This window comes from Methanosarcina sp. KYL-1 (genome assembly GCF_024372725.1).
Classification (GTDB): Archaea; Halobacteriota; Methanosarcinia; order Methanosarcinales; family Methanosarcinaceae; genus Methanosarcina.
The window spans coordinates 1-91,282 of record NZ_VOUA01000015.1 but is presented as its reverse complement, the minus strand read 5'-3'; the positions used below and the strand labels follow the sequence as shown (position 1 = coordinate 91,282).

75 protein-coding genes, 1 tRNA gene and 1 pseudogene are annotated in these 91,282 nt (G+C 44.5%); 36 read left to right on the top strand and 41 right to left on the bottom strand.

The window, feature by feature from the left end; all coding sequences use genetic code 11:
- From FTO70_RS11235 to FTO70_RS11225, 3 genes and pseudogenes are all read left to right on the top strand, one after another.
- A pseudogene (locus FTO70_RS11235) lies at nt 1–203 on the top strand ([dimethylamine--corrinoid protein] Co-methyltransferase); the annotation flags it as partial.
- A 306-nt stretch (nt 204–509) separates the two neighbouring features.
- Nucleotides 510–1,955: an APC family permease gene (locus FTO70_RS11230; protein WP_255335846.1), complete on the top strand. Its 1,446-nt coding sequence runs from the start codon at nt 510–512 to the stop codon at nt 1,953–1,955.
- Between the two features lie 407 nt (nt 1,956–2,362).
- Nucleotides 2,363–4,936, top strand: a complete 2,574-nt coding sequence (locus FTO70_RS11225) for a histidine kinase dimerization/phosphoacceptor domain -containing protein (RefSeq protein WP_255335845.1) — start codon at nt 2,363–2,365, stop codon at nt 4,934–4,936.
- Between the two features lie 1,408 nt (nt 4,937–6,344).
- On the opposite strand, the gene FTO70_RS11220 is transcribed toward FTO70_RS11225, so the two are convergent.
- Nucleotides 6,345–6,635: a hypothetical protein gene (locus tag FTO70_RS11220; protein ID WP_255335844.1), complete on the bottom strand. Its 291-nt coding sequence runs from the start codon at nt 6,633–6,635 to the stop codon at nt 6,345–6,347.
- 390 nt (nt 6,636–7,025) lie between these two features.
- Here FTO70_RS11220 and FTO70_RS11215 point away from each other — a divergent pair, with 390 nt between their 5' ends.
- The 3 genes from FTO70_RS11215 (at nt 7,026) to FTO70_RS11205 (ending at nt 10,990) form a co-directional block, all read left to right on the top strand.
- The gene (locus tag FTO70_RS11215) at nt 7,026–7,811 is read left to right on the top strand and encodes a winged helix-turn-helix domain-containing protein (RefSeq protein WP_255335843.1); all 786 of its coding nucleotides are present in this window, start codon (nt 7,026–7,028) and stop codon (nt 7,809–7,811) included.
- Nucleotides 7,812–7,897: 86 nt separating this feature from the next.
- A complete protein-coding gene (locus FTO70_RS11210) occupies nt 7,898–10,576 on the top strand; it encodes a histidine kinase dimerization/phosphoacceptor domain -containing protein (protein ID WP_255335842.1) in 2,679 nt (892 codons plus the stop codon).
- 3 nt (nt 10,577–10,579) lie between these two features.
- Nucleotides 10,580–10,990 (top strand): response regulator, encoded by a 411-nt coding sequence (locus FTO70_RS11205; RefSeq protein WP_255335841.1) that lies wholly within the window; start codon nt 10,580–10,582, stop codon nt 10,988–10,990.
- Between the two features lie 25 nt (nt 10,991–11,015).
- Here the strand turns inward: FTO70_RS11205 and FTO70_RS11200 are convergent, their stop codons facing one another.
- A complete protein-coding gene (locus FTO70_RS11200; RefSeq protein ID WP_255335840.1) occupies nt 11,016–11,162 on the bottom strand; it encodes a hypothetical protein in 147 nt (48 codons plus the stop codon).
- A gap of 224 nt (nt 11,163–11,386) precedes the next feature.
- Here FTO70_RS11200 and FTO70_RS11195 point away from each other — a divergent pair, with 224 nt between their 5' ends.
- The 4 genes from FTO70_RS11195 to FTO70_RS11180 all read left to right on the top strand — a co-directional run bounded on the left by FTO70_RS11195 (nt 11,387) and on the right by FTO70_RS11180 (nt 15,697).
- Nucleotides 11,387–12,034, top strand: coding sequence for a DnaJ domain-containing protein (locus FTO70_RS11195; RefSeq protein WP_255335839.1), 648 nt, complete (start codon nt 11,387–11,389; stop codon nt 12,032–12,034).
- A 222-nt stretch (nt 12,035–12,256) separates the two neighbouring features.
- Entirely contained in the window at nt 12,257–12,535 is a 279-nt protein-coding gene (locus FTO70_RS11190) for a hypothetical protein (protein ID WP_255335838.1), read from the top strand.
- A 72-nt stretch (nt 12,536–12,607) separates the two neighbouring features.
- The gene (locus FTO70_RS11185) at nt 12,608–15,178 is read left to right on the top strand and encodes a histidine kinase dimerization/phosphoacceptor domain -containing protein (RefSeq protein WP_255335837.1); all 2,571 of its coding nucleotides are present in this window, start codon (nt 12,608–12,610) and stop codon (nt 15,176–15,178) included.
- 3 nt (nt 15,179–15,181) lie between these two features.
- Nucleotides 15,182–15,697, top strand: a complete 516-nt coding sequence (locus tag FTO70_RS11180; RefSeq protein ID WP_255335836.1) for a response regulator — start codon at nt 15,182–15,184, stop codon at nt 15,695–15,697.
- Between the two features lie 84 nt (nt 15,698–15,781).
- Here the strand turns inward: FTO70_RS11180 and pap are convergent, their stop codons facing one another.
- Both pap and FTO70_RS11170 read right to left on the bottom strand, forming a co-directional pair.
- Entirely contained in the window at nt 15,782–17,320 is a 1,539-nt protein-coding gene (gene pap, locus FTO70_RS11175) for a polyphosphate:AMP phosphotransferase (protein ID WP_255335835.1), read from the bottom strand.
- Between the two features lie 2,438 nt (nt 17,321–19,758).
- Nucleotides 19,759–20,223, bottom strand: coding sequence for a hypothetical protein (locus tag FTO70_RS11170; protein WP_255335834.1), 465 nt, complete (start codon nt 20,221–20,223; stop codon nt 19,759–19,761).
- 1,094 nt (nt 20,224–21,317) lie between these two features.
- Between FTO70_RS11170 and FTO70_RS11165 the strand changes: the two genes are divergently transcribed.
- The 4 genes from FTO70_RS11165 to FTO70_RS11150 all read left to right on the top strand — a co-directional run bounded on the left by FTO70_RS11165 (nt 21,318) and on the right by FTO70_RS11150 (nt 23,536).
- A complete protein-coding gene (locus FTO70_RS11165) occupies nt 21,318–21,650 on the top strand; it encodes a DUF2551 domain-containing protein (protein WP_255335833.1) in 333 nt (110 codons plus the stop codon).
- Between the two features lie 36 nt (nt 21,651–21,686).
- Nucleotides 21,687–22,088 carry a hypothetical protein gene (locus tag FTO70_RS11160; RefSeq protein WP_255335832.1) on the top strand — a complete coding sequence of 134 codons (402 nt, stop codon included), beginning with the start codon at nt 21,687–21,689 and terminating at the stop codon, nt 22,086–22,088.
- Between the two features lie 180 nt (nt 22,089–22,268).
- Nucleotides 22,269–22,341: transfer RNA gene (locus FTO70_RS11155), tRNA-Gln, on the top strand.
- 850 nt (nt 22,342–23,191) lie between these two features.
- Nucleotides 23,192–23,536 carry a NifB/NifX family molybdenum-iron cluster-binding protein gene (locus tag FTO70_RS11150; RefSeq protein ID WP_255335831.1) on the top strand — a complete coding sequence of 115 codons (345 nt, stop codon included), beginning with the start codon at nt 23,192–23,194 and terminating at the stop codon, nt 23,534–23,536.
- Nucleotides 23,537–23,585: 49 nt separating this feature from the next.
- Here the strand turns inward: FTO70_RS11150 and FTO70_RS11145 are convergent, their stop codons facing one another.
- Entirely contained in the window at nt 23,586–23,933 is a 348-nt protein-coding gene (locus tag FTO70_RS11145; RefSeq protein ID WP_255335830.1) for a hypothetical protein, read from the bottom strand.
- A 455-nt stretch (nt 23,934–24,388) separates the two neighbouring features.
- Here FTO70_RS11145 and FTO70_RS11140 point away from each other — a divergent pair, with 455 nt between their 5' ends.
- On the top strand, nt 24,389–25,285 hold the full coding sequence (locus tag FTO70_RS11140; protein WP_255335829.1) for a hypothetical protein: 897 nt from the start codon (nt 24,389–24,391) through the stop codon (nt 25,283–25,285).
- A 187-nt stretch (nt 25,286–25,472) separates the two neighbouring features.
- Here FTO70_RS11140 and FTO70_RS11135 read toward each other — a convergent pair whose 3' ends face one another.
- The 19 genes from FTO70_RS11135 to FTO70_RS11045 form a co-directional block, all read right to left on the bottom strand.
- Nucleotides 25,473–26,069, bottom strand: a complete 597-nt coding sequence (locus FTO70_RS11135; protein WP_255335828.1) for an META domain-containing protein — start codon at nt 26,067–26,069, stop codon at nt 25,473–25,475.
- Between the two features lie 172 nt (nt 26,070–26,241).
- Nucleotides 26,242–26,568: a potassium channel family protein gene (locus FTO70_RS11130; protein ID WP_255335827.1), complete on the bottom strand. Its 327-nt coding sequence runs from the start codon at nt 26,566–26,568 to the stop codon at nt 26,242–26,244.
- A 377-nt stretch (nt 26,569–26,945) separates the two neighbouring features.
- Nucleotides 26,946–27,308 carry a potassium channel family protein gene (locus FTO70_RS11125; RefSeq protein WP_255335826.1) on the bottom strand — a complete coding sequence of 121 codons (363 nt, stop codon included), beginning with the start codon at nt 27,306–27,308 and terminating at the stop codon, nt 26,946–26,948.
- A gap of 200 nt (nt 27,309–27,508) precedes the next feature.
- Nucleotides 27,509–28,903 carry a hypothetical protein gene (locus FTO70_RS11120; RefSeq protein ID WP_255335825.1) on the bottom strand — a complete coding sequence of 465 codons (1,395 nt, stop codon included), beginning with the start codon at nt 28,901–28,903 and terminating at the stop codon, nt 27,509–27,511.
- Nucleotides 28,904–28,985: 82 nt separating this feature from the next.
- Nucleotides 28,986–29,747: an ABC transporter ATP-binding protein gene (locus tag FTO70_RS11115; protein ID WP_255335824.1), complete on the bottom strand. Its 762-nt coding sequence runs from the start codon at nt 29,745–29,747 to the stop codon at nt 28,986–28,988.
- 96 nt (nt 29,748–29,843) lie between these two features.
- The gene (locus tag FTO70_RS11110) at nt 29,844–30,896 is read right to left on the bottom strand and encodes an AI-2E family transporter (protein ID WP_255335823.1); all 1,053 of its coding nucleotides are present in this window, start codon (nt 30,894–30,896) and stop codon (nt 29,844–29,846) included.
- Between the two features lie 235 nt (nt 30,897–31,131).
- Nucleotides 31,132–32,088 carry a winged helix-turn-helix domain-containing protein gene (locus FTO70_RS11105; RefSeq protein ID WP_255335822.1) on the bottom strand — a complete coding sequence of 319 codons (957 nt, stop codon included), beginning with the start codon at nt 32,086–32,088 and terminating at the stop codon, nt 31,132–31,134.
- A 125-nt stretch (nt 32,089–32,213) separates the two neighbouring features.
- A complete protein-coding gene (locus tag FTO70_RS11100) occupies nt 32,214–34,583 on the bottom strand; it encodes a hydrophobe/amphiphile efflux-3 (HAE3) family transporter (RefSeq protein WP_255335821.1) in 2,370 nt (789 codons plus the stop codon).
- Nucleotides 34,584–34,843: 260 nt separating this feature from the next.
- On the bottom strand, nt 34,844–35,203 hold the full coding sequence (locus FTO70_RS11095) for a TrmB family transcriptional regulator (RefSeq protein WP_255335820.1): 360 nt from the start codon (nt 35,201–35,203) through the stop codon (nt 34,844–34,846).
- 16 nt (nt 35,204–35,219) lie between these two features.
- Nucleotides 35,220–35,705 (bottom strand): MarR family winged helix-turn-helix transcriptional regulator, encoded by a 486-nt coding sequence (locus tag FTO70_RS11090; protein ID WP_255335819.1) that lies wholly within the window; start codon nt 35,703–35,705, stop codon nt 35,220–35,222.
- 477 nt (nt 35,706–36,182) lie between these two features.
- Nucleotides 36,183–37,385, bottom strand: coding sequence for an aldo/keto reductase (locus FTO70_RS11085; RefSeq protein ID WP_255335818.1), 1,203 nt, complete (start codon nt 37,383–37,385; stop codon nt 36,183–36,185).
- Nucleotides 37,386–37,523: 138 nt separating this feature from the next.
- Entirely contained in the window at nt 37,524–38,513 is a 990-nt protein-coding gene (locus FTO70_RS11080) for an alpha/beta hydrolase (RefSeq protein ID WP_255335817.1), read from the bottom strand.
- A gap of 214 nt (nt 38,514–38,727) precedes the next feature.
- On the bottom strand, nt 38,728–39,267 hold the full coding sequence (locus FTO70_RS11075) for a flavodoxin family protein (protein WP_255335851.1): 540 nt from the start codon (nt 39,265–39,267) through the stop codon (nt 38,728–38,730).
- A 27-nt stretch (nt 39,268–39,294) separates the two neighbouring features.
- Nucleotides 39,295–39,834, bottom strand: a complete 540-nt coding sequence (locus tag FTO70_RS11070) for a flavodoxin (protein WP_255335816.1) — start codon at nt 39,832–39,834, stop codon at nt 39,295–39,297.
- 17 nt (nt 39,835–39,851) lie between these two features.
- Nucleotides 39,852–40,487: a cupin domain-containing protein gene (locus FTO70_RS11065; protein WP_255335815.1), complete on the bottom strand. Its 636-nt coding sequence runs from the start codon at nt 40,485–40,487 to the stop codon at nt 39,852–39,854.
- A gap of 60 nt (nt 40,488–40,547) precedes the next feature.
- Nucleotides 40,548–41,720 carry an MBL fold metallo-hydrolase gene (locus FTO70_RS11060; protein WP_255335814.1) on the bottom strand — a complete coding sequence of 391 codons (1,173 nt, stop codon included), beginning with the start codon at nt 41,718–41,720 and terminating at the stop codon, nt 40,548–40,550.
- Nucleotides 41,721–41,742: 22 nt separating this feature from the next.
- The gene (locus FTO70_RS11055; RefSeq protein ID WP_255335813.1) at nt 41,743–41,973 is read right to left on the bottom strand and encodes a permease; all 231 of its coding nucleotides are present in this window, start codon (nt 41,971–41,973) and stop codon (nt 41,743–41,745) included.
- A gap of 170 nt (nt 41,974–42,143) precedes the next feature.
- Nucleotides 42,144–42,683, bottom strand: coding sequence for a TetR/AcrR family transcriptional regulator (locus FTO70_RS11050; protein ID WP_255335812.1), 540 nt, complete (start codon nt 42,681–42,683; stop codon nt 42,144–42,146).
- Between the two features lie 496 nt (nt 42,684–43,179).
- The gene (locus tag FTO70_RS11045; RefSeq protein ID WP_255335811.1) at nt 43,180–44,760 is read right to left on the bottom strand and encodes a NosD domain-containing protein; all 1,581 of its coding nucleotides are present in this window, start codon (nt 44,758–44,760) and stop codon (nt 43,180–43,182) included.
- Nucleotides 44,761–45,682: 922 nt separating this feature from the next.
- On the opposite strand from FTO70_RS11045, the gene FTO70_RS11040 reads away from it, so the two are divergent.
- The 3 genes from FTO70_RS11040 to FTO70_RS11030 all read left to right on the top strand — a co-directional run bounded on the left by FTO70_RS11040 (nt 45,683) and on the right by FTO70_RS11030 (nt 49,283).
- Nucleotides 45,683–47,227 carry an AAA family ATPase gene (locus FTO70_RS11040; RefSeq protein WP_255335810.1) on the top strand — a complete coding sequence of 515 codons (1,545 nt, stop codon included), beginning with the start codon at nt 45,683–45,685 and terminating at the stop codon, nt 47,225–47,227.
- A 107-nt stretch (nt 47,228–47,334) separates the two neighbouring features.
- Nucleotides 47,335–48,957 carry a VWA domain-containing protein gene (locus tag FTO70_RS11035; RefSeq protein WP_255335809.1) on the top strand — a complete coding sequence of 541 codons (1,623 nt, stop codon included), beginning with the start codon at nt 47,335–47,337 and terminating at the stop codon, nt 48,955–48,957.
- Between the two features lie 161 nt (nt 48,958–49,118).
- Entirely contained in the window at nt 49,119–49,283 is a 165-nt protein-coding gene (locus tag FTO70_RS11030; protein ID WP_255335808.1) for a hypothetical protein, read from the top strand.
- A 123-nt stretch (nt 49,284–49,406) separates the two neighbouring features.
- Here FTO70_RS11030 and FTO70_RS11025 read toward each other — a convergent pair whose 3' ends face one another.
- On the bottom strand, nt 49,407–49,670 hold the full coding sequence (locus tag FTO70_RS11025; RefSeq protein ID WP_255335852.1) for a hypothetical protein: 264 nt from the start codon (nt 49,668–49,670) through the stop codon (nt 49,407–49,409).
- On the opposite strand from FTO70_RS11025, the gene FTO70_RS11020 reads away from it, so the two are divergent.
- The 4 genes from FTO70_RS11020 to FTO70_RS11005 all read left to right on the top strand — a co-directional run bounded on the left by FTO70_RS11020 (nt 49,580) and on the right by FTO70_RS11005 (nt 52,058).
- Nucleotides 49,580–50,020, top strand: a complete 441-nt coding sequence (locus FTO70_RS11020; RefSeq protein ID WP_255335850.1) for a phage baseplate assembly protein V — start codon at nt 49,580–49,582, stop codon at nt 50,018–50,020. The two genes, FTO70_RS11025 and FTO70_RS11020, sit on opposite strands and share 91 nt — an antisense overlap.
- Nucleotides 50,021–50,080: 60 nt before the next feature.
- Nucleotides 50,081–51,502: a phage tail sheath C-terminal domain-containing protein gene (locus FTO70_RS11015; protein WP_255335807.1), complete on the top strand. Its 1,422-nt coding sequence runs from the start codon at nt 50,081–50,083 to the stop codon at nt 51,500–51,502.
- Between the two features lie 99 nt (nt 51,503–51,601).
- Nucleotides 51,602–51,781, top strand: a complete 180-nt coding sequence (locus tag FTO70_RS11010) for a hypothetical protein (protein ID WP_255335806.1) — start codon at nt 51,602–51,604, stop codon at nt 51,779–51,781.
- Between the two features lie 10 nt (nt 51,782–51,791).
- On the top strand, nt 51,792–52,058 hold the full coding sequence (locus FTO70_RS11005; RefSeq protein ID WP_255335805.1) for a type II toxin-antitoxin system RelE/ParE family toxin: 267 nt from the start codon (nt 51,792–51,794) through the stop codon (nt 52,056–52,058).
- Between the two features lie 396 nt (nt 52,059–52,454).
- On the opposite strand, the gene FTO70_RS11000 is transcribed toward FTO70_RS11005, so the two are convergent.
- The gene (locus FTO70_RS11000) at nt 52,455–54,167 is read right to left on the bottom strand and encodes a thiamine pyrophosphate-binding protein (protein ID WP_255335804.1); all 1,713 of its coding nucleotides are present in this window, start codon (nt 54,165–54,167) and stop codon (nt 52,455–52,457) included.
- A gap of 454 nt (nt 54,168–54,621) precedes the next feature.
- Here FTO70_RS11000 and FTO70_RS10995 point away from each other — a divergent pair, with 454 nt between their 5' ends.
- From FTO70_RS10995 to FTO70_RS10980, 4 genes are all read left to right on the top strand, one after another.
- A complete protein-coding gene (locus FTO70_RS10995) occupies nt 54,622–55,086 on the top strand; it encodes a pyridoxamine 5'-phosphate oxidase family protein (protein WP_255335803.1) in 465 nt (154 codons plus the stop codon).
- A 413-nt stretch (nt 55,087–55,499) separates the two neighbouring features.
- Nucleotides 55,500–56,183, top strand: coding sequence for a hypothetical protein (locus FTO70_RS10990; protein ID WP_255335802.1), 684 nt, complete (start codon nt 55,500–55,502; stop codon nt 56,181–56,183).
- The gene (locus FTO70_RS10985) at nt 56,184–57,095 is read left to right on the top strand and encodes a hypothetical protein (RefSeq protein ID WP_255335801.1); all 912 of its coding nucleotides are present in this window, start codon (nt 56,184–56,186) and stop codon (nt 57,093–57,095) included.
- Nucleotides 57,092–58,207 carry a hypothetical protein gene (locus FTO70_RS10980; protein WP_255335800.1) on the top strand — a complete coding sequence of 372 codons (1,116 nt, stop codon included), beginning with the start codon at nt 57,092–57,094 and terminating at the stop codon, nt 58,205–58,207. Before FTO70_RS10985 ends, FTO70_RS10980 begins: the two co-directional genes overlap by 4 nt.
- Nucleotides 58,208–58,342: 135 nt before the next feature.
- Here FTO70_RS10980 and FTO70_RS10975 read toward each other — a convergent pair whose 3' ends face one another.
- The 3 genes from FTO70_RS10975 to FTO70_RS10965 all read right to left on the bottom strand — a co-directional run bounded on the left by FTO70_RS10975 (nt 58,343) and on the right by FTO70_RS10965 (nt 60,237).
- A complete protein-coding gene (locus FTO70_RS10975) occupies nt 58,343–58,723 on the bottom strand; it encodes a metal-dependent hydrolase (RefSeq protein ID WP_255335799.1) in 381 nt (126 codons plus the stop codon).
- Nucleotides 58,724–58,825: 102 nt separating this feature from the next.
- Entirely contained in the window at nt 58,826–59,644 is an 819-nt protein-coding gene (locus FTO70_RS10970) for a hypothetical protein (protein ID WP_255335798.1), read from the bottom strand.
- A gap of 206 nt (nt 59,645–59,850) precedes the next feature.
- The gene (locus FTO70_RS10965) at nt 59,851–60,237 is read right to left on the bottom strand and encodes an SET domain-containing protein (RefSeq protein ID WP_255335797.1); all 387 of its coding nucleotides are present in this window, start codon (nt 60,235–60,237) and stop codon (nt 59,851–59,853) included.
- A gap of 920 nt (nt 60,238–61,157) precedes the next feature.
- On the opposite strand from FTO70_RS10965, the gene FTO70_RS10960 reads away from it, so the two are divergent.
- The 5 genes from FTO70_RS10960 (at nt 61,158) to FTO70_RS10940 (ending at nt 64,634) form a co-directional block, all read left to right on the top strand.
- The gene (locus FTO70_RS10960) at nt 61,158–61,301 is read left to right on the top strand and encodes a hypothetical protein (protein ID WP_255335796.1); all 144 of its coding nucleotides are present in this window, start codon (nt 61,158–61,160) and stop codon (nt 61,299–61,301) included.
- An 88-nt stretch (nt 61,302–61,389) separates the two neighbouring features.
- Complete coding sequence (locus FTO70_RS10955; RefSeq protein ID WP_255335795.1) at nt 61,390–61,947, top strand: hypothetical protein; 558 nt, start codon at nt 61,390–61,392, stop codon at nt 61,945–61,947.
- A 10-nt stretch (nt 61,948–61,957) separates the two neighbouring features.
- On the top strand, nt 61,958–63,079 hold the full coding sequence (locus tag FTO70_RS10950) for a Mov34/MPN/PAD-1 family protein (RefSeq protein WP_255335794.1): 1,122 nt from the start codon (nt 61,958–61,960) through the stop codon (nt 63,077–63,079).
- Nucleotides 63,080–64,207 (top strand): ThiF family adenylyltransferase, encoded by a 1,128-nt coding sequence (locus FTO70_RS10945; protein WP_255335793.1) that lies wholly within the window; start codon nt 63,080–63,082, stop codon nt 64,205–64,207.
- 16 nt (nt 64,208–64,223) lie between these two features.
- Nucleotides 64,224–64,634, top strand: coding sequence for a PH domain-containing protein (locus FTO70_RS10940; protein WP_255335792.1), 411 nt, complete (start codon nt 64,224–64,226; stop codon nt 64,632–64,634).
- Between the two features lie 426 nt (nt 64,635–65,060).
- Here FTO70_RS10940 and FTO70_RS10935 read toward each other — a convergent pair whose 3' ends face one another.
- On the bottom strand, nt 65,061–67,529 hold the full coding sequence (locus tag FTO70_RS10935) for a plasma-membrane proton-efflux P-type ATPase (protein WP_255335849.1): 2,469 nt from the start codon (nt 67,527–67,529) through the stop codon (nt 65,061–65,063).
- A gap of 323 nt (nt 67,530–67,852) precedes the next feature.
- Here FTO70_RS10935 and FTO70_RS10930 point away from each other — a divergent pair, with 323 nt between their 5' ends.
- Nucleotides 67,853–68,287: a tetratricopeptide repeat protein gene (locus tag FTO70_RS10930; RefSeq protein WP_255335791.1), complete on the top strand. Its 435-nt coding sequence runs from the start codon at nt 67,853–67,855 to the stop codon at nt 68,285–68,287.
- Complete coding sequence (locus FTO70_RS10925) at nt 68,205–73,382, top strand: tetratricopeptide repeat protein (protein WP_255335790.1); 5,178 nt, start codon at nt 68,205–68,207, stop codon at nt 73,380–73,382. Before FTO70_RS10930 ends, FTO70_RS10925 begins: the two co-directional genes overlap by 83 nt.
- A gap of 72 nt (nt 73,383–73,454) precedes the next feature.
- Here the strand turns inward: FTO70_RS10925 and FTO70_RS10920 are convergent, their stop codons facing one another.
- From FTO70_RS10920 to FTO70_RS10885, 8 genes are all read right to left on the bottom strand, one after another.
- Complete coding sequence (locus FTO70_RS10920) at nt 73,455–74,708, bottom strand: amino acid permease (RefSeq protein WP_255335848.1); 1,254 nt, start codon at nt 74,706–74,708, stop codon at nt 73,455–73,457.
- Nucleotides 74,709–75,320: 612 nt separating this feature from the next.
- Nucleotides 75,321–76,697, bottom strand: coding sequence for an APC family permease (locus tag FTO70_RS10915; RefSeq protein WP_255335789.1), 1,377 nt, complete (start codon nt 76,695–76,697; stop codon nt 75,321–75,323).
- A 102-nt stretch (nt 76,698–76,799) separates the two neighbouring features.
- Entirely contained in the window at nt 76,800–78,077 is a 1,278-nt protein-coding gene (locus FTO70_RS10910) for an APC family permease (protein ID WP_255335788.1), read from the bottom strand.
- Nucleotides 78,078–78,304: 227 nt separating this feature from the next.
- On the bottom strand, nt 78,305–79,753 hold the full coding sequence (locus tag FTO70_RS10905; protein WP_255335787.1) for an MFS transporter: 1,449 nt from the start codon (nt 79,751–79,753) through the stop codon (nt 78,305–78,307).
- A gap of 167 nt (nt 79,754–79,920) precedes the next feature.
- The gene (locus FTO70_RS10900) at nt 79,921–80,385 is read right to left on the bottom strand and encodes a hypothetical protein (protein ID WP_255335786.1); all 465 of its coding nucleotides are present in this window, start codon (nt 80,383–80,385) and stop codon (nt 79,921–79,923) included.
- A gap of 2 nt (nt 80,386–80,387) precedes the next feature.
- Nucleotides 80,388–80,579 (bottom strand): hypothetical protein, encoded by a 192-nt coding sequence (locus FTO70_RS10895; protein WP_255335785.1) that lies wholly within the window; start codon nt 80,577–80,579, stop codon nt 80,388–80,390.
- Nucleotides 80,569–83,925, bottom strand: a complete 3,357-nt coding sequence (locus FTO70_RS10890; protein WP_255335784.1) for a tetratricopeptide repeat protein — start codon at nt 83,923–83,925, stop codon at nt 80,569–80,571. Before FTO70_RS10890 ends, FTO70_RS10895 begins: the two co-directional genes overlap by 11 nt.
- A gap of 578 nt (nt 83,926–84,503) precedes the next feature.
- Nucleotides 84,504–85,148, bottom strand: a complete 645-nt coding sequence (locus tag FTO70_RS10885) for a hypothetical protein (RefSeq protein WP_255335783.1) — start codon at nt 85,146–85,148, stop codon at nt 84,504–84,506.
- Nucleotides 85,149–85,815: 667 nt separating this feature from the next.
- Here FTO70_RS10885 and FTO70_RS10880 point away from each other — a divergent pair.
- On the top strand, nt 85,816–86,628 hold the full coding sequence (locus tag FTO70_RS10880; RefSeq protein ID WP_255335782.1) for a sulfite exporter TauE/SafE family protein: 813 nt from the start codon (nt 85,816–85,818) through the stop codon (nt 86,626–86,628).
- Between the two features lie 99 nt (nt 86,629–86,727).
- On the opposite strand, the gene FTO70_RS10875 is transcribed toward FTO70_RS10880, so the two are convergent.
- Together FTO70_RS10875 and eno are read right to left on the bottom strand one after the other, a co-directional pair.
- On the bottom strand, nt 86,728–87,897 hold the full coding sequence (locus tag FTO70_RS10875) for an ABC transporter permease (RefSeq protein ID WP_255335847.1): 1,170 nt from the start codon (nt 87,895–87,897) through the stop codon (nt 86,728–86,730).
- A gap of 835 nt (nt 87,898–88,732) precedes the next feature.
- Nucleotides 88,733–90,019, bottom strand: a complete 1,287-nt coding sequence (gene eno / locus FTO70_RS10870; protein ID WP_255335781.1) for a phosphopyruvate hydratase — start codon at nt 90,017–90,019, stop codon at nt 88,733–88,735.
- Nucleotides 90,020–90,220: 201 nt separating this feature from the next.
- Between eno and FTO70_RS10865 the strand changes: the two genes are divergently transcribed.
- Together FTO70_RS10865 and FTO70_RS10860 are read left to right on the top strand one after the other, a co-directional pair.
- Entirely contained in the window at nt 90,221–90,409 is a 189-nt protein-coding gene (locus FTO70_RS10865; protein WP_255335780.1) for a hypothetical protein, read from the top strand.
- 47 nt (nt 90,410–90,456) lie between these two features.
- Nucleotides 90,457–90,846: a transcriptional regulator gene (locus FTO70_RS10860; RefSeq protein WP_255335779.1), complete on the top strand. Its 390-nt coding sequence runs from the start codon at nt 90,457–90,459 to the stop codon at nt 90,844–90,846.
- Between the two features lie 189 nt (nt 90,847–91,035).
- Here the strand turns inward: FTO70_RS10860 and FTO70_RS10855 are convergent, their stop codons facing one another.
- Nucleotides 91,036–91,281: a transposase gene (locus FTO70_RS10855; RefSeq protein ID WP_255335778.1), complete on the bottom strand. Its 246-nt coding sequence runs from the start codon at nt 91,279–91,281 to the stop codon at nt 91,036–91,038.
- Nucleotide 91,282 lies beyond the last annotated feature (1 nt).

The following is a 91,282-nucleotide window of genomic DNA, read 5'->3' as shown; positions in this document are numbered from 1 at the left end:
AATACGTGGCAAAGAAGCTCAATGTAGACACAATGGACCTCTCGGACGAACACGTTATGCGCGAACTCCGTGAGGAGCTTGACATCGGCGTGATCACTTCCGTGCCGGGAGCTGCAAAGGGCATTGCAGCAAAGATGAACATAGAAAAGCTTCTCGACATCAACATCAACTCCTGCGACCTCTTCAGGAAACAGACCCAGTAACGCCGAGACAACCCGAAATAATTCAAAGTAATCCCAAAAAATCCGAAATACCTGCATAAACTGAGAAAAAACGGGCATCAGGAACTTATATCCCCCTTTAACCCCGGGAAACATGCCGGGATACGGGGGGTGAAACTTTTTTTGGGTTTCTGCTGGCGGGAATAAACCGGTACAGTTTCTCTGTTCAGGTTCCCGGGCACCTGCCCGTTTTTCCTCTTGCAGGCTTCTATAGGCTGATTTGTGCTCTAAGAGCTGTGCGAATCGTCAACCCGCATTAGTATAAAACTAAACGGAGTGTGCGTGAAAATGAGTGACGAAAACAGTGGATCCGGTGGACTTCAGAGGACAATTGACTGGAAACAGGGGCTTGCTATTGCCCTTGGGGTTCCTGTGCTTATCCTGCCCTCCATCGGCTACTTTGCAAGTTATGTCTGGGCTTTTGCAATCATCGTGTGGGTCCTTTCAGTTTTCCAGGGTTTCATGCAGAACTTTGCCTACGGCGAACTTGCAACAATGTTCCCGAAAGCTTCAGGGCTTCCGGGATACGCCCAGAGTGTGTTCGGTACGAATAAGGGAAACAAGAAGTACGACCAGGGTAAACTGCTCGGTGGGTTCAGCGCCTGGAGCTACTGGTTTGCCTGGAACCCCGTGCTTGCTATCTTTGCAATCCTTATCGGAAGTTACCTTAAAGGCCTGGTCCCTGCCTTTGCCGGCATTCCTGACCTTGCTCTCTATCTTGCCTCCGGGGCAGTTGTTTACATATTCCTTATGCTAGTTAATTATCGCGGGCTTGCCGGCGGAGCGACCCTCGGGTACATCCTTGCCGTGCTTTCTCTTGCCCCGCTTATCATTATCGCCCTTGCACCTTTCGTAACCGGGCACTTTGAAATGAGCAACATCACCGGTGCCTGGCTGCCCACGGACTGGAGCTGGGACATACCGCACATCCTTATCCTGCTCGGGCTTTTTGCTATGGCCCAGTGGAGCGCCTGTGCCTGGGAAACCGCAGCAATCTACGGGCCCGAGTACAAGGAACCGAAGTCAGATGTGCCAAAAGCCCTCTTTATCTGCGGCGCAATCTGCCTTGTGACCTTCATCCTGGTCCAGGCAGCCTGTACAGGGACCCTGGGAATTGAGGGAATCCTGGCCGAACCCTTCTCGCCTATGCTCCCGATGGCCCAGATGACCCTCGGACCCATAGGAGGAGCCCTTACCATCCTCATGCTGGTTGCGGCAATGGTCATGATCATCCAGACCGCTTTCCTCGGGGCTTCAAGGGCAATGTATTCCATGGCTGAAGAAGGAAATCTCCCCAAGTTCTTCGGCAAGATGAACGCTCACGGGACCCCGGTTAATGCGATGATCGTCATCGCTCTCTTCAACATGGGTTTCATCTGCATGGGTACTCCCGCAGCCATCCTGGCTGCATCAGCCATAGGGTATGTGTGTGCCAACGGGATCAGCCTCTTTGCCTACGTGAAGGCAAAACTTGACCCCCGCTTCTCAAAGCTGGAAAGGCCCTTCAAAGCCCCCAAAGGCTGGCAGTCCGTTGCCCTCTTCTTCGGGCTCTTTAACCTGCCTCTCTGCCTGATAGGGGTGGTTTACCTGAACAGCCTTGAGGTTGGATGGACTTCCACGATCGTCGGTTTCGTGGTGCTCGCCCTCTACATTCCGCTCTGGTTCTACTCCCAGAACGAGAACCCGGTGAGGGTGGAAAACGAAACCCACGTAATGAGCGAAGCCCTTATGTAATGTATAATAGGGTTGCAGTAAAAGGAATCGTGTCGCAGTAAAAGGAATTGTGTTGCAGAAACTTACTTCTGCACCCTTCTTTCTTCTGCGCTCTTCCTTTCAAAATTTTTTCGGCCATACCTTAAATAGATATTACATATAATATATATATCAAGACTTCTGCAGTTGAATAAAATCGAGGTCCTTATCATTGGACGAGCATCAAATTGGTTAAAATGCTCTTAACAAGCTCGATTGCAGTTTCTTTTCCTCAGGTGCAGAAGTCCAGATATAAATAACGTAAAGGATTGGAATAAAATATTGCATAAAGGTCCGATCTTTTTCAAATGTTTGAGGTGTGGAAAATTGCTCTCTTTTTCCCTGTTCAGCAGCCCAAAAACGAATGGAACCGACAATGAGGGTTGATGATGCTTAGTAATACCCCGCTGAGAACGAAGTTGATCCTCTATACCGTGCTTGGGGTTTTTCTGGTCCTAGCCGTTTCCACGGCTGTTATCATCAGTACGGTGACAACACAGGAAGAAAAGCTGGCGTACAAACAGTCGGTTGAGATGGCTTCCAACTACGCAAACCAGTTTGATGCGGATATGAAAGCCAACTTTGCCATAGCAAGGACTATCTCCACCACCATGGCCAGCTACGAAACCGCAGACCGGGACGAAGCCCTGTTGATTCTGGAAAACCTGCTCCTCGATAACCCCAACCTTCTGGGGACTTACGTGGCTTTCGAACCCGATGCCTTTGACGGGAAAGATGCGGAATATGCAAACACTCCGGCACACGACGAGACCGGCCGTTTCGTCCCTTACTGGAACAAAATGAACGGGCCCGTTACTCTCGAACCCCTGCTCCATTACGATAACTCAGACTACTACCAGCTCCCAAAAAGCACTATGGATGATGTGCTCACGGAACCTTACTTTTATGAAGGGGTTTTCATGGTAAGCTACGTTTCCCCTATCATAAAAGGCGGGGAGTTTGTGGGGATCGGAGGGGTGGACGTATCCCTTGACTACGTGGATGAAGTGGTAAGCGAGGTCCGGACCTTTGACACAGGATATGCTTTCATGGTAAGCAACACGGGAATCCTGCTCTCCCACCCCACCCATAAGGACTGGATAGGAAAAAAGAACCTTTATGACCTTGAGGGAGATGAGATCCGCAAAGCCTCCCTTGATATCAAAAACGGGGTTGCCGGGCACCTGGAAACTGCGGACCCAACCACAGGCGAGACCGTTATTCTTTTTTACGAACCTGTTGAGACCGGGGACTTTGCCTTCGTCCTGGTTGTCCCGAAAGACGAGATGCTTGCCGGGGTTACTGACCTCCGGAACAGGTTGCTGATTATCTCTGCAATTTCAATCCTGTTCATGGGCGTTCTTGCTTACATGATTGCCCGGTCCATCACCCGCCCCATCGATAAAATCGTTGAGGACTTCAAGAGCATTGCCCAGGATGCGGTCAAAGGGGAACTCGGGGTAAGGGCAGATACGGATGTCGAAATCGATTTCCGGGAAATCCCCAGGGGCTTAAACGAAATCCTGGATGCCGTGGTCGTTCCTATTCGGGAGGCCATGCGGGTGACCAACGCCCTTGCTAAAGGGGAACTAAAAGAGCGGGTCAAAGTGAACGTGCAGGGGGAGTTTCGGGAACTTGAGGACACGCTGGATAAGTTTTCAGAGACCCTTAACATGATCATTGACGACTCAAATGCAGTCCTTACTGCTTTTCAGCACAACGACTTCAAGCGGCCGATCCGGGTCCAGGGGCAGGGCGACTTCAAGCTCCTTACGGACGGGATTGAAGAGACCCGCCTGGTCCTTGACAGGGTTACGACCCAGAGGAGGGAGGCAGAAAAGGCCCTGATCGAGTATGCCAGGAAGCTTGAGCACTCCAACAAGTTAAAGGAAGAAATGGAGCGCATAATCAATAACAGCCCCGTAATTGTCTTTTTGTGGAAGTATGAGGAAGGCTGGCCTATCGAATTCGTCTCGGAAAACGTTACCCGCCTCGGGTATGAAATGGAAGACTTTACCTCAAACAGGATCCTCTATGGGGATATCGTCTATCCGCAAGACCTTGAAAAGGTAGATGTCGAACTCAGCAGGAACGTGGAAAACGGCTCTGAAGACTACAGTTCCGAGTACAGGGTCCTCACCAGGTCCGGAGAAGTCCGCTGGGTGCACGAAAGGACCTTTATCCAGAGGGACGAGACCGGAGAAATCCACCTGCAGGGGATTGTCCTGGACATCACCGAGCATAAGAAAGCCGAAGATGCCCTTTTGCAGATGGAAGAGGTCAGGAAGAAAGAAATCCACCACCGGATCAAAAACAACCTGCAGGTAATCTCAACCCTGCTCTACCTGGAGTCCGGAAACTTTGATGACGAGAAAGTAATCGAAGCCTTCCGGGACAGCCAGCACAGGGTCAAGTCCATGGCCCTTGTCCATGAAAAGCTCTACCAGTCCGAAGACATGGTAAGCGTAGACTTCTCCGACTACATCCAGAACCTTGCAAATTACCTTTTCGGGGCCTATTCAGTAGGCAGCGGGGATATCAGGTTGAAGCTTGACGTTGACAATATTTTCCTCGGAATGGATACGGCCGTCCCCGTGGGAATCATCATCAACGAACTTGTCTCGAATTCCCTTAAACACGCTTTCTCCGAAGGGGAAAACGGGGAGATTTGTATCTGTCTCAAAAAGGAAACAAAGGAGACAAAGGAAAAGGGCAGCAAAAGTACCGGAAGTGCCGACTCCGTAAAAGGAATCCGGGAAGGCAGAGAATGTTTTTCGCTGGTTGTCAGGGATAACGGCAAAGGCTTCCCTGAAGATATCGACTTCAAAGAAACTGATTCCCTGGGCCTGCAGCTTGTGAACACCCTCGTGGACCAGGTTGAAGGCAGTATCGAACTTGACAGGAGCAGGGGTACCGAATTCAGGATCCGGTTCCGGGAACTGAAGTACAGGCAGAAACTGTGAGGCAGTTGCCAGTGGTGGATTCCGGAATGCCTGAAACAATAAGCAGGTGAAAGCAGATCATGATTATGAAACTCAAGATTAGGAAACTGGGGCCAACTCTGAAATATCAAGATGGTTAAACAAATCGGGTTGGTTAAACAAATCGGGATGGTTATAGTCAAGGACCCAAATTTCTTCACCAATCTCAAGTGAAAGTTTAACCACAGAAAGCACGGAAAATACGGAATAAAGAAAATAGGGGCACATCCTTCCGCGCTTTCCGCGCTTTCCGCGTCTATAAAGTAAGTGTAAATATTTATTTTCGGGACTATAAGCAAATCGGAATGATGAAGTAATTAAACAAATTTAAAAAAGAAATTAAAAAAAAATTTAAAAAAGAAATCTGTCGGAGAGGAGATGATTTCATTGGATTCAGGTATGATTGCTACTCAAGTTACGTTTTTCGGGGTTGGAAAGAATGTTGATTTCAGACCAGGTATAAACCAGGTATGCCATGTATGTATTCCCGGTTTGATGCTGTTTCCGCAAGATCTCTGGTTGCCATTTCAGAATCGTGGCCACAACACCACAATTCTTCCCTGGGATCGATGCAGAATCCTGGCAGTCTAATTGGGTTTAGTTCACCGATTTGGGTGAGTTCATTGATTTGGGTTTCCTCTCAAAGGTCAGGTATTTTTAAGCGAGTTGTCGAATTTACACATACCGTTTTTCTATTATTTCCAACAGATTTCTTTTTCAGTGATGAGTTCCCAAACTCATATCCCATTGTTCCCGTTTTTCCGTTGATGAGTTCCCAGACTCATATCCCATTATTTTCCCGTTTTTTCATTGATGAGTTCCCAAACTCATATCCCATTATTTTCCCGTTTTTCCGTTGATGAGTTCCCAGACTCATATCCCATTGTTCCCGTTTTTCCGTTGATGAGTTCCCAAACTCATATCCCATTATCTTTTGGTTTTCTATTGATGAGTTCCCAAACTCATATCTCAGTTAGAGGTTCGTTTTTACGTCCCGGATTTGTTTCCATATCTCCCTCAGATATGTTTCCCACATTTTCCGGATTCCAGACATATCGTTCAGACATCCAGGGTATGAGCCTTACCTATATGCCCGTTTCTTAAGTTATCCCTTCTTTTGAACCTCAAATCACGTCAGGAGGAGCCAGTATTACTATTTCCTGACACCTTCCTTTATGCATTTGATGATATTTAGCCCAACCTATGAGGTTTTTTCTACTGAACATGGTTCGAGAAAGGGCTTTAAGGCATTGCCTGTGCCCTGAGATTTTTCAATGCCTTTGAAAATTTCAACAACTCAAAAAGAGATAATTCGGAGGCACCTGAGGGGCGTGGCATTAAATCCCACTGCCACAACCCTCAGGCACATTTGTAATGCATTTGCTGGGGTTCATGGAGGAGCATGGGAACTGCTTTTTGGAGGTTTAGCAGGTCCTTGATCCTTCTTTCTCAAGAGGTCTCTTAAGGGGCGGACTGCACTCCCACATGCCTTCCGGGGCCTTCCATTACTCTCTGAGATATTTTTTTTCACTTCTTTTAGAGGATGCAACGATTTTCTTAATTTTGTCTTTTTAATTCGTTTATTTAATCCGTTTTTCGTGCCATTTTTTATTCTATTCTTTTGCCATTTTACTTCTGTTTTAAACTCTCTCTTAAATTTGCTGGGTATCCCACCGGGCATTTGCCAGTGCCAGGTAGATGTTTTATTCCCAATTTCTATTCTGTTCTATAACTTCGATTATATATAGCCCAACCTATGGGGGAGTTTCGAAACTTTTTGGTTAAAGAAAGAGTAATGAGTAATTGCCAGAGTGATGGGATTTTTTAATGCCGTTGAAATTTTAAACGGCTTGAAAAGCAATTCACATGAACCCCTGAAAGGCAGCTTAGATTTACCCTATGAGCCCGGGAGCCGTTAAACCGGGAAAGTGAAAATTCTTTTCAGGAAAGTAAAGACCTCTAAAATACTCTTTGCCTCTCCTTTTTGAGGAGCAAGCAGTCTATTCGGCTTTATTCTCCCCTCTAAAACAGAAGTTATTAATAAAAGTATTCATTATAAATGTACACAGGAATGAGTTCATCTTTATGCGATACGATATGGCTTTCTGAAAAAAGGAAAAACCTCCTTCTCTTGCTTATGGAAGGACCCCGGGACATCGAGCAAATAAAGACTTCTCTTAACGTGACTTCAAAAGCGATGATGCCTCAAATTAAGATTCTGAAAAAGCAGGAGTTAATTCTCCAGAGAGTGGATACTTACGAACTTTCCGAGATCGGAAAACTGGTAGTAGGGAACATGCTCCCTCTCCTTAACACACTTGAGGTCATCGAAGAAAACAAGGAATATTGGGCAAGCCGGGACACCAGTGTCATACCCCATGACCTGTTCATGCGCCTGGGCGAACTTGGGGAATGTATGGTAATCGAACCCGACCTGAACCACATGTTTGACCTTCCCAGGGAATTTACGGAAAACCTTACAAAATCCAGGTGCATCCTGAGTTCCCTTTCTTACTACCATCCCCTTTACTCTTCTCTTTATTCAAAGCTTGCAGAAAGTGAAGCGGAAGTGGAACTCGTGCTTACGGAACCCGTATTCGAGAGGCTGAAAACCGATTGCCTGGATGAACTCCGGACGCTTCTGGATTCGCCAAATACGGTTGTAGGGGTCTGTGAGGAGGGCCTTAACATCCCCACAATTGCTGTCACCGACCGTTTTATGTATCTCTGCCTCTTCGACAGGCAGGGAAAATACGACCATAGAAAGGTGATGAGCTTCGATGCAAGTGCGCTTCGCTGGGGCAGGGAGCTTTTCATGCATTACAGGAAATCCGTCCGGGAAGTGACTGAAGTTTAATGCTCCCGGCATATTGAAGTCCGGATAGGTGGCCGTTTCATCCTCTGTCCTTTTCCAGAAACACCGATATGCGGGAGTTTAGTACGATGAGGTTCAAAGACGTCTCCTTTAAGTCAAAGCTGGTTCTCTTTATTGTTGTGGGAGTTTTTCTGGTTCTTGCCGTCTCTACGGCAGTCATCATTGGCACGGTGACCTCGCAGGAAGAAAAACTGGCCTACCAGAAGTCCGTTGAAATGGCAAGCAACTATGCAAACCAGTTTGATGCGAATATGAAGGCCAACCAGGCTGTTGCAAGGACCCTTGCGCTTACCATGGCTGAGTACGAAACTTCTGACCGGGAAGAGACAATGGATATCCTGAGGAATGTCCTTAAAGAGAACCCCGATCTTATAGGGGTCTATGTAGGATACGAGCCGGATGCTTTTGACGGCAGGGATTCCGAATATGTAAATGCGCCGGGACATGATGCAACAGGCAGGTTCGTTCCTTACTGCAATATGATCAACGGTCCGATGACTATCGACCCTCTTGTCAATTATGATTCCTCGGACTACTACCAGCTGCCGGAAACCACAGGCAAAGACGTCCTGACCGAACCTTACTTTTACGAAGGGATATTCATGGTGAGCTACGACTCCCCTATTTTCAAAGACGGGAAGTTTGTAGGGATCGCGGGCGTGGACGTCCCCCTTGAATATGTGGACGAGGTTGCAAGCGATATCCGGACTTTTGATACCGGGTATGCTTTTATGGTAAGTAACACCGGGATCTTCCTCTCCCACCCGACACAGAAGGACTGGATCGGAAAAAAAAGTCTCCATGATTTTGACGAGGAAGAAATCCAGAACGCTGCCGATGACATCCAGAAAGGAATAGGGGGGCACATGGAAGTCACCTCTCCCACCACAGGTGAGAACGTTATCATGTTTTACGAGCCTGTTGAGACCGGGGACTTTGCCTTCGTTCTGGTTGTCCCGAAAGACGAGATGCTTGCCGGGGTTACTGACCTCAGGAACAGGTTGCTGATTATCTCTGCAATCTCAATCCTGTTCATGGGCTTTCTTGCTTACATGATTGCCAGGTCCATCACAAGGCCTATTGATGAAATTGTCGAGGACTTCAAGAGCATTGCCCAGGACGCGGTCAAAGGGGAACTGGGTGTAAGGGCAGACACGGATGTTGAAATTGATTTCCGGGAAATCCCCAGGGGCCTGAATGAAATCCTGGATGCCGTGGTTGTCCCCATCAGGGAGACCATGCGGGTGACCAACGCCCTTGCAAAAGGGGAACTAAAAGAGCGGGTCAAAGTAGATATGCAGGGGGAGTTTAAGGAATTGGGAGACACCCTTGACAAATTCTCCGGGACCCTCAACAGGATCATTGATGATTCAAACGCGGTCCTTACCGCTTTTCAGAATACCGATTTCAAGCGGCAAATCAAGGTACATGGGCAGGGAGACTTCAAACTCCTTACGGACGGGATTGAAGAGACCCGCGAGGTACTTGATATGGTTACCACCCAGCGCAAGGCAACCGAAAATGCCCTGCTGGAATATGCAATGGAGCTTGAGCACTCGAATAAACTTAAAAAAGAGATGGAGCTGGTTATCAACAAAAGCCCGGTTATTGTCTTCCTCTGGAAGTATGAAGAAGGCTGGCCTGCGGATTTTGTTTCGGAAAACATTACCAGGTTCGGGTATAGCTCCGAAGACTTCACTTCCATCCGCATACTCTACGCGGACATAGTCCACCCCGAGGACCTGGAAAAGATGAAAAAAGAACTTGCAAGGAATGTGGAGTCCGGCTGTGATGTCTATACCTCGGAATACCGGATCTTCACCAGAGCCGGGGAAATCCGCTGGGTGGATGAAAGGACTTTTATACAGAGGGACGAAAAAGGAGAAATCCACCTGCAGGGCATCATCCTTGACATAACCGAGCATAAAAAAGCCGAAGAAGCCCTCCTGCAGATGGAAGAAATCCACAAAAAAGAAATTCACCACAGGATCAAGAACAACCTGCAGGTAATCTCCACCCTGCTTTACCTGGAGTCCGGAAACTTCTCCGATAAAAAGGTAATGGAAGCTTTCAAAGACAGCCAGCACAGGGTCAAGTCCATGGCCCTCGTCCATGAAAAGCTCTACCAGTCCGAAGACATGGTAAGCGTCGACTTTTCCGACTACATTAAAAACCTTACCGATTACCTCTTCAAATCATATTCCGTTGGCGGCGGAAACGTCAGCCTGAAACTTGATGTTGACAACGTTTTCCTTGGAATGGACACAGCCGTTCCCCTGGGCATCATCATCAACGAACTGGTTTCAAATGCCCTTAAACATGCCTTCTCCAAAGATGAGGACGGGGAAATACGCATCCAGCTGCACAGGAACGGAGGAAGCCCGTCCCGGGAAGGAGCAAATTATAATAATAAAGAAGATAAAGAAGTGGCTAAGGATAAAGAGCCGGCCAGGGATAAAGAAGCAGTTAAGGATAAAGAATTGAGTGAGACCAGGACCTGTGATGGTGCTGGCCTTAGCGGCGGAATACGGGAGGATAAAACCAAAGAGGACCTGTTAACCCTGGTTGTCAGGGACAATGGCAAAGGGTTCCCGGAAGACCTTGATTTCCGGAACACGGATTCCCTCGGGCTCCAGCTTGTGACCACGCTTGTTGACCAGATTAACGGGAATGTCGAACTCAGCACGAACGGGGGAACCGAGTTTAAAATCATCTTTCAGGAGCTGAAGTACAAAACAAAGGTGTAACTAATGGCAGAAGGAAGAATTCTAATTGTCGAGGACGAACATATCGTCGCGATGGGAATAAAGCGAATGTTAAAGAATTTGGGGTATACGGTAACAGGCATTGCCTCTTCGGGGGACGACGCCATCAGCAAAGCAGAGAGTACCTTTCCCGACCTTGTGATGATGGACATCATGCTGAAAGGGGATATGGACGGTGTGGAAGCTGCAAAGGAGATCAGGGCACGTTTTAATATACCGGTGGTTTACCTGACCGCCTACTCCGACAGCAAGATTATCGAGAGGGCCAAAAAGACCGAGCCGTTCGGCTACATCGTAAAGCCTTTTGATGAAAAGGACCTGCACAGCAGTATAGAGGTGGCCCTGCACAGGTACAGGACAGAAAAAAAATCCGGGGAAGCTATTGAAGAGAAATGATAAACGATGGTTTTTCCGTCAACGTTCATCTCTGCTTTCGGATTATCCCTTCTTTCGGATTATCCCTTCTTTCGGGTTTTTCCAGAGTCCTGAACTTATCCCAGTCAGTCACCCAAGCCTGAATCCATTCTCTTTCTTCAGCCTTCACCTGCGGGAATTTTTTCCTTCTCACGGCTTTTTTACAGGCACCACCAGGGCATCCAAAATATATTTTCAGTTTGTGGGCATGAGTACATAAAGCTTAAAAAACATAATGAAGTTCGGGATACTTACTAAACTTTAAACATTTGGCATAGAATCAGCATAAAATTGGCATAGTATTAGGCATAGTTTTGGACATAGAATTAGGGCATAGAATAGGCATATTTGGCATCCGGATCATTTCAGAACCAGACCATGTCAGAACCAGAACAGAACCAGACCATGTCAGAACCAGACCATTACGCGATTCTTGGAGTTTCCAGAAAGGCATCTGCTGATGAAATTAAGGCAGCCTACCGGAGGCTCGTTTTTATGTACCACCCTGACAGAAACCCGGGGGTGGACGCCGAAGAGCGGATGAAAATGATTAATGTTGCCTACTCTGTCCTCTCTGACCCGAAAAAAAGGGCTGAATATGACCTCCAGGGACGTTTTGGTTCCAGGCCCTCAGGAGCAGGGGGAGATTTCAGGGCAGAGGATTATTCCTGGAAAAAAGAATACAGCTGGACCTGGACATGGGGCGGCCAGGGTGGGAGGGAGAACAGGCAGGGATGGGATACCCGAAGGGAATATTCGGGGAGCAGGCCCGCATCCGGAAACCCCACCGGAAGGTGGGATAAATCCTCTCCCGGTTCCCGGAATGGCTCAGGCAGGCAAAAAGGTGTTCTTTCTACCTGGGGAGCCGTGGACCTGGCTCTCCGCATCATTGGGGTCCTTGCAGTGCTCTGGCTGATTCTCAGCATTCCCATGCTGGTTGTATTCCTTTTGATAGTGACAGCCTTTTTGCTTGCCTTATGGTTGCTGGCACGGGAGCTGCTGAGGGGAATGGCTGGAAGAAAATGAATGCCTTTTTGTTTATTGCTTATTCATATTTTTTGGGTTATCCATATTTTATTGGTTATTCATATGCATTATTTCAGTCATTGGAGTGCCCTTTATAGTTATCTCAATGCACTTGTGGAAAAGGCCTGTTACACGCGACCGGTGAAGGTATAGTACCTGAAAATATAGTGCCTGAAAAACAAATTCATAAAAGGTTTCCATTGATAACTGAAAGACTAAAAAGTGGACAACCGAAAGTCTCATGCGCTTGAAAATTTTAACGGGATTAAAATCTCCTGTGGCGTTTGCCAAAACCCATCTCATCTGCAAAGGATAAAAGCCCTGAATAATCTCTTCTCTTTTGTAAACGCCATGTGGGGCAGGTTATATAGTTTTAATTATATAGAAATCGATGCAGGAAAATCTCTGCCTCTCTTTCCGCTTGACGGCCTGGGTTTCCATTTAACCGGAAGCGCGGTTTTATTTGAAAACAAACCGGCTTCTGCAGGGAAAATAACTTAATGTTAGAAGGCGATTAGCTGCCTTTCCCTTTTAATTTCACTGTAATGCTTCGGAATACAGGATGAAATCCAGATGAGATTCAAGGACGTCCCGTTGAAAACCAAATTGATCCTCTACACCGTGCTTGGGGTTTTGCTGATCCTTACGGCTTCCACAGCTGTGATTATCTCCACGGTTACGGCACAGGAGGAGAAACTGGCATATGAGCAGTCGGTCGAAATGGCATGCAACTACGCAAACCAGTTTGATGCGGATATGAAAGCCAACCTTGCTATTGCAAGGACGATTTCCGGCACAATGAGGGCTTATGAGGCAGCAGACAGGGACGAAGTCTTGAAGATTCTCGAAAACCTGCTCCTTGACAACCCCCACATCCTGGGGACCTACGTGGCCTTTGAACCCGGCGCCTTTGACGGGAAAGACGCGGACTATGCAAACACGCCTTTGAATGACAAAACAGGCAGGTTTGTCCCATACTGGAACAAAATGAACGGATCCGTCACTCTTGAACCCCTGCTCCATTATGACCACTCCGACTACTACCAGCTCCCGAAAAACAGGAAAGAAGATGTGCTCACGGAACCCTACTTTTATGAAGGGGTTTTCATGGTGAGCTACGTTTCTCCTATCGTAAAAGGAGGGGAGTTTGTGGGGATCGGGGGAGTAGACGTATCCCTGGATTACGTTGATGAAGTGGTAAGCGAGGTCAGGACCTTTGATACAGGGTATGCTTTCATGGTCAGCAATGAAGGTGTACTCCTTTCCCATCCCACCCATAAGGAATGGATCGGGAAAAAAAACCTCAGCAATTTCGGGCTTGAAAATATCGACCCGGCTGTCACTGACATCAAAAAGGGGATAGGCGGGCACCTGGAAACTACGGACCCGACAACCGGAAAGACTGTGGATATGTTTTACGAACCTGTCGAGACCGGGGATTTCGCTTTCGTCCTGGTCGTCCCGAAAGAAGAAATCCTTGCCGGAGTCAATGACCTCCGGAACAGGCTGCTCATCATTTCGGCAGTTTCTATTATGTTTATGGCTGCCCTGGCTTACATGATTTCCCGCTCTGTTACCAGGCCGATAGATGATATTGTTGACGGTTTCAGGAAAATAGCCGATGCTGCGGTCGGGGGAAAGCTGGATTTAAGAGCGGATACTGACGTGGAAATCGATTTCCGGGAAATCCCTCACGGGTTGAATGAAATTCTCAACGCTGTGGTAGTCCCCATCCGGGAGACCATGCGGGTAACCAATGCCCTTGCAAAGGGAGAATTAAATGAGAGAGTCAATGTGGACATGCAGGGAGAATTCAGGGAACTCGGAAATACCCTTGATAAGTTCTCGGGAGCCCTGAATGGGATTATTGACGACTCAAATGCCGTCCTCAGTGCCTTTCAAAAGAACGATTTCAAAAGGCCGATCACGGTACACGGACAGGGGGATTTCAAACTCCTTACGGATGGGATTGAAAATACCCGTATAGCTCTCGACCGTGCCACCAACAGGCGCAATGCAGCTGAAAAAGCCCTGCTGGAATATGCAATGGAGCTTGAGCACTCTAATAAGTTAAAAGAAGATATGGAGAAAGTCATAAACAACAGTCCTGTAATCGTCTTCCTGTGGAAATACGAGGAAGGCTGGCCGATTGAATTTGTATCGGAAAACGTTACCCGGATAGGGTATAATGTGGAAGATTTCACTTCCACCCGGGTCCTTTATGAAGACCTGATCCATCCCGGAGACCTGGAGAAAGTCCGGGCAGAGGTCAAAGAACACATAGATTCCGGAATCAAGGATTATACCTCGGAGTACAGGGTCCTCACAAAATCCGGTGAAGTGCGCTGGGTGGATGAAAGGACCGTTATCCAGAGGAACGAAATTGAGGGAATTCACCTCCAGGGGATTATCCTGGACATCACCGAGCACAAAAAAGCCGAAGAAGCGCTCTTGCTGATGGAAGAAACCCGCAAAAAAGAAATCCACCACAGGATCAAGAACAACCTGCAGGTCATTTCTTCCCTGCTCTACCTGGAGTCCGGAAACTTTGATGATGAGAAGGTTACCGAAGCCTTCAAAAAAAGCAAGCACAGGGTCAAGTCCATGGCTCTTGTCCACGAAAAGCTCTACCAGTCCGAAGACATGGTAAGTGTGGACTTTTCCGACTATATCAAGAACCTTACAGATTATCTCTTCCATTCCTATGCTGTCGATGGCGGGAAGGTCGGGCTGAAGCTTGACGTAGAGAATGTTTTTCTCGGGATGGACACGGCTGTCCCTCTCGGGATTATCATCAATGAGCTTGTCTCAAACTCCCTTAAACATGCCTTTTCCGAAGATGAAAAAGGGGAGATTTGTATCCGGTTGCACAGAAAGGTTGATAAAGAGGGCAGTACTGAAATCAACAACTTAAGCAATGTAAAACAGGGGAATAGTAATAAAGAAAACCGTTTTTCTCTGATTGTAAGGGATAACGGAAAAGGGTTCCCGGAGGACCTTGACTTCCGGAACACGGATTCCCTCGGGCTTCAGCTTGTGACCACGCTTGTGGACCAGATTGAAGGGGACATCGGACTTGACACGAGCCGGGGAACCATGTTTAAAATCAGCTTTCAGGAGCTGAAATACAAAACGAAGGTGTAATGAATGGTAGAAGGACGAATTCTGGTTGTCGAGGACGAACACATCGTCGCAATGGGAATAAAGCGGATGCTAAAGAGTTTGGGGTATACGGTAACAGGTGTTGCCTCCTCGGGAGAAGACGCCATCAGCAAAGCCGAGAGCACATTTCCTGACCTGGTGCTGATGGACATCATGCTGAAAGGTGATGTCAACGGCATAGAGGCAGCAAAGGAGATTACAACACGCTTTGATGTGCCTGTGGTTTACCTGACAGCCTGTTCCGAAAGCAAAATCGTGGAGCGGGCATGGAAGACCGGGCCTCTTGGGTATATTGTGAAGCCTTTTGATGAAAAAGACCTGCAAAAAAGCATTGATGTGGCTCTGCGAAGGTACAGGATGGAAAAACAGGGCATCGAAAAACAGAGCGTGGAAAAGCAGGGAATGGAGACAGATTCCGGAAAGCAGGAGAATGATTCCGAAAAAAATCCGGAATCCTTCAGCCGCTCAAACCGATCCGAAGGCTCCAGAGTGAGCCTTTGAACCTTTTTCCATATTCGTGTTTTTGAGCTTTTAGGGTTTAGTTTTTCATTTTAAGTTTTTTCAGCTTTTCAGTTTTTGAGTTTTTCAGTTTTTGAGTTTTTCAGGTTTTTTCAGGATTTCAGTTCCCCTTTCAAGGGTTTCGACCACTGTTTTTAAGATCTTTACACGGGAGTAGCGCTTGTCGGCGGATTCCACAACTATCCAGGGTGCGTCGGTTGTGCTGGTCTTCTGGAGCATTTCCTCTACTGCGGCTTCGTACAGGTCCCATTTGCTTCGGTTCCGCCAGTCCTCTGCGGTTATCTTCCACTGTTTTTCAGGGTCGTTCTGCCGGCTTTCAAAGCGTTCAAGCTGGGTTTCCTTATCGATGTGGAGCCAGAACTTGAGGATTATGGCTCCTCCCTCCCTGAGGATCGTTTCAAATTCGTTGATTTCCCGGTAGGCCCGCTTCCATTCTTCCTCACTGCAGAAGCCTTCCACTCTTTCTACCATGACCCTCCCGTACCAGCTCCGGTCGAAGATGGTCAGGTGCCCGGCTTTCGGGACTCCTTCGCAGAAGCGCCAGAGGTAGTGGTGGGCTTTTTCAGTGTCGTTTGGGGAACCAACCGGGACTACCCTGTAGAGCCTGGGGTTCAGTTCTTCGACCAGGCGGTAGATGCCCCCTCCCTTGCCTGCGGTGTCCCAGCCTTCAAAGATAACTACCATGGAGCGTTTCTGCCTGAAAAGGTCGTACTGGAGTTCCTCGAGCCGGTGCTGGTATAACTTTTTTTGCTCTTTATATTCGTCGTAAGGAAGCCTTTTTGAGAGGTCCGCCTGCTTGAGGACGGAACCCTGGATGTCAGGTAACTTCGGGGTGCCTATTTCCAGGTACTTGATGGTCTGCTTTCCCGGGGTCCTGGTCACTTCCTCTATTCGGGCTTTGATGGCCCGGGTCACGGTCATGATGATCTTGAGGGTTGCAAATTTCCGGTCGTTGGCTTCCACTATGGTCCAGGGTGCATGGGGCATGTCGGTTTTTTGAAGCACTTTTTCCACTACCGGGAGGTATTCGTTATATTCATCAATGAAGTCCAGCGTTTTCCCGTTGCTCTTCTCATACTCGTCGAGGATCAGGGGGATTCCTTTCTTCTGTATTTCCTTGAAGCGCTCTTTTTGCTCTTTTTCACTAATATGCAGGAAGAACTTAAGGACCAGGTACCCGTCATCTGCAAGCTGCCGCTCAAAATAATTTATTCCCTCCAGGCACTTTTCAAGCCCGGCCTCATACTTTTCCTTCCCGTAATGCTCGATAATCGCCCGGCTGTACCAGCTCCTGTCAAAGATCGCAATTTTCCCCCTGACAGGGACCCGGGCCCAGAAGCGAAGCAGGAATGGTTTTAGAAGTTCTTCGTAGCAGGGCACTGTCATGGTATGGAAATCGTATCCCCTGGGGTCAAGGGGCAGGATAAAGCGGTTAATGTCCTCCCCCATTCCTGATGCATGCCAGCCTTCAAAAACAAGTATAATCGGGATTTTCAGTTCCCAGGCTCTCCGCTGAAGCTCCCCGAGTTCAGCCTCAAGGGCTTCCATGCTCTCTTTATATTCGCCGTTTTTTACCGATTTTGACAGATCTACATTTTCAAGCATGCCAGCACACCACGCATATACTGAAAAAGAATAAAACCGTTACAGAATAAAACAGTAACTTTTCTGGCTCATAAATAGTGAATTTATAGTGAGTTTCTTCTTACAGCATGGGAATTGATTTTTATCTTTTATAAATGGAGCAGTTCTTTGTACTGTCAGAATTGCCAGGAATGAATATAGCAAAAACAAAATCTTATAAGTCAAGTCTGGTAAAATCAGGTCTGAAGCCTTTGAAGATGGCCCGGCTGCCAGAGGAATCGCAGTAATCAGTAGCATGGCGGTACTCCTGCCAATCAAAATGAATATTTTGCAGGCTGTATTTATTTCCACTTTGTACAGCCTCTAAATATTTGAGTTATGTTTAAATAATTCTAAATTTACTCAGTTTAGATTAGTAAATAGTAGGTCTTCCTTAATTATAATACACTGTGGTTCATTTTTTGCTCGACTATGTGTTTCATCCTACTTTTGAGTCTCATGGTGTATCACTTCTAACTCATAAACATATTTATAAATATACTACTATAATATGACCCCGAATCTACTCATTTGCCGTACATTTTAAAATATATATATCGATAAATATTTGTTAATCTGATTTAATGCTGATTTTTTGATAAATGTTGTATTGTATTGTATTGTATTGCATCAAACTCAGTCTTTTTTCCGGTTTTTCTTTGCTGAATATATCTTCTAAAAAATGATTAATCAAAAATATGTTTCCTATTATGCCTTATGGAGGTATGTTTTTATACTATGTTCGTCTCGATTTTTTTGTTATTGTTTTTGTTATATGCAAATTTATATCTGTAATGTATGTATTATGGTAACTATGATACGCCTTGTGCATATTTTTTGTGAATGCTGATTAAATATTTATATTATGATATATATTATGCTAGTCTGTTTTTTAGATCACATATATTATTTATAGTAACTATTTATTTATGTATTATATGTTATATCTTGTATATTGCATATTATGTATTTTAATTTGTTATTATTTAACTCGTTTATTGTTCTTTATATATATTCTAATATTTTTTTTCAAAAAAATGCTTTTTTACGTGCATAGCTTATGTAATATATTATAAAATATTTATTTACAAATATGCCTTTTTTTAATTGCTGGTTTTAACATTTCCTAAAAACTATTACTTATCTTTTATATCTATATTATTTACTATGTATTTACAAAGTAAGTCTCAATTATTAATTGTACCTCCTCTTATATATAATTCAGTTCTGTATATTGAAAGTAATGTATCATTTAATTAACCTATATCATTTTTTATATATACGTTTCTTGAATTTCTTAGAAAAATTCCATGTTTCTTACTAAAATATCTCTATTTTTATATATTCATTTTTGGACCTGCGAGGGTAGAGTGATTAAGTCAAAACCTACTAAAAACACATAGGTTAAATTTTCATATCATTTTATATAATTGGCATAAGTTCATGTATTTTTTGAGATTTCATTCATACATACTATAAGATTCAATTTGCAAAATTTTCTCTCTTTCTTTTCTTTACATTTTTTTGCAGTAAATATTACGGTGATCGGCAGAGACTGCTCTATTCCTATAGTTTATGTAATGAACGACTTGACAAAATGAGAGCAAATTTCAGGTTTTTAGGGGACCCTGGTATATATGCACATATACTATGTGAATAAAGGGATTCATCCTGGCACTTAAATCTGGATTTGGATGTAAACTCAGGGGAAAACACGAGCAAAAGTTAAAAAATCATTCACTATGCAATTAAGTAATAATTCAGTAGGGCGTATATTACATAATTCCGGACTTGTTCACAGGTTAAGCTTTCCTTTTTTCCCGGGCTTGCAAGAAGCAAAAAAGTCAGAAGAATCCTATAATTTTTCAAGAATTATGCATGTCTTTCTAAAATTTAAAATCAAAAAAAATATTTTATTAATTGGCAACTATATTTATTAAGTAATATTATCATATATTATATGCCTATATTTATAAATACGTTTTTGACTTATTTACTGTAGACTCAGCAGGTCAAACCTTGGCAAATACGCATACCGTTTTACTTTAAAATTTATCAGAAAATTAGTTGATATTTAGCCATAAATAACATAAATATTGAAAACCCAGTGTATTTCTCGGAAATATGCTTGCCCGGTATTCGTGTCCTTTGTATAGGTGCAACTCTCTACTTTAATTTAAATTTATGCAATAACTAATATTATGGCTCTATTATATTAATTAAATATTATTATAGATATTATATTGGATAATTTAATTATGTCTATTTAATTTTATTTGTTTATTTTATTCATTATTATAAATTTTATATTTTTCTCGTAACAGTATATTATTACGTTTAAGAATATCGATTGAAGCCTGATTTTTTTCTTTCGGACCTTCCAAAAATCCGGTTAGGGAGTCACTGAATTAGAACTCCGTTTAGAACTCCAGTTTAAGCTCAAAAATTTCTTCAAATAGTTCGTATTTTTTACGGGCCCGGTACAGGTACTGACGGACGGGAACTTTTTCTCTGGCCCTTGCAAAAAGAGCTTCGATTTCTCCCCTTGAAAATACTGCTTCTAGTTTTTTAATGGGAACTGCTTCGAGTCCTTCCAGGTCGTCGACCACGGGGTTACTTATGGGGACAGGGACCGGAAGGAGGGAAATAGGAGCTTCGTCAGTCCAGTTCCATTCCGGGTCATAAATGTTCGCAGAAAAGCTGCCGCAAAAAGTGCATTTTGTTATGACTATGAGCTTCCCCTCCACAGAGTGATAGCTCAGGCTCATAAGCAAGGCATCACAGGTTGTGCATGTTCCGATCTCGTTTTTTTCCAGGCTGTAGGCGGGGATCCGGTCTTCTCCTATGTATAGGTCGTTGCCCTGAAGGTCATAGCTGTATTCCATGTGTTTTACTCCTGAGTGCAGCTCAAAATTTAAAGGAGTTTGCATTACTTCTGGCTTTTCCTTGTGTATTTCTGTCTAAGGTCATAAACATATTAAACATTGATCCCTCCGGGAAGTTTTTGGCCCGGAACTGCAGGAGGGACTGCAGGGGATTTGAAAAATAGCATATTAAAAATAGGCATGTCCAAAAGTAGCACCACCGGGTCTGCCGGAACTTAGGGGCAAGTGGAAGGTCGGTGGAATATTTCAGGTGAGTGGGAGCCTGGCAAGTCTGAGCTCGGCAAGTGGGAGCTCGGGAAGTCTGAGGTAGGAGATATGGAAAATGAGTAGGGGACTGAATTGGGCAGAATAATGGGGCAGATAGAAGGCTTAACTGAGTAGAAGACTGAGTATATAAGGCAGGTTGGGAAAATATAACTGAGTAAAAAGTATGAGATGAGCAGATAAGGATGTGGAGGGGAAAACCGGGAAGAGGTTCAAGTTTTAATATTTATTATTTCAAAATGTACCAGGATGATAGAAATATATTCAGATAAAAATAGATAAAAATATATTAGTGCTGATAATAGAATCCGGGGTCTGATAAAACCGTATTACTTTTGATTAAAATATAGGCAGAATGGTTGTCGGGAAGTCATTCCGGAGCAGGTACCCGGTCATAATGTCTTAGAATTTTTCTGAAGAATTTTTACAGGACACAAGTTTAATATACAAGCTCATGTAAAATAAATAGCGAGTATAAATAAATATATTATTTATGTGTTTAGCACATGATGGGGATGATAGGGTTCTTTTTGTTTCTTAAAGGTAATTAATATTTTATTTACTATAAACTATAAAAATAAAAAATATAGATGTTTGATATCTTTCAACATAGTACATCTAAATCATAGAAGTCTATGTTTGACTCATAAAAAGCAATATATCCGATAAAGCCCAATATGATATATGGTATCAACTTGATTTGAAATGAAATATGCTTGCGCATCAATTAAAAATTATTTGCATAATCCCTATCATGACGAATAAATTTACAAACCTATATATATGGCTATAACTGACATAGTTTACTACATCAGTAGAGGTGGTAATTAATGGGATCCATCCGAGCTAAAATCAAATCAAGAGTCGAGAAATTTCTCGAAGTAGACTCCGACGGATATCGGAGAGCTATACTGTGCATTTTTATCAAAGTAAAAAAGGCAACCATTGATGAGCTGCATGAAATGCTTTCAAGCAAGTACAATGTTTCAAGGAATACGGTTGCATCCATGGTGGGATACATTCATTCAAAACTCGGTGTCCTGAGGGCCCATAAAGAGTCCTATAAAACCCCAATGGTCTATCTTCTGAGGGAAGAATACGTTGATCTGCTTTTGAAACTTGTGAATTCATCGCCAAAAACATCTGCTGAACCTTCAGCCTGAAATTCTTTTTACTCCCGGCAAATTGCCTGATGGACTATGTCACTTGTAAAAAACGCACCCAGGACAGCAACGACTATCGTGGTACGGTCGGATGCAAATACCCGCATAAGCCATTCAAGAGACCCGTACTACAACCTTATGCGGCGTATTTTCCAGGAAGAAGCCACTGCCGTAAGGGGCCAGAAGTTCCTGACCATGATTGAAGAAAGGCAGGCCGCGGGAAATCCGCTCAGGACCGACGAGTGGAAAGCCCTCCTGGACGAGCTCCAGACCGGACGCGCCTCTTTTTATGCCATGCGCAACAAACTCCTCGGAGCAGGCCTGATCTCTGTCAAGAACAAGGAGTACAGGCTATCAGGCCAGTTCTCAAAAGACCTCATGGATATGGCCCGCTGGTGGTGGACTGCAGTCCTCAGCCAGGACGAAGCAAGCCTGTAAACCTGAAATTAAACCATTTTTACAACATAATCAGGATATATTCTAAGCATATTCTCGCCCCTTATGTGCCAGATCCTAAAAATCTGGAAACACTCGCCCGAAAGCTATATATACAAAATCTTCCTTTAGAAGATACGCTTCAAGGCGCAAGAAACACGCCCCACAGCGAAAAATCATCGAAGCCCGGTAGTGTAGTGGTCAATCATGCGGGACTCTGGATCCTGCAACCTCGGTTCGAATCCGTGCCGGGCTACTAAACTTTTTCAATTAAGTTTTTTCTATACTGATGTTTAACTTTTTCCTATATGTTGTTTTGACTACCTGTTAGGCACAACGGAGTTTCCAAAAGAATTTCCTGCACGTGGCTGATCAGGAGCCATTGGTTTCACCATATACAGCCATTTTGGGAGATTCCCTTTATTATCATTCACAATTTTACATTTTATCCCTTACATTTTATCCCTTACTTTTTTACCTTTTACTTTTTTGCCCTTACTTTTTTACCGTTTCTACCCGGGCTGTGATACATTTTTAGCATTGCATGCTTGAGAAAAACAACAAGAAAAAAACAAAACTGCCCTTGAAGTGTCCGCAACATATGGAAATATAATGTCCTTTTTGTAGAACTCGGCAACTTTTTCCCCGGGACTTTTTCGGAGCAAGTCTCGGATCCGGATATTAAGTCCAAAAATCAGGAAAATTGCTGGATTTTTGCTCGAAAAATACCCCTTAATGTCCCGGATTTTACGGGCAAATATGGACAAAAAGGCAAGAATGTCCAGGAATGACTCTATCATGACCCTATTGTAGAATCCATCTGAAAATGTCCCGGGGATTTTGAGACGGGGTGCCTTTTTGAGAAAGAGGATAACCCTTTCGGAGAATGAGGCGATTCTTGCTCCAGGCCGCTTTGCCCGCTTTATCGGAAAAACGGCCGCATGGAAATTTCATTTCTCTGTCAGGCAACAGAACTTACTTATATCAAAGCCATCAACGATTATTATAGGGTTGTAAAGATGCCCTGCTTTGAAGTAATTGTTGCGGGTAAAATCCCATCAGCCCCGGGCAGTCTGGCGCACCCTGACAATATCGAGGGGAAATCAGTGAAAATATGTGTAACAGCTACATCCTGGAATCTGGACTCCACTATGGACCCGCATTTTGGAAGAGCCCCGTATTTTATCATTATCGATCCTGAAACCATGGAATTCGAGGTACTTGAAAACCCGGGCGTTTCAGTGCTTGGGAAAGGGATACAGGTAGCGCAGGCCATGGTGAGCAAAGGCATCGATGTTCTGCTGACAGGCAAAATCGGCCCCGATGCTTTTAGAATCCTCTCAGAAGAAGGTGTCAGTATAGTAACAGGGGCCAGCGGCTCGATTCAGGCTGCAGTCGAACAGTTTAAAAAAGGTGAACTCAGGCCGGCCGATGGGCCCACCTGGAAATAATCAAGCTGATTACCAAAAAATAACCGGAAAATAACCGGAAAATATTGTTTCAGGTATGACACTCTCTATTTTCCTCGTACTTCTGCCTTACTGCAGCAGCCGCTTCCTCCCCGAGTTTCTCTGCCACGACCCGCAGGAAGATAGTAATGTAGTCAGGGGGCACACATCCCAGGCTCTCTTCCCCGCTGAAGATAAGGGAAATGAGGTATTCCAGGTCTTCGGGGGAGGTCCCGCTCAGCCTCCGGTGGAAATCTATGGCATCTTCTGAATAGTGGTTCGCCAGAGGGGGAAGAATCGAACGGTAGGGGACGCCTGAACCTGAACAGAGCAGGTCTTCGCATTCGGGTGCAAGTTTTTTTAGCAGGTCAATGTCTTTGTCAGAAAGTATTCTTGCCATGAAGGGTCACTCCCGGTAAAATATGGATCCTAAATAAGTATTTTTACGAAATGTGTTAATGGATGTATTGACAGAGATTTTACAATCAATGTTTTATTCCGGAACTCTTCCTAAACAAAAGATGATTCGATTTTCTGCTATTTAAAAAATAGTTTTTCTGCTTATTTTTTCCTTATTTCAGTTTCATTTCTGTTTTCATTTCTGTTTTCATTTCTGCCTTATAACCCAGGATTCTATAAATGTGCCAGAATTAATTTTAAAAACCCTGGCCAACTATTACTTAAAGGGGAAAGGAGGTGGAATCTCCGGGGTTCAAAATTGAGACTTATTACTGATTTTGCGGATCGATAATAGATTTTGCGGACCACGGGATCGTATGCGAATTACAGGATTTCATGTGGATGCAACACAGTACTGTAAAATCGTACTGTAAAATAACAGAAGGAGGCTGAAAAGTGAAAAGAGGACTGACACTTGCTATACTGCTGATCCTTGCAGGGGCTCTTGTCTTATTTGCTTCGGGATGTGTGAGCGAAGAGCCCCCCGAGGGGGAGACAGAAGAGGGAGCAGTAGAAGAAACGGAAGGAGCTGTAGAGGGGGAAACTGAAGAAGTAGAAGAAACTGAAGAAATGGAGGAAACAGAAGGAGCTGTGGAAGGGGAAACCGAAGAAATGGAAGAGACAGAAGAAATGGAAGAAACTGAAGGGGCCGGAATGGAGGAGGAATACAGCCCTGTCATAAACCCTGAAGATTTCGTAGAAACCATTGACAACCCCTACTTCCCGCTGACCCCCGGCACAACTTTCGTATATGAAGGAGAAACCGAAGACGGCTCGGAAAGAAATGAAGTTTTTGTGACCCTACAGACCAGAGAGGTGATGGGCGTTACCACGACTGTTGTCCGGGACAGGGTTTGGGAAGATGGTGAACTTATTGAGGAAACTTTCGACTGGTATGCGCAGGACAAAGACGGGAACATCTGGTACTTCGGGGAGGACTCTAAAGAATATGAAGGTGGAGAAGTTGTAAGCACTGCAGGTTCCTGGGAAGCCGGAGTTGGCGGAGCTCTGCCGGGGATCTTAATCAAGGGCGACCCGCAGGTAGGGGATGTTTACCGCCAGGAGTACCTGGAAGGTGAAGCTGAAGACATGGCTGAAGTCCTTTCCCTGACCGAATCGGTTTCGGTTCCCTACGGTTCATTTGAAAACTGCCTGAAGACAAAGGAGTGGACACCGCTTGAACCCGGCGTCGAGGAGAACAAGTACTATGCTTCCGGAACCGGCATGCTCCTTGAAGAAGTAGCGAAAGGCGGATCGGGTAGACTGGAACTTGTGGAGATCAAAACTGAATAAAAGACGATGAAAAACGAAGAAAACCAATGAAAATGAAAAATGGAATCTATAACCACGGAAAACATGAAAGGACATGGAAAACTTTAGCCCCTTTCTCCTTTTACCATGTTTTCCGTGCCTTCAATGGTTAATTTCTTCAGTGACTAATTTTTTCTTTTGCTCCTCTGTTCTTTGTTCCTTTGTTTCTTTACACTTCAGCAGGCCCTCCGTTGGCAAAGAACATCCTGTCACCTTTGTCCCCGGTATAGAGGACAAGCTGACCGTCCTCCATTGCTGCTGAGTTTACACCGGACAGGAGAGTTACATACTGGTCATACAATGATTCCGGCCCGCATTCGGCAAGCGTCATCGGGCCTGCCCCCAGTGTGAGGGTGTTTCCTTCAAGGGTGTAGCTCCCGCTGCCGACGTTACAGTCCGCTTTGATGGAATATGTATCGTTTGGGGTGAAGACAAGGGTGTAGTTCTCAGGATCAGGCACCACTGACTGGCCTGTGGGATCAAACTCCTGAAGTTCGGTCCACTGCCACTCTATGTCGGTAATATCATCAACCGAAATCGGGCCGAGTTCTGCTTGTTCAGCACCCTCTGGCTCAGCACCTTCCGGGATAGTTTCGACAGGTTCAGCAGGTTCGACAGGCTCAACAGGTTCAGCGGGTTCCCCCCCGGTAGTTTCGTTAGGCTCGGCAGGAGTTTCCTGCTCGGCACAGCCAAGCGAAAAGACGCTTGCGGTCATAAGTCCGATGGTAAGGAGTAAAACAATACCTGTAGACGAATTAATTTTCATAACGTACCCCCGTAAATGGTTATATAAAAAATGCATTATTTCAATATAGACCTTTCTTAAGCTGAATCTGAATTAAGTAGTCTTGAATGTCTGTCTTTTATTAACCACACATCTTTTTGGAGGGTCTGACAAGAGATTTTTTAGCAAGATAAGAATATTTACTTGGATACGTTTACTCTTCTGAGTCTTCGTTATCCTGTTTTGTCTTTCCCACCTTTTCCAGCCTGTGAGTGACGATCTCTTTTCCGAGTATAGTTGCAAACCCATAGAGGATTCCAAGCCCTGCAAAGACGTAGATCATTGTAAAAGCTTTTCCCAGGTCCGTCTTCGGAGAAAAGTCCCCATATCCTATGGTCGTCAGGGTTATTACTGAAAAGTATAATGAGTCGAGCCATCCCCAACCCTCGACATTATGGTAAAAGAAGGTACCCAGAAGAAGAATCATTATCACCAGAAATAAAAGGGTCTGGAATTCCTCATTTTCAAGCTGTTTCTTCAAGGCCCTTAGAAACAAAACCAGAGTGATTAAAATATATAGCATTGCCCTTGCCCCCTTTTGATATATATAAACAAAAGGTTAAAAATATGTCTGCAATGGCAGCAAATTTGGAAAAGTGGGCCAGAAAAAAAAGTTAAAGATGATTAATCGCATCTCCTCTATTTTTGGTCACTTAAGTCAGGCAAAAAAGCAGTTAAATGCGGCAATTTCATCGCAACAACAGAAGGAAGGCTGGCAGACTTACTGCAGTCTGAAAATAATTAAGGAAATACATAAAGGAAACGTGATACTAAAAACACTCTTTGAAAACTTTCAGAGCTCACCCCTTTCTATCAGCCCCGCACTTTGTCCATTCAGTCCGCCCAGTGGAACTTGAATTATTTCAGGTCTCTTCTCTGTCTCCTTTTCTCAATACGTTCCACTCTTCTCTCTATGATATGTTCCCCGATAACATCAACAAACCCGAACAGGATTCCCAGCCCTACAAAGATGTAAACCATAGTGAAAATTTTTCCCAGATCCGTTTGCGGAGAAAAGTCTCCATAACCCACAGTCGTCAGTGTGATGACTGAAAAATACAAAGAATCAAGCCAGCTCCAGCCCTCAAGGTCGTGGTAGACATAAGCCCCGAGGAGAAGGGCAAAAACCACGGAAGATAAAAGGGCACGAGTTTCCGGTTTTTTAAGCAGGTCGTATAACGACCTCAGGAACATCGCCAGTGCAATTAAGTAAGGAAGCATAGTTTCTTTCTCCTTAGCTTTGAAATCAGGTACAAATCCTCATCAACTCCGAGTCTCCATCGAGTAAAACCTCATCAACTCCGAATTGTCATCAACCCCGAATCTTCATCGAGCATGAATTATCATCAACTTCAGATCCCCATTAACTCTAAATTATCATAATCGCTGACAATGTACCTCAAGCAATAGCCCCGAACTCCTCAAAACTGCGGGTTTTCCACCCCGTCCCATTTCCTGAAGCTCCTTCCTAGCAGGTAAACGGCTACAGGCAGCAGCGCCAGGTCCGCAAGCAAATAGTAGGGGCCCAGTATCGACAAAACTATGTTGAGGATCAGGACCGGGACTATTGAGAGGGCATAGAGGGCGAAGGTCTTTCCATTGTAGAGGTTCACTGAAGGGTAAAGCCCTGTCAGGTAGACAAGCACTGTCACCATGTAGAAAGATATGGAGAGGAAGACCAGCAAAGAGGGGCCAAGGGTGTAAGGTTCAGTCCTCAAGCCGAGGCCTAAAAGGAAAACGAAGGGGACTACATTGAGTAAGGCGTAGATGTCGAGTTTGCTCTTTATAACGTCCGAGACTTTCAGGGGGAGGAAAGCGTAGGAAGCAAACAGGTCGAATTCCGTAAGCCAGTTGTACATCGAGGAAGAAAGCACCCCCAGGACCAGGGAAAAGAGTAGCAGGGAGTCGAGAGCAGGGATCACGTTTCCAAGGGCAGAAAGCAGCACCCACACCAGTGTTGCCGGGAGCAGGAAGGAGAAGATGATTTTCCCGAGCCCGCCTTCACTTCTTTTCAGGTCAAGGAAGTCCTTTGCAACAAAGGATGCGTAGCGGTAGGAGCCAAGTCGGGAAGAAAGCCCGGAAAAGGAGTTGGAGAAACTCTTCTGGACCTGGGGATAGTCCACCTTCAGGAAGATAAGGGAAAGAGCGGAAGGGACGAGTATCAGGAAAGCCGGGGCCAGAAGGTACCGGGTTTCGGAAGGGGCCAAGTAAAAGGCAAGCCCCGGATGGGCGTAGAGGGTTTCCCCATTGAAATTCCCGGAGGCAAAAACCAGTACCGGAAACGCCAGCAATAAACCGGCAATCACGGTTTTTCCCGAATGGGCATAGACCGTAGAAAGGAAAAACACAACGGAAAGCCCGATCATGAAGGAAAGGAAGAGCGTGAGGGTGAGAAGAGAGAACTTGAAGCTCCCGGCGGCTGAGGGAAGTACGAGTTTTACCGCCAGGGCAAAGCCTGCAATGAAGGGCAGGATGTAGAGGAAAAAATAGTACACGACATCTTTTACCAGGAAGTTCAGGAAAATGACCCTCTCGGAAACCGGAAGCGTCCTTGAGGAATACGCAATCAGGCTTGCCTGCCCGAAACGCCGGTTCATGAACTCTCTCCCCATGAGCCCGAAAGCCCCCACCATGCCACCTACCAGCAGGAAGAAGTAGTGCATCCCGAGAGCAATCCCCGCATCGCTGACGATTTCCCTGAAGACAGGGAGCACCAGGCACACAAGAAACGTGAAGAGGAAGATGAAACCCGGAAAGAGGGCAAAGCCGCTATGCCCGAAGAGACTTGAGTGCATCCGCCACTCTTCTTTCATCATGCTTTTAAAAATGTCAAACATAGGTAATCATTCCCATGTAATCGTTTCTGCTTGAGATTCTACCTGTTCGTTTTCTATTCCTTCATTCCCGGGCAATCATCCCGGTAATTCCCGTCTCATAATTCGCCTGTTTTTCCCCTGGCTGCCCCACCAGTTCCAGGAAGAACCCTTCCAGGTTCCTGCCTTCCAGACCAAGTTCGTCCATACGCCCGGTGTAGACCAGTTTCCCCTTATAGATGATCCCGATGCTTGTGCAGATCTCTCTTGCAATTTCAAGTATGTGGGTGGAAATAAAGACCGTACCATCGTTTTTCACGTATCCCCGGAGGAAATCCTTTACCTTCCGCTGCATCACGGGGTCCAGGTTGATCAGGGGCTCGTCAATGATGGCAAGTTCGGGCTCGTGCAGGAAAGCCTGGGCAAACATCAGCTTCTGCCTTGTGCCCCGGGAGAGGTCTTTGCAGAGCACGTTTTTCTGGTCCCCGAAATTGAAGAAGTCAAACCACTTTTCACAGGTTTCCTCATACCTTTCGAGTTTCCTGATCTTTGCAACAAAATGAAGGTACTCTTCTGCGGTGAGGAAGCTGGGAGGGGTTTCCTGCTCCGGGATTATCCCCACAAGTTCCCGGACCCTGAGGGGGTCTTTGAGGACGTCCACACCATGCACCCTCAGGGAGCCGAAGCCGGGTTTTATCTGGCCTGTGAGCATTTTAATCATAGTCGTTTTTCCGGAGCCGTTAGGGCCCAGGAGGCCGAAGAGTTCCCCTTTACCCACGGAGAGGGCCACACCGTCAACTGCTTTTACATTTCCGAAAGATTTTGAGAGACCTTTTACTTCAATCATTCCCTGGCTCCTGTAATATTCCTTTTACATTTCTTCAGTCCCTGTAATATTCCTTTTACATTTCTTCAGTCCCTGTAATATTCCTTTTACATTTCTTCAGTCCTCATCGGGATAAATCTTCACCAGGGCTTTGTAGGATTCGATAATTATTATCTTATATATGATGAAAATCGGGATTGCAAATATCATCCCGAGGGGCCCGAGCAGCTTGGAGGCAGCCAGAGTCAGGACCACACTCAGGAGGGGGTTGATGTTTACCTTTTCGGAAATCATGAAAGGGATAAGGTAAAAGTTGTCCACAAGCTGGGCAACCAGGACCGTGGCTGCTGCGAGGATAGCGGTTTCCGGGCTGTTGAAGTAGCCTACTATAATGGGGGGTATGGCCCCTATAATCGGGCCGATGTAGGGGATGATGTTCAGGAAACCTGCAAGGACCCCAAGGAAAAACCAGCCGTCAACTCCTGCAAGATAAAAGCCTATGCAGCAGATCAAGCCCACGACAGCGCTTTCCAGCATCTTTGCGCTGAAGAAATCTTCAAGCTCCTTTCCAATGCTTTTTAAGGCCCTGAGGACCACTTCGGCATGTTTCGGATGGGCGTGTCCGTAGATGTAGCTGTCCAGGTTATTGCGGCGCCTGAAATACAGGCTGAACATCAGGGGAATTATGAGGACCCCAGAGAAAAGATAGTATGAAACTTTAGAAATAGTCCCGGTAAGCTCGGTAAAGATGGCGTTGCCAACCGCCTGCAGGTCTTCGGGCCTGATAACCCCTGAATCCGTAAGCCTTGCAAACTCGGAATCACTCCCGAAAAGCGCGGAAGACCCGCTCAAATAGTCCTGCTGTACTGTTGCAGCTTCCGCAACCAGGGCCACTATCCAGTGCATCTGGCTGCTGACCAGGTAAAAGAAGGAAAGGAAGGCAAAGGCGATCAGAGCGGCTCCTACCACTTTCCTGTTCAGGTTAGGAAACCTATCCATCACCCTGTTGAAATAGGAGAGCAATTTTTCACTTATAAGGAGCAGGACAGCTCCCAGAATAAGGATTATGAAAATATCCTGGAAATAAAACAGGATTCCAAAGAAACCTGCAAAAAACACGGAGATTGCTAGCAGAAATCTCCAGACATTCCGGTTCGCGCTCAGTACCATTTTTTTCGGCCCTTATCTTTTTAAACTCTTATCTTTTTAAATTTTCACTCTAACTGTATAAACTTCAAAATTATATATAAACATAAGCCTGAAGCCTCAGGATTCCCTGTATGCTCAATTTCTAACCTGCCTTTTGAGAGAGTATTGCAACCCGGAAGAATTAAGGTTCTGGCTCGTTGAAGTTCAGGGAAAAACTATTGCTCAGGCTTATCGAAGTTCAGGAAAAAACCGTGGCTCAGGATCGATGAAGCCCGGGAAAGGCCTGCATGCCGGAGATTTCCTGTGGAGGAGTCTTATCTGTTCTTCGAGGCTCCGGATCTTCATGTGTGGAAACCTGAGAGTGAGTTTGACAGCTGCTGATATGCCTTGACTCTTTCATGTAGTAAATAAACAGTTCCTCACCCCATTTCAGGGCTCCTGGCTCCTTGCTGAGAAGGCACCTGTTTGGCAGGACCCCGGGTTTCCCATAGAGCACGACCATAAGGAGCTTGTCCGTGAGCAGGACCGCTGCAGGCACCCTGCTCCCTCCGTAAACAAAAACGTCAGGATTTTTCCTGTCCAGGAGCCTGCCTGCCTCTTTCCTGTACTCCTCAAAAAGCATCCCGAAAACGGGGTTTTTCAGGTCCATGGGATTTTTGTCTTCAAACAGCTCTTCTTTCATGTCCTTAAAAACAGTTTCACTGATTATGATACTGGTTTTTATGCCTCTCCCCGTGAGTTCGGAGTAAATAAAAGGCAGCTCGGAATAAAAGGCTGAAGCAAAGAACAGAACCCTGGAGGAAGCCAGGACTTCATTCAGGAACCCGGCCTGGTGCAGTATGCCTTCATTTTTAAGGGGGACGAAACTGCAATTGCCCAGTTCCCCAAGCCTGGCACCCAGGGAAGAGGGAAGAGAGCTGAGGTCATGGTTTTTCCAGTAATCCATGTCCTCTTCGTAAAGCTCCAGAGCTCCAAGCAAATGCTTCATATTAGCAACCACCACAGGCCCCATACCAGAAAGCCGGTACATGTCGCCTTCTTTTTCAAGCAGCCCGGTTTTCAGGAGCTGCTTTATCTGGGGGATCATGGACTTCCAGGGAAAATCAAAGGCTTCTTTGATTTCCGCAGTACTTTTCGGGCCGTCTGCAAGAAACAAAAGCAGGTCCTTCCTTTTTTCCGAAAAGAATATGGTATCGAGTAACTTTGATTTCATGCTCTTTTCCCTCTCCATGCCTTATTAATCCTTTAAATTTTCTGATCTCCTCTGAACCTTCCAATTTTCTCCGGCCTTAAATCCTCTGAACCTTCTGATTAAATGAGGGCTTTAAGCCCTCTTTATCAGAGATCCGGAATCCCGGATGGACGTCTTTTCCTGAAACCCTGTAATTTCTCAAAAATCCCCAGCTTTTTCCCCCGGTGGCTGTCCATCAGGACGATCAGGGGCGGAAAGATCACGAAGGTTACAAGCATTGCCAGGAGAACATCTATGACCGTTACAAGCCCGAAACTGCTGACCATCGGAAACGGCGAAGCGATCAGGGCTGAAAAGCCAAATACGGTTGTGGCTCCGGAAGCGATCAGGGCTGTGCCCGTGGTAGACACTGCCTGGTAGATGGCATCAACGGGGCCCATTCCGGCATCCCTTTCCTCAAAGTAGCGCTCCATCATCAGGATCGAATACTCGGACCCGACCCCGAGGATCAGGGCACCCATAACTGCAGTCATGGGGTTGTATGCAATGCCCATGCCGGCCATCACAAGGCCGGACCAGCCGATAACTACCAGCATGGGGATAATTGGGGAGAGGGCTTTTACGAGGTCCCTGTAGACCACCAGCAGTCCCACAAGTACCAGCAAAACCCCTAACAGGGTCATCTGGCTCCGGCCATTTGTAAGCCCGTCAATCATGTCGATAACAACCACCGAGTTGCCAGTAATCGTAACAGCGACTCCCGGAGGCGGCTGCATCCATCGGATATCTTCCAGGACAACGTCCCGAAGCTCTTCGATTCCCATAATTTCAAGGTCGGCCATAGCGGTCCCGATGTCCAGGTCGATATGAAGCAGCTGGCCTCCTTCGATGTATTTCTGTTTCTGGCTTTCCGGGATTTCTTCATATATTGCCTGTATTTCCTCTGAGGTCCCGGGAATTGTCCCCCCGTTTCGTTCCTTTACCAGGTCCACTATGCTTGAGGCACTGTAAATATGCCCCCTGTTTGCAACTTCGTGCCGGGAAAACTCATCCATCCACTCCAGCAGTTCAGGGTCACTTGCATCCTCGACTTTCAGGATGATGTTAAGGTGGTCTCCGGACCCCGGCATGATGCTCTGCATGTGCTTATAGTTGATCAGGGAGGGCATGTCCTGGGGAATGAAGGTGTTTGTATCGGTCTGGATGGGAATTGACCGGTCGGCGTAAAGCCCGGCGCAGCAGGTCAGAAGGGCAATTACAAGTATCACCGTGGAGTATTTGAGGGTAAAACCGGTGAGTTTTTTCAGGGATTTTTCAATTGCTCCGGGTTCAGGCCCGGCGGGGCCGGAGATGGAAGCATTTTCACCATATTCGCTACTTTTGCCATTTTCGCTACTTTTGCCATTTTCGCTACTTTTGCCATTTTCGCTACTTTTGCCATTTTCGCCCTCTTCACCCCCTTTCTTCTTAAACATTCCAAGAGGGTTTTTCTGTGCGATCCAGTCAAAACTGTAGAGGATAACCAGCCCGAAAAAGAGCGAGGCAAGGTAACACATGATTACTCCGATGAGCAGGAGTTTTCCGAAGTCCTGGATCATGGGGACAACGGAGGTAAATAGCGAGACAAAACCGAGCGCGGTCATTGCAAGGGCAATCAGTACGGCGGGTGCTGTGTGTTTGACCGTAAAGACAAGGGCCTGCGAGGAAGTTTTGCCTCCCCGGATTTCCTCTTCCATCCGGTTGTGGAACTGGATAGCATAGTCGATCCCGATCCCGATCAGTACCGGAAAAGCCGACATGGAGACCATTGTCATGGGCACCCCGGCATACCCCATGAACCCGAAAGTAAAGACTATCCCGAGCAGTACTACCGGAAGCGGTAAAAGCCCCCACCTGACATGCCTGAACACAAGGAAGAGCACGACTACCATCAGGAACCCGGCGATTCCGAGCAGCACGCCCATACTCTTTCCCATCTCACTGTTAATGTCAAGCATCAGAGAAGGCCCGCCTGTAATAATCATGTTGTAGCCGGGAGGAAAAACGGCTTCCTTTGAGGCGATTTCTATATTATTGATAATGTCTTCCTGCTGCTGGTCCGTACTGCTCCCTTCTATTTCGATAGCTATGAGCATGTGGGTCTCATCAATCACGAGGGCCTCGAAATACTCGGGGTAACGCTCCATCATCTCCCGGACTTCCCGGTCGGAATCGGGAACCTTTGACCTTCCGGACTCCGCATAATTTATTTGCTTGATGACGGACGCAGGGCTTGAGACCGCAGTAACCCCCGGGACTAGCAGGGCCTGCTGTTCCAGCCGGTCGGCGGCCTTCATGAGGGCTGCGTTTTTAACATCGTTTCCCTCTACCATCACAACAACACTCTCAGTACTGAAGGTGTTCAGGAAGAGGTGGTCATAGTCCTTGTACAGCTGCGAATCCTTCGACACCTGGGTCTCGGTCCCGGATGCCATTTCAATATATTGGGAGCCCTGGAAGGAGAGCAGGACCAGCATAAATACGACAGCCAGTATGGCTGCACGGTTGTTCTGGATAAAAATACCCAGTTTTTCAAAGATGTTTTTTATAGAAAATCCCCCTCAGGAGACTTGTTTTTAGTCAAATTAGATTTTACGCCAGTTCGTTTTTAAGCCAGTTCGTTTTATATTGTTCCGGATAGGCCCTGAATAAATATTTCCTCATCAACAGCTCACAGGCATTGATTTTATTGAAAAACAGCCTGTAGCAGAATTCGAAACCCTACCCTGAATTCTTTTTAACACCTGATTCCGAGTTCTGCAGATTTCCCAGAAGATGGGGCTTCATCTTCAAGGCTTAAGGCATGGAGCCCATAGAAGGTCTCATTCAGAGAGAGCATAAAGTCAGCCCTGATCCTCGAGATCAGTTCCTCCGGACGGATGCAGCTGAAATGGGTCGGTTCCCCTTCGGTTATCTGTACATACCCCTTCTCTGCCATTCCCCTCAGGACTTTGTATACCTTGGGCCTGGGGACCCCGCTAGTTTCATAGATTTCCCTTGCAGTTGCCGTTTTCAAACAGACAAGGGAGGCATATATCTTGGCCTCGTTTTCCGTAAAGCCGAGTTTCTGCAGGTTGTTTATAAGTTTCAGGGTCATGCTTTTTCCTCCGGGCTTATTTTCCACTTTCCATTGCCGAATCGATTTTCCTCAGGACTCGCAGCATTGTTTCAAGGCTCTGCTCAAAATCCTTTAAATCCTGCTGATCGGTTAACCCGAGGAGCTCGGCAGCCATCTCCTCAGCTATTTCGTTGAGGAACTCATAGCACCTTTCCCCTTTTTCAGTAAGGGAAATAAGGACTTTTCTCCGGTCCTCAGGGTCGTTTTTTCTCAGTACAAAACCTTTTTCCTCCAGGGAATCCACCATCCTTGAAAGGCTGCTCCGGTCCATACCCACGTATGTCCCGATGGTAGAGGGCATGATTTCCTTTACCATACCTATTATCGTGATAACGAGAGGCTGGTTTTTGTTAAGTTCCTTGAGTTCGGCGTTTTCAGATGCAGCTACTTTTTGGAAAAACCGATCTTCAAACAATTTACTGTGAAGCGCCTTGAATTCAAGGTCCATTAACCTCACTTTCTTAATGCATTCAGGGTCCATGTTTCCTCCAGGGGTCTATGGGGCTATAATAGCTGGGATTTCAGCAGATGAAATTACAATAGTTAGTATACAGATAGTTAGTATACAGATAGTTAGTATACAGATAGTTAGTATACAGATAGTTAGTATACAGATAGTTAGTATACAGATAGTTAGTAAACAGATAGTTAGTAAACAGATAGTTAGTAAACAGATCGATGTAAAATCAATTGATGATTTATCATCGAAAGGACAGAATAGTATTTAAAGGTATCCATAAATTTCATTATGTAAGGGGAATAACTTTACAATAAAATTTGTTGCCATTCAGAATACGACTCAAGGGTACCGACATAAAGAATACTACACGTCTGAGGTTTCAGAGTCTTTAAAAAAAGGAGTGCCCCGGAAAAAAATGCGATAAAAAGTTATGCTGAAGTTGAGCGTAAAACCCGGGCTCTTTTAAAAATTTCGCTCTTTTGACTATCACACTTCCGGTTATTTATTTGCGAACAGTTGTTTTGCCATAGCTAACCTTTGTTCCAGGTCAGGCCCCTCCAGCTCCTCTGCCACCTCTTTAAGCAGGTCAGGTATTTTCAGGCCCTGGGGGCATTTTTCCATACACTGGCCGCACTCAATGCACTGAGAAGCAAATCCTCCGGGTTTGGTATTTGTGAATACTCCGCTCATGCTGACTGCATACGTGAATCTGGACCCTTCCAGATTACCGAACATATGCAGGTCATTGTAGATGCTGAAGCATTCAGGGATATTAACTCCCGAAGGGCAGGGCATGCAGTACTCACAGCCTGTACAGCCAATCTTCATGAGCTGACAGTATTTTTTCTCAACCCTGCTTATGAGCTGTATTTCGGCTTCAGTGAGGGAATTCGGGTAGGCTTCGTCTGCTATTTTCAGGTTCTCTTCAACCTGCGACTCTTTATTCATTCCCGAAAGTACAACCGTGACCTCAGGATGGTTCCACACCCAGCGGAAAGCCCATTCTGCGGGTGTGCGTTTCACTGCTGCTTCATTCCAGATATCCTCCACTTCAGCAGGTACCGGACTGGCCAGGTTGCCTCCGAGAAGAGGTTCCATGATAATAACACCCATGCCCTTAGAAGCTGCATATTCAAGCCCTTCGGTTCCAGCCTGATGCTTTTCGTCCATGAAATTGTACTGGATCTGGCAGAAAGTCCAGGGATATGCATCCACGATCCGCTTAAAATCTTCAATCGACCCGTGGAAAGAGAAACCGGCATTGACAATCCGGCCGTCAGCTTTTGCCTTATCGAGGAAATCGGTCACACCAAGAGCTTCCAGTTTGTCCCATACTTTTCCTGCAAGGCCGTGGACCAGGTAATAATCAATGTGATCCGTTTTAAGCCTCTCAAGCTGGGCATTCAGGAATTTATCCATATCTTCCCGGCTCTCCAAAAGCCAGGAGGGGAGCTTTGTTGCAAGCTTGACCTTTTCCCGGTAGCCGTCGGCAAGGGCACGCCCCAGGAAAGGTTCGCTCGCACTCATGTGGTAGGGCCAGGCTGTATCCACGTAGTTTACCCCGTTGTCGATTGCGTAGCGGACCTGGTTTCTGGCCCTTTCTTCATCGATTGTCCCGTCTTCTTTTACCGGAAGGCGCATACAGCCGAATCCAAGTATTGAAAGCTCGTCTTCATTCTTTGGCATTTGTCTGTACAGCATTTTTTATCCTCCTGAATTATTGAATTGTTTAGCGGCATCATGATTGACTAATCACTCACAGGCGAGGCCAAAAATAAGTCTCCCGCCTGTCAGCTCCAGATAATTGTTCAAATTTCGGTTTGTAGAACACTGTTCTGCTCATTTTTTACCTAGATATTTTGCAAAGAACGATTCTAATTTGTCAAACGGAATCATGTCAGTCCTGTCGTACAGATCAATATGCCTTGCTCCCGGAACAATGTAGAGTTCTTTGGGTTCAGCAGCCCTTTCATAGGCATCTTCACTAAAGTATCTGGAGTGAGCATTTTCACCGATGACGAACAAAATTGGTCGTGGTGAAATGGTCTCAATATAGTTCATCAAAGGGAAGTTCATGAATGACATGCTACTTGTAATAGTGAATGCGGCTCCTGCATTAGGATGATGCCCACGTTCCATTCCATAGTATTCAAAAAATTCACTTGAAATCGGATCCAATCCTTCCGGTATAGAATCAGCTGGTTCACCTGGGAAACCCATAGGTACTTCAGGAGTACCATTCTCAAAGTCTTTCCAACGTTGCTCAGCAAGTTGAACTAGAGTTTGAGCACGCTGTTCATCAGTCATGGTATCTTCCCAACCAAATCTATGGAATCTGCTCATGTCATACATGCTTGCAGTGGCAATCGCTTTGATACGTGGGTCAACCTGAGCTGCAGTAATTGAAAAAGCTCCACTTCCACAGATACCGATAGCACCGATCCTGTTTCTGTCCACAAAAGGACGTGTTCCCAAAAAGTCTACTCCTGCGCTAAAATCTTCAACAAATATATCCGGAGAAGAGGTATGTCCTGGTTCACCACTGCTTTCGCCATTAAAAGATTCATCGAACGCAATGGCAACAAATCCCCTTTCTGCCATATTCTGTGCATAAATACCAGCACCTTGCTCTTTTACACCACCATAAGGCGTTCCTATGACAATTGCCGGGTATTTTTCAGACTTATCTATGTCCTTTGACAGGTACATGTCTGCTGCAACGGTAATTCCATACCTGTTTTTATAGGATACTTTTTCTACAGTTACCTTTTCACTGAGTTCAAAAGTTTTTCCACTAGCTTCTTTTTTATTTTCTATAATTTCTGACATTTTTAGTTCTCCTGAATATTAGAATTATATCAATAGCACGGTTGATGACTGACTGAACAGTCAATATGAGATGGAATTTCTAGTATATATCTTCTTTGATTGACTAATCACTCATGGAATGAGTGAAAAAATTTGATTTTAGTTAGACCTCTCAGATAATTCTTCAAATCTCTGTTCACATAATCCTGCTCTGCTCATTGTTCCTTCTTCCAAATCAAATCGCTTTCCCCATTTCATATGCCTGTTCCATTGCTTTGCTTCCTTTGATGTCTCCGATGTTCCAGGCGCCAGTTCCATAGATAATACCCTTTTCCTTTGCTCCTTCAAGGCAGGAAGTAAATCCACGGAATCCTTCAAAAGTTCTCTCCATTGCCTGCTTACTATCATCGGCTGCCGTCGCAATAAAATAAAAATCCTTATCGCTGATTTCTGTGTAACGGGAACAGGTGCGGTCAATTAGAGTCTTCATTTGACCATTCATTGTGTAGAAGTACACCGGCGTAGCCATTACGATCACGTCTGCCTCAATCATTTTCTCAAGGACTTCAGCCATGTCGTCTTTTTGGGGGCAGCTTTCTTCCATATTAAAACAGGTTCCGCATCCTGTGCAGTAATTGATCGTTTTGTTTCTCAAAAAGATTTTTTCCGTCTGATTATCTGCTTCTTTTGCTCCAAGCATAAATTGATCGCACAACAGATCGGAGTTTCCGCCTTTCCTCGGACTGGCGGACAGTATCAATACTTTCTTACTCATTGAAATTATCTCCATACACAGGGCAGTTTACGAAATTATACCAGTTTTATTTAACCAATCTGCAACATCCTTTTTTGCATCACTTACACGAGAGCCATGGACAGAGAGCCCTTCCAAAAGTGTTGCTTTCGGACAAAGTTTTGCAATATCTTTTTCACTGCGGCCTATTCCGCTTCCTTCATGTGTACAAAATGGAACAATAGTTTTTCCCGAAAAATCATATTCTTCCAGAAATGTAAACACCGGCATCGGCATCGTTCCCCACCAGTTAGGATAACCCAGGAATATCACGTTATAAGAGTCCATGTTTTCCACATGGCTGGAAAGTTCAGGTCTGGCATTTTCATTCAATTCCTTTTTTGCCACGTTGGTGGTTGCAGTATAATCCTTGGGGTAAGACCTTACTGTATCAATACGGAAAACATCGCTTCCTGTTATTTCCCGGATCATGTCGGCTACTACTTTTGTGTTACCTACTGGCAAATTCACGATCTTTCCACTAACGTAGTTATTCCCCTCACGTGAAAAATAGGCTACCAGACATTTTTCTTCTTTCAAATTCGTCATTTCTTGCCCCTCGCCTTTCATAAATTGTTGTTACCGTTATCTTTCAAAGCGAGATATTCTTCATCAGTTACGGGTTCCAGCCATTCTGCCGGGCCTGCGTTTGCATTTGTCTCAACGGAAAGGTGTACGAACCAGCTGTCATGTGCTGCTCCATGCCAGTGCTTTACATCCGGTGCTATTGTCACTACATCGCCAGGTTTAAGTTCCCTTGCAGGCTTTCCTTCCTCCTGATAGTAACCGCGTCCGCCTGTTACTAACAGAATCTGACCTCCCGGATGCTTATGCCAGTTATTTATGCATCCGGGTTCGAATGTTACATTGCCGATGGGGCAATTAAATTCATTATCCCTTCCAACCAGCATGCTAACCCATACTTTACCTGTAAAATATTTGCTTAAAAATTCAGGAAGTTCTTCTCCTTTCGGGAAGATCACGCTTTCACTTAAATCGTTTGATTTGTCCATATTTTTGTCCTCCTTATCTCGATCGACTGCTATGAGTGACTGATCAGTCATTATATAAGATTTAATGATATATAAAAGTAAGCCATACAAAGAAAGGCAGAATGTAAAAAATTGAAAAGTAATTTTCCAACATGCCTGGATTCTTCTCCTTCTATCAAACCGCTTTTCGAATTCATATCCCGGTTTCATTACTCTGCTTCCTCTAATATCTCCCACATTCCAGGCACCATCTCCATAGATAATGCTCTTTCAAAAATCCCACCAAGGAGTTGGAGGCATGTGCAGGTCTGAATCTAATAGAACAGTTTCACCGATTTTCGGGGCAATTATGTTTACGTCTCTTTCGTTTGCTTCTTCCAACGCCCTTTCTATTGGTTCATTCCAACCGTGATTAGCTAATGTAAATGCTCCCCAATGCATCAGCATCATGGTCTCCCCATTTACATCCAGATTAGCCTGCACTGATTGTTCCGGTACCATATGGATATCCGGCCAGTTACGATCGTATTGGGCACCTTCGATTAAGGTTATATCAAAAGGTCCGTATTGGTTCCCGATCTCCTTAAAATGCGGACCGTATCCACCGTCTCCACTGGTATATATTCGAGTTTTATTTCCCAGGATGACCCATCCACCCCATAATGTGGTATCAATACTGAATGGATCTCTTCCGGAACCATGTCTGGATGGTGCCAAAGCAACGGTCAAGCCCTGATACTCCGTTTCTTCCCACCAGTTGAGTTCCGTGATCTTCTCTTCCGGAATACCCCATCGGATCAGATGGGCACTGCACCCGAGAGGAACAAAGAAATGCGATACTTTACTGTTTAGCCTTACAATGGATTGGTAATCTAAGTGGTCGTAATGGTCATGTGTAATAAAAACTGCATCAATAAGCGGCATTTCATCAATGAGATTCAGCATGATATCCTCACTATATTCGTATCTTTCAATTCCCACAAATGAAACCGGAGAGGCAACAGGACTCAGCATAGGATCAAGCAATAATTTTTTGTTATCAGTGCTAAGCAGAAAAGCAGAATGACCTAACCAGGTCAAACTATCATTCTCGCTTTCTATTTGATTCCAGTCGATCGCAGAAACAGGGATTGGACCCGCAGGCTCACGGTCCGTGACCTCATAAGTAGAAGGATCATTTGCTGATGGATTATCTGATGCATCAACGAATACCCTTGTAGGCACTTCATTTATAAAATGTCCATCAACATAATTACTTGATTGTTGATACGTTTCTTTTTGTTCTGTCGTTGGATTCCCACCGAAAGCCGGGTCTATATTCATGAATAATATAAGACCTGCACAAAATAGAATCAAAAAGAAGAATAAATGTAATACGATCTTTTTGAGTTTGATCTTTTTTGCTCTTTCAACCACAAGAACACCAATTTTTCTAAACAGCATGTATAGCTCCAATAACAAGATATTACAGAGAAAGATCTATAATAAGCCCTGTTGTAATTGCAAACAGAATTGTGAATAACAGGTAGATACTGAATTGCCGAGAACCAAGAACAATTTTCACAGCACCAAGATTCGTGATCTTTGTTGCTGGCCCGGTTATCATAAACGCTGCTGCTGCACCCATACTCATGCCATGCCGCAACCATTCCAGCAGCAAAGGAATGGTTCCTCCGCCACATACGTATAAGGGCACACCTATCTAAAGTTACTAATTATGTTTAATCGTCAAGAAGGGCCTCAATGTTGTCTTTGATCTCCTGCTTATCCGGGAAGTGGGCAAAGCTCTTAAAACACCAAAGAGTGACTACTCACTACCCTAAAACCGTAATGAGTGACTACTCACTCACTCTGAGATGAAAAAAATTAATTTTTGGCCAGACCCCTCCAGATAATCCGGAATCCATCCTCTATAACCTTATTTTTGTCCTCTGGACCTGATGAAAGGATAAAGTTCACTACCGTCCTGCTGGACTCATAGAACATTCCAATGATCAGTCCTCCGGAATAATCTCTGATCTCGCCACTTGCTATTCCTTCCTCCACAAGGTCATGAAGGAAGACGTACTCTTTCATTACTTCTTCACGCGTATAGTTCGATATGTAAGGGGAAGAACAGAACTGCCCGACAAAAAGAAAATCGTCCTGATTGTTCAATCCCCATTCGATCAAATTATACCATAATTTCTTTAATTTATCCTGGAACGCACTCTGTGCCTGGATATCTTTCCCCATGCGGCGGCTTAGTTTTCCTTTCACTTCGAAATACAGGCTGTTTATCAGGTCTTCCTTGGTTGGGAAGTAGTTGAAAAGGGTGCCTGTGGCAACCCCCGCCTCCTTTGAAATCTGGGCGGTGGATGTGCCGTGAAAACCCCTTTCCGTAAAGAGCTTCAGGGCCGCGTCCATGATTGCAGTTTTTTTGTCCTTGACCTGCTGATCCATGTTTGAACTCTCAATATAAGATTGACTAATCAGTCATTAGTGCTTTTAGTATAAAAACTTTACACATAGGCTCTCTGGAAAAGAAGCCGCAATCTTCGCTCTGCACCGGGTTCCCATGTATCTTATTTTTGAGTCAATCAACCGGCCCCCCCTGGAACCATTGGTTTGCAGAACCCCGAGCTCTCACCGGCCGCAAAGTCGGCCGGCCTTTCCCTAAAAATTAACAGGCAAAAAAGTAGAAATATTACCGAAAATCTTCGTTTTCCATGTAGCAAGCACTCAAACCTGGCCCAATGTAGGGACTCACATGAATCCAAATTTGACTTATCAACTACGGGAAATAAAAAAAAAGAGGGGTATTGAGTTGATCAAAATTTTAGCATGTTTGTGCTTAAAAATTCTTAACCTTTTCAGGCCATATTTTTACTTCCATTCCTTATTTTCATAATCAGTTAACGATTCATCTGTTTCTCTTTCTGTCCGAAAAGAAGAAAGCTATCAACAAAACTCCTAAGGGATAAGCAGGGCCCAGAGGTGCTTTTTCCGCCTCTTCCTTTTCCTCACTGGCTCCCTTTGCTTCACTCTCGTTTTCTGCAACTTCTGGAATAATCACCTTTTCTTGAATCAGTGAATCGATGTTAGGGCTGTAAACGAGTGCAAGTTCATCAGCGTCGGAATCAGTATCCTCAACCATATAAGGGAAGTCACAAATGCCGTCTCCATCCACATCCTCACAGGCCTGTGAAAAACCATTTCTCTCAGGAGATGCCCAGCAATTTCCTCCCAGGTATGAACCCCCTGCTATGTTCGTACCTGCGGTTTTTGTGGTGTTCCAGATGTTGCTTTTGTCCTCTGCCGCATTCTTTGTGTTGTTGAAATAATTGTTATAGATGACGTTGTCAAAACTCTCAGTGAGCAGGATCCCGCGATCTGTGTTACTGGTTACCATGTTGCCTTTCAGCACGTTTTCTTTGCAGTATTCCACATAGAAACCAAAAGAATTTGAAGATACGGTGTTTTCCAGTACCTCATTGTAATCGCTGTGCCCGGTCAGGTAAATGCCCCTGTCGTTGTTCAACACAATGTTACTGGTAACCGTATTATACCTGGCGAAATAAGCTATGAAAATACCATCCTTATTTTCGTAAAAACTATTATCTTCTATGGTATTGCGCTCCGCGCTGCCTCCAAGCTGCAGGCCGCACACGCTGTTTGAGTTCACGGAATTTCCGGTTATCCGGTTATCGCCGGAAAGAGAGATTAAGATCCCCTTTTCGTTTCCAGAGACGGAATTATTGGATATATTGTTCCCCCTTGAACTATCTAATTCAATTCCTACCTTTGGATTTGAGGAAATGTTATTGCTGTTCAGGTCGGTACAGCTGGAAGAGACCACCAGGACTCCGGCTTCCCTGTTTGAACAGACGGTATTTCCGGTAAGGACATTGTTATTGCAAGCAGTTTCCAGGTAAACCCCGTAGGAATTGTCCGAAATCCTGTTCCTGCTAAGAACGTTTTCACCGCTTGAAACACAAAGAATAAGCCCGTATTTGTTATTGGAAGCAAGATTTTCACTTAATGAATTTTGACGAGACTTCTTAAGGTAAATCCCGTAATAGTTGCCTGAAAGGATATTGCCCCGGATTGTATTTTTCTCGACGTTGTCCATGTAAATCCCGGCTATTAGGTCATCTTCATTTTTCGCGCCCTGAAGGGTAAAGCCACTAATGTTGACGTTATCAGCGCTTATATGAAAAACGTGGTCCCTTCTGTCTGCAGCCTCAACAACCGTTCCTTCCGGAGCTCCTGCCTCCGAAATAATACTCAAAGGCTTGCCGATATGCACGTTTTCAACATACTTCCCGGGCATTACAAGGATTGTGTCTCCTTCTTTTGCGAAGTCAACTGCTTCCTGTATTGTAGTAAAATCCGCTTCCCCGTTAGCATCCACCGTTAAAGTGCCGGCAGATGCAGTCCCGCATGCCAGTGCCATGACAGCCAGTGTAATTGTTGCCAGAATAATTTTACGGAATGTCTCCAAAATACCAATCCCCATTACTTTAATGAAACTAAAACCTGCAGATGCACGATTTCCATTTAACGCAATTTTAAATTGATACAATAGTAATTTCTTTAAGATTGTAGACATTAGAAAATACCGGAGCATTGTACTTAAGTTTTTTCATATTATAGACACGTTTGTTAAAATATAGTCAACAAAGGGTAATTTACTCTGGATGTTAAGAAAAAACTTTCCATCTACTTTTATTGGTCATTTTACCCTTGGTGGTCCATTATTCTCGGTTAATATTACTCCCGAAACCTGCCCTGACAAATAATACTTCCTTTGACCCCGGAAACCGTTTTTCAGTCCAGGTGTAAGAGGAAAAACTCCGCCAACTTGCCTGGCGGCGCCTGCCCAAAAAGAAATGAAAAGAGATCTTAAAAAGAATATTTCCCGGTTTTTGAGGATTGGAGCACTAATTTCAAATTTATTCCCTGTTTTTTCGGAAATATTAATTCCATCATCTCAATGCCCTTCACAGTCATCCCAATGCCCTTTTAGGTCATCGAAATGTCCTTCACAGTCACCACAATGCCCTATTAGGTCATCGCAATGCCCTCTTTAAGCCCTCAGTATACTTATTCAGTTCTCACACTACACTTTTCAGTAATTTTGCTACTCTTTTGCTTACACATATGCATTTTATGGAAAAGGCCGGTCAGTAAGCTAACCGGTGAGAGCGTCGTTACCTGAAACGCAAATCGAAAAAGGTTTTTTGCTCAACTGAATAAAAAATGACATGTAAATAACCATGTAAAAACGAAGAGAACTAACGAGGTACGGTTGCAGGGGCAATAATTTCCCGAAACGAAAAACAGAATTGGAAGGTTTAAAATAGAATCATGCTAAAGACTTTAGAAAAATTGCCGCGAAAAATTAATTTTAGTTTACAAATGGCTTGCATCCGGGAGGCAAAAACCTGAAAGAAACTCTTCTCGAAATCAAATCCGCATTCACGGAATACTTCAAAGAGCGTGAAGCCGAAATAAACGGCTCCCTTCTTGCCGTTCTTTCAGGGGAAAACCTGCTCTTCCTGGGGCCCCCCGGGACTGCAAAGACCCAGCTTGCCAAAAACATCTGCCAGTCGATTGAGGGCGGGAATTTCTTCAATTACCTCCTGACCAGCTTTTCCACCCCTGAAGAGATCTTCGGCCCCCTCTCCCTAAAAGCCCTGGAAGAAGACGAATTCAGGAGGAGAATCGACGGCTGCCTCCCGACCGCCCACGTCGCTTTGCTGGACGAGATCTTCAAGGCCAGCAGCGCGATTCTCAACAGTCTCCTGACCATCCTTAACGAGCGCAAATACCATAATGGCAGGGAAATTGTGGAAGTGCCCCTGCTCTCGGTATTCGGGGCATCCAATGAGCTTCCGGAAGAAGATGAAAGCCTTGAAGCCCTTTATGACCGCTTCCTCTTCAGGTACAGGCTTGCCTACATCCAGGACGACGAAAACTTCAGGAACCTCCTTTTCCGCACTCCAGAAGACTTCACGCCGGAAGTACAGGTCCCGGTGTCCGAAATCGAAAAACTCAGGGAGGCCGCAAGGTCAGTGCCTGTTGACCCGGACGTCGAGCTGATCATAACCGAACTCCGGAGGAACCTCCAGCTGCAGGAAATCGAAATTTCGGACAGGCGCTGGAAAAGGGTCGTCGGGGTCCTGAAAGTTGCAGCCTGCAGCAGCGGGTGCCCGGCTGTGGACCGAACGATGGCTCTGCTGCTCCAGCACATGCTCTGGAACCTGCCGGAGGAGAGGGAAACCATCCGGAAAACGGTTTTCGAACTTGTGGTCTCGGGCGGGGTCAGCCCGGAAAAGCTCCGCCAGGACGCAGAGGACCTCAAGGCTGCCTTAAGCATCGCCCTGAAAAACGAACTCCCCCTCGGAGCCGCCTGCGACAGCTGCGGGGAAGAATTCCGGCTCAGGCAGGAAATCGAAGCGCACCACAACACGTACCCAAACCACAGTTATACCCTCAAAAGGGAAGGGGACTCCAGAATCTACCCGTATGAGAACCTTGTCAGGGAAATTGACTCCCTCCAGGCAGCTTCGGGCAGGAAAAACACACTCCCTCCAGCCCAGAGGGACGTTTTCGGAACGGAATTCCGGTCCCTTGAAAGCCGGGTAAGGCAGGTAAAACAGCGGCTGGATGAAGAAAGGGAACTTCTCAGGGACCTGATGGAGGCAAATATCTGGCTTTCTACCCTTGACAGGAACGAGGCCCTCCTCCTGCACGATACCCGGACTGCAGAGGTTTCCGAAATCGAGGCCCTTACAGGAGAAATCCGGGCCCTGTTAGGGATACCTGTTTCGGGGATGCAGGACCAGCCGCCGCAGTCCGGAACCCCACGGCCCGGAAAAGAGGAAGCAAAGATCCCGGTTCAGGATTCGGGCAGCAATGGCAGCGGTTTTATGAAAGGGCTGGGGTCCAGGTTCAAGCTCAGGTGAATCAGAGCAAAATGAACCGCAAATAGTAGAATAACCACAGCCTAATAGATAACACAGTATGAAAGTGAGGTGTTGATACGGAAGATTCGGCCGGTTCCCTGAACAATATGGACAGCACCTCTCCGGAGGTCTACTCTTTTTTTTCCAGGAACAGGCCCTGGCACGGCTCCCTTACCGTCCGTAAGCAGACCACGTCCCTGCTGGAAGGCGAACTCAGGAGCACGGTTGCATTTCCGAGGACTATTCCCCGCTCCCTGAGGGAAAAGATTGCTGAAGTAATCACCCAGGAAATCCTCTTCGGGCAGCCTTACGAAATAAAAGACCCTGGGAAATTCGTCGGGCATTTCGGGGCATTTTACCCTGTTTTCCTGACCCTTAAAAACTCAAAACCCTGGCCGAAACTCCGAAAAATCGCGAAAAAAAGTCCCGGGGCCGGGGTTGCCTGCCTGAAGCTGCTCCTCCCCCCGGTATACGATGTGATGGAACGTTTTTCGGCATCATCTGATTCTTCTACCCGGGAAATCGGGGCTGAAATGGAAGCTGTCCTCCTGGAATTCGAAAAGATCCTTAAAGAAACCCTCCTCCACTGGGGAAATCGCCCCCAGGAAGGACTTGAGGGAGGGGCTGGCCAGCCTCTTCAGCCGGCGAATTCTGAACGGATGGCTCTTTGCGAAGCTGTCCTGAACTTTATGCAGATGGACGGATACCAGGCTTTCCTGGACGGGATGCTGGAAGGGCTCTACCGCAGGATGGACGAATTCATCTCGGAAATGGAAGAAAACCTGGACCTTTTCGACCTCCTTGCCCTCCTCTTTCCGGGCAGGAACTGGAGCTATTCCTTAAAGGAGCTTAAAAAAGAGCCTTTCTACGTCCACCTGAAAATGGTAAGGCGCTTCTCAACTTTTTTCGAAGAAAACCCTGACCTGAGACGAATCGTGGACTTCATCGGAAGAAGGGAGTTTGACCCCCCTGCAGACCGCATACGCTACTCTCCCTTCGGGAAAAACCGGATCCAGACCGTCCGCTTCTCGAATTCCCTGAACAACCTTCTCCCCATGGAAGCCGCAAAACTCCTGAACCCGACCCTGAAACGGAAGTTCTACGCAGACATGCTGGAAGGAAGGCTCCTCAGCTACCAGCTGCTTGGCAAGCACTTTACAGGCCCGCCCCGCATAAAGCCGAAAGGGCCCCTTATCGCCCTGGTGGATACCTCGGGTTCCATGCACGGAGCCCCCCAGACCCTTGCCAAGTCCGCGGTCCTTGCGATAGCAAAAAGGATGCTCACCCAGAAACGGGATATGAAAATCATCCTCTTCGCCTCCACGACCCAGCACCTGGAAATCGAACTCAGCAGCAGGAAGCGGATGTCGGAAAAGTTCCTGAACTTCCTCCTCTACACCTTCGGGGGCGGGACAGACTTTAACACGGCGCTTGCTTCCGGGTTGAAGTCCCTGAAAGAAAAAGACTTTCGGGGCGCAGATCTGCTCTTTATCACGGACGGAAAGTCCGAAGTCTCCGACGAACTTGTGCTTGCCCGCTGGGAGGAGGCAAAGAAAAAATACAACGCAAAGATCTATTCGCTGATAGTGGGAGCTTCGGGGGCCGGAGGGCTTGAAGGAATTTCGGATTACACCTACCTTGTAGAGATGGAAATGGGGAGGGAAGGAGGAGGCGGGGTTGTGAGGCTGGTTGAAGTGAAAACTAAGGATGATGAGCCGGAAATTAGGTGAATATTGCTTAAAAGTGCTTTTTCCATATCACTTTCTCCGGAATTTAATCATTAATTTCCATTCCATGCATATTCCGGACAGGCCTTTCTTATACCGAAGAAACAGCTCCCATCAGCAACTACAGGGGAAAGGTTGCAGGCATCGAGGACAGCCGGGTTGCCATGACTGTCGGAGAAAATGTGGTTATCGGAGGTATTTATATCGGGAACGTGGAAAGCTACTGCATTGAACAGACCAATCGGACTCTGGACGGCAAAGTCATCCATGTGGTTTACAGCTCAGCGGACCGCAAGCCCAGGGAATTTACTGAATATCCCGAGCTCTGAACTTTTTACATAAAATAAAGCAAGAAACCCCATAAGGTAAGCCGAATGCACATGCTGTAGCATACCGTATTCCGGAAAACTTGTTAAACTTAAAGATGCTGTAAATAGTTATGGTTTCTCAGATTAAAGCAAAAATATTACCGGCACCATCTGGAAAAAGAAAAACAGATACACCGGTTGATAAATCAGTTGATAAATCAGTTGATAAATCAGTTGATAAATCAGTTGATAAATCAGTTGATAAATTAATCGATAAACCAGTTGATCTTTTTTTAGGAAAATACCGGGGAAAAGTCCTGGACCATCTGGATCCTCTGGGAATTGGCAGGCTCCTTGTAACTGTTCCCGCAATTCCTGAAGAAAGCCGCAGGAACTGGGCAATGCCATGTGTGCCTTATGCGGGAGCAGATGTCGGGTTTTTTGCCCTTCCGCCCATCGGTGCAAATGTCTGGGTTGAATTTGAAGAGGGGAACCCCAATCGCCCCATCTGGTGCGGCTGTTTCTGGGAAGAAGGAGAAGTTCCGGACTCCAGGCCTGAAAAGAAGGTTTTCAGGACCACTGAAACCGCAATCACCCTTGAAGATACGTCCGGGAGAGGGGGAATTACCCTCGAAACTTCAGAAGGCGTGAAAATCGTGCTCAGCCCGGCCGGAATAGAGCTTTCCAGCGGAGAAGGCAGCATCAGGCTGGAAGGAAAGAAAGTTTCTGTCAATGGCAGGGTGCTGGATGGAATCTGATGTCCGGTTTTCAACGGGGGACACATAATGAGGATAAATATTCCAAAAAGGGGATACGTAATGCCATTTACGATTAGGCAACCGGGGGTATATGTAGAGGAAATTTCCGCGCGTGCCCGCCCGATTACAGGAGTCAGTACCTCAACTGCGGCTTTTGTCGGCAGGGCCCGGAAAGGGCCTGCGGATGAACCGCTTCTTATTCACAGCTTCGGGGACTTTGAAGAGATCTTCGGAGGGCTCTGGGAAAAGAGCACGATGAGTTTTGCAGTATGGCAGTATTTCCTCAATGGCGGAAACGAAGCAGTTATCGTGCGTGTGAAAGGAACAGGGACTGCTGAGATTTCCTATCCTGGGAAAGGAGAGCCTGAAAGCGACATTTCCGAAAGCAATAGCGAATTCGAAAGCGACAGTTCCGAAAATGACGGTGGTGACCTCCGCGACGAAGACCTGGTGCCGCCCGGCCCGGATATCCGGAAAGGGATCTATACCCTTGAAAAAACCGACATCTTCAACCTGCTCTGCCTGCCTCCCCTGAGTTTCGGGAAAGACATCGATCCCGAGACTTTTGCAAGGGCAGCAGCCTATTGCGAAAAACGCAGGGCTATGCTTATTATAGACCCTCCTGCAGAAGCCGGAGACCCTGAATCGATAAAGGACTATCTGGAGGATAAACTGCAGCCTGCAATTCCGGCATCCTCCAAAAAGAATGCAGCGCTTTTTTTCCCGCGCATCAAGCTGGCAAACCCCCTTAAAAATAACCTTGTAGAGGAGTTTGCGCCCTGCGGAGCCGTGGCAGGCGTCTTTGCCAGAACTGACATGCAGCGCGGGGTCTGGAAAGCGCCATCAGGCCTTGATGCAAAACTGGCGGGTGTAATCCAGTTCAGCTACACCCTTAACGATGCCGAATACGCAGACCTGAACAGGCTGGGGATCAACTGCCTGCGTATATTTCCGGCAAGAGGCTGTGTTATCTGGGGGGCCCGTACCCTTGAGGGAGCTGGTGCCCCTTCCAGTGAATGGAAATACATCCCCGTCCGCCGCTTTGCCCTCTTTATTGAAGAAAGTGTTTTCAGGGGTACAGAATGGGCTGTTTTTGAACTCAATAACGAGACCCTCTGGGCGCAGCTCCGCCTGAACACCGACTCTTTCATGTACGAACTATTCAGTAAGGGCGCTTTTCCCGGAACGAAACCTGATGATTCCTATTTTATTAAATGTGACAGGGAAACAACTACCCAGGCCGACATAGACAGTGGAACCGTCAATATTCTGGTGGGTTTTGCCCCTGTGAAACCCGCTGAGTTTGTAATCCTCAGGATCCGGCAGGCAGCCGGGGAAAACCAAACCCGGGCAGCTGAACCTGGGAAGGTGACTGCACCGGAGAGAGTAGCTGTACCGGATAAGGGAATTGTACCTGAAAAGTTGAATATACCCGGAAAAGATACGGGACGCTTAACTCTGAAGTCTTTTAAGCTTAAGTAATTGTGGAGTTAGTGGAGTTGGATTTCCTGAACAAAAACGGATTATACTTAAAAGCCGTATTATACTTAAAAGGCTACAATCTTTTATCGCGGTGTTTAAATGGGCGCTTCACAGGAACAGTATGTGGTTGACGAAAAGGGAAATAAAATCGCAGTTATTATTCCCCTTGATGAATACGAAAAAATGAAGGAGGATCTCCACGACCTCGCCATCGTTGCAGAAAGACGTGATGAGGAGACCCTTAGTCTTGAAGATATGAAAAAGAGATTGAAATTGTAACATTGGAACAATGGCTGCCTACAGCGTAGTTTTCAGGAAGAGCGTAGAGAAAGACTTAAAGAAATTACCTGAGGAAAGAATTCCTCAGATACTCGAAAAGATTGCGGAACTAGCCGATACGCCGATTCCTCACGACGCAAAAAAATTAACCGGCTCTGAACACCTGTATCGAATTCGTGCTGGCGATTACAGGATAGTATATGAAGTCCTCCACGAAACAAAGTGCATAACAATTTTCTACATTAGACATCGACGGTCTGTCTATCGAGAATTGTGAAATTCTATTTTTGCCTGAATATGCCTGCTTTAAAGAGAAAACTGTTTAAGGAAAACTGCAAAAACGGCCACTGAGAAGCATTCACCGGAAGGGATTCTGCAAGTACGTTATCAAGAAGTATATTGCCAGCAAAACGATAAGAATGGACAGGACCGCACTGATCAGTTTCTTTGCGTTCATGTTATCACTCCATTCTTATTTTAAGTTCCACTACCTATAAAAAATGATTCTTCCGGGCAGCACACCAGGTTTCCCGGGGGCCAGGTTTCCCGGGGATTCGGAAGGCTTCGAGTTGCCGTTGCCCGGATTTCCTTAATGTACGGGATTGAAACTCTGCTTTCGGTTTCCCTGCGATTCCACAACATCTGCGATTCCACAACATAGTTCTTGAGATACTCAAATTTGTTTAATGTATGGTCCCAGGATCATATCTTTATAAGATCCCCCTGCCGGAACCTTCGGATACAGGATCTCTTCCCTGTCCGTGCAAGCTTCCAGGAAGCAGGGTCCGTCTGCATTCATAAATGCTTCCATTTTCTCTTTCAAATCATTTCTGCTGCTTACCCTCTCTGCATAACTGAAGCCAAATGACCTTGCAATCTCTGCAAAATGCACATCTTTTGGCCTTTGTGTCCCTGTACGTATTCCTTCATAAGCTGCATCCTGCAGGTTCTGGACCATACCGTCGCTTCTGTTGTTCAGCATGAGTATCTTGATCGGAAGGTCCAGCGAGGCGATGGTATGCAGTTCTCCCAGGTTCATCCTCAGGCTGCCGTCGCCATCGATTGCTATGACTCCTGAATGCGGGTTCGCATAATGGACACCGATTGCTGTGGGCATGGAAAAGCCCATTGTGCCGAAGGAACCGGAAGTCATGAAAGATTTAGGGCCCTGCATTGGCAGGTACTGTGCTGCGAGCATCTGGTGGTTGCCCACACCGGTGCTTATCTTTGTGCTTCCGTCAACGTAGCTTGCAAGCATTGAAATGACCTCGGCAGCCTGTATGTATTCGGATGTCCGGTTGTAATCCAGGGGCCACGACCTTTTCAGGCCTCTTGCACGCATCTGCCACTCCCGAATATCCAGACGGATGTCATGCTTCCTGGCATAGTCCAGCAGGTCGCAGAGCGCTGTGGCGGCATCCCCTATGAATGTGAATTTCGGACTGCGCTCGATTTTTATCTGATGCATTTTCTCGGGATTGATATCAATGTAAGCTATGTCAGTGCCTATTGCAAACCCGACCTTTTCCGCAACCCGGTCATCCCACCTTACCCCGATAGCGAAGAAGAAGTCGTTCTCTTGTATGAGCATGTTCGCATAAGGGGTTCCGAACATTCCCAGCATTCCCAGGTTCAGTTCATCCCTTTCGTCAACGACGCCTTTTGCCATGAGTGTATTGACAGAGGGTATCCCGAAAAGCTCATTGAATTCCCTGACAGCCTGGCTCCCGGCCTCCGAGTTCAGGCCGCCTCCCAGATAGAGCAAAGGTCTTCTGGAGTTGAGCAACACCTTAAAAAAGGCTTGGCATTGTTCTTCAGACAGATGCCTGTCATCGTGATAACTTCCCTCAAACCTTTTGACGTCCATACCATGGTAATCATGGTTTTTCATCTGTTTATCAAGAGGGAAATCTATGACTACAGGCCCGGGTTTTCCTGACTTTGCAAAGTAGTAGGCATCCTTGACTATGGTTTCTATGTCATCGTCATTGGAGAGCTGTATGACCTTTTTGGCTGCATCCCTGAAGATACCTTTGACGTTAATATGCTGGAAGGAGTCGGTGCCTATCTTATGCTCAGGGACCTGTCCCGCAAATACAAGCAGGGGAATGCTGTCCCCAAATGCATCGGCAACGCTGGTGAGCGTGTTAGTTATGGCAGGCCCGGATGTGACTATGGCCACTCCTACCCGGTTGCTTGACCGTGAATAACCTGCTGCGCTGAATGCTGCCGATTGCTCGTTGGAATTAACTATAATCTCAATGTCACTGTGCCTGAGGGCGTGGAATACCGGAAGTATTGCTGCTCCCGTATAGCCAAAGATGTGTTTGACCCCAAGGTCCTCCAGACACTTAACCAGGACTTCTGCTCCATTCATTTCTTTCATCTTAAAACTCCCGGAAAGAAACAAAACTGGCACAGGATGCACTATTCAGTATAATAACCAAAAACAGCACACTTGAGCCAGAATAGTTTCTTTTTCTTGCTCAAGCGAATAGTACTACCACTAATGCAACTACTACAGATAAGGGTAAATTGGATTCCGTGTAGTTTGTGGTAGAACTTAACATTAGAATAGTGGAGGGAGATTGTTCTATTTAAGGGTTGCTATGGGTTTTTCGGTATATTCATTCAGCATCGGATCGTGGAGGCCAGTCATTAAAAACAGGTTTCAAAAGAACTATTTATAAACATCCCCATACAAGCTAAATTGTCTTTTTTTCAAGTTTCATCTTATCTGACATTGTTTTACATGTAATGTTTTAAATAAAAATGAAGAGTTATCAGTTTGGTAAATTTTATAGAATTTATTCACAAACCATCTCTTCCAGGTGAATAGCATGGGAAGCAAGAAAATGATCCAGGACCCCCAGCAAATCGAAGCCATCCTCGCAAAAGCAAAGTTCATCCGCCTCGCCCTCTCAGACCCTGAAACCGGCAACCCCTACCTCATCCCCCTATCCTTTGGCTATGAGGACAACGCAATCTACCTCCACGGTTCTGCCAGCGGCAAGAAAATCGACATTATCAGGAAGAACAACAAAGTCTGCTTCGAGGCCGACATCGAAACCGAAGTGATCACCTCCGACGACCCCTGCAACTACAACGTCCGCTACAGGAGCGTTATCGGGTACGGGAGGGCTCAGATTCTGGAAGGATACGATGAAAAAGTAGAGGGGCTTACCGTGCTTTCGGAGCATTACGGAAAAGAGGGGCCGTTTGAGTTTGAGGAGGAGAAAGTAAAGAGGCTGTGTGTGATTAAGATTGAGATTGAAAGGATGACAGGGAAGGAATATGGGTTCTAAATGACCTAAAAGCTAATTGGCGGATAAAATTTTACAAAAAAATGGTATTAATCTCATTTACTATCACTTTCAGAATAAACTTCATATTTACTGTGACTACGTTATGCAAACTTGTTGTTCATTTCCTATCAGTCATCAATTTGAAAGTCATCTTTCCTATAAATATAGAATAATGTTTCATTAAAAATTGAGTCAAGAGGTATTATAGAATAACAAATTTATATTTAATAATACAATGCAAGATTTTAGAAAGATTTATAATCATCTAACTTTTTACATATAATAAATCTGAGATCTGACCAAAATGAGTGAAAACCCATTTTTGATTTAGAATTTAGACTTTCGACACTTAGATACAGTTAGAGAGAATCCATGATTATTTATGAAAATTTAAGGGAATTTGGGGAAAACATATGGAGTACAGATTTCGATCAGCATCTGTTAGCAAAATTGCATCATCAATTAATACAGATGATGTCAATCAAATAATAAACAGTCCCTTTAATCCTTTGATCTCAGACGAAGGTTTCTCGTTATTAAGCAACAATTCAGATAAGTTATTTTGTTTCCAATATTTACGAGAAGTTCCAATTACCTATGGGGAATATAATAATGGATACTGCAAAAGGACAGAAAAAGTAATTAGGGAAACCAATTTCCAATTGGACCTAGAAAACAAAATGATGATTATTTTTTCAGGAAAAAAACAAAGTGACTTTCTTTTGAAAAGGCTCTCGAATATCTTTGGAATATCTTTCTATGTTCTGGAAATAGATTTTCAAAAATTACTTAATTTGTTAACTAATTCAAAGTTTATTGTGAGAAGTGAACAAGCAGTTATCAATGGATTTAATTATGGCGATTTGATGGTGGGTAAATATATTGCTAATATAAAAGACAAAGAAATCCTTCTAAGTGTTATAGCTAAATATGGAAAAAAAGTGGAAAAGATAAAATTATCCTTAGAAAGTTACGATGGAAATACTTCATCTATTACAATTCACAAAAATGGATCCTTTCTATTTAAAAACTGCAGAAAAGATAACATCGACATTATCATCCATTTTGTTCACCACATCGATTCAGGAGATCTATAAATGGTTAATCTGGAAGGCCCTGAAGGAAAAAATATACTTGGTTCTTTTACCGAAAATGAAATAGAGTCTTTTTTTTCAAAATTTGTAAAATGGAATTTACTTTATAAAAATGTAGATGTCAAATCCTTGTTAAAGATTGATGATGATAAAGAGGAAAATAGGGGATTTGATTTCATTTATGAACTATATGAACCATTTGAATCAGGAAATCATGGTATAATTATCGAAAGTAAAAAGATTGATAATCCAACTCTATTTAATAAAAGTAGGCTTTCCAAAGACATTGACTCATTAAAGCAAAAAATACAGAACGCGAGTAAGTCGAAAGAATTACGTGATGATGAAAAAATAAAGAAGAATAACATTCATTATTTTAAGTATGGGATTCTTTGTTATCGGTTTCATGAGTTTGATCTCGATAAATATCAAAAAGTATTGAAAGAATATAAGATAATCGAGACCAAAAAGGGGAATAATTTCCCAACAATATTTATTCTAACAAATGATAGATTAAGTGCCTTTATAAATTTAAAAAGAGACTATGTTCAAAATCTTACATTGAAATATTATTATCCTTATTATAATGTCAACCAATGGATGAAGCTGGATGAAAGATTATCATTGTTTTACCTATTTTCAGATATAATTCCATTTGAATTGGATGATAAAAAGTATGCAATCTCTTTTGACAAACCCTCTTTAAAATCACTTGAATTGGTTGAAAATTTTTGCGGGAGATATAATCACAATATTTTCGAGGTCTTGTTAGCAAAGGGTGATTATAGACAAAAATCTCTGTATGAACAATACAAAGTAGAATGGGAAAAAAGAGCTGAAAAGGAAATTAATTTAAATTGTTTGGATAGCAACATGAATCTATCTTTAGATATATCAGGAGTTTTTACTAAATGAGTGGAACTAAAGAAAATAGCTTATTTAAAGACTACCATACTCTTCAGCTTTTCTTTAGTAGCAACCATATAAGGCTCCATAGTGCTCAAGAGTATTTTAAAGAGAGAGGTGTTTTTGCATTTGCAAACGAAAAAGACGCGATGGCCAGCCTTGCATCAAATTTTTTTATAGGCATTGATTCTCAAGAAAATTTATTGAAATACACAGGTGTAAAAGCTTTCCCAAAGCTTTCGGGATTCATTTTGGAAGCAGACGTTGATGTTACACTGGAAAATCTCTATGATTATCTAAGCACTCACATAGGTAACGAATTTGGAGATATAAAAGAAAGCAAAATTACTCACATTGTTCCAGAGCCTAACAAATTAAGTATAGACATTGAATATTTTATTGATGAAGTAACTAGCTATAATATATTTGAAACTGTAAAAAGAGAAGCAAATTTTGAGATTTCAAAAATCGGAAATACATTCATAGCTACATTAATACTGAATCGTGATACTGACTATTCTGTAGTATTTGGCATCCTTAGTAGCATTATTTCTAATGATTCAGATCTAAAATTGAAGCTTATTGAAAGTGATTTGTCTATAATTCCCACGACTGATAAAAGACATGAGTTCTTCAGAGAACTTATGAAGGTATTAGATAAAGAGTATGAAGTTCTAGGAATAATTAAATATAATCGGAATAAAGCAGATGACCTGAACACATCTGATTCCTTCGAAGATAACCATCTAAAAGGAAGCCAAGAAGTAAAACGTATGGATATAAACGAAATATTGGAAAACCTTAAAAAACGTAGTGCTTTCCTTGAGGGTGCAAACATAATTCTTCACGATCGCAGATCAAGTCGCTTATTTGTTGTTCAACTACTGTCTAAAAGTAACAAGAGAAGATTTGAGATTGGATTATCGGGGGATGTAAAAAAATATGAAGAGCCCGATACTCTTGAAAAAGTACTTACAAAAAGCGACATCAATGATTTAGACTCAGATCATTTAACTGAAAGTGATAAGCAAAGTATTCTTAAAGAAATATGGAACATTGTCTCAAGACAATTCTATGAATATAAAGTAAAATGGTTGGAATCGTCTAAACAAATTATATAACCCATAAATATTAAGAAGAATTGGAATCTTAATCCTCCATGTCTGCAAACCTGCTAAACCTAGCTTTGTATTTACATTTCCTTGTCAAGTTTACAACCACATCCCAACCATAGAATTGCATAAAACCGTAATTAATCACAACCCCACCACCGGAAGCCTCGCCGGCGTCAGTGCATCCAGCAGCAGGTGAGTAACATACCCCACTCCTGCAAAGAAAAGACCGAAAGTGACCTCATCCCCGAGGCCGGCAGTCAGGATTCTTGTGTAGGTGTAAGCCAGGAACAGCAATACCAGCGCCAGGAAAAGGACCGAATGGAAAAACTTCCTGTGGCGGCTGCTTTTCGGGCGCTCGACCACATCGGGCAGCACGGCTCCGACAGCCGAGGATGCCAGGGCAATCGTTAGAACCCAGAAACTGCTGACAAGGCCTTTTGAAATCAGGTACGAAAGGATAATTAAGGAAATCAGCACTCCAAAGGTCAGATGCGTTTTCCTTCTCGCTATAATGTCCCCCAATTCTCTTTTTACTCACCCTTCCCTTTTCTACTTTTTGCTGCATCCGAATTATAATTCTGCCCTGAATAGTGCGGAACAATTTCAGGGAAAAATTGCCGTACATCAGGGGACTTTGTAGACCAGAAAATAAGCAAAAGCGCTCAAAACCAGCCTGATCGAAGAAAAAACGATCGAAACCATTGAGAACGCCAGCAGGTAAACGTTGAGGGCCAGGATCTCCATGAAGAAGCCGGAAAGGTCGGCGTTGAGGACAAGGGCAACCAGATTTATCAGGAAAATAAGGGTGAAGATTGTAACCAGGCCCCTTGAAGCTCCTTTAAGGTCCTCCTTGCTGAGAGCGATGTGGGAGGAGATGCCGATTGCCAGGGCAAAATAGATCCAGAAATTGAGGGAAGCCACGTTTTCCGCAGAAAATATGCTGGCAAAGAGCTCGCCAGTCAGTACGAAAATATTTACCAGTGTGCCGGAATCAAGCTGGCCGGTATCGAGAGTAAGGTAGTTTCCAAACCTGGCAAAAGAGTCGGGAAGCAGCAGGTACATCCCCAGGACCAGGGCAGCCGTGCCGCTGAAGATCGGGCCCATGCCTATGAAAAAGTTCCCAATATTCTGGTAAAGGCTTTTCCGGTTCCAGGTGTGCTGGACCGAACCCAGGACTCCGTTTCGGGCTTTCAGGTCGACCAGCTTGAAATCCTGGATCTTGTGCCTGAACAAAATACACATCAGCAGGTGGCCGAGCTCGTGGACCGGGGTGCCTATCCAGGCGGTCAGCATGATGCCTTTCCAGCCGAACACCCTCTGGATGTAGAAGTTGGCCCTGTTTCCGATAATGCCGAGGACCAGGCCTATGAGGATCAGGAGGCCTGTGACGTAGAAGGTTTCGAACAGGCTTAATTTCAGAATTGTCAATAGTGTGTTTTCCAACTTTTAACTCCAGTGAATTATGAACAGGAACCTTACCTGAATCTATGACTTAAATTATAATGAGGCTTTTTGTAACTAAAATTAACCCCGATGCGGGCAGTACTCTCCCCACGGCAAAAAAACCCAGCCGATTATGAAAAAAGAAAAAAATAAAGGCAAAAGGAAACTGGTAAACGGAAACTATAAGGTTGATTAAGATCCGGAAATCAGTTCTGGCTCGCAACATCAAACCAGACAGGTGTTTTGTCCTCCGGGTCGCAGTTGTAGTTTATTGTGATTTCTTCATTTTGCTGGATGTCTCTTATGCAGACGTATTTCAAAAGGCCGTTTTTGAGGTCTTTTTCGTATTTTGCGTTCGGGGTGTACGAGTGGTTGTATAAGGACCCGTAACCCAGGGCAATCGCTGCTTCTCTTGAGTCGGAACCCCAGGCGAAGTAGTAATTGAAGAGCTTTGTGTGTTCCAGAATATCTACTTCTTCCGGGGGAAGGACTATGACGGGACAGGTTTCTATGATTTCGCCTTTTTCGAAATTTTTCTGTGCAAATACGCCTTTACCTTTGCCGGGTGCGTCTTTAACACTTATCAGTGACATGAGATCAGGCTCCTGTAACTTCTTCTGCGTTGCCTGTTAATTATTCCATTATGTGGCAAAGGCTAAGGATTTATAGGTTTCCGTCCGCAAGGTTCTCAGGAGATTGTCGATGGAAGACAACTTTTTACCATAAAATGTTGCTATTTTTACTAATTCCATATAGAGATCATAGACGTTTTGGAAAGGCAAGGAAGCAAAAACAGCAACGTTTTCGTATTATGTTGCTATCACACGACACCCACGCAAACCCCAACATGATCCAACAGGCAACCGGGCAAAAGGGCTTCTAGGCTTCCAGGCTTCAACTTCACTACTGAGAATTTCCGCCCAATTTCGCACGATCAGGTCAAAGGTAAGGGTAATACATCATTCACGCTTAAAAGTCAACAAAACGGACGAGAAAAATAGACCATCTCACACTACACACACCAGATATCCTACTTCACAAATAAAAGGTCAGAATGGACGGCTTTGGGGGTGGTTTCGGTGTTTCAGATATCGAAGTAACATGTATAAGATTTAGAAACTTGTGCTGTTGAAAATCACATTCTTGCTTGATGTTTATAACTTTGGTCTGGCTACTTTATAACTAAGCAATTATTTTCAACCCATACAAAACAGCGAAGAGCCGAAAAATATGTAAGGATGAGCAGGGAGTTAAAAGAGATTCTTGATTCTGAATCGAAATCTAGTCAATTGTATATAAATATTGTTAACTTTAAAGAGCCTATATACAAGATATTTGATAATACTTGTGTATTACAATTAATAATTAAATTAAATTAAATTAAAAATCTTTTTGTATGATTGAATCCTACTTTCATTGGAGTTAGTAGGTTGGTAATGACTATATAGTTCAACGGGAACGATCTCATTAGGCAATCTTCCAAATAGCATCATAAAGAATATTAGGTGAGATAATGAGTGTTGTAACTGATAGATTTAAGCAACTAAGAGAAAATCTAAAAAATGGCGAAGATGTAGTTGCAAGGCCAGATGGGAGCCTTGGGAGTGCTGAAGAAGGAGATAGAGGAATAAGAGTACCTGAAGGTAAATTAGCCTAAATTTTTTTATTTTTTGCAATAAGGTCATAATTAGTACAGTATTTAGATACATAAATCTCAGAATATTGGTATTAGGGGATTCAGTAATATGACAAAAAGTAGCGTATGCTATGTTCAAAGCAGAAAAGATAAAGAAAAGATGATAGTAGTACCTAAAGGGGAACTCGCTGCTTTTTATTGGTACGACACAAATCGTCAATTGCTTGATTATGAAATAAAAGCAATGATTCGAAATTTTCCACAGTTTGAGTTAGCAGAGGTGGGAGATGGAAGAATTATGTGGCATGGTACACTAAAATCGAATAGAGGAGTCTTATGGACCCTTGCTGCGATTTACGAAAATAATCACCCAAATAATGATGATTATGGGGGATCAATAAAAGTGTACGCGATTAAACCAGATTTAAACCAAATAATCGCTCAATATGGCACAATACCACATACCGTAAGGGATAGTGAAGGAATATATTATTTGTGTACTGTTGATCCAAAAAATTTTATTGCAAGAAGAGACAACAGAGGAAGGGTTTTAGAAGCATCAACTGCTGTTAGTGCATTAGGTTGGGCATCCAAATGGATATTCTTATTTGAATCTTGGATACATGGAGATATATCGGAAAGAGAATTTGCATCTCACGATTATTAGAGGTTTCCACATGCATTTAAAAAAAAAGAGAGAAGATCACATTATTTTCTCAAAAAGAGCATTTACAGATATCTTGCTGGAAACAAAAGAAAGAATATCCACAGAAACGGGTGGACTTTTTATAGGAAAAAAGATTAATAATTACTGGATTGTCCTTGAAACTATTGATCCTGGACCCAAATCTTTTTTTTCACAAGCATATTTTGAATATGATCATGAATATCAAACACATTTAGCAAACAAAATAGCAAGGAGATATGGCGGATCGCTTGTAATACTTGGTTTGTGGCACCGTCATCCAGATTCATTCAATGATTTTTCTGGCACCGATTTAGCTACGTTTTCAAATTTCATAAAAATTTCTCCAGAAGGAATTATTTCTGCATTAGTTAATATGATGCCTGATTTCAAGTTTACTCTGTACTTTTTTGAAGCAAATAATCAATATCGTAAAATTAATTATGAAATAATGGAGCATGAATTATTGCTATCTAAGTTTAATATAAAAGAATTTACGCTCAAAGAAGTTTTAGAAACAATTAATGGGAATAATAAGACAATAAATGAAAATTATGCTGCAAGAACAATTGATGTAAACCTTTCATTTTTCCCAACCAAATGTACAGAAAGAAGCAATAATGGACTTCTAGTACAAAAGCATAGTCTATGGTATCAAGATTTTCCAGAGTTACTGAAATATGAGAAAAGACTTATGGAAAGATTGTTCCCACAATTTGAACTTGAAACTTTACCAGATGGAAAAATGATGTGGCTAGGCACCGTCAAATCTCCAAAAAAAAATAATTGGCTCCTAGCAATTATTTACCAAGATTTTTACCCTCAAAAAGAAAATGGAGAACATCCTATAAGAGGATATATAGTAAATTCAGAAAAAATAATTAGTACAGATAATATTCCTTACCTGAGAAAAGATGATAATGGCGAATTCTATATTCAGCAGGATGTTAAAAATGTCAAAGAAAATAATTTTAGTGTTTCTCAAAATGCCGTGAATTCGTTATCATTTGCAATTAATTGGATAAAATCTTATGAATCATGGACAGAAAAAGAAATTACACTAGATGAATTTGAATCACTATATTGTGACCATTCTAAAAGGAGTGGAATATAAATGCTTCCTAAACCGACGATTTACTTACCTCTGAAATATATAGAACAAAGGAATTCATATGATTTATATGGATATTACAATAAATCCACAAATTCATATAATGTAATAACAGGTATTGAAACAGATGGCCTAGAGTACTTAGGTGCAATTGAAAAAAGTACTACAGTGAATACAACACATCAAATAAATGGTGTTTATGCTGAAAATGGAGATCTAGTATTCAAAACTAGTATTAATGAAGATTGCAACATTGAACCATATTCTCTTGTTAATGATATTTTTTCTCGAAATACAGGAATTATTGAAAGTTCTAAATTCCTGAAAAAAAATGTGTTAATAGCAGGGTGTGGATCAGTTGGGAGTTTAATTGCAATTGAGCTGGCAAAATTGGGTATTGGAAATTTCGTATTAGTCGACAGTGATATTTTAGCTTATCACAATATTTGTCGTCACCAATGTGGGATTAAAGATGTGGGTAAATACAAAGTTAACGCTGTTGAAGAAGCTATCCACAATATAAATTCGTCTGCAAAAATTGCCACTTTCAAATCTCGGATTCAAAGCCTTTCGGAAGACGACTTTAAAAATATCAGTGAAAAAGGAATAGAATTAATAATTGGAGCCACCGACAATCGAGAAAGTGACTTGTATGCTAATAGGATATCACAGCTTTTAGACATCCCTTTTGTAAGTATTGGTTTCTGGGAAAGAGCTTTTGCAGGAGAAATATTTTATTCCCTACCAGGATTAACAGCTTGTTACAATTGTGTTTTTGGTGAAAGAAATATATTAAGCAATCGAGTGTCTGTGAATAGACACGTTTATTCATTTGAAGAAGACGAAGCAAAAATAGCATATGAACCAGGTATCTCGTTAGATATTAACTTTATTACTATAATAGGATTGAAGATTATTGTTGATTTACTAAATAGAAACGATAGCGAATATGTACCGAAAGTGATTAATTCATTGAAAAATTTCACGCTTGTTTGCAACAATAATGATAAGCGAATGGGAGGGGAACTGGCAATGATTTTTGATCATCCTCTACAAATTACACGTTCGATAGTGACAAAACATCGTGAAAATTGTGACCATTGTAAAGTAAGAGGTAAGTTTTACACATAAATTTTGGCAAGATGATATGATAGATAATAAAAAGATAAGAGATAATTTATATATAAACGAAGTTGTTGTGAAAGTAGTAACTAAATACTCTATTTTGCCTAAATACCTAGTATTTACAAATCAAAGAGTGATGTTTTTCTCTGAAAATTTATTTGGAAACTACTATATGCAAGATCTACCTTACTCTAAGATGCTCAATATCCTTTATCATAAAGGAATTTTTGGATGTGAATTTATATTCAGAGGAAAAACAAACTTAATAGTTTTTTCATGGGCAGCAAAAAATGACTACACTGATTTAATGAAAAAAGTAAACAACTTTGTTAACAATTATTCAGTAATGCCTATGTCCATTTTAAAAAACAAAAGCTTGTTTACAGAGGACATATATATGAGAAATCAGGAAGAAATTGCTGTTAGGACATAATAAAATGTAAAAAAAGATATATGGGGATTTGAACTTAACTGAGAAAGAAATGGGAATGGATAAAAAATCTACAACTGTAAACTATTAGAATTTTCCACCTGTGTCCATAAAATAATAGGTAAATATTGGCTCTGTGGAAATACTCATTTTGACAACAAGTAAAATCTTGAAATACTTTCAAGGTATATTTTCATAAAAATAGGAGATATCTACAGAGCCGCTAAACCAGCATTTTGGATTTCAGCAAAATTGTAAATGAACAATCATTCACCAATCGTGTTTTTATAAGACGATTTTCAGGCAATGACCCACGGAAACACACAAAAAATTTGTAGGCAATAAGTATACCTGAAGGCTAGCCGTAACATACTTATAGATTTCCGTCCGAAAGGTTCTCGAGAGATTCACGGGCAACCGAAGCCCATCTTATACATGAAACTTTATCCCGGTGTGGTTCAGCAAACTGTAAGCCCGGACTTTGATAAAATCCGTTATAACAAAGGCAGTCAACGAATATCCCCAGACAAAAAGGGCAAGTTTCCAGCCCATTGCAGGAAGCAGGAACCCATACACGGTAATGAGCGTGGCAATTAACTGTGTAACTATTACTGCTGCAAATAAGGGTTTGGCCGGCTTTACCGACCAGAAGTAGCCCTTTGTCCTTGCCACAAATATTGTTAAGTGGCCAGCCACGGAAAGTTTGAGGTATATGAAAGACTGGAGGACTTCATGGGAAAGCTGGAAAACGTGGAGGCCTATGTACAGGATTCCAAATGAACTGATAACCCCGACAACCCCGAGAAGGGTTGCCATGCTCATCAAAGTCCGCATGTCCCATTTTTCCGGCAGGTCGGAGTATTTGACATTATCATAAGCAATGGTCATTATCGGGGCATCATTCAAAAGCGCCAGCAAAACTATCATCAGGGAAGTTACGGGATAGAACTTGAACACCAGGATTGAAAGCGTTATGAAAAGCAGGACCCGGTTTGTTTCGGTAATGCGGTACAGGGCATAATTGTTCATCCGCTGGAAGATCTTCCGGCTCTCCTTGAGCGCATTGACGATGACGGAAAGCCCGGGCTTTGTCAGCACGATGTCAGCGGCGGACCTGGCCGCATCCGTGGCTCCTGCAACAGCAATGCCTGCATCCGCTTTTTTCAGGGCTGGCGCGTCATTGACCCCGTCTCCGGTCATGCCTATGATGTGGCCCCTGTGCTGCAGCAACTCCACGATATGGTACTTATGCTCCGGGAACACCTGGGCAAAACCGTCCGCAGCTTCGACTATTTCCTCTGCTTTTCGGTCGGGCAGGTCCAGAAAGGACGTTGCAAGCATGATGTCCGGCTTTAAGTTTACCTGCCTGGAAATTTCCTTTGCAATCGCGAGGTGGTCTCCGGTAATCATTTTTACGTCCACGCCCATAGCCTGCGCAGTCCTGATGGTCTCTGCGGAATCCTCACGGGGCGGGTCGTAGAGGGCAAGGAGCCCGGCAAAATGCCAGTTCCCCCGGGCATCGGTTTTTCCAACCCCCAGAGCCCGGTACCCCCTGGAAGCAAACTCGTCAACGAATTCCTCAACCCGGGATTCGGGTGTATCCTCACCTTCCACAGTAACTTTACTGTCCGTGGCAACTTCACCGTCCAGGAGAGCCGAAACTGCCTGGGGCGCCCCCTTTGTTACCAGAAACCTGTTGCCTGCAGAGTCCTCGACGGTGGCTTCGGTCCTTTTCGAAACAGGGTCAAACGGCTTGAATGAAAGTACCCTGTAGCTTCCGGCAAGTCCGGAAAAACCCTGCAGGGTCTTTGTTCCGGCAAGAATTGCATCATCAATCGGGTCCCCGTCCTCTTCCCTTGAAGCCAGGCTGGCAAAAAGAAGCACATCGTTTTCGGAAAAATCCTGAAAAGGGTTTATTTCGGTCAGGACAAGCTCGTTTTTGGTAATGGTCCCGGTCTTATCCGAACACAGGATATCCATCCCCGCCATTTCCTCGACAGCCGCAAGCTTACTGACGATAGCCCCGTCTCCTGCCAGGGTGATTGCACCTACTGCCATACTCACCGATAGAACTGCAGGCAGAGCTGCCGGGATTGCTGCTACAAGCAGGACAAGCGCAAACTGGAAAAATTCAAGCAAACTTTCGTGGCGGAAGAGCACCACAAGAAAAGTAAAGGCAACGAGTATAAGGGCAAAAACAATAAGGTAATCCCCTATCTTGATGACAGCCTTCTGGAAATGGCTCCGGGTCTTAGCCTCTTCGACCAGCTTTGCAGTCCTGCCAAAGAAGGTGTTCATGCCGGTTGCAACCACCAGTGCATCCATTTCCCCCTGCCGGATAACCGAGCCCGAGTATGCAACATCGGCCACATGCTTTTCCACAGGGAGAGATTCCCCGGTTAATGCGGACTCGTCTACCAGCAGGTAATCCCCGGCCGTGAGTTTTACATCCGCAGGGAAAATATCCCCCAGGCGGAGGCGAATCACATCCCCGGGCACTATTTCGCCGGCAGATACTTCAAGCCATTTGCTGTCGCGGAGTACCCTTGCTTTCAAAGCCAGTTTCTGCTTCAATAATTCAATAGCATTATCGGCTTTGTGCTCCTGCCAGAAGCCTACCGTGACGTTCAGCAGCAGCAGCGCAAGAATAATTGCAAAATCATCCCACCGTTGCAGGACTGCCGACAGGACTGCTGCAATTTCGATCATCCAGGGGATGGGACCCCAGAAATAGCCTAAAAACTTGACAAGCTCACTGGTTTTCTTTTCCGTGATTTCATTGGGTCCGTATTTTTGAAGCCTTTCTTTTGCCTCTGCAGCACCAAGTCCGCCTTCACCTGACTTGAGTTTCTCCATGAGGTCAGCTACAGATGCTTCTTTTGCTTCATCCGCACTAATGATATTTTCAATAAGAAAGATAGCTATAGGACGTCCCCCTTCCTTTCCCCCAGCTAATTAAATATACAACTCTATTATCTTATAGCTTTTATAGAAGCATCTATCCCATTATCCCTTTCATGTTCCCAACCCGGATGGGAAAAAAGACGAATTACCTTCTTAAATCCCTTGGGTAGAAAGATTCTTTTCTCTATTATTGAACTGCTCAATGATTTTTAATCTCCTAAGTCATTTCAGGATACAACAAGGACCTATAATTATCAACTATTTATATAATATTGAGTGCATATAATTCAATGTTGAGGGTGGGGTGATCAAAGATTATGCATTCTTTGTACGCCAAAGGCTGGTATAGTAAAGGTCTTGCTCTTTTAAATAGCGGGCGGGAAGAAGAAGCTCTGGAGTCATTTAGGAACGCATTGGATGCATTTGAAGATATTTTATATGAAATGAGTCAAAAAAATGCAGAAGCCTGGTATTACAAAGCCGAGATTATAACGTTCATTGAAGGCGGTGTTAAAGCCTTATATTCTTATAAGAAGGCAATCGAACTCCAACCGGAGAATATCTATTTTTGGATTGCAAAAGCTCGTTTATTATATAATCTCGGAGAACTTACAGACGATTATGACGAAGCTTATATCAAGGTACTCGAACTCCAGCCAGAAAACATCGATGATTGGATTGCGAAAGCTGATTTTTTTCTCTTATCTGAGAGAATTTCAAAGAGCATCAGAGGCTTACGAAAAGGCACTTGAAATACAGCCAGATAATGTAAATCTGTGGATTGCAAAAGCTCGTTCATTATATAATCTCGGAGAAACTACAGAAGATTATGACGAAGCTTATAACAAGGTACTCGAATTCCAACCAGAAAACATCGATGATTGGATTGCGAAAGCTGATTTTTTCTCTTATCTGGGAGAATTTCAAAGAGCATTAGAGGCTTACGAAAAGGCACTTGAAATACAGCCAGATAATATATATCTGTGGATTGCAAAAGCTGAGTTTTTAATCAATTTCGAAGAGCTTACAGAAATTTATGAAAAAACTTATAACAAGATAATCAAACTGCAGCCAAAAAACAGCTACGTTTGGATTGCGAAAGCTGATTTTTTCTCTTATCTGGGAGAATTTCAAAGAGCATTAGAAGCTTACGAAAAGGCACTTGAAATACAGCCAGATAATATATATCTGTGGATTGCAAAAGCTAGTTCATTATATAATCTCGAAGAATTCCAAAAAGCGTTAGAAGTTTATGAAAAAGCAATTGAAATACAGCCAGAAAACATCGATGCTTGGATTCTGAAAGCTAAGTTATTATTTTATCTGGGAGAATTTCGAAGAGCATCAGAGGCTTACGACAAGGCACTTAAAATACAGCCAGATAATATATATCTGTGGATTGCAAAAGCCAGTTCATTATATGATTATGGAGAGTTCCAAAAAGCGTTAGAAGTTTATGAAAAAGCAATTGAAATACAGCCAGATAATATATATCTGTGGATTGCAAAAGCTGAGTTTTTACTCAATTTCGAAGAGCTTACAGAAATTTATGAAGAAGCTTATAACAAGGTACTCGAACTGCAGCCAGAAAACATCGATTCTTGGATTGCGAAAGCTGATTTTTTATTTGATAGGTGGGAATTTAGAAGAGCATTAGAGGCTTATGAAAAGACACTTGAAATGCAGCCAGAAAACTTCTATGCTTTGATCGGCAAAGGTGATTCATTATTATATCTTGGAAAATACGAAAAAGCTTTGAATGTCTATGATCAAACCCTCTTAATTTATCCTAAAAATCCTGCTGTGTTGACCAGTGAAGGTCTTGCTCACTTTTGCTTTAAAAATTATGATCGGGCTAGAATCTCTTTTAAAAAAGCTCTTGATATGGAATCCAATATCCCTGTCGCCTGGTATTTAAAGGGACTATTGTGCTTTCTTTTTGGAGAATATAAAAATGCTTATCAATCCTACCAGAGGGCAATTGATTTAGGTTTTACTGATCCTTCTTATTTAACCCCTGTACTTGACGTAGAAATATATAAAAAAGCTTTGAAAAAGTGTTATAAAGCAATTGAAAATAATCCTGAAGACCCATATTCATTATCAGGGATTGGGCTTACACATTTTTGTCTTAAAAATTATGACGAAGCAATAAGTTTTTTTGAAGAAGCTCTTAAAAAAGAACCTGACAATGCTGCCGATATTTATTACTATGTAAGTCAAGCCCATTATTATATAGGAGAGTGTAAAGAGTACTTACAAAATTACCAAAAAGCAAGTGACTTATCTTTCAATCCCCCAATGATAGGTCTTAATGTTAGTCTTGCTGTTAACTATTTAGAGAGATATGAAGATGCTTTAGTTGTCTATGGACAAAAAATCAAACAGAATCCAAGAGATCCTTATCCATGGATTGGAAAAGGTATCACTCTTTTCTGTCTCGGTAGATATGAAGATGCTTTGGAAGCATATGAAGAAGCCTTTAAAAGGGACTCTAGAATTATAGATGCCTGGATTTTCAAAGGCGAGACTCTTATTACTCTTGAAAAATACGAGGAAGCTGTGGAAGTATATAACAGAGTAATTTCTCGGGACCCTTATAACATCAAAGCCTGCATCTCCAAAGGTGAAGCTCTTAAATCCATGGGGAATCATAAAAAATCTTTGGAAGCATATGAAACGGCAATTTCTTGCAATCCAGAGAATCTGGAAGCCTGGGTTGGTAAAGGCGATTCATTATTTCAACTCAAAAGGTATGAGGAAGCTTTAGAAAGTTATAAGAGAGTACTTAAATGGTATCCAGAAGACATCGATGCTCTGACCGGAAAAGCTGAGTCTTTATTTATGCTTGAACAATACGATAAAGCTTTAGTAACATATGAAGAAGTTCTTCAATTGAACCAAGATTATATTTTTGCCTGGCTTGGCAGAAGTGATTCTTTACTTTATCAGAAGGAGTACGAAAAGGCCTTAGAAAGCTATTGCCATGTTTTTAAATTGGAAAAAGAGAACATTTTTGCTTGGGCTGGAAAAGGAGACTCATTATTATATCTTGGAATGTATAATGAAGCTCTGGAAGCTTATGAAAAAGTCACAGATTTGGTGCCAGATAATCCTGATGTATGGGTAAGTAAAAGCTCTGTTCTCTTATACCTCAAAAAATATCAAGATTCATTGAGAGCTATTGACAAGGCTATTAAATTGGACACAAAGAACGCCAGTTCTTTTTATTTAAGAGGACTTGTTCTCAGTGAACTTAAAAACTATGAAGAGGCGATAAAATCTTTTAGGGAAGTAATATCACTAGCTCCTCAAGATATAAATTTAAATGTAGATTGTTGGTACCATATAGGCCTTGCTTTTCGTAAGTGGAGGAAGTACGGTGAAGCAATAGAAGCTTTCGATCACGTACTGGAAGTTAATTCGAAGTACATAGATGCTCTCATGGAGAAAGGGCGCGTCTTTCACGAAAAAAGGGAATATAAAGAAGCGCTAATAACTTACAATCAAGTTCTTGAAATTGACTCGAAAAACATAGATGCTCTCATGGAGAAAGGGCGCATTTTTTACGAAAAACAGGAATGTGAAGAAGCGCTAAAAACTTATGATAAGGTTCTTGAAATTGACTCGAAAAACATAGATGCTCTCATGGAGAAAGGGCGTGTCTTTCACGAAAAAAGGGAATATGAGGAAGCGCTAAAAACTTATGATAAGGTTCTTGAAATTGACTCGAAAAACATAGATGCTCTCATGGAGAAAGGGCGCATTTTTTACAATCAAGTTCTTGAAATTGACTCAAAGAACAAAGATGCTCTCATGATGAAAGGGCGCATTTTTTACGAAAAAAGGGAATATGAAGAAGCATTGAAAGTCTTTGATCAAGTTCTTGAAATTGACTCCAAGAACATAGATGCTCTCATGGAGAAAGGGCGCATTTTTTACGAAAAAAGGGAATATGAGGAAGCGCTAAAAACTTATGATCAAGTTCTTGAAATTGACTCGAAAAACATAGATGCTCTCATGATGAAAGGGTGCGTTTTTTACAATCAAGTTCTTGAGATTGACTCAAAGAACATAGATTCTCTCATGGAGAAAGGGCGCTTTTTTTGCAAAATAGAGAAATATGAAGAAGCAGTAGAAGCCTTTGATCAAGTTCTTGAAATTGACTCCAATAACAAAGATGCTTTTAGAGCCATATGCAATATTTTTCCTGAAGCGGTAGAAAGTAAAAAAATATTAGAGGAAATTGACAAGGAACCTTGTGATGAACTTGATAAGCTTTCAAAAGTAGAGAAGAAAATAATAGAGGAGCTTGATAAGCTTTCAGATATTGACCAACAATGGATAGACGAAATAATTAGAAGTCAAATTATTGTTGACAATAAAAAATATTCCACGTACATCTCAACTTTGGCAAATGTAGACAACGAGATCCAGGAAAGTGGAAGTTCCTCATTTTCATGCCAATTCTATAGGGGGCTTATTCATTACAATTCTGAAAATTATGACGAAGCCATAGAATTTTTCGATGCAGCTATAACGCTTAAACCCGAATTTTCATTTCCATGGAACTACAAATCTCTTGCTTATTATGAAAAAAAAGAGTATGAGAAAGCTCATGAAACTATAAAAACATTCATAAGTTCCTCACAGAAAAATTCAAAAAATATTGTATCCCATATTATTTTAGGAAAGATTCTTTTAAACCTTGGAAATCTTGACGGTGCTGAAAAAGAAGTTAATGCCGTTCGGGGCTTGGATGACGTTAGAGATTACGAAAGAAGCCAAGCTTATTGTTTAGCAGGCCAAATCAAGATTGAAAGAGAAGATTATGATAACGCCAAAAATTGTTTTGAAGAAGCAATAAAGTTGTATCCAGAGTGTTTATTGTTTTTGCTCTGGCATACTTATTCCAGGTATCTCTATGTGGAATTCTCTTTACGCAGTAAGGCAAAATATCAGGAAGAGCTTCTTTCAATTATCAGAGATTTAGAGAAAGTATCTATTTTTTCAGAGGAATATGAAACCGAGAAAAAATTGACCCATAAGCGCTTGAAAATGGAAAAAAGCATTCTGGGAGATGTGCAAAAAGCTTTAAACTACCTATCAATAAATCCTGGATTCATAAGAAGCAAATTATCAAACTTGAATCTGCAACTGGTAGGCTATGAGAGTAAAGAGAAAAAGTCACATAGGGAAATAAGGGCATATACCTTATATTTTTTAGGTTGTTTTTATTACAAAATCAAAGACTTCTTTACAGCAAGCGAAAAATTGGAACAATGTATTAATTTGAAATCAAAGTTCCCAATGGAGGGAACTGCAAAAAAATTAATTGGTAATCTCTGGTCTTTTCAAATCAAGCCTTTCTGGTGGGAATGGTGGGTATCTTCGCCCACCAAACGTTGGACTAAAAGAATAATTTTTGCCATTATTTTACTGATCTTTTTTGGTGCGTTCTTAGGCCCCCTGTATGCTCTTTTGGCTAAAAAAGATATTAGTCTTCAAGATTATTTGCTATTAGTTTCAATTCCTGTGATTTTTTTGCTTTTTTTCTTACTATCCCCCAGTATCGAGCGTATTCGGGGAAAGGAACTTGAGATTGAAATGCAACATTCACCACCTCCATTCGAGTTTTACCCAGCAATGCCTCCATTCAAATTTGAAGAATTAAGACCTGAGGCTAAGGTACCGGAAGAAATGTACGAAAAAGAGTTACACATTAAACCTGGAAAATATACAACTGAATTAGAGAAGAAGAGAGCTGAGGAAATAGGCAAGAAAATAGAAGGAGAAGAGAAGCCACCAGAAGTATATAAAACAAGAGAAAAGAAAAGCAGGGTATAAAAAAAGGTTAAAGAGCGATTAAAATCTTCGTTCATTTGATCTTGCTTTTCGATACTCACTCAGTGGCCTTGCTCAGACTTCACCGCTTTCCTCCTTACTCCCCTTTTTCTTCACACTCCTCCAGTACCCCACTCCCACCAGCAGCAGCGGATAAAGCACCCACCAGCTGAACCCCGAAACCAGAAACGAAAGCGACACAAGCGAGAGCCCCGTAAAAACCCACCGCTTCCACCCGGTTTCGAGCTTCCAGTACGAAAGCACCACAAAAGCGTAAAGGAAAACAAAGTTCTGGTCCACGATGAGCACCATGGCTGAAATCGGGACTTTGAAGACATAGGTCGCAGCGATGAGGAGAAGAGAAACTGCATAAAGAGCAAGTAGAGCCTTGACAGGGATCGATCTTCCCGAGAGCTTGCCCAGGGATGCAGGGAAGATTCCCTCGTTTGCTGCGGAGTAGAGCAGACGGCTGGCTGTGAAGTTCCAGGAGCTTGCGTTTGCTACAAGGACTATTACGATCAGCAGGAGCAGCAGGTCCCCGCCCGGGGTGAGTTCGACCAGGCCTGCAAGGCCGGAAGCCCCTTTTAAGGAAACGCCGCTGACTTCGGCGCCGGCTGTTGTAAAGGCGAGCAGGAGGTAGATGAAGACCACCACGGCAAAACTCAGCCAGTAGACCCTGGGAACGTTTTTTTCCGGGGACTCTAGTTCACCTAAGGAGAAGGAAAAGCTTCCCCAACCCAGGAAAGCCCAGAAGAGGAGGGCTGCGATTGTCCAGAGCCTTTCGAATTCCACGCTGCCTTCTCCGGAAAGAGCCTGTGGGAGGAGGGAGAGGCCCGTGACAAAAAAGTCCAGGTTAAAGATGGAAATGACAAGGAGCAGAAGGACCAGGACCCCCAGGGCTGCGTAGTTGACGAGCGAAACCGCCCGGACGCCTGCAAGGTTGAAAAGGGTCATTGCGGTTACGACGAGCACGGCGAGAAACGGTACGTAATCAAAGGGCAGGGAAAAGAGGCGCTGAACATACTCAGCCCCGATAAGGGTGAGAGCTGGGATCCCGGGAACCGAGCCAAAGACCAGGTAGGCAACGGCATAGCCGCCCCAGGGGCCAACTGCTGCTTCGGCATAGCGGGCCAGGCCTGCACTTGTCGGGAATTTAAGGCCGAGGGTCGCAAAGATCCGGATCAAAGGAAAGACTGCGAGGGAAATCAAAATCCAGCCCAGGACAGCCTCATAGGGGTTTCCGATTTCCAGGACCAGGCCCGGGAGCCCGAGGAGGCCGGAGCCTATGACCATGGAAACCGCAAGGGCAGCTCCTCTCCAGAGTGTAATTTCTTTTCCAAGCCCGGAACCGGACGTGTTTTGGCCTCCTCCATGTGTCCTCGATGTTACTTTTCCCGATTTGCATAATGAGTTTGTTTTCAGGCCTTAAAGTTCTGGTGTTTGGGCTTCGTAGAAACTCTGGCTTTGTAGAAAACCTACCTGAATCAACCATTATAGGGTAGCTGTAACTCCGCTGTTCAGCTTTTCCTAAAATCTTTTTTCGACTTGCTTTTATAGGTACCGTTATTCTCACCGGTCGTCTTCGACGACCGGCTTTTCCAGGAAGTACATTAAAATGAATAAAAATAGTAAGTAAGTGAGTGACCAAAAAAATGTCGGGATGATCAAAAAATCAAAATCAGACATGAAGTAAGTTGAATAAAAAGAAAAGCCAATAAAGCCAATAATTGCGGTTTATTTTGCAATTGCTTCTTTTCAGATATTTCAGGAAAGGCCGCTTTCTTCGAAAGCGGGGAGAGCCCTGGGTACTATAGGAAGATCCGACCTAACTTGAAATTAAAGTTAAGATATGTCACAAACCAGGCCTATTTTGGGCAATACAACAGGATTTTCAAGGAGCCGGGGTTTGGCTTTTAAGTTGCCTTTTCCGGCCAGTTGCTTTCAGTGCTGAAACCCAATAGGCAGCTCACTTTCATCAGGGCTGACCACATACTGCTTTTCTTTTTCCAGGAGTTCCCCCTTTTTGGAAACACTCCACCTGTAATATCCGAGCCCTATCAGGCAGATCGGGTAGATAATTTCCCAGGTGAAGCCCGAGACCAGAAAGGCAAGGGAAGCAAGGGAAAGCACTGAAAAAACCCATCTTCGCCATCCGGTTTCGGTCTTCCAGTAGGCAAGGATGATGAAGGCATAGAGGAAGACGAAGTTCTGGTTTACCAGCAGGATAAGGTCCGAGACCGAGATTTTGAAAATATAAGTGGCCAGGATCAGGGCTAAAGATGAGACAAAAAGGACTCCAAGGGCAGGCACCGGAATGCTGCTCTCCGAAAGCTTCCCAAGGCTTGCCGGGAAGATCCCGGTCCTGCCTCCGGATAAGAGCAGGCGGCTGGCGGTAAAGTTCCAGGAGCAGGCGTTTGCTGCAACCACTATTACCATGAACCAGACCAGAAGGTCTCCTCCGGGGGTGAAACGGACAAGGCCCGAGAGCCCGGCTGCACCCTGAAGAGGGACCCCGGCTGCTTTTGCTCCCGCACTAATAAAGGCCAGGAGGAGGTAGATAGAAGTCACCAGGAAAAAGCTCAACCAGTAGAGGAGGGGGACGTTTTTCTCAGGGTCCTTTATTTCCCCGAGGGAAAAGGAGAGGTTCTCCCAGCCCAGGAAGGCCCAGAAAAGGAGGGCTGCAATGGTCCAGAGGTTTTTCGGGTTCACGCTTACACCTGCACCTGCACCTACAGCCGCATTTGCACCCGGGCTCCAGTTCAAGCTCACTTTCAGGGCTTCCAGAGCAATCCCGAGTCCGGAAGATAAAAAGTTCAGGTTGGAGAGGACAAGCAGGCCAAGCAAAAGGAAGAGCACGGCCAGAGCTGCATAGTTAATCAGGGAAACGGCCCTTATGCCTGCCAGGTTTGAGAGGGTCATCAGGACTATGAGAAGGACTGCAAAAAAGGCGACACCTGGCTCCGTAAGGGGTATTAGCTGTTGTACGTATTCGGCCCCGATAAGGGCAACGGCGGGGAGCCCGAAGAGGAAAGAGCCTCCGACAAGATAGGAAACCGCATACCCGCCCCAGGGACCCACGGCTTCTTCGGCGTAGCGGGCAAGGCCGGCGGTTGAGGGGAATTTCAGGCCCAGGCGGGCGCAGATCTGGATAAGGGGCACGGCGACAAGGGAGATCAGCAGCCAGCCGAGGACTGCCTCGTGGACGTTTCCGGCATCAAGGGCCAGGCCGGGGAGTGCAAGGATTCCCGTACCTATAAGCATGCAGATTGCAAGCCCGAGGCCCCGCCAGATGGTTATTGTTTTTCCGAGTTCTGTCATTTTTTTCGTCGCCGTAGATTCGGCATTTTAGTATATATCGCTTGGCTGGCAGAAATCCGGCATTACTTCCACTGGAAATCCATCAACGTGTTACTCCGGACATTAAACAACACATTTCTTCCCTTCACGGATCTCCTTCTCAAGGTTCCGCCGTCTGTTTTTCCGGACAAAACCATAATACCCTAGCCCTGTGAGGGCCACGGAATATAGGATTTTCCAGGTAAAGCCTGAGACCAGGAAGGACAGGGAGACCAGAGAAAGTGCCGAGTAGACCCAGCGCCTCCATCCGGTTTCGATCTTCCAGTAGGAGAGCAGGATAAAGCCGTAGAGGAAGAGGAAGTTCTGGTTTACGAGCATGATCAGGGAAGAAATCGGGATCTTGAAGATCCAGGTTCCCAGGATCACAAGCACGAAGACCGCGTACATGCTCAGGATGCAGGCCATGGGCTGCCCGCGTTTCGAAAGCTTTCCCAGATATGCAGGCAGGATTCCTTCCTTTCCCGAGGCATAGAGGAGACGGCTGGAGGCAAAGTTCCAGCAGGTCACGTTTGCCACGATAACGATTCCCATCAGCCAGATCAGCAGGTTTCCCGGAGGCGTGAATTTGACCAGTTCCACGAGTCCGGACGCCCCTCCCAGGGGGACGCCGCTTGCATCCGCCCCGATGCTTGTGACTGCCAGCATGAGGTAGATGAAAATTGTCAGGACAAAGCTCAGCCAGAAGACCCGGGGCACGTTCTTTTTGGGGTCCTGAAGCTCCCCAAGCCCGAAAGACATGTTTTCCCAGCCCAGGAAAGCCCAGAAAAGGAGGGCTGAGATTTTCCAGACATTATAAGGGTCAAGGGTTTCAAAATTCCCTCCCACAATTGCAGATACGCCTTCGGATAGGGCTTCCATGGAAAAACCTGCTCCTGAGGCAAAGAAGTCGAAGTTAAAGTAAGTAAGAGCCGCAATCAGGAAGAGGAGCACGACTACTGCTGCATAATTGAAGATAGAGACGAGCCTGACTCCGGCCATCGTGATGAGAGTCATGGCTGTGGCTATAAGAATTGCAAGCAGGTAAACCCCGGAGGGGGTAAGGTCAAAGAGGTGCTGCAGGTATTCCCCGCCGATAAGAGCGACCATAGGCTCTCCAAGCATAAAAGAGCCGCAGACGAGGGCTGTTACCGCATATCCTCCCCATTCTCCAACAGCTTCCCTGGCATAAAGGGAAATGCCTCCCGAATACGGGAACTTCACCCCGAGCCTGGCGCAGATCTGGATCAGGGGCATTGTTGCGAGGATGATCAGGAGCCAGCCGTAGACCACTTCCTCAACTGTCCCTACGTCCGCCACAAGGCCCGGCAGGCCCAGAAGCCCGGAACCTATGACCATCAACATGGCCAGTACCACACCGCGCCCTAAAGTAACTGTTTTTTTAAGTTCGGTTATTTTTCATCCCTTCTAACTCAAATAATTATAATAGTTAATATAAAAAATTATAGGAATAAAGATGAGAAGCAGGTGAAATGCCTTTCAGCCCTATAACCTTTGCGTTTTTTTGCACTCTTGCAGATTAAAGCCTGACTTTAACGCCTGACTTTAAAGCCTGACTTTAAAGCCTGCCTTCAGCGCCTGACTTTGCCCCGCCCGAGCGAAGCAAAAATCCCGAGGAAACAGAGCCCGGCAAAGAGGGTAAAGGCGATATGCACGCTGGTAAGGAGCCGGGCATGGTACTCTGCCGTAATCTCCACCCTGCCTATGACGATCGAGAAGATCATCATGGAAAAGCCCATGCTCAGCATCTGCCCGATCAGGCGCATGGTGCCCATGGTCCCGGAGGCGATCCCATAATAACGCTTTTCCACGGAACTCATGATCGCATTGGTATTGGGGGAGGAAAAGAGTGCAAAGCCAAAACCCAGGACCATCAGGATAACCGTTATGTTCCGGAGCGGGGTCTCTCCCGTCAGGAAACTCAAAGCAAAGAGGCAAATAGCTGCAAGCCCCATCCCTGCGGAAGCCACTATCCTGGGCTCGACTTTGTCCGAGAGCCTCCCTGCAAAAGGCGAGAAAAGAGCCATTACCACCGGCTGGGCTACGAGCACCGAGCCCGCCTCAAAAGGAGTCAGCCCCTTATTGAACTGGAGAAAGAGGCTGAGGAGAAAAGCAACTGCAGCCGTTGCACTGTAGTTGATTAAGGCGGCCAGGTTCGAGAGGGAAAAAGTAAGGTTGTCCCGGAAAAGCCGCAAATTCAGGACAGGGCTTTCGTTTTTCATTTCCCAGGAGATAAAGACCAGCAGCCCCACGAAACTCCCGGCAAGAAGCGCAAACCCGGCCCTCTCAGGGACCCTGGAGAGCCCGTAGATCAGGGAAAAGAGCATGAACCCGTAAATTACGGTGCCGATGTAATCGAACCTCTCCTTTTTTGCCCCCGCCCCTGCAACCTTCACCCTGAAAGAGAGCAGGAACGCCGCAATCCCCACGGGCACGATGGACAAAAAGATGCTCCTCCACCCGAAAGCCTCCGCAAGCACCCCGCCCAGGAATGGCCCTGCCGAAAGCCCGATGTACACCGCCGAAACATTGATCCCGAGAACCCTCCCCCTCTCACTCCCCGGAAAAACCGCTGTCACGAGCGCAATCGCCGTCGCATAGATCATAGCCCCCCCGATCCCCGCCAGCACCTCGCACCCGATAAGCATCGGGACCGAAACCGAAAACCCGCAAAGCAAGACCGCAAGCGAATAAACAATTATCCCGGAAGTGAAAATCTTCTTCATCCCGTAAAGGTCAGCCAGCCTCCCGAACGGTATCAGGAGCACCGCCGAAGTCAGCAAATAAGTAGTCGGAATCCACCCCAGCAGCACCGCATCCGCCCCGAACTCCCTCCCTATCAGGGGCAGGGCGACATTGACGGAAGAAGCAATGTAAGGAGACAGGAAAGAAGCAAGAGTTGCTGCAAAGAGCACACATTTCATTTCCCCTGACGTGTATTCGTGCATATGTGGGGCTTGACCGGGAGCTGGCATGGTAGTTCTGTCCTTTTTACGAAAGTCGATGGTATGAAGGAACATTTTTGCTCCCGATGTTTAAAGAGTTTTCCAAATAACCGTAAGCTCTCAGAGTTAATTCAGTACCATAAAACCGCAAGCCCTCAGAATTGATTCAGTACCGGGGCTCTCACCGGTCAGCTTGCTGACCGGCCCTTTCCTGAAAAAAATGAAAAAGAAAGGATGTTCCATTACGCAAAGAGCAGGCCGAGATAATGTAAAAAAGCAACAAGAAGCGCCGCGAAGCTGAAAATAAGTGCAACCCCTGAGACCTGGACAAGCCAGCACTTCTCCTTTACTATTTTTTCAAATGTTTCCCTGGATATTTGAGTTGAATTTATATTCGTTTTAAAATTTCGCCTGAAAAAGACCAGAACCGCAAAACTCAGGCTCAAAAGCCACAAAAAAAGCGGAGCCACATAAATAAGCACCGAGTATTCAGACCAGACCCTCAAATCTGAAAAAGCGATGGCATGAAAGTAGATGCCCTGAAGTAAACTGGTAATAACCACAAACTGCCTTGCCGTATCTTCAATTGAGGAAATGGATTCCCCCACAAGCTTTTCGGCATTTTGCTTCCAGAAAGGGTTCGGTTCAACAGGAATAACCGGAATCTCTTCATCCGGAACGTCGGTTTCAGTACCTTCTTCTTGCATGATTACACTTCGTGCAGAAAGTTTTTCCCGCATTTCGGGCATTTGATGTCTATCTTCATGCTCTTTTCAGGTTTTTTCTTCAAAAAGTCAAACAAAGCCCGGGATATCGGAGCTTCCCCCTCTTTAACCAGTTCTTCTACATCCATACGGAACTTGAATTTACAAAAAGGACATTTTATGAGTTCAAGCGCCATGATTATTCACCAGCTTTTCAAATTGAGCATCAAATTCTTCCTCTCCCATTTTATTTCTTAACTCTGCCAGGTCTCTTTCAGCCAGTTGAACATATGGGGAATTAATTGATTTGAAAATCAAAAAAGAAATTAAATAAGCCTGAATAGCAAGTGGATACACCTCTTTTTCCACATGTATCTTCCCTAATTGCCCCAGTGTTGAAGCAATTCCTTCTTTGTCCTCCAGTTCTTTAAATTTTTTCAGCGCTTGGTTATACATTTTAGCTGCCTCCTCATAGTTGCCCTGACGGTAATTAGTATTTCCTATAGCGTGCAGTGTTCGTGCGGTACCTCCTTTATCTTCCAGTTCTTCAAATTTTTTCAGCGCCTGGCTATATTTTTTGACTGCTTCTTCGTAATTTCCCTGGTCCGTATGAATAAGTCCTAACTGTCCAAATGTTTCTGCAATTCCCTTTTTGTCCCCTATTTCCCCCCTAATTTTCAGAACCAAATTATACTTTTTGACTGCTTCTTCGTAATTACCCCGCAGATAATGAACATTTCCAAGTTGGTGTAGCGCTAGTGCAGTCCCTCCTTTATTCCTCAGTTCTTCCTCAATTTTCAGAGAGTCTTCATATTTTTTGACTGCCTCTTCGTAGTTGCCCTGATTTTGATGAAGTATTCCGACTTGAATCAGTATTCCTGGAACACTACTTTTGTCCCCTAATTCTTCAAACGTTTTCAAGGACTGATTATACATCTCAAGCGCTTCCTCATAGTTGCCCTGATTCTGATGAATAATTCCGATTTGGTACAGTGTTCCTGCAACTCCTTTTTTGTCTCCCAGTTTTTCTTTTATTTTCAGAGACTGGTCATACGTATCAAACGCTTCCTTGTAGTTTCCCCTGGCCTGAAAAATAGTTCCAAGCATGTGTAATGTTCCTGCAACCCCTCTTATTTTGCCCCTCTCTTCATACTCAGATTTAACTTTTTTATACATCTTTAAAGCTTGATCTAGGTCACCAAGACGCTGGAAAACTGTTGCCAAAACATATTCAGAATTTGTTTTCGTATCTCCTGATGTTGTTTTGATGGATTCGTTCAACAGATTCATTGCAAGTTCGATATGCCCCCAGCGGATCAGATAGTCGGAAGTAAGTTCTACAATTTTACTGGCACTTTCCCATTCTTCAGCCTGATAATAATAATCTCTCGCTTTCAGGTGTTCCCAGAGGTTTCTGGACTGGGTGCCAAGAATCTCATAGTATCTGGCAGCCCTTATGAGGAGCTCTTTTTCGTCCAGCCCGTCTTCTTCCAGTTTCCTGCGTGCGAAATCCTTTACAATCGTGTGTTCTGAGTAGACGGTCTTTTCATACTCCTGCTCTTTTGAGATAAGCCCCCACTGGAGGAGCTTTTGCAGAGGTTCCCCAACGGACGGGCTTGCGTCCTTTTCATCCCCGACAATCCAGGAGAGGGCTTCGACAGGAACAGCTTCTTCGTAGATTGAGGCGCAGAGGAGCAGTTTTCTTGCGGCGGCGTCCAGTTTTGAATAGGACCTGTCCAGCAGGGTGAACTCGATAAGCTTTTTTTGGAGAGGTTCAAGTTCCAGTAAAAGGTCGTCCACCCCCTGATTGGAGGCAAGTACAGCGAACTGGCCTATGGTCCAGGGGTGGCCGCCTATGACGTCGTATATCCTCATCTTAATGTCCATATCGAGGTCAGCGAGTTCAGTATAGTTGTCCATAAGCCAGTTGGTCTGTGGGAACTGCAGTTCGGGGAGAGAAATGTGTTCGAAATCTCCGGTAAGTCTGCCTTCAAGCGGGTCAAAATCGTAACGGGTTGTAATTATGAATTTTGTACCGTTGATTGTATTGTTCAATAGATGCAGGATGAATTCTTTGAGTTCAGGGCTTTCAATATCATCTCTATCTTCATTCAGGCAGTCTTCAAAATTGTCAAAGATTACCAGAAAACGCACCTGGTTAAGTATGTCGACCAGCACGGATGTTTTAACTTCAAGGGATACGGGCTGGTTGATGACTTCATTTAACTGGAAAAAACCTTTCCTCATGACAAAGTTGTTGATCCTGTCAAGAATATCTTCAGGCCTGCTCTTTGAGGTCATTTTCATTCCGAAAAAACCTTCAAAATAATCGTTCATTTCCAGCACAAGCCGGGTTGCAAGGACGGTCTTGCCCAATCCGCCGAAACCGTAGATGATGACGGCACGTTTTATGTCGGATTCAAATCCTTTTCTTATAAGCCGGAGTTCTTTCCTTCTGGATACGAATCCCGTTTTCATTACCTGCAAGTCCTTCAACATCATTGGCTTGCTTACGAACATAGAGGGTTCGGGTTTAAGCTCACCTGCCAGGACACAGTCCTTATCCGAAAGGTACAGCACAGGAGTTGCAAAATCCACTCCATTGCTTTTCTCCGAATTCCGGATCATTATTCTTGCTTCTTTCAGAGCCAGGTCAACTGGTTTTCCGTTGGCAATAGTCCTGTAAAACGTGTGGGCAAATTTCGTGGCAACTTTATCAAGGATAGAATACTGCATTGCTACAACAGCGGGAATTCCACGAATTGAAAGCACACTTGCCAGGTCTGAAAATGATTTCCTGTTAGAGCCTTTTGCCGTCTGGCAGGAACTGAGCACCACAAGCCTTATTCCCCTTTCAGAGAAAAGTTCAGCTACTTTCTCGTTATCTATTAACCTGGGTTTTCCTTTCTCAGTTTCAAGAAGAAGGTATCCTCTCTCACTTTTTTCATCAAAAATACCGTGCCCTGTGAAATGCACTATATGGTAATCATTCTCGGTAAGGCAGTCCTGGATATTTTCAAAAGTAGCGTCATCTGTAAAATCAATCTTTATTTTCTTCTCCCGATAAAGACCATCAACGGCTTCCAGAATGATTTCCTGCTCTTTTTTTGTATTCAAAGGTGGAACCCTCGGGTCATCAGGCCCGGATATAATAACGAGCATTCTCAACATGGATTCCAGAGGTTCGGACTTTTTTTTAACCGCTCCTGAAGGCAGTCGGGAAATCAAAATACTTTTTCTCGTAATTAGAAACTCCTTCCCGTTATGCAGGTACTCCCACGGAAGAGCTGCAATTTCCGGGACTCCTTCATCACACCTGAGCGAAATCCTGATCCCACTGCCATTTTCCTGAGCTGCCTTTAAGGAGTTGTTGAAGTACTCTCCAAGCTCCCCGGAGAATACTATTTTGTACAGCATTTTCCCGAAATCTTTGTGCGGCTCTTCTTTCTCTTTCTCTTCTTCTTCCGGTTTTTCTATTTTCTCCTTTTGTTCCTTCAGTTTATCGGGAACTTCAGTTACTTTTTTTTCGATCTTTTCAAGCATCTCCCGGAACTTATAGTCCTGCCTGAGTTCGAAATCGCTGCTTGCTACGACATTTCCATCCTCCAGAAGCGAAGCGCGGTAAAAATACTGAGGGGCTTCGGGGGGTCTGGCAACCTGAAGATCGAGAGAAGAGTAGTCCAAAAAATCACCAGTCATTACTTGGGGATCATACTTAATAAGTTTAAGGAGTATATAAAGATAAAAATAATAAGTAAGACCTGAAAACCGTAAATGAAAGCAGAACTCAGCTTTTAAAGGGTGTTCAAATAAGCAAAAGAGATTAAACACATTTCACGGTGAATTTGGGCTATTATCTGGCAAAGGGGGTTAGATAAGTCCAATTTCCACGATTTCTATTAATTATTAAGGAAAAGCCGGTCAGCAAGCTGACCGGTGAGATCCCGGGGTTCTGATAGCAATCAGACCCCGGTTAGACTGGATTACGGAGGAACAGCATTCTCCACGTTATCCCTTTAATATTGGACCTCATTCTTTTTAATTCCATCGTTTTTATCCTATTTTTTTTATATTCATTAGTTTATTCTGTATTTTTTGTTCAGCCTTTTCTATTCCCGGCTTTACTCTTTCTTCTCAACACAGATCAGTTCTTCACAATACGGGAGTTCCTTTTTCATCCAGTCGCAGAACTCCAGCCACTCGTCCAGTTTGTGGTGCCGGCGCTGGAAGTAGATGTTCCGGAGTTCGGCGTAGTTGGTAATCACGGTACGCTTCTGCATGTAGGCACTCGGGAGGTCCTGGACGAGTTCCCTGAAGACGGCTTTCCGGTATGCAGTGTCTTCTTCGCTGTCCCCTGCCCTGGATTTGTAGGCTTTGATCAGGTCGTTGAGGTGCCGGATATGGGCGTTCCTGTACTCGGTCATGGTGTCAAAGGAAAAGTCGTGGGGGGCAAGGTCACGGCTGGTCAGTTTGTGCATGGTTGAGGTGGAGTTCTTTTCAACGAACTTATAAGTGTCAAACTCCTTCCACCAGTAGAGGGGGGCTGTGAGGTCAAAGCAGACCTGGATGAACCTCAAGAATTTGCCGTGCTCGGTCCCTGCAAGGGTCAGGCGCTGGGCCAGGTTCAGGTCCTTTTCCCCTAGCTCGCAGTTTCCGGCTGCATCCGGCTGGCTGCTGTCCATCAGGTGCCAGGAGTTCAGGGGATTCCTCATGCCTTGAATTGCGTAGTAAATGTTGTATGTGCCGTGTAACTCGATTTTGATCATGAAAGCGCCTCTTGAGCCAGTGTATAACAGTGCATAACTATGATTAACTATGATTATGGCCGATTTTTAATATTTATTTCGCAGGGGAAAGGAGTGCAACCGGATTTCAGGTAAAAACCCTTAAAGTGCTCTTAAAGTGTCCTTAAGTGCCCAAAAATGCCCTTTCTGCATCCAGCCCTGCAGCTTTCCGATATGGATTCAATATTATTTTTCAAAAGTGCCTGTTCTATATCGGAGCCTCTGCATATAACCGTTGTCATTATTATATAAAAAAAGAAGAAAAGAAAAAACAGGAAGGGAGAAACAAGAAAAGGAATTAATAAGCTCAACTCCCCGGAAACTATGAAAAGACTCTTAAAAATCCGCGCGTTAAGTTTGAAAAGAAAATCCGGTTTTTCGGGGGTAACTTATTTAAGAAAAAAATTACTGCCATTTAATGCATGATATACCCTTTTAAGTACAACTTAACCGCAAACACCGGGTTTTTTCGAATTACCACCAGTAGCCAGATTGTATATTTTAAATATGATATTATTAACTTCAATCAGCTCCAAATAACCCAGAAGCAAAAATAAACCCCGGCCTAAAAATCAGCTACTGGCCTGAAAATTAGCCATTACCCGGATATATTAGATATAAGCTTGAAAATTAGCCATTAACCTGAGAAATGAACCCTATAGAACCTTTCTACATTGTCATCCTCTTTCTTACAGGCGCTTTTACGGGCCTGGTCTCCGGGCTGCTCGGAGTGGGAGGAGGCTTTATCATGTCCCCTATCCAGTACTGGCTCTTTCAGGAGGCAGGAATTTCCCCTGACCTTGCGTTACGGATCGCTTTCGGGACAAGCCTCTTCGTAATCCTCCCGAATGCCATCAGCGGGACTTTGAAGCACCAGCGGCACTCGGCCGTATTATGGAAGCAGGCGGTGCTAATTGGGGTCTCCGGGTCGATTGCAAGTTTCGGGGGGGCAGCTGTGGCTTCTTATTTGCCGGCAGCAGTCCTGAGCAAGATTTTCGGGGTCACAGTCATTCTGGGAGCACTCAAAACCTACACGACCCCGGCTGTGAGGGCTGAGAACGGGATAAGTTCCAGCACACTCCTTTATGTGGGTGCCGGCATCGTAATTGGGTTTTTTTCAGGGCTTGTAGGGATCGGCGGAGGGGTACTTGGCATCCCGATCATGCTTATTTTCCTGCATTTTGATATGAGAAAAGCCGTCGGGACTTCGGCTGCGGTTATGATCTTCACGTCTTTCGGGGGGGCGCTCGGGTACGTAATTAACGGCTGGGGAGAGCCCGGGCTTCCTCCTTACTCCCTGGGCTACGTCAACCTCCTGAACTGGCTTTTGCTCGCAGGGCCCGGGGTTCTGGCTGCAAGGAAAGGAGCCCAGATTGCCCATGTGGTAAACCCGGAATACCTCAAGCACTTCTTTGTATTCCTGATGGTCTACATAGGGCTGAAAATGATGGGGGTCTTTTAAAAAACTAAGAGGAAGAAGAAAGGGAAAAAAGGGCTACCTGAAAAGAGAATCTGAAAAAAGGTTTCAGGCACTTTCGATGATTCAGGCATTTTCGATGATTCAGGCGCTTTCAATGGCCGCTACGGGATCAAGTTTTGCAGCCTTCAGGGCTGGGTAAACTCCGGCGATCACATTGATTATGAAGGCAAAAAAGGCAGCATAGACGAAGTTAAGGGGCTCGACTTCAAGCGGGAGGGTCTGCAGCCCGAAATACATCTCCTGGGGAACTTCGATCTGGTAGTTCTGGAGATAGACAGTTGTGATGTAGCCAAGGACAGTGCCCAGCGCAAGGCCGATGGCCCCCAGAAATACGGACTGGAAAAGGAAAACGATCGTGATACTCTTTTTCGAGGCCCCCATGGCCTTGAGGATTCCGATTTCGCTGGTCCTCTGGGCAACAACGGTGATCAGGGTGTTTGCAATCCCGAAGCCTGCAATCCCGTAGATCAGGGCATAGAAGACATTTACAAAGGCCATCTGGGTTTCCAGGAGGTTCAGGATCTCGGCGTTTGCTTCAGCCCAGCTCACTGCATCAAGCCCGGTTTCATCCTCAATTTCTTTTGCAAGGGTTTCTGCCTGGTATGGGTCCGAGACCCGGACTCCTATGTTGCTTACGACTCCCGGCTCATTGAAAAAGTCCTGAAGGGAATCCAGCCTTGCATATGCCGTTACCTCATCTGCCGCAGTCCCGGTGTGGACCAGGCCGACCACCTTAAAAGAAGTTGTCTTTGAACCCGGAAAAACTGCATTCACCCGGTCCCCTACCTTAACCTCAAGGTTTTGGGCAAGCTTGTCCCCGAGCACGATCCCGTACCTGGTATGGACAAGGGCCAGGAATTCCCCCTCAACAACGTCCTCGCTGACCTTCATAACCGCATCTTCGGCCAGGGGGTCTACGCCCTGCAGGGAGACGCCTTCGGTATTATCCCGGTATTCCAGCGCCGCCTGGCCCAGGTATTTGGGGGATACGGCCAAAACCCCTTCCTTTTCCAGAACCCTGGACGAGGTGTGCCTGTACAGGTGAATGAATTCCTCTTCTTCGTCTGCCGGGCCGATCACGATATGGGGATTGTTCTCGATGCTCGCCTTTACAAGCTCTCCCTGAAAACCCGAAAGCATTGCCATCATCACCGTGATAACCGCAACTGCAAGAGCGACAGCCATGATGGCAAATACGGTCTGCCTCCTCCTGGATAAAACCTGCCTCAAAGCAATTTTCAGTTCATACACGGGATAAAACTCCTGGGACTTTTCGGATGACCTGCCTGCATATACGATATATACGGGCTTTTTCAGGCTGCCTGAAACGGCTGAAATTTTATACTCAATTTTGGGATTCAAGGTTATAAATCAGTTTCTGATCCCGGCAGAAAACAGGGAGTGAAAAAATGGCTTTGCAGAAAACCTCTTTTAACCAGCTGCAAAAAGTTGATAAAACCACAGGAAAAGGTTTAACCCGGACTGTTCAGGACAGGCAGGTATAATTTCCCTGTTCAGCTACCCCCAAAAACCTTTTTTAATCCTCTTTTCAGTACCGACACTCTCACCGGTCGTCTCAGACGACCGGCCTTTTCTGGAAATTACATTGTATAAATGAAAATTTGGAAAACTGGTCCAAAAATTTGAACAAAATAATTAAAGATGTCATTTCAGTGACTGAAAAATATTTTACTATGAGTAAATACCATCCAGATGAATGAAAGGCATGATATCAAAATGATGATCTCAAAAGCATGATCTCAAAAGCATGATCTCAAAAGTAGGCTGGACAGGCTGGAAAATCAGAGTGAAAGGCATCCTCTTCATCAGTTATTTTCACCTGCTTATTTTGCAAGTGACTTTTTTATTGACTTCGGAAAAGGCCGCCCGCTGAGGCGGGCGGTGAGAGCAAGGGGAGCGATGAAGATAAAGACCTAACTTAATCGGAGTCTGGAATCGGTCCCTATCCGGCTTTTCCGGCAACGCAGCCGAATTCCTGCGGAGTCGAAAATACAGAGGCTTTAAGAAAAAAAGCAGAAAAACAGTGATTTGGACAAGAAAAGTAGAGATCGAAAAAAAGGGAGGGTTAAAGCTGCACGTAGTGTGCAACTTCGCCCAGGTCTTCCTCGATCCTGAGGAGCTGGTTGTATTTTGCGGTCCTTTCGCCGCGGGCAGGGGCTCCGGTCTTGATCATTTCTGCCCCTATGCCGACTGCGAGGTCCGAGATGGTGGTGTCTTCGGTTTCGGCCGAGCGGTGGCTTACGATTACGGTGTAACCGTTTCTGGAAGCCATGCTTGCAGCGTCAAAGGCTTCGGAGATTGACCCGATCTGGTTGACTTTGAGGAGGAGGGCGTTTGCGGCTCCCATGTCCACGCCTTTGGAGAGCCTCTCAATGTTTGTTACGAAGAGGTCGTCGCCCACGATGATCGTGTCCCAGAGTTCGCTTGTGAGGGCCTCGAAGTCTTCAAAGGATTCCTCGTAGAAGGGGTCTTCGATGGAGAGGATCGGGAAGGTGTTCACAAGCTCGACGTAGTAGTCCAGCAGCTCGGGAGCAGCCAGTTTCTTTCCGTCGATTGTGTAGAATTCGTCTTCGTAGAACTCGGAAGCTGCACAGTCAAGCCCGATTGTGACTTCGGTTTCAGTGTAGCCTGCTTCTTCGATTGACTGGACGAGGGCTTCTAAGGCTTCTGCAGACTCGCTCATCTTGGGGGCATATCCTCCTTCGTAGCCCACGTTAATCGAAGAGCGGCCGTATTTCTGTTCTAAGAACTTTCCGAGGGTGTGGTAGATCTCAGCCCCGATCTGCATAGCCTCGTAGAAAGTCTCTGCCCCTTTGGGCTGGATCATGAATTCCTGGATTGCAAGCTCATTGCCTGCGTGTTTGCCTCCGTTCAGGACGTTCATGGTCGGAACAGGCAGGGTAAAAGCGTTTGAGCCTCCGAAATAGCGGTAAAGAGGCATGTTAAGGGCATCAGCTGCAGCTTTTGCAACGGCCATCGAGACGCCGAGGACCGAATTGGCGCCGAGGTTGGACTTGTTCTCGGTTTCGTCGAGCTCGATCATCAGTTCATCGATTTCCCGCTGGTTTCGCACATCAAGTCCCAGCAGCTCCTTCTGGATGATGGTGTTCACGTTCTTGACCGCGGTGAGGACACCTTTTCCACCGTACCTGTTCAGGTCCCCATCCCGAAGTTCGAGAGCTTCGTTCGTGCCCGTGGAAGCCCCTGAAGGTACACTTGCCCTTCCGAACCCCTTAGGTGTAAACACATCAACTTCAATGGTGGGATTTCCCCTGGAATCCAGGATCTCCCGAGCGTGTATCTTTTGTATTTTGTAATCTCCAGAATCCTGCTGTAAACCGATATACGACATCATTTCACCCTTTCTAATATCTGATCTATCTATACATATATTCTGTTATTTGAAGCTTGACCTTTAACTTCAGGCCTTTGCCCCGATCTGAACTTACATGTACGAATGGTATTTAATTCTTTATTGCAATAATATTAAATTTTTTTTTATGTTACGGATGTTAAGGTTTATGTTAAGGATGTTAAGGTATACTTCATCAAAATGACCTTTTATCTACCTGCAGATGCTGGGTTTAAAGGTTTTGGTTCAGCTTACAAAACTGATTTTTCCGGGAGAGCTATTTTTAAGACTATTAAAGATTTTTATACCTCAAGTCAGGGAAAACAGTCTGGAAAAGAAGTAGATATATGTTTTTTCCCCGGACATGGTTCAATTAATTTAAAAAAATAATTTTATCTACATAAATTATATAAACCTGAAAGTATTATTCACATTCGATGACCGACGATTCTCCTGTTAATTTATCCGAAAAAGAGTATTCAGTTATTGACATGCTCCAGAGCCTGGGCCTCCCAAGGACGGAAGCCACGGCCATCGTATGCCTGAAAGACTGCAGGGAGCTCAGGTCCCTCCACATCGAACTTGTTTCCGGGCTCAGGCAGCCGGAAGTAAGCGTAGCTATGCGTCCTTTGAGGGACAGGGGCTGGGTGGACGAAAGGTCCGAAAAAAAGAGCAAGGGAAAAGGAAGACCTGTAAAATATTACCAGCTGATCGTGCCGTTCCCCCAAATCGTGCAGACCCTTGAAGAGGAATTTTTAAAAGACAACAGGGAAAAAATGGATGCCCTCCGAAGGCTAAGAGAACTGGAGATCATGCCGGAAAACTGAACCCGGAAAAATTTGTATACCTGCTTTTCCAGAAAGTTTCCAGGCCCTTCTGAAATTTACCCGGAATTACATACCTGACTAACACATACATTATTTCCCGAATCCATCTATTATTTCCAGAATATATTTATCTTCAAATACATCCTTTTTCAAGGAATGTTCATTCCGAATCATCTGTGACTACTCCCGTCACTGAAGTGACGGGCATCTACCAGAATTCTGGAGAGATTGTAATCCCAATCTCAGAATATTCATAGCAGCATTATGATCTCTATCAAGAGTAAGACCACAATAAGGACAACTGTGTACTCTCTCTGATAGTTCTTTTTTGACTATTTGACCACAGCCTGAGCACATTTGAGACGTATTACACGGATTGACAAACTCTACACGTTTACCAGCCCATTCTGCCTTGTAAGACGTGATAGTTATCAAT

Coding starts and splice junctions, on each gene's coding strand:
- FTO70_RS11230 (WP_255335846.1), top strand. CDS start 510: ATGAGTGACGAAAACAGTGGATCCGGTGGACTTCAGAGGACAATTGAC.
- FTO70_RS11225 (WP_255335845.1), top strand. CDS start 2,363: ATGCTTAGTAATACCCCGCTGAGAACGAAGTTGATCCTCTATACCGTG.
- FTO70_RS11220 (WP_255335844.1), bottom strand. CDS start 6,635: ATGCCCGGTGGGATACCCAGCAAATTTAAGAGAGAGTTTAAAACAGAA.
- FTO70_RS11215 (WP_255335843.1), top strand. CDS start 7,026: ATGAGTTCATCTTTATGCGATACGATATGGCTTTCTGAAAAAAGGAAA.
- FTO70_RS11210 (WP_255335842.1), top strand. CDS start 7,898: ATGAGGTTCAAAGACGTCTCCTTTAAGTCAAAGCTGGTTCTCTTTATT.
- FTO70_RS11205 (WP_255335841.1), top strand. CDS start 10,580: ATGGCAGAAGGAAGAATTCTAATTGTCGAGGACGAACATATCGTCGCG.
- FTO70_RS11195 (WP_255335839.1), top strand. CDS start 11,387: ATGTCAGAACCAGAACAGAACCAGACCATGTCAGAACCAGACCATTAC.
- FTO70_RS11185 (WP_255335837.1), top strand. CDS start 12,608: ATGAGATTCAAGGACGTCCCGTTGAAAACCAAATTGATCCTCTACACC.
- FTO70_RS11180 (WP_255335836.1), top strand. CDS start 15,182: ATGGTAGAAGGACGAATTCTGGTTGTCGAGGACGAACACATCGTCGCA.
- pap (WP_255335835.1), bottom strand. CDS start 17,320: ATGCTTGAAAATGTAGATCTGTCAAAATCGGTAAAAAACGGCGAATAT.
- FTO70_RS11170 (WP_255335834.1), bottom strand. CDS start 20,223: ATGGAATACAGCTATGACCTTCAGGGCAACGACCTATACATAGGAGAA.
- FTO70_RS11165 (WP_255335833.1), top strand. CDS start 21,318: ATGGGATCCATCCGAGCTAAAATCAAATCAAGAGTCGAGAAATTTCTC.
- FTO70_RS11160 (WP_255335832.1), top strand. CDS start 21,687: ATGTCACTTGTAAAAAACGCACCCAGGACAGCAACGACTATCGTGGTA.
- FTO70_RS11145 (WP_255335830.1), bottom strand. CDS start 23,933: ATGGCAAGAATACTTTCTGACAAAGACATTGACCTGCTAAAAAAACTT.
- FTO70_RS11135 (WP_255335828.1), bottom strand. CDS start 26,069: ATGAAAATTAATTCGTCTACAGGTATTGTTTTACTCCTTACCATCGGA.
- FTO70_RS11125 (WP_255335826.1), bottom strand. CDS start 27,308: ATGCTTCCTTACTTAATTGCACTGGCGATGTTCCTGAGGTCGTTATAC.
- FTO70_RS11120 (WP_255335825.1), bottom strand. CDS start 28,903: ATGATGAAAGAAGAGTGGCGGATGCACTCAAGTCTCTTCGGGCATAGC.
- FTO70_RS11115 (WP_255335824.1), bottom strand. CDS start 29,747: ATGATTGAAGTAAAAGGTCTCTCAAAATCTTTCGGAAATGTAAAAGCA.
- FTO70_RS11110 (WP_255335823.1), bottom strand. CDS start 30,896: ATGGTACTGAGCGCGAACCGGAATGTCTGGAGATTTCTGCTAGCAATC.
- FTO70_RS11105 (WP_255335822.1), bottom strand. CDS start 32,088: ATGAAATCAAAGTTACTCGATACCATATTCTTTTCGGAAAAAAGGAAG.
- FTO70_RS11100 (WP_255335821.1), bottom strand. CDS start 34,583: ATGCTGGTCCTGCTCTCCTTCCAGGGCTCCCAATATATTGAAATGGCA.
- FTO70_RS11095 (WP_255335820.1), bottom strand. CDS start 35,203: ATGACCCTGAAACTTATAAACAACCTGCAGAAACTCGGCTTTACGGAA.
- FTO70_RS11090 (WP_255335819.1), bottom strand. CDS start 35,705: ATGGACCCTGAATGCATTAAGAAAGTGAGGTTAATGGACCTTGAATTC.
- FTO70_RS11085 (WP_255335818.1), bottom strand. CDS start 37,385: ATGCTGTACAGACAAATGCCAAAGAATGAAGACGAGCTTTCAATACTT.
- FTO70_RS11080 (WP_255335817.1), bottom strand. CDS start 38,513: ATGTCAGAAATTATAGAAAATAAAAAAGAAGCTAGTGGAAAAACTTTT.
- FTO70_RS11075 (WP_255335851.1), bottom strand. CDS start 39,267: ATGAGTAAGAAAGTATTGATACTGTCCGCCAGTCCGAGGAAAGGCGGA.
- FTO70_RS11070 (WP_255335816.1), bottom strand. CDS start 39,834: ATGACGAATTTGAAAGAAGAAAAATGTCTGGTAGCCTATTTTTCACGT.
- FTO70_RS11065 (WP_255335815.1), bottom strand. CDS start 40,487: ATGAAACCGGGATATGAATTCGAAAAGCGGTTTGATAGAAGGAGAAGA.
- FTO70_RS11060 (WP_255335814.1), bottom strand. CDS start 41,720: ATGCTGTTTAGAAAAATTGGTGTTCTTGTGGTTGAAAGAGCAAAAAAG.
- FTO70_RS11050 (WP_255335812.1), bottom strand. CDS start 42,683: ATGGACGCGGCCCTGAAGCTCTTTACGGAAAGGGGTTTTCACGGCACA.
- FTO70_RS11035 (WP_255335809.1), top strand. CDS start 47,335: ATGGACAGCACCTCTCCGGAGGTCTACTCTTTTTTTTCCAGGAACAGG.
- FTO70_RS11030 (WP_255335808.1), top strand. CDS start 49,119: ATGACTGTCGGAGAAAATGTGGTTATCGGAGGTATTTATATCGGGAAC.
- FTO70_RS11025 (WP_255335852.1), bottom strand. CDS start 49,670: ATGGCATTGCCCAGTTCCTGCGGCTTTCTTCAGGAATTGCGGGAACAG.
- FTO70_RS11015 (WP_255335807.1), top strand. CDS start 50,081: ATGCCATTTACGATTAGGCAACCGGGGGTATATGTAGAGGAAATTTCC.
- FTO70_RS11010 (WP_255335806.1), top strand. CDS start 51,602: ATGGGCGCTTCACAGGAACAGTATGTGGTTGACGAAAAGGGAAATAAA.
- FTO70_RS11005 (WP_255335805.1), top strand. CDS start 51,792: ATGGCTGCCTACAGCGTAGTTTTCAGGAAGAGCGTAGAGAAAGACTTA.
- FTO70_RS11000 (WP_255335804.1), bottom strand. CDS start 54,167: ATGAAAGAAATGAATGGAGCAGAAGTCCTGGTTAAGTGTCTGGAGGAC.
- FTO70_RS10995 (WP_255335803.1), top strand. CDS start 54,622: ATGGGAAGCAAGAAAATGATCCAGGACCCCCAGCAAATCGAAGCCATC.
- FTO70_RS10990 (WP_255335802.1), top strand. CDS start 55,500: ATGGAGTACAGATTTCGATCAGCATCTGTTAGCAAAATTGCATCATCA.
- FTO70_RS10985 (WP_255335801.1), top strand. CDS start 56,184: ATGGTTAATCTGGAAGGCCCTGAAGGAAAAAATATACTTGGTTCTTTT.
- FTO70_RS10980 (WP_255335800.1), top strand. CDS start 57,092: ATGAGTGGAACTAAAGAAAATAGCTTATTTAAAGACTACCATACTCTT.
- FTO70_RS10965 (WP_255335797.1), bottom strand. CDS start 60,237: ATGTCACTGATAAGTGTTAAAGACGCACCCGGCAAAGGTAAAGGCGTA.
- FTO70_RS10960 (WP_255335796.1), top strand. CDS start 61,158: ATGAGTGTTGTAACTGATAGATTTAAGCAACTAAGAGAAAATCTAAAA.
- FTO70_RS10955 (WP_255335795.1), top strand. CDS start 61,390: ATGACAAAAAGTAGCGTATGCTATGTTCAAAGCAGAAAAGATAAAGAA.
- FTO70_RS10950 (WP_255335794.1), top strand. CDS start 61,958: ATGCATTTAAAAAAAAAGAGAGAAGATCACATTATTTTCTCAAAAAGA.
- FTO70_RS10945 (WP_255335793.1), top strand. CDS start 63,080: ATGCTTCCTAAACCGACGATTTACTTACCTCTGAAATATATAGAACAA.
- FTO70_RS10940 (WP_255335792.1), top strand. CDS start 64,224: ATGATAGATAATAAAAAGATAAGAGATAATTTATATATAAACGAAGTT.
- FTO70_RS10930 (WP_255335791.1), top strand. CDS start 67,853: ATGCATTCTTTGTACGCCAAAGGCTGGTATAGTAAAGGTCTTGCTCTT.
- FTO70_RS10925 (WP_255335790.1), top strand. CDS start 68,205: ATGATTGGATTGCGAAAGCTGATTTTTTTCTCTTATCTGAGAGAATTT.
- FTO70_RS10915 (WP_255335789.1), bottom strand. CDS start 76,697: ATGACAGAACTCGGAAAAACAATAACCATCTGGCGGGGCCTCGGGCTT.
- FTO70_RS10910 (WP_255335788.1), bottom strand. CDS start 78,077: ATGTTGATGGTCATAGGTTCCGGGCTTCTGGGCCTGCCGGGCCTTGTG.
- FTO70_RS10905 (WP_255335787.1), bottom strand. CDS start 79,753: ATGTTCCTTCATACCATCGACTTTCGTAAAAAGGACAGAACTACCATG.
- FTO70_RS10900 (WP_255335786.1), bottom strand. CDS start 80,385: ATGCAAGAAGAAGGTACTGAAACCGACGTTCCGGATGAAGAGATTCCG.
- FTO70_RS10895 (WP_255335785.1), bottom strand. CDS start 80,579: ATGGCGCTTGAACTCATAAAATGTCCTTTTTGTAAATTCAAGTTCCGT.
- FTO70_RS10890 (WP_255335784.1), bottom strand. CDS start 83,925: ATGCTTGAAAAGATCGAAAAAAAAGTAACTGAAGTTCCCGATAAACTG.
- FTO70_RS10885 (WP_255335783.1), bottom strand. CDS start 85,148: ATGATCAAAATCGAGTTACACGGCACATACAACATTTACTACGCAATT.
- FTO70_RS10880 (WP_255335782.1), top strand. CDS start 85,816: ATGAACCCTATAGAACCTTTCTACATTGTCATCCTCTTTCTTACAGGC.
- eno (WP_255335781.1), bottom strand. CDS start 90,019: ATGTCGTATATCGGTTTACAGCAGGATTCTGGAGATTACAAAATACAA.
- FTO70_RS10865 (WP_255335780.1), top strand. CDS start 90,221: ATGACCTTTTATCTACCTGCAGATGCTGGGTTTAAAGGTTTTGGTTCA.
- FTO70_RS10860 (WP_255335779.1), top strand. CDS start 90,457: ATGACCGACGATTCTCCTGTTAATTTATCCGAAAAAGAGTATTCAGTT.